The 115343-nt window shown below is 37.4% G+C and carries 99 protein-coding genes and 2 pseudogenes (2 of these 101 cut by a window edge); 13 read left to right on the top strand and 88 right to left on the bottom strand.

The genetic code is table 11. The features are described 5' to 3' along the window. The 26 genes from GKZ87_02095 to GKZ87_01970 form a co-directional block, all read right to left on the bottom strand. Positions 1 to 400 carry the start of a PRD domain-containing protein gene (locus tag GKZ87_02095; protein QSI24376.1) on the bottom strand. 2357 nt of this gene lie to the left of the window's left edge, so 400 of the gene's 2757 nt are visible here — the first part of the coding sequence; the start codon lies at positions 398 to 400; the stop codon falls past the left edge of the window. 299 nt (positions 401 to 699) lie between these two features. Beyond that, a complete protein-coding gene (locus tag GKZ87_02090) occupies positions 700 to 2934 on the bottom strand; it encodes a DUF4135 domain-containing protein (protein ID QSI24375.1) in 2235 nt (744 codons plus the stop codon). A 13-nt stretch (positions 2935 to 2947) separates the two neighbouring features. Continuing rightward, complete coding sequence (locus GKZ87_02085; GenBank protein QSI27856.1) at positions 2948 to 4462, bottom strand: AAA family ATPase; 1515 nt, start codon at positions 4460 to 4462, stop codon at positions 2948 to 2950. 343 nt (positions 4463 to 4805) lie between these two features. Next, positions 4806 to 5801: a phage tail protein gene (locus GKZ87_02080; GenBank protein QSI24374.1), complete on the bottom strand. Its 996-nt coding sequence runs from the start codon at positions 5799 to 5801 to the stop codon at positions 4806 to 4808. A 22-nt stretch (positions 5802 to 5823) separates the two neighbouring features. Further along, entirely contained in the window at positions 5824 to 7743 is a 1920-nt protein-coding gene (locus GKZ87_02075; protein ID QSI24373.1) for a hypothetical protein, read from the bottom strand. Positions 7744 to 7816: 73 nt separating this feature from the next. Next, positions 7817 to 10243: a hypothetical protein gene (locus tag GKZ87_02070; protein QSI27855.1), complete on the bottom strand. Its 2427-nt coding sequence runs from the start codon at positions 10241 to 10243 to the stop codon at positions 7817 to 7819. Positions 10244 to 10847: 604 nt separating this feature from the next. After that, positions 10848 to 11141, bottom strand: a complete 294-nt coding sequence (locus GKZ87_02065; protein ID QSI27854.1) for a hypothetical protein — start codon at positions 11139 to 11141, stop codon at positions 10848 to 10850. Positions 11142 to 11223: 82 nt separating this feature from the next. Further along, positions 11224 to 11985, bottom strand: coding sequence for a hypothetical protein (locus tag GKZ87_02060; GenBank protein QSI27853.1), 762 nt, complete (start codon positions 11983 to 11985; stop codon positions 11224 to 11226). Between the two features lie 5 nt (positions 11986 to 11990). Then, on the bottom strand, positions 11991 to 12242 hold the full coding sequence (locus GKZ87_02055; GenBank protein ID QSI27852.1) for a hypothetical protein: 252 nt from the start codon (positions 12240 to 12242) through the stop codon (positions 11991 to 11993). A gap of 809 nt (positions 12243 to 13051) precedes the next feature. Continuing rightward, positions 13052 to 13654: a hypothetical protein gene (locus GKZ87_02050; GenBank protein QSI24372.1), complete on the bottom strand. Its 603-nt coding sequence runs from the start codon at positions 13652 to 13654 to the stop codon at positions 13052 to 13054. A gap of 4 nt (positions 13655 to 13658) precedes the next feature. Continuing rightward, a complete protein-coding gene (locus tag GKZ87_02045) occupies positions 13659 to 14438 on the bottom strand; it encodes a hypothetical protein (protein QSI24371.1) in 780 nt (259 codons plus the stop codon). Next, positions 14425 to 14838, bottom strand: a complete 414-nt coding sequence (locus GKZ87_02040) for a phage tail protein (GenBank protein ID QSI24370.1) — start codon at positions 14836 to 14838, stop codon at positions 14425 to 14427. The genes GKZ87_02045 and GKZ87_02040 overlap by 14 nt, the downstream gene beginning before the upstream one ends. 62 nt (positions 14839 to 14900) lie before the next feature. Further along, on the bottom strand, positions 14901 to 15080 hold the full coding sequence (locus tag GKZ87_02035; GenBank protein ID QSI24369.1) for a hypothetical protein: 180 nt from the start codon (positions 15078 to 15080) through the stop codon (positions 14901 to 14903). After that, positions 15077 to 15439, bottom strand: coding sequence for a phage tail assembly protein (locus tag GKZ87_02030; protein ID QSI24368.1), 363 nt, complete (start codon positions 15437 to 15439; stop codon positions 15077 to 15079). Before GKZ87_02030 ends, GKZ87_02035 begins: the two co-directional genes overlap by 4 nt. 10 nt (positions 15440 to 15449) lie before the next feature. Continuing rightward, positions 15450 to 15881, bottom strand: a complete 432-nt coding sequence (locus GKZ87_02025) for a phage tail protein (protein QSI24367.1) — start codon at positions 15879 to 15881, stop codon at positions 15450 to 15452. 16 nt (positions 15882 to 15897) lie between these two features. Further along, positions 15898 to 17616, bottom strand: coding sequence for a phage tail sheath family protein (locus GKZ87_02020; protein QSI24366.1), 1719 nt, complete (start codon positions 17614 to 17616; stop codon positions 15898 to 15900). 66 nt (positions 17617 to 17682) lie between these two features. After that, complete coding sequence (locus GKZ87_02015) at positions 17683 to 18066, bottom strand: DUF4280 domain-containing protein (protein ID QSI24365.1); 384 nt, start codon at positions 18064 to 18066, stop codon at positions 17683 to 17685. Between the two features lie 2 nt (positions 18067 to 18068). After that, positions 18069 to 18617, bottom strand: coding sequence for a DUF4255 domain-containing protein (locus tag GKZ87_02010; protein ID QSI24364.1), 549 nt, complete (start codon positions 18615 to 18617; stop codon positions 18069 to 18071). Further along, positions 18614 to 19942 (bottom strand): MORN motif containing protein, encoded by a 1329-nt coding sequence (locus GKZ87_02005; protein QSI24363.1) that lies wholly within the window; start codon positions 19940 to 19942, stop codon positions 18614 to 18616. Before GKZ87_02005 ends, GKZ87_02010 begins: the two co-directional genes overlap by 4 nt. Beyond that, complete coding sequence (locus GKZ87_02000) at positions 19939 to 20724, bottom strand: hypothetical protein (GenBank protein ID QSI24362.1); 786 nt, start codon at positions 20722 to 20724, stop codon at positions 19939 to 19941. The genes GKZ87_02005 and GKZ87_02000 overlap by 4 nt, the downstream gene beginning before the upstream one ends. After that, positions 20717 to 22327, bottom strand: coding sequence for a hypothetical protein (locus GKZ87_01995; protein QSI24361.1), 1611 nt, complete (start codon positions 22325 to 22327; stop codon positions 20717 to 20719). Before GKZ87_01995 ends, GKZ87_02000 begins: the two co-directional genes overlap by 8 nt. Positions 22328 to 22828: 501 nt before the next feature. Beyond that, complete coding sequence (locus GKZ87_01990; GenBank protein ID QSI24360.1) at positions 22829 to 24178, bottom strand: DUF4135 domain-containing protein; 1350 nt, start codon at positions 24176 to 24178, stop codon at positions 22829 to 22831. 77 nt (positions 24179 to 24255) lie between these two features. Beyond that, on the bottom strand, positions 24256 to 24540 hold the full coding sequence (locus tag GKZ87_01985; GenBank protein ID QSI24359.1) for a DUF4157 domain-containing protein: 285 nt from the start codon (positions 24538 to 24540) through the stop codon (positions 24256 to 24258). A 37-nt stretch (positions 24541 to 24577) separates the two neighbouring features. Then, a complete protein-coding gene (locus GKZ87_01980) occupies positions 24578 to 25282 on the bottom strand; it encodes a LytTR family transcriptional regulator (protein ID QSI24358.1) in 705 nt (234 codons plus the stop codon). A 125-nt stretch (positions 25283 to 25407) separates the two neighbouring features. Further along, positions 25408 to 26751: a GHKL domain-containing protein gene (locus GKZ87_01975; protein QSI24357.1), complete on the bottom strand. Its 1344-nt coding sequence runs from the start codon at positions 26749 to 26751 to the stop codon at positions 25408 to 25410. After that, on the bottom strand, positions 26742 to 27491 hold the full coding sequence (locus GKZ87_01970; protein QSI24356.1) for a response regulator: 750 nt from the start codon (positions 27489 to 27491) through the stop codon (positions 26742 to 26744). Before GKZ87_01970 ends, GKZ87_01975 begins: the two co-directional genes overlap by 10 nt. 763 nt (positions 27492 to 28254) lie before the next feature. On the opposite strand from GKZ87_01970, the gene GKZ87_01965 reads away from it, so the two are divergent. Then, a complete protein-coding gene (locus tag GKZ87_01965) occupies positions 28255 to 29052 on the top strand; it encodes a hypothetical protein (GenBank protein QSI24355.1) in 798 nt (265 codons plus the stop codon). Positions 29053 to 29643: 591 nt separating this feature from the next. Further along, on the top strand, positions 29644 to 30081 hold the full coding sequence (locus GKZ87_01960; protein ID QSI24354.1) for a LytTR family transcriptional regulator: 438 nt from the start codon (positions 29644 to 29646) through the stop codon (positions 30079 to 30081). 468 nt (positions 30082 to 30549) lie between these two features. Here GKZ87_01960 and GKZ87_01955 read toward each other — a convergent pair whose 3' ends face one another. The 13 genes from GKZ87_01955 to GKZ87_01895 all read right to left on the bottom strand — a co-directional run bounded on the left by GKZ87_01955 (position 30550) and on the right by GKZ87_01895 (position 50214). After that, on the bottom strand, positions 30550 to 31104 hold the full coding sequence (locus GKZ87_01955; GenBank protein QSI24353.1) for a hypothetical protein: 555 nt from the start codon (positions 31102 to 31104) through the stop codon (positions 30550 to 30552). 115 nt (positions 31105 to 31219) lie between these two features. Beyond that, positions 31220 to 31591, bottom strand: a complete 372-nt coding sequence (locus GKZ87_01950; protein ID QSI24352.1) for a hypothetical protein — start codon at positions 31589 to 31591, stop codon at positions 31220 to 31222. Positions 31592 to 31597: 6 nt separating this feature from the next. Beyond that, on the bottom strand, positions 31598 to 32860 hold the full coding sequence (locus GKZ87_01945) for a hypothetical protein (GenBank protein ID QSI24351.1): 1263 nt from the start codon (positions 32858 to 32860) through the stop codon (positions 31598 to 31600). Positions 32861 to 32872: 12 nt separating this feature from the next. Beyond that, positions 32873 to 34132 (bottom strand): hypothetical protein, encoded by a 1260-nt coding sequence (locus GKZ87_01940; protein ID QSI24350.1) that lies wholly within the window; start codon positions 34130 to 34132, stop codon positions 32873 to 32875. Between the two features lie 236 nt (positions 34133 to 34368). Further along, positions 34369 to 37749, bottom strand: coding sequence for a hypothetical protein (locus GKZ87_01935; GenBank protein ID QSI24349.1), 3381 nt, complete (start codon positions 37747 to 37749; stop codon positions 34369 to 34371). Beyond that, the gene (locus tag GKZ87_01930; protein QSI24348.1) at positions 37746 to 38534 is read right to left on the bottom strand and encodes a hypothetical protein; all 789 of its coding nucleotides are present in this window, start codon (positions 38532 to 38534) and stop codon (positions 37746 to 37748) included. Before GKZ87_01930 ends, GKZ87_01935 begins: the two co-directional genes overlap by 4 nt. Beyond that, positions 38524 to 39837 (bottom strand): hypothetical protein, encoded by a 1314-nt coding sequence (locus tag GKZ87_01925; protein QSI24347.1) that lies wholly within the window; start codon positions 39835 to 39837, stop codon positions 38524 to 38526. Before GKZ87_01925 ends, GKZ87_01930 begins: the two co-directional genes overlap by 11 nt. An 11-nt stretch (positions 39838 to 39848) precedes the next feature. After that, positions 39849 to 42587 (bottom strand): hypothetical protein, encoded by a 2739-nt coding sequence (locus GKZ87_01920; GenBank protein QSI24346.1) that lies wholly within the window; start codon positions 42585 to 42587, stop codon positions 39849 to 39851. A 414-nt stretch (positions 42588 to 43001) separates the two neighbouring features. Further along, positions 43002 to 44027, bottom strand: coding sequence for a hypothetical protein (locus tag GKZ87_01915; GenBank protein QSI24345.1), 1026 nt, complete (start codon positions 44025 to 44027; stop codon positions 43002 to 43004). Positions 44028 to 44209: 182 nt separating this feature from the next. Beyond that, positions 44210 to 44758, bottom strand: a complete 549-nt coding sequence (locus GKZ87_01910; GenBank protein QSI27851.1) for a peptidoglycan DD-metalloendopeptidase family protein — start codon at positions 44756 to 44758, stop codon at positions 44210 to 44212. A 427-nt stretch (positions 44759 to 45185) separates the two neighbouring features. Continuing rightward, on the bottom strand, positions 45186 to 45734 hold the full coding sequence (locus GKZ87_01905) for a peptidoglycan DD-metalloendopeptidase family protein (protein ID QSI24344.1): 549 nt from the start codon (positions 45732 to 45734) through the stop codon (positions 45186 to 45188). Between the two features lie 188 nt (positions 45735 to 45922). Beyond that, positions 45923 to 47425 (bottom strand): hypothetical protein, encoded by a 1503-nt coding sequence (locus tag GKZ87_01900; GenBank protein QSI24343.1) that lies wholly within the window; start codon positions 47423 to 47425, stop codon positions 45923 to 45925. A 725-nt stretch (positions 47426 to 48150) separates the two neighbouring features. Further along, on the bottom strand, positions 48151 to 50214 hold the full coding sequence (locus GKZ87_01895; protein ID QSI24342.1) for a hypothetical protein: 2064 nt from the start codon (positions 50212 to 50214) through the stop codon (positions 48151 to 48153). Positions 50215 to 50585: 371 nt separating this feature from the next. On the opposite strand from GKZ87_01895, the gene GKZ87_01890 reads away from it, so the two are divergent. Continuing rightward, entirely contained in the window at positions 50586 to 51068 is a 483-nt protein-coding gene (locus GKZ87_01890) for a hypothetical protein (protein ID QSI24341.1), read from the top strand. On the opposite strand, the gene GKZ87_01885 is transcribed toward GKZ87_01890, so the two are convergent. The 24 genes and pseudogenes from GKZ87_01885 to GKZ87_01770 all read right to left on the bottom strand — a co-directional run bounded on the left by GKZ87_01885 (position 51065) and on the right by GKZ87_01770 (position 81051). Beyond that, on the bottom strand, positions 51065 to 51313 hold the full coding sequence (locus tag GKZ87_01885) for an IS3 family transposase (protein QSI24340.1): 249 nt from the start codon (positions 51311 to 51313) through the stop codon (positions 51065 to 51067). The two genes, GKZ87_01890 and GKZ87_01885, sit on opposite strands and share 4 nt — an antisense overlap. Before the next feature lie 19 nt (positions 51314 to 51332). Further along, positions 51333 to 52013 carry an IS3 family transposase gene (locus GKZ87_01880; protein ID QSI24339.1) on the bottom strand — a complete coding sequence of 227 codons (681 nt, stop codon included), beginning with the start codon at positions 52011 to 52013 and terminating at the stop codon, positions 51333 to 51335. After that, positions 51965 to 52252, bottom strand: coding sequence for a hypothetical protein (locus GKZ87_01875; GenBank protein QSI24338.1), 288 nt, complete (start codon positions 52250 to 52252; stop codon positions 51965 to 51967). The genes GKZ87_01880 and GKZ87_01875 overlap by 49 nt, the downstream gene beginning before the upstream one ends. Positions 52253 to 52646: 394 nt before the next feature. Further along, positions 52647 to 55346: a CHAP domain-containing protein gene (locus tag GKZ87_01870; GenBank protein ID QSI24337.1), complete on the bottom strand. Its 2700-nt coding sequence runs from the start codon at positions 55344 to 55346 to the stop codon at positions 52647 to 52649. Positions 55347 to 55454: 108 nt separating this feature from the next. Further along, positions 55455 to 56711, bottom strand: coding sequence for a hypothetical protein (locus GKZ87_01865; protein QSI24336.1), 1257 nt, complete (start codon positions 56709 to 56711; stop codon positions 55455 to 55457). A gap of 273 nt (positions 56712 to 56984) precedes the next feature. Continuing rightward, positions 56985 to 59216: a family 10 glycosylhydrolase gene (locus GKZ87_01860; GenBank protein QSI24335.1), complete on the bottom strand. Its 2232-nt coding sequence runs from the start codon at positions 59214 to 59216 to the stop codon at positions 56985 to 56987. A 1-nt stretch (position 59217) separates the two neighbouring features. Then, a complete protein-coding gene (locus GKZ87_01855; protein ID QSI24334.1) occupies positions 59218 to 61902 on the bottom strand; it encodes an N-acetylmuramoyl-L-alanine amidase in 2685 nt (894 codons plus the stop codon). Positions 61903 to 62393: 491 nt separating this feature from the next. Further along, a complete protein-coding gene (locus GKZ87_01850) occupies positions 62394 to 62627 on the bottom strand; it encodes a hypothetical protein (protein ID QSI24333.1) in 234 nt (77 codons plus the stop codon). A gap of 387 nt (positions 62628 to 63014) precedes the next feature. Beyond that, the gene (locus GKZ87_01845) at positions 63015 to 63311 is read right to left on the bottom strand and encodes a hypothetical protein (GenBank protein ID QSI24332.1); all 297 of its coding nucleotides are present in this window, start codon (positions 63309 to 63311) and stop codon (positions 63015 to 63017) included. Next, a complete protein-coding gene (locus GKZ87_01840; GenBank protein ID QSI24331.1) occupies positions 63312 to 63698 on the bottom strand; it encodes a transposase in 387 nt (128 codons plus the stop codon). It lies immediately after the preceding gene. Between the two features lie 807 nt (positions 63699 to 64505). Further along, positions 64506 to 66005 (bottom strand): LytR family transcriptional regulator, encoded by a 1500-nt coding sequence (locus GKZ87_01835; protein QSI24330.1) that lies wholly within the window; start codon positions 66003 to 66005, stop codon positions 64506 to 64508. Between the two features lie 138 nt (positions 66006 to 66143). Beyond that, the gene (locus GKZ87_01830; protein QSI24329.1) at positions 66144 to 67520 is read right to left on the bottom strand and encodes an aspartate ammonia-lyase; all 1377 of its coding nucleotides are present in this window, start codon (positions 67518 to 67520) and stop codon (positions 66144 to 66146) included. Positions 67521 to 68053: 533 nt separating this feature from the next. Beyond that, positions 68054 to 68392, bottom strand: coding sequence for a multidrug ABC transporter (locus tag GKZ87_01825; protein ID QSI24328.1), 339 nt, complete (start codon positions 68390 to 68392; stop codon positions 68054 to 68056). Then, positions 68385 to 68741: a hypothetical protein gene (locus GKZ87_01820; GenBank protein ID QSI24327.1), complete on the bottom strand. Its 357-nt coding sequence runs from the start codon at positions 68739 to 68741 to the stop codon at positions 68385 to 68387. The genes GKZ87_01825 and GKZ87_01820 overlap by 8 nt, the downstream gene beginning before the upstream one ends. 6 nt (positions 68742 to 68747) lie before the next feature. Continuing rightward, entirely contained in the window at positions 68748 to 70757 is a 2010-nt protein-coding gene (locus GKZ87_01815; GenBank protein QSI24326.1) for a hypothetical protein, read from the bottom strand. 18 nt (positions 70758 to 70775) lie between these two features. Then, positions 70776 to 72683, bottom strand: coding sequence for a hypothetical protein (locus tag GKZ87_01810; protein QSI24325.1), 1908 nt, complete (start codon positions 72681 to 72683; stop codon positions 70776 to 70778). Positions 72684 to 73029: 346 nt separating this feature from the next. Next, a complete protein-coding gene (locus GKZ87_01805) occupies positions 73030 to 74019 on the bottom strand; it encodes a glycosyltransferase (GenBank protein ID QSI24324.1) in 990 nt (329 codons plus the stop codon). Continuing rightward, a complete protein-coding gene (locus GKZ87_01800) occupies positions 73994 to 75178 on the bottom strand; it encodes an ATP-grasp domain-containing protein (GenBank protein QSI24323.1) in 1185 nt (394 codons plus the stop codon). Before GKZ87_01800 ends, GKZ87_01805 begins: the two co-directional genes overlap by 26 nt. Continuing rightward, positions 75175 to 76323, bottom strand: coding sequence for a dTDP-4-amino-4,6-dideoxygalactose transaminase (gene rffA, locus GKZ87_01795; protein ID QSI24322.1), 1149 nt, complete (start codon positions 76321 to 76323; stop codon positions 75175 to 75177). The genes GKZ87_01800 and rffA overlap by 4 nt, the downstream gene beginning before the upstream one ends. Before the next feature lie 9 nt (positions 76324 to 76332). Next, on the bottom strand, positions 76333 to 77349 hold the full coding sequence (locus GKZ87_01790) for a gfo/Idh/MocA family oxidoreductase (GenBank protein ID QSI24321.1): 1017 nt from the start codon (positions 77347 to 77349) through the stop codon (positions 76333 to 76335). A 4-nt stretch (positions 77350 to 77353) separates the two neighbouring features. Further along, positions 77354 to 78748 carry a dNDP-4-keto-6-deoxy-glucose-2,3- dehydratase gene (locus tag GKZ87_01785; GenBank protein ID QSI24320.1) on the bottom strand — a complete coding sequence of 465 codons (1395 nt, stop codon included), beginning with the start codon at positions 78746 to 78748 and terminating at the stop codon, positions 77354 to 77356. A gap of 4 nt (positions 78749 to 78752) precedes the next feature. Continuing rightward, positions 78753 to 79648 (bottom strand): annotated as a pseudogene (gene rfbA / locus GKZ87_01780) (glucose-1-phosphate thymidylyltransferase RfbA). A 5-nt stretch (positions 79649 to 79653) separates the two neighbouring features. Beyond that, positions 79654 to 80712: a dTDP-glucose 4,6-dehydratase gene (gene rfbB / locus GKZ87_01775; GenBank protein ID QSI24319.1), complete on the bottom strand. Its 1059-nt coding sequence runs from the start codon at positions 80710 to 80712 to the stop codon at positions 79654 to 79656. A gap of 156 nt (positions 80713 to 80868) precedes the next feature. Beyond that, a complete protein-coding gene (locus GKZ87_01770; protein QSI24318.1) occupies positions 80869 to 81051 on the bottom strand; it encodes a hypothetical protein in 183 nt (60 codons plus the stop codon). Positions 81052 to 81106: 55 nt separating this feature from the next. On the opposite strand from GKZ87_01770, the gene GKZ87_01765 reads away from it, so the two are divergent. The 8 genes from GKZ87_01765 (at position 81107) to GKZ87_01730 (ending at position 83717) form a co-directional block, all read left to right on the top strand. After that, the gene (locus tag GKZ87_01765; protein QSI24317.1) at positions 81107 to 81301 is read left to right on the top strand and encodes a hypothetical protein; all 195 of its coding nucleotides are present in this window, start codon (positions 81107 to 81109) and stop codon (positions 81299 to 81301) included. Between the two features lie 433 nt (positions 81302 to 81734). Beyond that, positions 81735 to 81983: an IS66 family insertion sequence element accessory protein TnpB gene (gene tnpB / locus GKZ87_01760; protein ID QSI24316.1), complete on the top strand. Its 249-nt coding sequence runs from the start codon at positions 81735 to 81737 to the stop codon at positions 81981 to 81983. A gap of 187 nt (positions 81984 to 82170) precedes the next feature. After that, positions 82171 to 82338, top strand: coding sequence for a hypothetical protein (locus GKZ87_01755; protein ID QSI24315.1), 168 nt, complete (start codon positions 82171 to 82173; stop codon positions 82336 to 82338). Between the two features lie 6 nt (positions 82339 to 82344). Beyond that, positions 82345 to 82584 carry a hypothetical protein gene (locus GKZ87_01750; GenBank protein ID QSI24314.1) on the top strand — a complete coding sequence of 80 codons (240 nt, stop codon included), beginning with the start codon at positions 82345 to 82347 and terminating at the stop codon, positions 82582 to 82584. Between the two features lie 169 nt (positions 82585 to 82753). Beyond that, complete coding sequence (locus GKZ87_01745; GenBank protein ID QSI24313.1) at positions 82754 to 83044, top strand: transposase; 291 nt, start codon at positions 82754 to 82756, stop codon at positions 83042 to 83044. Then, on the top strand, positions 82906 to 83271 hold the full coding sequence (locus tag GKZ87_01740; protein QSI27850.1) for a transposase: 366 nt from the start codon (positions 82906 to 82908) through the stop codon (positions 83269 to 83271). The genes GKZ87_01745 and GKZ87_01740 overlap by 139 nt, the downstream gene beginning before the upstream one ends. Then, complete coding sequence (locus GKZ87_01735; protein QSI27849.1) at positions 83217 to 83549, top strand: transposase; 333 nt, start codon at positions 83217 to 83219, stop codon at positions 83547 to 83549. The genes GKZ87_01740 and GKZ87_01735 overlap by 55 nt, the downstream gene beginning before the upstream one ends. Positions 83550 to 83552: 3 nt before the next feature. Then, positions 83553 to 83717 carry a hypothetical protein gene (locus tag GKZ87_01730; GenBank protein QSI27848.1) on the top strand — a complete coding sequence of 55 codons (165 nt, stop codon included), beginning with the start codon at positions 83553 to 83555 and terminating at the stop codon, positions 83715 to 83717. Between the two features lie 211 nt (positions 83718 to 83928). Here the strand turns inward: GKZ87_01730 and GKZ87_01725 are convergent, their stop codons facing one another. The 16 genes from GKZ87_01725 to GKZ87_01650 all read right to left on the bottom strand — a co-directional run bounded on the left by GKZ87_01725 (position 83929) and on the right by GKZ87_01650 (position 101206). Then, a complete protein-coding gene (locus GKZ87_01725; GenBank protein ID QSI24312.1) occupies positions 83929 to 84774 on the bottom strand; it encodes a hypothetical protein in 846 nt (281 codons plus the stop codon). A gap of 308 nt (positions 84775 to 85082) precedes the next feature. Next, the gene (locus GKZ87_01720; GenBank protein ID QSI24311.1) at positions 85083 to 85286 is read right to left on the bottom strand and encodes a hypothetical protein; all 204 of its coding nucleotides are present in this window, start codon (positions 85284 to 85286) and stop codon (positions 85083 to 85085) included. A gap of 114 nt (positions 85287 to 85400) precedes the next feature. Further along, complete coding sequence (locus tag GKZ87_01715) at positions 85401 to 85610, bottom strand: hypothetical protein (protein QSI24310.1); 210 nt, start codon at positions 85608 to 85610, stop codon at positions 85401 to 85403. A gap of 543 nt (positions 85611 to 86153) precedes the next feature. Then, on the bottom strand, positions 86154 to 87890 hold the full coding sequence (locus GKZ87_01710; GenBank protein ID QSI24309.1) for a hypothetical protein: 1737 nt from the start codon (positions 87888 to 87890) through the stop codon (positions 86154 to 86156). Between the two features lie 19 nt (positions 87891 to 87909). Further along, on the bottom strand, positions 87910 to 88995 hold the full coding sequence (gene glf, locus GKZ87_01705) for a UDP-galactopyranose mutase (GenBank protein ID QSI24308.1): 1086 nt from the start codon (positions 88993 to 88995) through the stop codon (positions 87910 to 87912). Between the two features lie 12 nt (positions 88996 to 89007). Continuing rightward, positions 89008 to 90462: an oligosaccharide flippase family protein gene (locus GKZ87_01700; protein ID QSI24307.1), complete on the bottom strand. Its 1455-nt coding sequence runs from the start codon at positions 90460 to 90462 to the stop codon at positions 89008 to 89010. Positions 90463 to 90479: 17 nt separating this feature from the next. Further along, positions 90480 to 91376 (bottom strand): glycosyltransferase, encoded by an 897-nt coding sequence (locus tag GKZ87_01695; protein QSI24306.1) that lies wholly within the window; start codon positions 91374 to 91376, stop codon positions 90480 to 90482. Positions 91377 to 91395: 19 nt separating this feature from the next. Further along, complete coding sequence (locus tag GKZ87_01690; protein ID QSI24305.1) at positions 91396 to 92361, bottom strand: glycosyltransferase; 966 nt, start codon at positions 92359 to 92361, stop codon at positions 91396 to 91398. Between the two features lie 35 nt (positions 92362 to 92396). Continuing rightward, positions 92397 to 93671: a hypothetical protein gene (locus GKZ87_01685; protein ID QSI24304.1), complete on the bottom strand. Its 1275-nt coding sequence runs from the start codon at positions 93669 to 93671 to the stop codon at positions 92397 to 92399. Then, positions 93665 to 94630, bottom strand: coding sequence for a glycosyltransferase (locus GKZ87_01680; GenBank protein ID QSI24303.1), 966 nt, complete (start codon positions 94628 to 94630; stop codon positions 93665 to 93667). Before GKZ87_01680 ends, GKZ87_01685 begins: the two co-directional genes overlap by 7 nt. After that, on the bottom strand, positions 94605 to 95408 hold the full coding sequence (locus tag GKZ87_01675; GenBank protein ID QSI24302.1) for a hypothetical protein: 804 nt from the start codon (positions 95406 to 95408) through the stop codon (positions 94605 to 94607). The genes GKZ87_01680 and GKZ87_01675 overlap by 26 nt, the downstream gene beginning before the upstream one ends. Then, the gene (locus GKZ87_01670) at positions 95395 to 96558 is read right to left on the bottom strand and encodes a nucleotide sugar dehydrogenase (protein ID QSI24301.1); all 1164 of its coding nucleotides are present in this window, start codon (positions 96556 to 96558) and stop codon (positions 95395 to 95397) included. The genes GKZ87_01675 and GKZ87_01670 overlap by 14 nt, the downstream gene beginning before the upstream one ends. A 64-nt stretch (positions 96559 to 96622) precedes the next feature. Further along, complete coding sequence (locus GKZ87_01665) at positions 96623 to 97393, bottom strand: glycosyltransferase (protein ID QSI24300.1); 771 nt, start codon at positions 97391 to 97393, stop codon at positions 96623 to 96625. Further along, positions 97386 to 98111 carry a sugar transferase gene (locus GKZ87_01660; GenBank protein ID QSI24299.1) on the bottom strand — a complete coding sequence of 242 codons (726 nt, stop codon included), beginning with the start codon at positions 98109 to 98111 and terminating at the stop codon, positions 97386 to 97388. The genes GKZ87_01665 and GKZ87_01660 overlap by 8 nt, the downstream gene beginning before the upstream one ends. Next, on the bottom strand, positions 98112 to 99332 hold the full coding sequence (locus GKZ87_01655; GenBank protein ID QSI24298.1) for an aminotransferase class I/II-fold pyridoxal phosphate-dependent enzyme: 1221 nt from the start codon (positions 99330 to 99332) through the stop codon (positions 98112 to 98114). After that, a complete protein-coding gene (locus tag GKZ87_01650) occupies positions 99329 to 101206 on the bottom strand; it encodes an NAD-dependent epimerase/dehydratase family protein (protein ID QSI24297.1) in 1878 nt (625 codons plus the stop codon). The genes GKZ87_01655 and GKZ87_01650 overlap by 4 nt, the downstream gene beginning before the upstream one ends. A 337-nt stretch (positions 101207 to 101543) precedes the next feature. On the opposite strand from GKZ87_01650, the gene GKZ87_01645 reads away from it, so the two are divergent. Beyond that, a complete protein-coding gene (locus GKZ87_01645) occupies positions 101544 to 103286 on the top strand; it encodes an IS1634 family transposase (protein ID QSI24296.1) in 1743 nt (580 codons plus the stop codon). Between the two features lie 264 nt (positions 103287 to 103550). Continuing rightward, positions 103551 to 104262, top strand: a pseudogene (locus GKZ87_01640) (tyrosine-type recombinase/integrase). 59 nt (positions 104263 to 104321) lie between these two features. On the opposite strand, the gene GKZ87_01635 reads toward GKZ87_01640, so the two are convergent. The 9 genes from GKZ87_01635 to GKZ87_01595 form a co-directional block, all read right to left on the bottom strand. Next, the gene (locus GKZ87_01635; protein ID QSI24295.1) at positions 104322 to 107690 is read right to left on the bottom strand and encodes an ATP-dependent helicase; all 3369 of its coding nucleotides are present in this window, start codon (positions 107688 to 107690) and stop codon (positions 104322 to 104324) included. A 269-nt stretch (positions 107691 to 107959) separates the two neighbouring features. Continuing rightward, positions 107960 to 108337 (bottom strand): sporulation protein, encoded by a 378-nt coding sequence (locus tag GKZ87_01630; protein QSI24294.1) that lies wholly within the window; start codon positions 108335 to 108337, stop codon positions 107960 to 107962. 486 nt (positions 108338 to 108823) lie between these two features. Continuing rightward, positions 108824 to 110212, bottom strand: a complete 1389-nt coding sequence (gene gndA, locus GKZ87_01625; GenBank protein QSI24293.1) for an NADP-dependent phosphogluconate dehydrogenase — start codon at positions 110210 to 110212, stop codon at positions 108824 to 108826. Continuing rightward, entirely contained in the window at positions 110205 to 111401 is a 1197-nt protein-coding gene (locus GKZ87_01620) for an amidohydrolase (GenBank protein ID QSI24292.1), read from the bottom strand. The genes gndA and GKZ87_01620 overlap by 8 nt, the downstream gene beginning before the upstream one ends. Positions 111402 to 111474: 73 nt before the next feature. Next, a complete protein-coding gene (locus GKZ87_01615) occupies positions 111475 to 112296 on the bottom strand; it encodes a PTS system mannose/fructose/sorbose family transporter subunit IID (GenBank protein ID QSI24291.1) in 822 nt (273 codons plus the stop codon). Then, on the bottom strand, positions 112296 to 113066 hold the full coding sequence (locus tag GKZ87_01610; GenBank protein ID QSI24290.1) for a PTS sugar transporter subunit IIC: 771 nt from the start codon (positions 113064 to 113066) through the stop codon (positions 112296 to 112298). Before GKZ87_01610 ends, GKZ87_01615 begins: the two co-directional genes overlap by 1 nt. A 21-nt stretch (positions 113067 to 113087) precedes the next feature. Next, on the bottom strand, positions 113088 to 113579 hold the full coding sequence (locus tag GKZ87_01605; GenBank protein ID QSI24289.1) for a PTS sugar transporter: 492 nt from the start codon (positions 113577 to 113579) through the stop codon (positions 113088 to 113090). Between the two features lie 12 nt (positions 113580 to 113591). Beyond that, a complete protein-coding gene (locus GKZ87_01600; GenBank protein QSI24288.1) occupies positions 113592 to 113999 on the bottom strand; it encodes a PTS mannose transporter subunit IIA in 408 nt (135 codons plus the stop codon). A 105-nt stretch (positions 114000 to 114104) separates the two neighbouring features. After that, on the bottom strand, positions 114105 to 115343 hold the final stretch of the coding sequence (locus GKZ87_01595) for a PRD domain-containing protein (GenBank protein QSI24287.1). The gene runs 1530 nt beyond the window's last position; 1239 of the gene's 2769 nt are visible here — the last part of the coding sequence; its start codon lies beyond the right edge, outside the window; it ends in the stop codon at positions 114105 to 114107.

Genomic DNA, 115343 nt, shown 5'->3' with positions numbered 1-115343 from the left:
CTCCCTGCGGATAGGAGAGCGCTGCTTTTAACTGCGATATCGGGTATTGCAAACTACCGGTACAGCCGATTGCTTTCTGAAAGTCCTGCAGTCTCGGGCTGTTCTGATGTAATTCCTTCATAAGCTCTCTCAGGCTCAGGTATTCACTGTTCTTTAATTCCAGCTGATACTTGCGTTCCAGCACGCTACGATCCATATAATAGACGGGGCGGGTGCTGATTTTTATGATACGCTCCTCCTTCACCAGCTCATTGAGATACTGGGAGGTTAAGGAACGCGAAATATTCAGAGCTGTGCTGATACTGATTGTTGTGAAGCCGCCTAGCTCGTTCATCCGCAAGCCCCGAGTAATTTTCTGCAGATAATCAAGAATCTGCAGCTTTGATGTTGTGATATTCATGGAACCACCTCACTTTCCGGTACCGCTTCTTTACGATACCATTATAGAAATTCACATTGCCTCATGTCATCAGAGTTCTGTATTTTTGACACTGCGCAATGCTTCCATTCTATCTCAAACACTAAAGCGGTTTCAACACTATGTAGTGTTGATTGAAAAGACACTGTTGAAATGACGGCAACAGTGTCTTTATGAATTCATATTTTGGGATTTGGTGATATCAATTAAAACAAAAGCAGATGATTATTTCCATATTGAGAAGCAATTATATCAAGAGTATACACCTGATACAAAACACTTCATGAATCAATTAAGTCATGAAATTTCTTCATGATAAAATCAAGCATTAGGCTCTTAATGTCCATCAGTTGATCATACTGCGCAAAGCTAGTATCCTCTTTATGTTTAAGTTCCATGATTGGAACAGAGTCTAGTGTTATTGTTAAATCATCTGGCTGAAATTGAAAAGTTGGAATTGTCCCTTGCTTAAAAGCAGCTTCCATACAGCTTTTACAAACCTCCTCATAAAATATAAACTCAAAATAATCAGGATGAATATAAGAATAATCTTTGCATGTCATTAACATTTCTGCTGCATCAGCTGTTACCCTTTCAATGATTTTCATTCGGTCCTCGTCATTATGAGCCATATGATATGATTGTAAACCTCCTGATAAATGTCTCGTGGCAATGGGTACTATTCGTACAACCTTTAAACGTTTCAGTAGCGATATCATTTTAGATTCAAATTCAGCTTTCGTTTTTCTTAAAACAGCCTTTACATAATCTTCGCCTTGTTTGATTAGCTGCCTCGTTTTTGGCACTCCAATTTCAATACGGTAGTCACTCAGCGATAAACATGCATCTCCAATCTGAACATGACAGGCAGCATAATCCATATGGTCACCGCTTTTATCACTTCCGTAAATGGGACCGTCTGTCCCCAGAATTTCTGTTCCAGCAAAATCGACGAAACAGCATTCCGCATCTATTACAACTGGTCCTTTTTCAGTCATAATAATATTGTCTTTATGCATATCCGTACCTCCAACGATTTTGCTTATCATATTTATCTCCCCTAACTGTATCAGCAAATGATCAGCTTCCTCAGGAGTGATAACCCTGCTAACAGATTGAACAATAGGTTCAAATTTTGTAGGCAACCTTTGTGACCCATAGTGTAGTTTGGGATATTTCATGGTCGGTAGTGGTATATATGGGGATTGCTTAACCTTTTCCTGTTCTGCAAGATCATTTACAACTGCAAATACGCCTTCCTCTCCTGTTAATGATTCATCCGGATTAAGCGAGCGTGGTTTATATATACATAAGCGTTCTCCAGTTTCTCTACTGCATATAAATAAAGCCTGCGTCCCCATTTGATGAGGATCAGAGCCAGTAGGTTCTATAATGTAATTCTTTTGAGAACCAAATAAATTCCAGTTTATCACATCATAAACAGCTTTCACTTGCTGCGTGGTTAATACCAGTCTGTTAACAAATATTTTCATAAGCTGACGATTCGTCTTATATTGCAATGGAGCTTTTGGATCCTTTGAATTACCGTCCACATCGATAAAATTATAATTATTATTTTGTATAGCAGCTGTGATTGCCTTTTTTGTATACGCTACTCCACAACAATCCTTTAATATTTTAATCGTCTGTGTGAATGTATCTGCTTCAGCTAAGAGATTATATTTTGCAAATAATGTCAAAAGATCCAAAATATTCATTTTGATAAGCTCTGGTTTTGGAGAACTCATATCGCCTTTCAATATAACCTCCGAATTTAAATATTGAGTGTTATCATCCGTTGTTAAAAATTGTATTATGTCGCCCGTGAGTTTATAATTAAAATTATCTTTTATGAATAATTTGATTTCAGAAGCTTTCTGCAATTGAAATAGAATATTATTATCCACAGCTTGGAAAGCAGAGAGATAATAGGCGATGTTTTTCACATCAGTCAGTTTCTGTAAACACGAAGCGACTGCCTGATATTTTTCATCATCATACTGCAACAGTATGTTTACAATATCATCTAAACTATCATCTGGAATATTTTCTTTATGTTGTGCTAACAGCACACTCATAGCATGCGCTTTATCTGCAGGCACTTTATTTTTCCGGAGCATTTCCTGAAATATTGTTTCTGTATAACACTGAATAACTGGGCGCATTGCACATTGTGGTTCCATATCCTGCTTCACCTCCATAGTTAATGGAGTATTTGCCTCTTTTTCCAGCTTATGAGATTGAGAAATCGGATAGCCTTGTAATGTATACTCTGGAATAACCCTTCCCTGCCTCTGCTGTCTTACATGTTGGTATTCATGAGGTATCAAATGATCATATCCGGTTCTTACATAGATATCATTTCCATAAGTAACAGCACTAGCATAAAATATATCCGGAAAACTGGATCCATGATGAATTGTTACATCCTTCATTTTATTTATTTCTTCCTTGTGTATGCTATTTTGATTGCAAGAATACATCATATTCACGACACCACTCCTTTCCTTATGCATATATATCCATAAACTAATTATGAAGAAATTTCATTACTTCAACCGGAACCTGCTCCTGCCGTTTATTATATTCCAATTTGACTGCCTTCAAGATATGTTCCAAAGTAAAGACAGCACCATCTTCCATTCTCCAGTAACAAGCGGCATTGACTGCAACATTTTCAATTTGTGCCAGAGTAAGATTCAGATGCTCTGCAAGCCAGATAGAGGGAAGTTCTGTTTTTAAAGGGATATCGGAAAAACAGACTCTCCATTTTTCTGCTTTTACAGTTTTATCAGGTAGAGGAAACCGAATCATGACTGTTATACGTCTTAAAAAAGCATCATCGAAATTCTGAAGGATATTGGTTGTCAGAATCACAATCCCCTGATACCGCTCTATTTCCTGCAGTAAAAAGGCCGTCGCACTATTCGCATATTTATCATTTGAAGAGGATACTGCTGTCCGCTTTCCAAAAAGTACATCCGCTTCATCAAATAACAGGATACAATTATTTCTCTGAGCATTGCTAAACATTTTACGCAGGTGTTTTTCACTTTCTCCGACATATTTATCCATTATCATTGAAAGATCTACCTGCCACACAGGAAGACCAGCTTCCTTTCCTAGAATTTTGGCAGCCAAGGTCTTACCGGTACCACTTGGACCATGAAACAGGACAATACATGCCTGGATTCTATCATGTACATGAAAGTCAGAATCCCCCATATGCTGAATTCTAAATAAAATATAGCGCAGTTGTTCCTTCAGGTCATCACTGCCCAGCCAGTCCTTCCATTGTGAATCAGCAGGCAGTATTTTATAAAGTGGAGAACTACAATCACTAGAAATTATATCCATATGATAATTACTCAATCTGCTTCCCTCAGGGTCTGTTTTTTTATAATCCACCATATCCTGCGGTGTCATATGAAGATAAGATTTAACCCATTCCTTTCCCCAAAGAAAGAAACTCATTGTCCGCAAATCCGCTGCAGATAAATACGGAGGTAATTGTATGACTGGATATCTGTTTGTGATAACCGATTCAGCAGAAATAATAACAGGGATGTTGAAGCAGTTAAAAAAATATTCAAGATAGGAAATCTCTTCTCTTAGCAGTTCCTCTTTAGTATCTAAATAAACAATACCGCCATCCTGCAGTCTGATAAAAAAAGCAATACAATTCAATATATGAAATCGTTCCTTTACATCTGCCTGTTTCCATGCAATACCAGATAGTAAAAACACTGGTTCTTCAAGAGTTTTTGCACATTGCAATGCCAGTGTTCGCTTTCCTGCATATGCTTCTGCAGCTAAAATACATGATTTATTTAAAGTTATATTCTTCAACAGTTCTGCCAGTTGTTCTTTATATATTGAAGCAAATGTCTGCTGTGATACTTCCACATATCGAAACGCCTTATGCTGAGGCAGGCAGCCACTGGACAGATAGTATAATACATAAGCTTGTAATCTGACCGGCGTCATCATCAGATAGGTTTCTTCAATACGCTGGAAAAGGATATCTTCGTTTAAAAAAGCCATACATACTGCTGCGGCATTTACAGGTAGTGGATACAACCCTGAATACCATGACAAAAGGATCCCCAAAGAAAGAAAGGATGCCTTTGTTTTTTTATATACATAGGAGGATAAAGTTGTATCTGTTTCATAAAGAAAGGCACATAGAAACAGAAAATACAGCATATCATCCAGCTGAAATTTTTCCTTCACATAAAGAAGATGTGGTTTTGGATATGCAGAGGGCTTTTGGAGCTCCTGAAACAATACTGCAAGCTCTTTTGGTTTCCCCTCTGCCTGAAGCCGTTCAGAAAATTCTAAACATTTCTGTACATACTCCTGATTATTTCCTGTCATATTGAATTCCTCACTTCATGATATCCGCACAATTCAATTGTGCAGTATTCATTACTCTGTCTGCTTTTTGCAGAGCTGTCGTAATTCCAAGATATGCATTGTGATTCATAAAGGACTGCCTCATAAAATGTACCTGTATCTCCGTATTCGCCGATGCCTCTTGCTGAAAAAAGAATAACAGCTTCTGCTTTTTCTCCACAGGTATACAAGGTACAAATACATGAAGAACAGTATCCTTTGCTTTCATACATACTTCAATGTGAAACAAAAATTTCACCAGCTCAGAAAGATAAAACAGACTGCCCTTTTCCCGATAGATACGATTCCATAAAGCCGGAAGCATGCGCAGTGCAGCTAGCTCAGCATAATCCTGAAAATGTTCCAGCCCCTGCCAGGTAAGCAGCTCCCTCAGATTTTCTTCCGTTGCACTTTCCGGATCCAGCTGTTCATAGAACCTGTCAATTTCATCCTCTAACGATAGATAAACATCCTTGAATACAGACAGATAAGCGTCCAGCGTTGGATTGTTCTGATAAACATAGGGCAGATACTCACTGAACAAAACCGCCGGAAAGCTCAGTTCATAGCCTGTAAAATACAGATGGTTTCCCTTTGGCTTTCGTACCTGAAAGCAGAAGACCAGATAACGTCCGCAAGCAGCTTCCCCTCTGCCATACAATAACATATCACTACTGTTTTGCGTGAATCCCTTTTGCCGTATCACATGAAACTGATCCTCAACAGATAACGTGAGCAGCTGTGTTTTGGCAGCTTCAGCATCAAACATCCAGACAGAAGCCTGCAGCTCCCACAGCTGTTCAAAATGTAAATGCAGCTCGTTCCATGTTCCTGATACCTCGCCACAGTCAAACACATCACTGACATACACAGCTTCACTGCTTTGCACATCCATTGCCAGTGCACCATCGGGTGTCGGCTTCATATGAATGGCATTCCCATGCAGACGCATTTCTCTATTTGACTGATAACATAATGCCTCCTTCAATACCTTCACCTCCAGTGGTTGCCTATATGCCCTGTGCTATGACAACAGCCTTTAAACGATATGAAACAGCAGCCTGATAGGGCAGCCTTTCATAATCATGATCCCTTTGAAAGCAGCAGTGGATAATCTCTACAGGACTGTTCTTTCTTAATTCCTGTAAAAGATTAGCAGCATACAGATCCTGTTTTTGCACTCTGCAGTCCTGTATATAATCTTTACAGGCCGCTTCCAGCTGATTTTTTGTCTGTGATGATGCCAGCACCTGTATCCTTAATGCAATGCACAGCTCTTGTATATGGATATCCTCAACACATACACGATCTGTGAAGGGTACATGCTGTTGCACAAGCCGCTGTACATAACAGCGATAAGCCGGGATATGACATGCGTGATTGCAGGTATCCAGTATATGAATCATCCATTGCCCGGGTTTTGTCTGTACCCGTACCTCCGAAATTGACAACAGGGGATACTGCAACAGAAACTGAACAAGCTCTTCCTTATGGAAAAAGATTCCCGGCTGTTCATACGGTATCTCATAAAGCGGTGTACTGCGTGCATTGCTTCCCGTCAGATGAGGAAGATATACCTGTATCGTTTCTCTGTGCAATGTAAAATTTTCCTGTTTCTGAACAAAATCGGTAAACAGCAATGCATTCTCTGCAGCTAAAGGAAGCTGAAAATCCCTGCCGTTCCCCATACAGATACCATTCTCTGTCCGATAGCATCCCATACCACCACTCCCCTTTTCATACCTGTCTATGATGTCACCATCCTGCCATACACCAGGTTCCATCAGAAAGGCAAGCCGGTATGTTGATAAGGGGGCAAGCGCTATGCTTTGTGAACAGATTCCATTCAATGTAAAGGTGGAAGCCTTATGCCGCAGCTCTTCCCGTTGTGCAATCAAACGTGCCGCTATGATATCCTTTGGGAACGCCTCCCAGTAAAAACAACAGTCATGCTGCGACTGTACGCGGCGGTGTGGATGCAGCCTCCAACATTTATCCATACCCTGAATTTGCAGCATAACCTGTTCCTTTGCGATATCCCCACTGATATGGATATGCGTCATAGCAAGGCTTGGCAGCTCCCACGATTTTGCAAGTGTATTTTGTGCTTTGAGCAGCACCGTATTCATCCATATTGCCTGTAAACCGATGGGATGATCCAGACATTTCTCTTTTATACGAAGACGCAGCCAGAATCCACATTCTTCAAAACAGGTCGATTCCACCATATCCTTCCCTGTCTGAAAACGCAGTTCCCCATCACACTGCAATGCATGGGTGGCATCGTGTAACTCACATACCTTTTGCCAGCCGTGAATACTGAAGTATTCCACATACAGCTCCGCCATATCCGGCCACTCCACTTCCACATTCTCCACACAGGAGTTTTCCACACATATGTATAAGGAACAGGAAATATTTTTTGGAAGCGGGTCTTTTATCCGGATATACAGGCTGCAGACAGACGCCTGTAAGGAAAGGGTATAGGTGCCCTCCAAAGCACGCAGCAGCTCTGTAATATTTTCTGCCTTTGTATCCTTTTCTACGTATATAGAGCATATTTCGTTTGGAAAAAGCTGATAGGAATGCATTGTTTCCAGCATTAGCACGGTTTCACCCATAGAAACAGGAAACTGCGTTCCCTCCCAAAGCATCATCGGCTGTTTCGGCTGCATGCGGAAAGCAAGGGGTACAGGACACAGTTCTGCTTCCCTATGGCCCTGAAGCCTTTCATACTTTTTGATATGTGCCGCCTGCACCTGATCACTGTAGTAATTCAGCATATCCACCAGCATCGTCTGCATTTCCAAAAGTGTATAGGAAACATCGGAAGGGAATAGTTCCTCATCCCCGCTGCGCTGCTTCCATTCCTTCACAGCATCCGCAAACAGCTCTTTATACGTGTGCGTATCCAGCTTTTGTATGTTCATGAGCACTCCTTTTCTCCCTTATATTCAGGTAGGAAGCAATTCCTATACCTGCTGTTCAAAACGGTTTTTTATCTTAGTCCGCATGAACTTCGGCCTTGCTTCCTCTTAAAATCCTCACGGCTCCCACCTGCATAATACCCGCTTTGTTTTCCATGAGGTTCTCCACATGGCACATCACTGTATCCTGTTTCCATATACGACCTCTTATCTCACAATTCGAGACCGTACAATCGGAAAACACACTCTGTATATAGTGCTTCAGCTCCTCCGCTTTGCAGTATTCCCCAATTCTCCAGCCTTTTCCGTCCCGTCCATGAACAGGATGCAGATACGTTTTGATCTGTTCCTTTACAAGCCCATCCAAATCCAGATCCTCATGCTCTATTTCCAACAGGATATCGAGCATAACGGTTTCCGGAGATCGTACGATTATGTCCTTATGAAAGGTATCTGGCAGCTTCTTTTGTAAAAGCTCCTGTACCTGCTGTTTCCTTTCACGGCTCTGCATCGTAAAGCCTGCATCTGTCCACAAAACAAACGTGTGTATTTCCCCATCCTGCGCATAACAACGCACATCCTGTACATCCGGAAGCTGATCCAGCACATACCGTTCCATATCCTGCAGAGTCAGTATGTGTACAGGCTCTGTTTGTGAATGAGAAAGTCTTTGTATCAGATGCTCATCCGTTTCTCTGATCCGCTGCCAGCTGGAATTTGTCAATGTATGAACGGCGGTTATCCTCTGCGTGCTTTGTGCAGGAAATACAACTGTCCCCTGCGGCAGCTCCTGTGGCTGTTCTCGCCTTCTGCAAATGAGCTTTACACGAATACGCGCTGCTTCCGTTCTCTCTTGCAGGATTGTTCGGCTTATCGTAACGATTCGCTGATTCTCATCATAATAAATCTGATGCTTTTGAAGATTTTCGGAATCAGCCGCAAATGTACATTTCTGCCAGTCATTCCTATCCTGAATATACACCTCACAAACATCCTCTTCGCAGGTTATATCCACCGGCAGCTCCTGTATATAGAATTCTTTTTCAATCTGTATTTCATCATCACCATATGCATACACACAATTCGGCTGTATGCTTAATAGACGGTTATTGAGCATACTGCCATCCGTTTGTACGCAAAGCCAATAGCCAGCTTTTCCAAAGCGCTGCGTTTCCTTCATATCGGAGGGGAAAAACATACTGAGCAATCCACTGTGAGAAAGCCCATCCGTTTCATCCTCCACCGCCAATGGTCTCAGCGCAGCTCCCTCGTCTATGAAATATCGTACATTCTGCATGCAATCAAAGGAATGCTGCAGCTCCACAAACATACGGCACGCTCCTGCCGCCGGCTTTTGATTGAACAGAAAATACATAGATGTCCGCTGTACAGGAAAGCCAGGAAACAACAAAAAGGAATGACCGTTTTCTATGGTTTGACTTTCTCCATTCGCATAGGTTCTCATACTTTTTGGATATATACGGCTGTTTCCATAATCATATTCCCAACGGGAATGCTGAATCAGCGGGATATGATGGTAGGATGGCAGCTGATAACAGTTTTCTGCTTTCGTAATCATTAACCGAAACCAGTAGCTTTCCACACCGTCATAGGTGTATGGAAGCATGTCTTTCGGACAGCGAAAATGCATGGTACAGGAATCCTTCGGCTGATGAAAAAAATCCTTTGAAAAATGAACATCATTCAGCTTTACCCATTCTCCATTGAAATACTCCAGGCGTACACCATCCACATAGACATCATAGACAACCTGCTGTCTGGGAAGCCTGCGCATAAATAAATGATATTCCTGATCCTCAATCAGCTCTTTCCCCGCCGTATACAGTTGTTCCCCGGTGGAAAACCTCCAGGTCAGCTCTGCACCAAGGCGCGTAAAAACCTCATCGCAGCGCATATAGCACGTCTGAAATATGGATATCGGAGCATCTGTCAGTGGAAAGCTTCCAGGATTTTCCTCCATATCCTGTACACTGATACTGTCCGGATAAGCAGAAGCACCAGGTATACGCAGATAGATACCATTCATCCATAGTGCCGGAATATGCTGTGTATCGCCTACCTCCATGGAAAACAGAAGCTCTCCTTCATCCATGGGAAAGCTCTCCTGAAAATGAAAGCTGAGATGGTTTTTATGCAGCGTCAGCGTCCAATCCTTGCGCAGCTCATTTGCAAATCGTATCTGCCAGGTAACACTGCCGGATACCAGCCATGTGAGAAATTCTTCAAGCTGCGCCTCACCGATTTCAAAATAAACCTCGCAAATCGCATGCTTCCTGCGTTTAAAGATATTTCCAACCGTAAACTGCAGCGCGTACCGTTGGATATTATTGCCATGTTCTGTAAACAGTGGGATATCTTTACACATAGGAAACTGCAGAATTTCACGTGTATTTGGATATGCGAAAAACACCTCCTTTGCATACGTTTGCTGAAGCTGGATATCTTCCTTCACTTTGATTGGAAGCAAGGAGCTTCCCTGCATATACAGAGGAGTATCCTTTTTCATAAGCGTATGAGAAAAAGAGGGGGAAGGCTGGATTTTAAGACAGGTCATACATGTCTGTCCATATATGCGCTGATATGGCAGCCGGTTGAAATACCGGGTCCTGTGAACCTGCATCAGCTGCTGCAAGGAGGCTTGCGTTCTCATCAGCATTTCAATCCCGATATCCTGAAGAATTGCCGCAGGATCATGTTCATCCGCCTGCCATTCGTTCAAATATGCATGCTGCCGTTGTTTCTGAAGCATCTTAACATCAATCATACCCCTGCCACCTTTCCTTATTTCCTTCCCTGTTTTGTGTATACTGTCTTACACGCATTATATTTCCTTATATGATTCCTCTTTCAATTACTCTCGTGGTGTGATACCCATTATATTTCTTATCACCTTGTACACACGGTATTTCATGCTTACTGTCCTCTGTTCTATTACTCTTGTATTGTAATTACCTATTGCATTTCTTATCTCTACACATACTATTGTTTCTTACAAGCTGTCTGCTGTGCCATTACGTCCACAATGAAATTCATATTACGATCCTTGTGATCAACATACTTTCATTCGCATCCAGCAAGTGAAATGCCTATTCATTCTCCAGCGGTAACGGGTATTGTAAAGAATCGCTCTGACCGTTTTGCCTGCACACGTAGGTAATCGTAAGCAGCAGCACTGCATCCTCCCGCTGAAAGTTTACCTGAATATCATCAATACGCGGCTCCCAAGTATGCAGGGATGCGATAACCTCACGCTGTATCATATCCTCTGTTTCAACTCCTTGATTTTCAAACACATAATCCTTTAAGCGACTGCCAAAGGAGGAAAGCATCCATCTCTCCTTTACATGAGTTGACAATATCAGGAAAACACTGGTTCGTATACGCTGTGCCTCATCACACAGCGCTGCATGATGCGTCCATGGATCAATCTGAAAGGGAAAGGAAAGCACTGCTTTGCGATGTTTATCCAAGCTTCACAAGTCCTCCCTGTACCTCTGTAATACCACTGGCAGAAATTTTCACACCGGAATTCCCCTTAACAGCTACATCCAGCTTCGCCTCCAGTTTCAGCTTCTGTCCACTGAATTTGGTGTCCATCTTCGTTTCGCTTGTCAGTGTCTGTCCCTTTATCTGCAGATTCTTTCCTTCCAGTGTAATACTTCCATCCTTTTTCATGGTAATGCTGCTGTTTCCACAATGCAGGGTCAACTCCTTTTCCGCATCCAGTGCAATGCTTCCGTTTTTTCCGTCTATATGCAGTGTGCTATCTTTTAGCTGTACAGAAAGGAGCTGTTCCTTTTCATCCAGCTTCAGTGAGGTATCCTTGCAGGTCACCTCCATTTTTGAGGCATCCTGCTCATCCCATATGGACAGCTGCATACCATTTTTCATATGCCATTGCTTCTGTTCATTTTTCTCACTGCAGGCATTCCATAAAGAGCTGTCATTCGCAGCTATACAACCGATGGCAACTGCTCTGCGTGTTGTCTCGCCGGTAAACAGCACCATGACCTGATCCCCGATTTCCGGTCGGCATAAAAAACCGAAGCCTGCACCGCCATAGGGAAGAAGAAGCTCCACCCCCTCCAGCAGATCCTTCCCATCCTCCATATACGGAAGCTTCACCTGCAGCGTTGCTTTCTTTTCCTCACTTCCATATCCGGCAACCGTCGCAATTACCATATTGCGAAAGCTGCCCTGTTCGTCCATATGCATAAGATCCATTTTCATCATCCTTTCTGTATAACTGCCTCCCATTCGGTATAGGCACTGACATGATCTATATGGTGGATAACGCGTATGACATAGCTCTGTATTTTATCTCTGTCGCCGGTTTCTGGCAGAATCAGCTGGGAGCCACACAACAGCCAGGGCAGGACTACACACTGTCCGTTACATTTCGCATAACTGTTTTCCACCTCTTTTTTGATTCCGCTTATCATATACTTTAATTCTTCCATATCATGAAATCCATCATCCATTATGCTTGTGGAGGTATGCTTCACAATATTGGAAAGCTTTTGGGTATAGGGAAGGGTTGAAGCCGCGATACTTTCCTGCACCGCCTTTTTTTCTGTAAATCCGTCACAGGCTGCTGTTTGTACATTCCCGATAAGATCCTGTATGGTATATCTGCATTCCACCCGGTATACTTCCTGCGCAGCATCCAGCTCCATCGTTTCTCTGTGTACGGTGAAACGCGGTTCAAAGCACAGGGTATCTCCACGAACATAGCAGGTATTCAAGGTCTGTGAGCATAGTCTTTGCAGGATATCATAATCTGTAAAGCCATAGGCTGACCACAGGGTATCCACGGCCGCAGCCAGTGGCATAATACTCACAGAGGCAGTATATTCTGCATACAGAGCTGTGTTCAGGATATCCTGAAGCAAGGCATTCTTCGTTTTTCCACTTTCAACAGCACATCGCTTATGCAGCATCATCAGGCCCTTGACATCCTGTGCATACAGCTCCAGCTCCTGCAGACTTCCGCTTCCGCTTTCCCGCAGCGTAATCGTATGAACATAGCCCTGAAAGAGCAGCTCCTCCGTTTTCTGATAGCCCGCCTCGATCGTGATACATGCGCCGCTTTGCAATACAGCTTTCACGGCACCGGTATCTGTAATATCACAAAAGAGAAGCTCTGCGGTATTGGTTTTTAGCTCACAGGATGTATCGACATGCAATTCTTTTAACGTAAGACAGCCCGGATACAGCTGCTGTTTATCAATGTGTACGGTTACTGTAAGCTTTTCAAAGCCTGCATTTGCAGTTTTTGCTTCACTCAGCTTCATAATCTTGCCTTCTTCACATCATTTTGCTGTGCAAGATTTTTCCAGTTTTCACTGTCTTTATAATCGCGCAGAGCATCCAGAAAGGAGGTATGCACACGCAGCTCCGATTGTTCACTGGGATTCACTGTTTGTAGCTGTTCCCCATAATACTCTCCGGCTATGGATATAGAAACCTCGCCGCGTACGGGAATGCCGGAAGGAGAAAACATCGTATAGCGGACATCTATTTTTTCCAATATACCGATAACGCAGATGGAACTCCAGGTAAAGCAGATTTTCTTTAATTGCTCCTTGGTTTCCACACCGACGTTAGTATACGGATACAGCTTCCGTATATAGGAGCGAATATCCTCATAGCTGCTTTGGGATATAGAGGTATAGGTATTATAGAAAAGTGTTGTGGATAGATGCAGTACCTGTTTTTCCTTCTTCGTATCCACAGGATTCACCTTAGGATCCTTGGATCCATTTTCCATGCTGTATAAGGAAGCAACCGCTTCACTGATTGAAATTTCATTCGGATTGAACTGTACATAAAACACATCCGATCCCGGTTTTCCACTATCATCCACATTAGATAGCTTTGCCTTTGTCAGCATATACCTATCTCCTTCCCTCACGCAGTCGTTCCTGCTTTAATTTACGCTCTACTTCCCGTACAACAGCTCTTATTAAAGCATTCATGTCAATGCTTTGACTTTCTGGCATTATCTGCTGCTTGGTCTCTGCTTTTTTCTCTGCTTCATTCTCCTTTGGGATAACCTGATTTTGCAGTCGCTGCCTTTCCCGATACAGCAGCTTTCTGCTTTGCTTTTGTACCACAGGATGGAGTACCTGCCTCCAGGTCTGCAAGGAAACAGATGTGAACAAAGATGATTTGTGCAGTCGTACACCTTGGGGATAGATGGACAAATGCTTCTGCATGTACGCGTTTAAATAGCTTTTTGTTTCTGTATGTTGTAAATAGCCTGTGACAAGCTCCCTGGCTTTGGCTGGATGGTATTGATAATAATTTTTTTCTTCCAGCAAACGCTGCTCTGCCATTTGTTTTACAGAAAACCGGGCAAGACGAAGCTGCAGGATGCTCCCCGGATAGCTTCTGTTTATGATCCTTTTTGATTGTATGACAAGGCTACTGCTATTGCTTTGCTGCTGCAGCTGTAAAAAGGTTTGCGCCTGATGCACATGCATTGTCATATTGTGATGAATATGGTGCGTATGCTCCTCTTTTCGTATAACACTGGTTTTTATTTCTTTGAGAACTGTCTTCGGTCTTAAAAGAACCGGGTGAAAGCCATGCCGGTAGAACGCATCCGTCGATAGTATTGCAATGGGTCGGAATTTTTTCAGTTTACGCTTCTGCCTCCAGTTATGAAAGAACATAAAGCTCTCCATATGCCAGTGTAAAGGTATCAATCAGGATTTCATTGCTCTGTGCCTGCATAGCAGACACCTCCCATTTCGCTACCACAAGATTTTTTAATGTATAGGTTTTCATGACCGTCCTTCCATCATTTCCATATACCTCAATCGCCATGGAGTCAATCTGCTCGCCTACCAGATAAAACGGATGCTGCTGTTCACTGTAAACTCCCTTTTTCAGGGTTATCGTCCCCTGTGAGGTTGTGCGTTTAGGGAAAAGGAGAACAGAATCATTCCGTCCTCCTTCCTGGTATGTCTCCACTTCAATTTCCCGGGCGATGCCGCTCAGCTCCTGAAATCCCATAGTTGTATTTTGTATGGTCACACCAAAACGGTAGGCATGCAGTAATTCCATTGTCATAAAGCTATAAATACCGGATATGCTCGGTATCCCTTTCCTTTTCTGTTCATACACACCTCCGATTATATGTCGAATATACTTTCAGACTCTCCATTTGCTCTGCGGTTGATTTTGCCGGCTTCTTCACAGAAGCGGTTGCGTTCCTTATGCGGCAGATTCAGAAGCTCATCATAGCTCCAGTGAAAGTAATAAGCCAGGAATGAAATCTGTTCATATAACGTATCGCGACTGTACAGACTCAATCCCTTTGTGAAAAATTTATCGGTTCATCAAACTCCTTGCCGCAGTGCGGGCAGGTTACGTGAATGATCATATCCTCATTATTGTTTATCGTTTCATACATATTTTGAAGAAAATTAGCATCTACTGTGTACATATCGGCAATCATTTCCGGAGTGACACAATCACAGCCCTCCAGCTTTGTAATGACTCTGCTAAGCAGAACAACCGTCATGTACTCCGGGGCTGAGCGGGTTCTAAAATCCCGTACAGCATCCAGCTCATCCCTTGCGGTTGCAAGTCGCATGGTACCGTTTTTATGTATCACACCTTCTGCATCACGATATCCCTTGGGCAGCGTAAATGTGTATTCTGTCTGCATATTCTTTCACCTACCCTCTGATAATCGCTTCGCAAGCGATATCCACGGATTCCACAGCCAGCTCGTTACCGGTGGCGCTGAAATCAGAAAGTGCCAGCTTGATAGGAATTGCTTTCTGCAGTGTCCATGAGGTAAGAACCGTTTTATGATCATCTCCCAGCAATTCAATTACCACATCCTCCTGTTTCACAGTTGCGGTTTGCGTACTGTTCAGCCAGTCATATAGTGCCTTGTTGGCAGTCAATCCGTATTTTAATGTTACGTTGCCATATTTTACAATGCCCTGCTGTTTGATCACAGAGCTGGATTCGTAATTTCCTTCCCGATACTCAATCGGTTCATAGGAAATATCTCCACCGGATATCTCGGAGAATCCCATGTCTCCAAGACTTCCCACAGTAACCTTGTAATTATATTTTTTAAATGGATATACAACAGCCATAGTGCTTCCTCCTTATTTATGACAGTTCCTGCATCTTCTGTGTAATACGGAAGATAACGAACTCTGCCGGACGTACCGGTGCAATACCAATTACACAAATCAATCTGCCATTCAGAATATCATCCTGTGTCATAGTCGATGGGCCAATGTTGATAAAGAATGCCTGATCCTCACTGGAGCCAGCCAGTGCACCACTTCTCCACAGCGTATTTAGGAACATATGAATCGTTCCTTCCACACGCATCCAGAGATTGGCATCATTCGGCTCGAATACCGCCCAGTTCGTATTGGCACGAATACTTTCCTCTACATAGATGAAAAGCCTGCGCACATTGATATATTTCCATGACGGATCAGAGGACATCGTTCTGGCACCCCAGACACGGATTCCCTGTCCAGGCAGGGAACGAATCAGATTGATTCCCTTCGGATTCACCTTTCCCTGCTCCACCTCATTGTAATTCACACTTAACCCGGTACAGCTGCGGATAACCTCATTTGCAGGAGCCTTATGCACTCCGCGCATATTGTCCACACGCGCATAAATACCTGCCATGGAGGCACTCGGTGGAAAATAGCTGTTTGTTTTCATAAGTGGATCAAACATCTGCAGCCATGGATGATAGATGGCCGCATAGGTGGAATCAAAATAGGAACGATGGGTCAGCATCTCATCCACACTGCGCGTATCAGAAGGCATATCCAGAATGGCAAAACGATTTGTTAGTCCTTCACAATGTGCGACAAGTGCACTTTGCACTTCCGGAATTGTCACACCCGGTATCGCCATAATACTGACATCATCCACCTCTTTGAAGGCTTCCAAACCGCTGCGCTTACCTGGGCCTTTATCCTCCCCCAGAAACAACTCGGCACCTTCTTCTATTACGGTTTTTCCATCCTTCAAAAAGCCGGTATAAGCAGCGTCGTTTAATGCAAACTGCGTCAGCCAGGAGGAAAGCCTGTCAACGGATTCCTCTTCTATGGAGAATACTGCGTGCAATATGATTCCCTTTCCCATAACGCGGTTCACAAAATCCGTAGCTGCGCTGTTCAGTGAAACATTATAGGTTTCCACGATACCGTCACATTCTGCTTGTATAAGAAAACCGATTCGATGTAGAAATATGGAAGGAAGCATATTGTTATCTGCGTATGGAATCGTAAAGCTGTGTTCCAGCTCCAGCTCTCCCTCACGTACACTGACAATACGGTTGTATTCTTTTCCTTCATTGGATACGAGCTCCACTAGATCACCAGCCTCATATCCGCTGATACTCTTAACACGGAATATCCGCTGTTCCTCATCCTTAGCTTCTTCCAGGATATTTGTTTTGATCAGGCGCTGTTTTTCCATGGAGACGCGGATTTCATTTCCCCATGCGCCGACACTGCCTGCTTCCAGATGCAGAGTGACACCTTCATGTGCCAGCTTTAGAACAGCAGCCGTATCCTGACTGCTTGCGACACGCATGACATAGCAGCAGCTGCCGCCGTTTGTAAAAAACTGATCAATTCCATACGCTAAATGGCGGTATTTCACAGAGGCATCCAGATATCCTCCAAACACGCTGCGAAATTGTGAAAGTCCGGTAATCAGCACCGGCTTTCCGGTAACAGGGCCGCGCTTCGCAAGCCCGATAAACCCTGCTGTCGATGTTCCAACACCCTCCATGGCTTTTGGCCCGCTGTCAAACTCCTCTACGTATACTCCCGGTGATAAATATTCTGCCATTGTTACTCCTCCTTTTTTCTATACGTTCTACATCCAGACAATCGTTCTGCAACTGCATATATACAGTTATTTCACTGTAACCTTTTGTGCCGGTGTGGATATGAACTGGATGATACCTCCATATGCACACATTGCCTTGGCATCCATTGTTAATACCGGGCTTCCTTTCAGCTGAACAGTGGGTCCTGTAATCATCCATGGTCCAGCTATTACAGGAATACAGGGCATCGGTGTCAGCACTCCCAGTGCAGCAGCTGTTGCACTGGCTACCATAGGATTCGCCAAGCTCTGACACATACCGAATGTTGGAATACTGCCGAGACTGATATCCTGCATGGTACCTACAGGCAATCCTGCCAATACACTGGTATTACTCAATGCCTGAAAGGGACACGGTGCCACCCCAAACGAGCATTTCATCATAGCTCCTGTTGTTACAATCGCTCCCATATTTAAACTCCTCCCTTGTGTTTACTTTTTGTCTTGACATCCACATGCCGTACAATATTGACCTTTTCATTTTTCATAGAAGCTATCTCCACCGGTGCAACTCGCAGATACAATGCAGGCTGCAAAGGCTGATGAAGACTTTCCCATATATGAATTTTCGAATCCAGCTCCATATTGACAAACTGCAGAGGAAGCTGACAGTTCTTTACCTGCAAGACAGACAAATCATGGAAGATCTGTATCATTTTCTCATACAGGATCTCCTCCTGCTCCTTATTGTAACCGCCAAAGCGTGCATCCTCATTCACATAGATCAGGTAGCTCAGTTCCATCAGTTTTGGGGGGAATACACGGGAATCTCCATCCACACTTGCATAGCGCTGTGCGGTTATGGAGTATTCGCTGATATCATACAGATAGATACCGATCTGTACATCCTGATGCTCATGTCTGGGAATGCAGAGCTGCACGCCGTCGCGGTCCAGCAGATAATCCGGATACAACTGGTCAATCAGCTGTGCGCATAGTGTCTTAGATACCTCATGGATCATTTCACAAATTTCTCACTTTCTTCCTTTGCTGCCTCATCCTCCTTTAGCATGATTGTATACAGCAGCTTATCCTCATATATCGGATAGCCATAGCCGATAGACAGCTCCGTTACCGGATAGAGGACACGCCTTGTAAGATCAAGCTGGAAATGGTATTGCAATTCTTCTATATTATTACCGTGATCTACAAGGCTTGTACATTTGCGATATTCTTTAAATTGTTTATTTTCCGTAAGCCGTAGTGCTATTACATCGTAGGCATCCATCAGAAGCTCTTGTGTATGCGAATGATATTTTTTCTGCCATGAGGCTTCAATTTTATCCGAGTCCGTTCCAGTATTAGGATCATCAATATTGTTATCCACCATCATGATGGAGGAAATTACGATATCCTTAGGCTCCTGCTTATCCTTCAGCTTCCATTCTTTCTCGCCTTTATCCAGCTTTAATGGATATTTGGTAAAAAAAGCCAGGGATAACAAATCTGTTTTGTATACGATTGCCGTTGTATTTTCATAAACATAAATCTGATACGGCAATAGAAAGCTTGTTTGTACATCTTCTAGTGTGGATGGCAGAAAGGATGTGAAGTTGATATGCCCTTCATGCATGGCACCGGTATAGTAAGCCTTGCCGAAGGTATCAAACAGCGTACCGGTACCCTGCGGCTTTCCAAAGGCAAATTCTCCCTGATACACCTTGCGGGTATAGGCACCTTCCTCATACAGAATCCCCTGTCCATGCCGCATATTGTCAAGAAATTCCCCTTCATAGTCAATGTTTCCATGCTCATCGTAATAAATCCCCTTCCCTTCAAATTCACCATCTACAAAGGAGCCTTCATATAGTAAAGCATATCTTTCATCGACTTTGCGATAGGCCGTTCCATCTCCATCCGCACGGTTGTTATGCACCTCTCCGACATATTTGCGCATGTCTCCTTTGTCAAAATACAGGGTACCGCTTTTATCCTCCATAACATTATCCACAAATTCACCGGTATAGATTTTGTGTCCGTGTTCATCATATAAGGTTCCCTTGCCATTGCATGCCCCATTGGAAAACATGCCCTCATAGGTAAGCTTTCCTTCCTGATTCAGGATTTTCACATTACCCTGGTATTTTGCCAGATTCAAATCGTTATAGGAAAAGGTGGCAGCCTCCATATTCTGATTGGTGATGCGATTTAAGAGCTGCTGCAAATCTCTGCGAAAGAAAAAAATCGGAATACAGAGAACAAGCAGTAACAGAAGCATAAATACCCTGCGGTCAATATATATATGAAAGAAGCGTACGTAATCTTCACTGGAATGTTTTCTTTTCATGGATCCATACGTTCTTCCCCAATGCGCTGTAAACCGTCATAGGTTCGCTCGCTCCATTCCATATATTTATATATGCCGATGCCGCACAATACCAGAATACCAATACCGGCCAAAACGATACTGCCGATGCGAATGAATAGGGTCCAGTTATATGTTTTCCGAATAAAAGCGTCTTCCATATCATAGAGATCATTCATCAACTGTGCATAGTCATGATAATCTCTATGCTCCACCTTTTCCACAAACTTCAAATACTTATCCGGACACTGATAGCATCGCATGTGACGGGTTTCTTTCCCCTGTGACAGGATATTTACAAGCAGCTGTGAGGTTGTACAGATTGCTGTTGTATGTAGTGGATGCTGCAGATGTGAAAAGTTGGGATTCAGAAATAATTCGATATCCAGCATTGAGGTAACACCGATGCTGTAGATATCCAGCGTCAGATCCAAAAGGCGTTCCGGCCAATGAGTGCGCATACACGCAAATACAAGATTGCGGCATAGGCTAATACGCTCCTGTATGGTATGGGATTCCTGAAGCCATGTGGATAGCGGAACCGCTTCAACGTATGGCTGAATCAGACAGAAGCTGCCCAGATAGAAGCTATAAGGAAGATCATTGTCCATACATAAAGAAATCAGTGATCTTTGTAATTGTTCCTGTGTAATACAAAACACACGGTATGTGTGAGTGTCATATTCGTATAAATGACAGGTACAGGATGGATTTTTATACAGGACACCCATGTGCTTCCAGTGTTCAAGATGCAACTCACTCATGTCCATCCATCACCTTTACATAGGCATTGACCTGCTGATCATGATAGTACGCACGAATTTGATAAAGACCACACGTATGACCGGCAATAAAGGTTCCATCCTCCTGCAATTCTCCACCACTGCGTTCATCCAGTGAATAACGTACTTCTTTGCTGTCATCCTCTTTTTCAAATACCGCTGTGAAATGACAAATATCCTGAGGTTTACAGGTGAGTGTGGAAGGCTCCAAACGAAGCAGACGGTTTTCCTTTTCCTCATTTTGTTTCATATCCCAGGCCTTCGCATACCAGTGTAAACACAGCTTCTGTTCAAAGCAATCCTCGGGTACGGCTACAGCAGCCTGAAAGCAACCTGTCCAGGGATAACTGCGTACGGCCCAGCGGATATCCTCTTTTTGAAACAGCGAGCTGTCCCCGCTGATTACTTGTCTTTGGTATTCTTGTGCATCCGCATTCTCATGCAGCTCCAGAGATAGCTGAAGCTGCACTTCCCCGGGGCCAAGACCATGGCTGATTTCATCACTGTAAAAAACCGGATGCAGGCTGTCACATTGAAAACTCAGAATACCGCAGGCTTCCTTAGTCTGTGGAGATTCCGCAAAATACTTGTCATGCTGTTCAGGCGGGCTCCAATGAAGTTTTCGCTGAAATTCATTTACAACCATATCCAATTGCGGCCTTTGGCATTCCAACCGTCCTGTTTCTTCCACCCTTTGAATTTCCAGATGATCCTTTTGAAAACAAAAGTCTACATAGCCAAGCACCAGCTCTTTCTGAAATACGAACGGCTTTTTCAGGAATCGGGTCGTCACAGCCTGCTCTATATGCTCAGCTATTTCTATTTCAAAGGATGCACATGAAGGGGAGACCAGACGGTTCTCCAGCTTCAGCTGATCGATATGAAACATCGCATAATGGCCTCCGGCTTGTTCATTACGTTTTAAGGGTATCACCATGGAGCACTTTGTTTGTTTTTGTTTTGTAGAAAGTTCAATGCTCTGTATATGATACAGTGGAGAACGAAGGGTCATTGACAATTCAACGGCTGTTTCCTGTTTCTGTTCTATAAAAAGCGGAAGCTGAACATCCCCTGCTTGCGGCAGAATGCGGGGAATATGCAGATACAGTTTGCGGTAGCTATCCTCATAAACCACCTGTTCCTGAAACAATTCCTCTTCCAGATAATCCGGCAGCCGAAGCTTTTGAATACGAAGCTCGTATCCATCCTCCCATTTTCCATATTCCTCATGCTGGTCTGCACTTGGAAATTCAACAAACTCTTTATCTATCGCCGCTTCCTTATAATGCAATGTGATCCATCCGGCATTTGCATTGAGCCGGGAAAAGCCGGACAGCTCTTCCAGCATGATAGTCAAATTCTGTTCCAAATGTATATAATTACCTTTCGCATCAACAGCACTTCCCGCACTGATCTGTAAGGCTTCCTTTGATTGCCTGGATATATGAAGGCCATATAAAATGCCTTCCCCAAGCATGAGGTGTGTACGCTCCTTTATCTGATCCAGCAAATAACGCTGCTCACATATAAAGTCCTCGCTGCGCAGCATTTTTCCATGATAATACCTGTTTCTCTGTTTTTGCATACTGTATCACCGCCCATATTGTAATAAAGTATTTCTTTTCCTTTATTTTAGCAGAATTGAATTAAATATTCCTACATTTGGGACGAATGGTAATGTACAGGGATGAATGGTAAGTTACAATGTTTTTAAAATTCGCTCTGCATTTTGGCGAAATCGATAAAAATATAAGCCATAAAGTCCATTTGAGCGAGTCTGTTTCGTTGAAACACTCGCAATTTTTTTGGAATCTAATGTAATATCTCCGCTTCGAAGATTATATTCGAAGGCTGGAATTGTTCCATCACGGAATGCCGATATTAGTGCCTCCACAGCTGATGTTCCGCTATTTTCTATGATAATCTTAAAATCCTTATGATTGAATATAAAGTCACCATTCAAAATTGCAGCTTGTAATTTTGGGTATACAATATTGGTTACGAAATTAACACGATCTTTAGCCGTATCCTTTTTTAAAAAAACAGTTAGATAAGTTGCTAACGTAGGTGTTGCTATAGGTACAATTCACACAGTTTGTATTTTCCACAAATTAGATTTACATGTGTGCATCAATTGGTTAAAAGCATCCCCTGTCTGTAGATATGCAATAGTTTCTTTTCTTCCTGTAAAAAACTCCTGTTGGTATGGTGAGTCTGAATCAGCATAGGCTTCCCATGACATTCGGATTCCGCATATATCTCTTATAAAGAATACAGAGGAAGCAAGAGAAAATTGGTCACTTGACCAATATCTTTTTAATGGCCCTACACTACTCTGTATATAATTATTTGAATAATCAATAAAAGAGACTTCCGCATCAATGATAAGAGGACCTTTATCCGTGATAATAATATTATCCGTATGTAAATCTCCGATTCCCATCAATGTAGTTAGAACATCCATCATTCCCAATTGATAAAATATTTTTAAAGCCTGCTCTCTTGTGACTGCTTTTGTTGCTTCCTTTGGAAGAGAAACTACCATTTCTGTATTTTCCTCAGGGTTTATTAGCATAGTAGGTAAACGCATAGCTGGATGTATAAAATCTCTTTTAATCGCTACAGTACCAAGTATACCATCACTTCCTGTCAAAACATTATCTGGACTAAGAGAACGTCTCTTGTAAACAATCTGTTGTTTCGTTTCTTTATTTTCAAGAAACAGAGCCTGTTTTCCTCCTTCATGAGGATCTGAACCGCTTGGTATTATCCAGAATTTTCTCTCAAGTTCCTCATACACCTGATCGATAAATTGTGCAGTAAGCTCTAGTCTTCGAAGAAATGCAAGTACAATTGGTCGTGTTGTCTGTATATCATCATGATCCGAATCATATGTAATTAAAAAATTTGTAACATTTAGATTACATCCAAATATGGCCTTTTTTACATTTTCCTTTTGACAACATTTTTTTAATAGCTGTAATGAACTTTCAAATCTGGTCATGTCTTTTTTAGCAGTCAGTTGTATAACATATCGAATATCTTCTAGTGATACTGTAGACAGTTGTAAAATATTTGGATCCATTGTAGTTTCTCCCGTTTTACCGAAATTCACATCTGTCGCAACATCGTATCGCATTTCATTCAATGCTTCTCCTAAGTATGAATTAAATTTCGTCTTAAAAATAATGCATAGTTTTTTTTGTTTCATTATAATTCTATCTCTACTATTTCCTGTACTTACTGCAGATTCTGGTAAGATTGTTCTGGCGCTTTTCAAAATATCAATCACAATAGAAAAGTATTCATTTGCAGTTGCTTTATTAACTTTTACTATGTCTGTCAGACATTTACTTATCAAATCATTTAATTCCTTTATATATATAATTATCTTTTCATCATTCCATTTTTGTTCTAACTTTTCTTTTGTGAACACTAAATCAAATTGAAGAACAGGATGAAGAATTTCTTTTTGTGTACAATTTAGCTCTCTATTTTCATCTGCCTGCTTTTCTAATCAGAATTCATATTCACAGGAATATTATGTATGTATTTTTGTGGCTTTACTTCATTATTTTGCTGCTGGATAACATGACCAAGCTCATGCAAATAAGATGACTCCGCTCCTTTCCCCAAATATATATCATTTCCATAGGCGAATGCTTTTGCCCCCAAACGTAAAGGATAATCTGAATTATGGTGAACAAATACTGATTGTTTAGTTACACGCTTCTGATTTGCTTCTGTTTTATACAGCTGTTCCATTATTTGATCCTCCCTTCTCTCAGGAAAGCACATATATACAATATTTCATAAATCTGGTTAATTCCTTATTTCACACATGTAAAAGTTCCTGGCATTTCTGATATACTTCCTGTTTTCTAGCTCTGCTGATATATAGAATCCTTTGATTTTGCATGATAATCTCATTGCCATGGATACTTTCAATATATACTGGATTAACAATAACACCGCGATTAATCAGCAGGCAGCCATAACCGGATAATGAGTCCTGTGCATATTTTATAGTAGCCCGATCCTTCCAGCAATCCTGCTTACCATTGATATACAAATAGTTTTTATTGCATTCGATATAATAAATTTCCTGTATACGCAGCTTCCGCATCGTATCAGAATGCTGGAAATAATAGCATTCATCCTTCCCATACAAGTACTTTAGTTTTTCTTGCAGAGATTTACAGTCCTGTGTAAGCTTGGAGCATCGTATTGCGAAGAACCAGGAGTAGCTTTGCAGAGAAAAGAAATCCTCACTGTTTTCACAAAGCAATATCGTCTTCGCTTTTCTGAAGCAGGAAAACAGTGTCATGACCTTATTATTCACATCCTGAATATCAAAAGCATGGAGGACAATATAATCAAATTCTTTTACCTGTGGTATGGAAGGCTTCTTCTGTAGAAATTCCATACTGCTGCTGGTCACCGTGTAGCCACTGCCGGATGCAAGACAGTTCAGAATCAGCTGCTCCATCTCCTGCTTTACATCAATAAAAAGAATTGTTAATTTACCTGTATCCATCATGAAGCATCACCCCTGTACGTATTTCCCCCAAATTCATCCGTAAATCTTCATGTGATAATTATATGATAATTCACAAAATATTACACAACCACTCGGTAGAAAAAACTGCCAGTAAGGCATATCGTTTATTTATTAGGATATAGGATACATCGGGTGATAAATTTATAATCCGTCTTATAAAAATCGGCGCTCCCCTTATACTTTTCGCATACTGTTTTCATATTGATCATGCCATAGCCATGCTTTTCTGAACGCTTTTTTGGCAGGATTCTTCCGGATACCGTCATGGAGTGGCACTTATTTTCGATACGTACAAGCAGCCTTTCATCAACATAGCGAATATATATTATGATTTTGGGATGGTTGGTAAGCTTACTTTCCTGTATAGCATTTTCCAATGCATTTCCAAGTAAAACAGTGAGGTCTGTAGCATCTACTTCCGGTTCCTTAATTACAACTGCATCTACCTCAACTTCGATAGCTTCGCTGGTGCAGCGCTGCACATAGTAATTTAAAATACTGTCAAGCAACGGACTGGCTGTATAGGTGTGCTGGCTGATTTCCTCAATCGCCTGTGTGTATTGTATAAGATACTGATTTAATTCTTTTTGTCTATTTTCCTGCAGTAAAGATCTGATGACATTCAGATGGTGCTGTAAATCATGACGGATTCTTCTGGCATCCTCGATACTGCTTGAGATCTTTTCATATTGTGTCTGAAATGAATCTAGCTGATGATAAAGCTCACGATTCGCAAGAGATTCCTTCAATTCTGAGAAATACATATAATAAACAAGTATATCAGTCGCAAGAACAGCAATGAGAAACAGCATCAGATCCACATCTTTGAATAAACCATTTGTCCGATTCATTACAGTAAAAATGCAGAAGCAGTAAAGAAATATCACAGTGACGAGATATAAACAGCCTCGTCGTACAGATGCCTGATCCATCGCGGGGAGAATCCGCTGTATCGTGTGCTTAAAAAAGTAAGCAACAAAGGGATAGCTGAAGACAAGCAGCAGCAAATTCATGTACGCGTTCTTATTATATACGGTATAGGAATGATCATAGAGGAAGGAGGCAGGCATATTGACGAAGGGTGTTACAACCGTGTAAATAACAGCACCGTATTGGATGACGGTTATGTAAACAAGTAATTTCTTTATAAAGACCTCCTGTGTTTGATAACAGATAAAGACAGCCGTTATCAAGAGCACAGCCAGAAAATACAGGTCGGCAAGATTTCTCATAAATGCATAACCGCTGCCATCTTTTGTATACAGACAATTCATCATCAGGGAAAAGAGTGCAGACGCTGCAGTTAAAAATATAGAGCAGTAGAGAATCACCTTTTTCTTACCCAAACGAAGCATGCCGGATGAAAAGGGGAAGCAGGCAAGGATGGCAAAGGGAAGCGTCTGAGATAAAAAGCCGATAAACTGGGTAAGCTGCTGTATTACCGACATACTGCTTTTCCCGTTTCTGATTGCTGGAACAGATAATCATGGTATTTCTGCAGCACCGTATTTCTACGCCTGCGGCTTATGAGAATTGTCGTACCGTCTTTTAACAGACAGGTACCATTTCGCTGTATTTGCCGGATAAAGGACAGATTCAGGATCAGTCCCCTGCTTACAGTAATCAGCTGTTCTTCTTTTATAATATTCTCCACGCGTAGGAATGGCATATTGATGAACACAGGCTCCTCTATCGTGGAAAGATAGATTTCAATTCCCTTATTCCTGCTTTCTATTTTCTTTATACGATGGATGGGAAATTCACAGATATTGCGCTCTGTTTCCAGCCGGAGCGTATGGATAGGAAGCCTTGCCCGTTCAAAATAGCGGCTGAATACCTCTTGAATCTGAAGCTCATTTAAAGGCTTTACGATATAGTGTAATGCATTGAGTTGAAATGCTTCCGGCGCATATTCCTTACTGGTCGTAAAAAAGGCGATTTCCAGATTTTCCTGCAGGATGCGAGCCTGCTGGATAATGTCGATTCCATTTTCAGCTTTCAAATAAATATCCATGATAACAAGGTCACAGGGTGTTTTGAGGCGCAGAGAGTGTAAAAAGGCTTCCCCCGTTGTATAAAAGGTCAACCGGCATTCAAATGAAAGCTTCTGTTCGGCTTTATGGATAGCTCTGTGGAGTTGCGCAGCATCCAGACGATCATCTTCGCATACAGCAACATGTAAGATCATAACATTCCCCCTTTTGTGTAATATTATAGCATACCGCAGTACAAGGCTGTATACAAATTGAGTAACAAAGGCAGAATTTCAGTATGCAGAAATAGCAAAACAGATTATCTGTTTCCTACATATCAGAATTAAAAAATCTCAGCATTTAACGAGTACTCCTTTTACACGATTATTGCTGAATATTTTTATGATAGTCTGAGATAAATTGCCATTCTACAGAAAGGATGATTACTCTGTCATGCATAAAGAACTTGACAACTTATTAAACTTTTCCCTTGCTATAACCTAAATTCTCACTCATACAATGAGTAGGCTTCTAATCACTTGAAAATTATCGAATGCTCTTTGTTATTAAAAATCAGGTAAAAGTAAGGAAGCTATATTCTGTATAGCTTACAGAAGAAAGAGCAGTCTGTAAAGAAACTGAATTCATGCAGTGAAATTATCCTGTCCTTCAGATAACTTCATTTTATTTTAAGTTTTCATGTATTGTAAAATTTATGTGGTGAATCGCATCTTATAGTGATAAATCATATGATTTTATTTGTTTCCGATATACTGAAAGCAGAAGAATAGATATGATGTCAAATGTTTTAAATTTTAAATTGTAAAAGCAGGAGGTGAAAAAATGTATTTGAATTTTAAATCATTGATAAATATTCTATTACTTCTTCTCGCTACTAAAAAAGTAAACTGAAAAGGTATTTATTTACATGTAAAGTTGATGCGGGATATACTTATACTTTTAAAAAGGAGGTCTATTATGACAACATTTAATCAAAAATTTGTAAATGACTATAATACGGAGAAGAAGAAGTATCTGCAAGGAGTACATCATCTGCTGGATCCGGTAAGAGCCGATGCACAGCACATACCGTACGATAGTGTAAATGAAAACAGCTTAGCCATAACCGAAAGTTCCTATGGTATATCGTTATATTTAGAAGACGAACTTTTAACCTATCCTGCCTATGTGGATTGGTTAGAGAATTCCTTTGATGGAAAAGGAAACGCTGCAATAGTGGCTTTAAATACAGACTATCTAGGAGGACTCATTGATATAAACGAGCGATTTACCCAAAATGGTGAGGAATTATCCCGTATTCTAGGGATAGACAAAACCTATCCTTATCGTGCCAAATTAATTGTTTCTTCAATATTTCATAATCAAAAAAATCATGTAATCAAGATCAGCGATATTTCGTGTAAAGGTCATGACAGACTTGACTTGCTGAAAGCTTTATATGATTCCTGTACTGCTCTGATTGATCGAAAAGGCTATATTCAGCAGGAATTCACCACCCCTAATTATCAAAGAAAAATAACAAAACAAGCGTACACCGAGGAAGGATATTCTGTAACATATGATAAGCCTATGCTAATACGTATAAAAGACCAACATGGTTCAGAAGACATTCTGTATTGCAGTAACATTAATTTAATCCTAAAAAAAGGTACTGCTCCTGATACGAAGTTTGGTGAGTTTATAATCACATACACTCCAGCTGCTAACGAAGAAGGATTAAAGCTTATTGATATTCAATTAAAAACACAAAAATAGAAAAGACCCTATGATGACGTTTTTCGTAACCACTGAGTTTCACTAAAATCAAAGTACTTTATAATTTCGATAAACAAGTGCATATCTGACGCTATTCATGTTTAAATGCCACATATTCCTCACAATACTGGTGGGGAATTTTTTCTTCTACCTAGAATTTGAATTATTCAAAAAGATCCACCATGCATGAAGATTTTTAGGTATACATAAATGTTTACTCCGTATTTCAATTATTTAAAAGCTGCTCCTATGCACGTTAAAATAATCCTAATCTCCCACTTTTTATTCTGTCATTTTTAGTGGACGTGTTTGATTTTTATATTTGCAGGAGAAATTAATATAAGCCCCTCTCACTTACCAATGCAAAGATAAAACAAACTTTTTCAATTAATTTGTCTTGTTTGTTATTTACAAATCTTATTTTTTACATGTTTCCCTTTGATTGGTTTGTTTTCAGATTTAGTGGTTCCTTTTTTTTAAACCCTTCATGATATTGTAACATGTGGTGGTTAATTGGTAACTTCTTTATAAATTCTAAATATTTACAATCAAGATCATTATTATTTATTACATATTGGGAGGGGGATTCAAATGAATTTTTTGATACAAATTGATAACACGATAGCGGAGGACACGGTTATCCTACGTTCTTGCAAACGAAATAAAAATTATCTTTGTAATGTAATGCTTCATCTTCAAAAAAACAGTGTGCATATAAAAGCATATGATGATATGCATAATCTTTACTTTATTTCCTGCCAGGAAATATACTACATGGAAAATATTGATCACAAGGTATACCTCTACACAAAAGATCAGGTATATCGCTGCTACCTGAAGTTTTCGGAAATAAAAAAAGAACTTCATAATTGCAACTTGTGTCAAATTAATCAAAATACACTAGTTAATCGAATACATATAAAATCTGTTCATATTGAGAAAGACTGCCATCGCAGTATAACGCTTGATAATGACGAGTGTTTAATCGTCAATCGAAGATATCGATCTTTTTTAAATAATCAAATTTAAATAAATATCCGGTCATCTGTAAAATATAGAGGATACAAATCTGGGGCACAAACTTCTATATACATTCACGATTCATACGTCTAAGTAAACCAGTATGCTTCAAACTGGCACATCAAACTGGAACAGCATATTGAGTAATCGTAATGTTGAAGTGTTTGCTTATCATGACTTTATTGTAATAGTGCCAGATATAAAGGAATTCAGAGCAATACTCATATGAATAAACTGAAAATCATAAAAAATGAGATATCTGGAAAAGCATTACTCATAAGCATTCTTAAAGCAGCATTATCTGATTAGTTGGTTCGTATTTAAAGCAACTAGCAATTAACTACTGCATCATTATGTTTTCTTATGTTTAAGCTAAGTAGATTTTTTGAGATATAAAAACCAGTACAATTCTGTGCTGGTTTTTATAATTCCTTATGTTTAGAATGCATATTCTTCTTTCATATACTTCAGGTTTCCTTAACCTGCAGATGTTTCCAATAATGGATATTGTTTCAAATAATCATCAATACCAATCATTTTCATTTCCTGAATTACTGCAGGACGTGTTGTATTCCATACGGATAATGAAATGCCATCTAAAGAAAAAACTTCCATCTGCTTAATCAGTTTTGATGTATTTAAACTCAGGCTGAACGCATATTCAAACGTGGTTACAGTTCCCTTTTTTTCATAAAACAGGAACGCTTCTTCAATCGTGATACCAATAGACATAGGATCAAAGGCTTTGGCTTTTTCTTCCGGCTTTGTTTCTGTATCTGTTGGAGCAAGACCGTTTACTGCATTTGTCAGCTGTTTTGTCATATCATTCACTTCTTTATTCTTGGGATCATTAGGGGCTATCAATGATTTGATTTCTTCTACCATATCTCCTATTGTTATTTCTTTTTTCTTCTCTGCCACAGAAGGAATCAACAGAATTTTTAATCCTGTATCATCTTTCTGCATAGCTGCTGCAAAATGAGTACTAAATAATGTAAATTTAACTCCCGCGTTAATATTAACTGTTGCCATAATTTTTCTCCTTTAAACCAATTCTGGTTTCTTTTGTAACACTTATAAATGCTAAACCTTAAAAGCGATAGCAGCATCACTTGTCCCTTTCAATTCATAGCATACGTCTTACCGTTTAGCTGTCAATCTGAAGATAAACAGCTCTACCCTTCAATCCACATGCAGCTTTCTGTGGAATTTCAAATTTTACATGGATTTTTAGCGACGTATCCATGAAGGGCAGAAACATTTTTGACCACTGATCACCTGTTTCATTTTCTATGAGCACTTTAACAGCAACCAGCTCATTCCCCTTTGCAAGGGTTATTACACCGCTGACATCAAGAATTTCTTCATCCTTATGATAACGTAAATGTAATAAGTCTACAGAATGGGCAGATAGATTTCCATGTGCTGCATCCAACGCTGTTGTGATTGCAGGAAATTCCTTATGTAACAAGGCGATTTTGCCATATAGAATGGTTACATCCGACTCCTGATTAGTCATACTCACTCAATCTTCCCATAGACAATTAGGATATATATCATCAAAATCAATATCCTTCGTTTCTGTATAAATGTGAAGTCTTAATAATTCGCTGGAATCAAATTCTACATCTCCATATGCTGCAGTCCCGCGCACCGTTGCCACATCAGATTTCCCTTTTGTATCCAGTGTTATGCTGTCACCGGATTTGAGATTGACAATATTCCAATAGATACGATAATGAAAGCCTGAAACTGTTTTCTGCGCAGTATAATCAAGTATACGGATTTCAGGAAAATCATTTCCAGCAATCTGTTTTTTCATTACCTCCTGTGTTTTTGATTTTGCCGTCAATATGAATTCATCCTTATTAAAATCAAGCGGTCTTGTAAACGGCTTTCCTTCTTCCAGTCGGCCAATGTTGTGATCGATATAGCCATAGGTGGTATGATCAAAGGTTGCTTCATATGTTATCTCTGTATTCCCTTTCCTAGGAGTAATCTGAAAGGTTTTGATTACTGGCTTTTCATCGACGAGCCTTATCTTAATTTCTTTGCATACAGAATACGATTTACTGGATTGTTTTTTATGCGCACGCAAAGTGACAATCATATCTTCATAAACCGAAAACGTATATGATCCAATCTTTTCTGCTTGCAAATCAAATGGATATAAGATACAATCATCTGCATTAGTTTCCCATGAAAGTGTGATATTTTCACCATAGTTAACCTGATAGCAGTCATTCTCTTCATTTCGGTTTTCTGCATGAAAGCTGTAAATCATCAACTGCGGCAGCAGACGCTTCGCAATCATGATATCTTCAGTTACTGTATCCTTTGAAATTTCTTTTACATGTATCCGTAGCAACGCTGGTATTTCCCAATGTTTGCGGTCAACAGGACAATGCAGATTATTCAAATAAAGAGTTATCGTTCCACCAGCGGGTATTGTGAAAGTAGATGCTATCGGTTCCAGCGACCATGAAATTGTATTATCCTTTTGATACTGTTCAACGTTTAACTCTGTCTGGTCTGATGAACACTTTACGCTTTGCAGCTCTTCTTTACACAACAGCTCAAGATTAAGAGAATTTCTGATAGAAGATGCCTGGCTTCGATAATAAGCCTCTACAAGGATTCCTCCTTTTTCAAAAACAAATTCATCATTGCCCGTATTCTTCCATGTTAATGCAATATCATTATCAATATACCGGTACTTATTATTTACGTACTCTCCCTGATAGACAAACATTGGATCGCAGGACATCTGTAATGTTAACTTGCTCATTTCAATTTCCTCCTATAGTGTAATCATGCATTTCGCTGTTTGCGCCTGTTCCTGTATTTCCATAGTGATATCCACCATTCTTTCTTCATTCGCAAGATTTTCCCATTGTCCATCCATCGTACCGTTTTTCTGTATTTCGTCAACGCTTCTATCATAAATTGTCCATATATGCTGTAACCTTTCCCGATCCTTATAAACAATTCTCACATGATATAGACCATAGGTTTCCCATGCAATCTGTAAAATACGCTGTACATCATTCGTAATCCACGTTTTTCTAAAGCAAAGAATATTTTTATCATACTCTTTTGAAGGTATATAAAGAGTACTCTCAATCGTATTATGAATGCCTTCCGCTTTAAGCTTTATAATGCAAGGCCGGGATACTTCCTCAATCTTTAAACTACCTCTGGGTGAACAGGCTTTCCCATCAATCCATAGATTTCTTGCCTGCAAAACATCCCAGCATACAAGACCTCCTTCTTCATCTGCTTTAAAGCTGAAATCCTTTACTATGCTATCTGTTTGTATAATACGAAAAGTGCGGCTTATATTCTCATCAACCAGCAGTCTGTACTTTACAGATTGTGACTGTTTTGAAGGTGGTATTCTATAAGAACTTGTTTTGGGGTTCAATGCTATCGGCTTTTTATCATTTTCCTGTAACTGGAGAATCTTTGCATTTTCTATTTGCCAGTTTAATATACCTCCTTGGTAAACCGTTGTTCCACTATCTGGCCAAAAATCAAGAATTTCTGCTTTCGCATTAACTTTTTCAATTTGAACAGTCCCTGAAAAATCAAAGATTTCCTCTTCATCATTTTCTACCATCATATTCAATTCAATTTCTGTTACACCGCAATCTGCGCTCGTAATCACATTTTCCAGTTTTAATGACAAATAAGCAACTTCGCAGTCATACGGCCCTAAATGTATCCTTTCCCCCTCTTGATGAAGCTTTTTCTTATATACTTCAGGTTCAAGCCTTACACCATTACAGCTGATATGGATCCCGCTGATATCGGATACCAGAGCAAAATCCTCTGCTCCCTCACCGGCAATTAAAATAAGTTCATAGGATATGATCCTATACGTATTTTCCGGTTTATCCGGATTTTTTAAGCTTTCATCAAGGTACGCAGAGATTTGAATTGTATTTTCAGACTCATTCGCATTAACTACTTGCTTCTGTATGCTGGTCCGCCTAATACAAGGCGGATCAATGTAACACTTTCCATTTTTGATTTCCGTTTCCTTTTTATCATTATTCATGCTGTTTTCCTTCTTTCCGTGCACCGATGACGGAGCTTATTTTTATAAATCACGTACCTGTAACTTGATATAAAACAATAAACTTGTCTTAAAATGAAGGTTTGATGGGACAAAGGTATGCCGTACTGGATATGATGAAGAGTATTGGTATCTCGGCAATGTCGGATTATAAGGCACTTGGAATGAAACACCCTTATAATTACACTGATTCGTACATTATAAAGATGCATATCCTGTTATTCATCCTGCTTTTTTTCTTCATTAACACGATCCTGTTCACGAAGCAATAGCCAGCCTTCTTTAATAACAATGTCCTCATTCGATACTGCATGGAGCTGCGGCGTGTGCAATTCTTTTGTTATACATTTTTTTCCAGGTGCTTCATAGTCCATGTAATACCATTGCTTCTCCAATGCCTTAGGCTGAATTAGCTGTATTTCTTTTTCGGATGTAAGATATGGACCGTAAAACAGCGAAAGATAAATATGGCGCAAAGCCTCATCTGTCAGGCTAACCGGTAGTTGCTCTTCTTTTACAGGTAGGATTCCACTATTTATTGTCAATTTCCCATAAGGACTCATGAGAATAGATACATGCACAGGCTGTGAATTTCGATCCATGGAAAGCGGGATTTGATTTTGATTACTTATATATCCGTCCTTTTCTTTAAACTTTCTGTTACTATCTTTATCAAATGCATGTGATAAATGGAGCTGCTGATAATTGAGTAAACCATCCTCATGTAAATAGTAGCCAATCACACCATCACCTTGTTTTTCAACATCACCTAGGCAAATGGGAAATATAGAATGCTGAATACTACTAAACCTTCTGCCATTCTCTTCGTTGTATCGGAAAGAACCCAGTAGTTCATAAGACAATGTAATGCCGCAAAGAGCAAGAGGATGTCCCAGATAAGCAAAAATATCACTGTTTCTCTGCATTCCGCTGCTATGAATATTCCACATACTGTCATTAATTACCTCCAGCACATGATTTAAGACGTATATATTCTCATTGCATGCTGCCAGTAAATCCAGAATAAATTGCCGCAGATGCACATTGGCATCTTCCAGCAGCTCTTCAAACTCTCTTGTCTCTCCTGGGGGATTAGCAAATACAGCTTTCATTTCCGTCTGATTGTTCCCCCTGTATATCAGCTGTATACTCCCTAACATCTGTCCGTTACTACGGTAAACGTGAATACAGGATTCATTCATATTTGCCCATATCCATCCAAAGATACAGCTCTTCTCATCCTGTCCGCATTGCATTTCATCCCAGGTAAACTGAATACGCAGCGGCTGCAAGATACGTGGTTTAAGAAACGCGTTATTGATTTGTGAATGATTCCTATCCTGGAAAGATATTGGAAGAATGACATCACCAATCGTATAATCAATAGCTCTACCAAAGCAATCAATGATGCGCAGATTGCAAAGCTCCAGCTTACCTGCACGTACTGGAAAGAGAGGTATTTCTTTCTTATAACGCTGTGCTAGGTCTTCTTCACCAAGGAGTGCTGTTACAAGATCATCAAGCTTTGAATCCCCTTTTTGCCATGGCATGACAAGCAGGCTGCGATCCTCTTTCAACATAAAATCATATAAACCTCCAAGAGATTGTGAAAGTATCCGCATCTGTTTAATTTTCATCTTCACTTCCGGATATGCGCTTTCTGTAAACTGATCAAATCGTTCAGCCAGCACATCGCTTTCATGAGATGATAGAATCGTACGTCCTGTATATACAAAGGGATCTTTCATATTAAAATCATTTTTTGGCATATAATCTTTTCCATCAAAATTCCAATTGCTCGCTTGGTATTCGTCGGACTGATACTGTGGATCCGGATGAAATCTTACCTGCCATTCCATAAACAGCGGATTCCATGGAGGAGTCCAAGAATTGATACACAATGGATTCGGTCTAATACCTTCAGCTATTGCATTTTTTTCCAGTTCTTTCTGATAGATTGACAGAATATTGGCAATACGCTCATATTTATAATGTAAGCCATACTTTTGTGCTTCTTTTTTGATAAGATAATATATCCCCATTTTACAAAGCATGAGAGCTTCCGAAATCAAAACCTGAACGATTTCGGGCAATTCCACAGTATCGACAGTTTTGAATATGTTCTGATATAGATGGGAATCTAGTTCGAAAATACCAGAAGGAAAATCCTGTGTATACAATTTAATATGGGAAACTGCTTCGCTTCCTTTTCTATTCACCACATCCAGTTCTTTGTAGGCTTCAATCTTTCGGTAGATGCTTTTTTGATCACTGCCTTCGATAAGCAAAACCGGCTCCTTTGGTAAGTAATAACGCTGTCCGGGAATTTTTGTAAGTTGCTGATCCTGCTTCAGAGAACCTTCTATTTGTTCTTGCAGGTGCTTTTGCTTTCCTTTCAGATTTTCTTCTGTCTTGTATTTTTCTTGCAGTGAAGAAGCAAGATGCATTATGTTTGAAATTCCTTCTGTTCTATTCGTTTTACCCGTTTTTATATCATACCATAGATAATATACTGCTTGCTGCAGCTCTTTTATTTCCTGACGCAGAAGGAATGCCTGCTTTGATACCATATTCAGCTGCTTGCATCGCTGCTCTGTATCTATATCATACATTTCTTTATCTTTCTGTATGACCCATTCTTCCGCACCGGCTTCAATCGCAAAGGTATGCTGATGAATTTTAGCTTCAGCATTTAATTTTCCGTCAAGTTCACTCCAATCATTTAGAGTGCCTTGCAGTAAACTTTGTAATAAAATTTCTAAACTTGGATCATTCTGTTTATATGCCAGCATAGCTGCCAGTGCCTCTTCCGATGAATTTGCTAAAGCGATGTTTGAAAGAGTGTCAATTCGTGGAACACCCGATTCATATTCAGTCTCATTCCCTGTCCATTGTAAATCTGTTACACAACCGTGAAGCATTACATGCAGAGATGTTTCCTGATTTTTTTCCCACCACCCGCAAACTACATACATAAGCTTTACAGGACTCATTACTGTTGCTTCAGCCAGGTCCTCACAAGTATCACAAAAACCAAAGACATGCTGACATTCAGGATAGTATGCATTAAAATATGGCAGACCGCTGCTTACTGCAGTCATTCCCGGGTAATGTTCAATATCCGATGTTGTTTTCCCCTCATACTCATATTCACAGCCAAGATAACGATAAGGCTGTGCAGTATCGGTTACTTCTATCATAGAAGATTCATAGATTGATCCAGTCTTACGAATCACATCGCTTTCAACTATCCACGTTTTCTTTTTCATTTGCATTTTTTCATCATCTACATATGATAAGCGCGTAATCATCCAGCGATTTGGAACTACAGGATAGATCATCTCACCCTGCTCTTCTTTTTGAATTCCGTGAGTATATTGATCCGGCAAAATCCAATGCAGATGAATCCCTGGTTCCATACTGCCTACGCCGGCAAAGTATCCCGATTCCAGCTTTTCTCCTGCCGGATTCTTTATAAGGGAGCGATAATTCAGTTTTACCTTCGCATTTCGCTCATTACTCTTTGGCCACCCCATTATACATGCATCAACAAACATCGGCTCCAGGGTGATTTGCGAAAGGTCTTTAGGCTCTATCATATGTCATCTACCAGGAATACTCCTGTATGCGCATTCTGTATCATCTCCAAAGCAAATTCTGTCGCAGTTATTTCACGATGCAGGGATTCTTTCATAGCGACTGCTGTTTGCTTAACATCAATAATTCTATCTGCAGTATCTTTTAACGGAATTGTAATCTGATTCCCGTTTAATACTCCATCATCAATATTTCTCATTGTTTTTTTCAATGTTCTGTCTTTTTCACATATAAACCCATAATGCAGACCCTCCGGCGGCTGTCCGATATCCAGCCTTTTTAAAATACCGCGGAAAATTCCTATCATCATACATGTTCCAAGTTTCTCGATACGGAGCACGAGGAGTTCTTTTTTACCAGCAGTGTCTGAGTATGCCTGAAACTCTAAGCCGCGGAAATCTTCAACCAGTTCAGAATAAAGAAGAAATCCTGAACAAGGTTCTACACTTTGAAACGCATTTCTTTCGATCGCTGTATTACGCAATTCCTGACGAACTGTCTGCTGCTCACACAAAGCTGTTTCATATTGTTCTATCAACATATAGGTGTCGTGTGTATAATCAATAGCTGCATTTCTTCCAGGACTGCAGATACCGTCCAGATAAGCCATTACCCAGTTGTGATCGATCTGGAAAAAGCGCAAATCTTCTTTCTGTATCAGATTGCTGTCAGGATTGAGATAGGAATAAGGGACATGATAGAGCAGACTGGCTTCTTTCAGCAGCTGCATCAGTACTTCCGGGAAATCATCTTTATTCATTCCCTCAAAATATTTTTCATCCTTCATACGTAATCTCCATTAAGCGGTTGAGTTCTTCCACACTTCGCAAGCAACATTCCTGCAAAGTCTGTTTAACTTTTTCTGCTGAGCATTCATTAAGTGAATCCTCTTTTCCTTTCCCTAAAATATCATTGTATTGATGATATAAAGCTGCGGTTCGTGAGTTCTGCAATCGCCATTCCAGCAGTATTTTACATAACGATAGATTCTGCATTGTCACCATTCTCCCCAGACGCCATGCACAGGCATAGCTTACATCGAGCATTCCTGTTACAGGATCATAGTAATAGTACTCATCGGCATAGATATGGTAATGCGGTGCACTATGTTTTTTCTGAATAGGTATTAACGGTCCTCGGTACCAGGATACTGTTTTTGAGCCATCTCTTAAATTGTGGTTTCGCGGTATGTATCCTTTTTTTAAGACCTGGATCAATTCGTTATCCTGAACGCTTTGATCAGGAGAATGTACCATGATATCAGGTTTTATATTCTTAATGATTCCAAGAAAATCATAGGGATGTGGAGATGCTGAGAAATGCCATTTCGTATATGTGATAACACGTACATAAGCATAGGGAGCAAAGGTATCCTTTGTCCATTCACCGGTAAGGTATGGTATGTAATCAATCAGTGATACAAGATAAACCTGATGATTTACTGTTTCTTCCAGATTTTTTGCACTCTTTGGAAAGCGATTTGCGGTCAGACAGGAAAAACGTCCCTCTTTCACCTGCGGATCACTTTCTTTTTGCTTCAGTTCAACCTCTCTGACATGTGTCAAATATTGCAGTTCCTGTATATCCGGGCATAGTTTCAGGAAGAGCTCTGTCGGAATATCAATAGCACTGCATGCATCATCCGGATTTTCTGTATCCAGCTCACTTAAATTAAAGCTATCCGGAAGAAATACAGTCTCATTGGTCGGGTCACGCAGATTTCTTATCGGCATCTGGTGTTCTTTTATGCCTTCATCCTGACAGAAAACAAACAGAGCCATCGTAGGAACCATTTCATCTTTTTGCCCGCTGTCAATACGGTATCTCCATGGCGCCTGCGGGTCATGAAGTACAATGTGCGGAAGAACTGTCCCATAATCACCCACGGAACCTTTTGGCGGATAACAGGAGTATACAAAGTCCTCTCCCATTGAAAACCGCTTCGCACTAATGATGAAGTCAACTTCTCTATCTCCTTCTATGACTTTATTTTCATGAAATAAATTTGTTGTTTCCTGTACTTCTACCTGGTAATAACCAGTTGGAATATCCGGATATTCCGATCTGATAAATCTTATATTTGCATCCATTTTAACACCTCCTAAATAATTTCTTTATCAGCACCGATACGATAGATCACCAAAGGACACAGCATAAGCTTTTGTAAATTGTCCGCAAAATTATCTATATCGATTTCACGTTCGCAACGAACATGATATGATGTCAGCTGTGACAGCCACTGCTCCCTGCGTATTGATTTCTTTAAGGTTTTTATAATTTCATTTACCGGCATGTTTTTATCTGTTTTCTCCGGTTCAACGATAACGTTCCATCGAGCATGAAGAGGGTTCAGATATTCTTCATTTTTTTGCAGCTGCATTAAAGAATACCAGCTGTCATTTCCCGGTAACACGCTCCCCTGATGAATGGTTGAATACAAGGTGATTCCCATATGTGCATCCTTGATCATTTCATCTCCCATTGCAGGCTGATATGTACGCCATAATGCTCCAGGGATATGCTGTGTGAATAATTCCTGCTTTAAATTTACAGGGCAAGTTTGCAAACTGTTATGAACACTATTTACACGAACGACTTTAACTGCAAGTACTGTTTGAAGATTCTTTACTCCCATTGGCAGAATACCGTATGTGTTCTTATCCTGATAACATAATGTATCTTTCAGAAAGATTTTTGCACAGGGCAAAGCAGATTCTACAGTTAGTTGAAAATCTGTAGCATTCAAATCATAGACCGGTACCTGTTGATGTTTCCCTGGGAAGAAGATTTTTCGTTCATTCATCTTTCCCCGTATTATTAAGAATCTGGTAAGGATTTCATGATGCATGGAAGAACCAGTTATACCCCCACTGTAATCAGGTAGAAATCCCTGTGCAAATTCTGTCCAGCTGAGACGATTTGGTAATTTTGTAGAGCTGTTGCCAAAATGGATTGAAAAAGATATAATATACCATTTTATTTTGACAAGACCTGCAAACTCAGGACCCCATAAGTGCAGATGAGCCCCTAGCTCCACTTTAAATGTTTTATGGATAAAGCAAAAATCGATACGGTAAGATGCGCCGACTGATACCCCGATTTCAATATCATAATGGAACGGTTTCCATTCAATCAGGAAATCCGCAACAGCATGACACCATGCTTTCAGTTTACCGTTCACATAATCTAAATCTAATTTTCCACCCGCCATGATGCAATTGGGTGTCAATGCGCAATATGCTTCTCCTTTCAGCGTCAGTCCTTTTGCGATATCCCAACTGATATTGATTCTCTCTACTGCAGGATAATGCGCAGGGCGATGATAGTTATGGTGATAACCTCCAATACTGATAACAAAATCACCGCTATGTTCTCCCTTGAACCAGGAGTAAAAAGCGAAACCACCCCGCAGATGGCAGTCTTTCGTAAACAGATACGCATCGTTCGTTAATGCACCCTCAATCTGCAAAATCCCGTCGTCCGGTGCAAACACTGCACGCAAAGCCAGGCATCCATAGACAATCGGATCTCTCGCCTTTGGTGGTAAGGTCAGTTCAGATAATCCCAATAGGGATATTTCTGTTCGTGCTCCAAATTCAACGCTTGCGACCAGTATGCTCTCCACCATACCAAATGACGTAAACTTTATTCCGGCAGTAATAAAGTCAACTCCATCCTGTGGTTCCACATAATCGCTCAGTTCAGAAAGCACAGCGGCAGGGTCGCTCTTGGGCTTCAGTGTTTTACTTTTTCCCATAGCTGCTGCTACAAACGGGAATTCCTCTACATGCTTTAGTGTTGGTAGATTCAGCTTTCTGTTCAGACCAAAGCCGGCAACCAGCCCGGTTATATAAAAACATGGCGGACCCCCAAAGGCATAATCCAGCATGAGATAGATGAATACAGAGGTTTTCTTATCTTCAGTAATACCATAAGATCCCAACGCCAGGAATGAGAACTTCTCATAACGTACTTCAACTTCTCCATTATATAATCTTCCAGGTTCTGCGATATAAAGTCCCCCAGAGATATACAGAGGCGGCTTTTGTACTGTAATGAGTAATCCTTTTAGTCCATATGTAAAGGAAAATCCTTTTGCAATATCAACTGCTATGTATAATTCAATAAAACTGAGTGTTATAATTGAAATGGTAAAGCTCGCATCAAGCAGAATCATAATTTGTGATTCTTTAAACTGTGCTGCAATTCTACTGAGATACACCGGACCGATTCTTTTTTTCAACTCCATCCATTTAATCGTGGATACCCCAGCGTCTTTTACAGGAGTGTTCTCAGTCTCATATACTGCCAATGCTTCCGAGGGCTCTGCCTGACTCAATTCACCAAATGTCTTGATAAAACCAAGCAGATTTACTGCCAGTTCATAGGCAAACTCTATTCCGTCTTTTTTTCCGTACGTTGCCTGAACATAAGATAATGTAAAACCTTCTGATGCTTGAAAATAATTTCCTACGAACGGCAATTCCATAAAATGAAACGTATACGTTGTGTTCATCCTGCAGCTATACATCTGTCTTGATAAATTGGCAGCTAATTGCAATCCTCTTCCATTTTTCATCATCATATTTAAGTATAAAATACGACCATCTGCCTGATAGATAATTTTTATGCTTTGTAAACGAATCTGCAAATCCAGAAATGCAGGAAGTGTTATAGAAAGGCCGGATATTAAGTCACTTAGACAAAGCGTATGTTGAAGTTCATTGTTCCATTCGGCTCCCATGCACATACCTTTTTCAGAGATACCAATGCTTGCTGTGAATGGTTCATGCATAATATGAAATTGTGTCTGAAATGCTATATTCGTTTTTTCTGCCATATTCTTTACCTTCTACTGTGGAGCATATTCTCGTTTCTTCATATTTCATATATAATTTTCTTATCGAGGTAATTATAAATGTAGTTTTAAAATTTTATATAAAACAATGTTCGTTATTACAATTCGACACCCTAACATTACAAATTTTAGATTTTCTGCATCTGCTATATTATATTTTTGGGAGCTAATACAAAAAGAGATAAGCCTTGTTTCAAACAGTGCTTTTAAATATATAAAATGAATTGTTCGATAAGCATAGTGCTTTCACTAGATTTATATACTTTCTCAGTCTTCTCCTACATGAAAGGTAGAGAAATTAGTAGCTGAAGCGGAAAAGGAATTGATAAAAAGCATGCAATTCGTTCAATATTGATTTGCACGCTTCTTGTTACATAATATATACGTAAAAAGCTTTTATTTTGTTGGATCCCAGGCGATATGCAAAGCTGCTGCAATTTCCTCATAACGACAACTGCCAGCCTGATGAATTCCCGGCACCGCATTTCCACATCTGTGAAGAGAAATCAGTTTTCCATCACATAATACAGGCGAGCCGCTATCTCCAGGGTTTGAAATATAATCACACATGTATTGATTATGGATGGTAGTCCCTTGCCAAACAGAGGAGAAATGGAAGGATACAATTCTGCCGCTGGTATTACCGGTAATTCCTCCGTATCGGGTAACAGCTGCGTGAATAAACCGAAATCTGTCTACACCGGTAATATGTGTTCCCAGAGTGGTATAATTACTACTCGAGAATGTATTATTTTCCAGGACAAAGCCTGCATCAACATTTCCTCCATGAAGAGAACTTATGATAGAACCACATACTTGACCAGCATTATTACCAAATAAGACATTTTGATTTGCTGCAAATGCCGGGAGTGCATTATGAAAGACACTAATGAAGCCAGCATTCCCTGTAGCTAAATCCGTTGCCGGAACTCCACAGGATCCACTTGCTCCATTTACAGCAGTTGTAATTTGACATCCTGCAGCAACTGTAAATTCTTCTTGTATCCTTCCCTCTATAAACTTTACAAAAGGAGGAAGTGTCACAAGTTCTTTAATGGATTGCTTTGATAATTCTAGATTGCCGTCATAAGAAATCATAACAGCATTTTCTTTTTCACTTATCCAAAATCCATTAATTGATGTATGACTATCAATTTTTTCACACAACATTTCATAGAAAACATGTAATTCATTTAAAGAATATGGTACTTCAATAAAGGATGCTTTTCCAAATAAGCATGATAAAGCTTTTTTATCTGCATCCAGCAACATCTCATTCTTTTTAACATAGATTTCAAAGCTTCCATTTTCCTTTTCCAAATTTCCTGCATAAAAAGACGGATAGGATAAAGGCCCTCGGTGTTCTTCCATCCATTTAGCAACCTTATGTTCTAAGTCTATATAATCTCTTTGTTCTAACATATCATTTTCACCTTTCTTTATAAATTTATGTTTCTCTTTTTAAACACAGTTATTTCAGACAAGGTGTAGATCATTGGAAAAATCCAGTAATCGCTATCTTCAATAATCTGCAAGACGCTCAGTATTTTTATGAAAACTACACATCCTTTTTATCACACGTGTATCCATGTGCTTATTAAATCTTAGCTAACACGCTTCCATTTCATACCATTTCCGTCTAAAATATCCGTTCCGTCTATAAAGCAGCATTTATCAGCGCTGATTGAGTTCGGCAAATGATACACACCGGTACTGTTATTTTGATCATATTTATGTGAGAATTTACCCTTTGCAATCTCAAAATGTGTGTGGTTCCCTGTTGCCTGTCCTGCCGTTCCTGCATTGCCGATTTGTGTTCCCTGCGAATACTTTGCGCCGATAAAAATACCGCTCAAATCATTATCATGAATAATCATGATCGTAGCATAGTCTAATGTTCCATCCGCAAAACGAACCTTTTTTTGTGATTGCCAGAAGACTGCATTTCCTAGAGCCGGTCCATCAACGCCTACACAAATTACATCAAATGGAGCATACACCGGACTGCAGCCGCCTTGATAACCTGCCAAATCCAACGCATTAACCCCTTGATGGGAATAGCTTCCGTTATTCCCTTGGGAGATGTTCAAGTGCTCAACAGGGAGTAAAACATTCTGTATACCCTCCTTCACACTTTTCTGTCCTTTTTTCATATTCATTATTACCTCCTTGTTTATATGAAATATCCTAACATATAGTTATGGAAATATTATCTTCACCAGCTTTATCTGCGAATCGGACACCATGTAATACAACACCTGTAATATATGTTAATTATTTTCTGCTTTTTATACATTTCACGCCCTTATGATTCTGCCGCTAAAATTAAAAGACCCTACATTCTGAATCTATCATGCCTAGTCAATCATGCAGTGATTTCAAATAATGCAGAATGTATTCTATTAAATGATATTGCTCGTACGGTATACTGCACTGATTTACTTAAAAACGAGTGAAAAACAAATGATAAAAAGAGTAACTTGCTCATTTTGAACTGAGTTACTCTTTTTTATCCTGATATATTAAGGTGTAAAGTGTTACTACATATGCTAATGCTCTGTATTTGTTTTGATTTTCATCTTAATCACAACGTTTCCATTTCATTCCCTTTCCATCTATAACATCCGTCCCATCTATAAAACAGCATTTGTCAGCACTGATTGAGTTCGGTAAATGATACACACCGGTACTGCCATTTTGATCATATTTATGTGTAAATTTACCTTTTGCAATCTCAAAATGTGTGTGGTTCCCTGTTGCTCTTCCTGCTGTTCCGGCATTACCAATTTGTGTTCCCTGCGAAAATTTTGCACCGATATAAATACCAGTTAAATCATTGTCATGCATAAGCATAATCGTTGCATAGTCTAATGTTCCATCCGCAAAACGTACCTTTTTTTGTGATTGCCAGAAGACTGCATTTCCTAAATTCGGTTCATCAATACCTATACAGACAGCATCAAACGGTGCATACACCGGACTGCAGCCGCCTTGATAACCTGCCAAATCCAACGCATTGATACCTTGGTGTGAATAGCTTCCGTTGTTCCCTTGTGAGATATTCAAGTGCTCAACAGGGAATAAAATGTTCTGTATACCGTTCTTTACGCTTGTTTGTTCTTTTTTCATGTTCTTATCCTTTCTAGATGAAACCATCCTTGCTTCTATTAATATCATAACATATAATTCTCTCAATCCATTACATAATAAAAATTGTGTAGAAAATCCTGTTTCTTATAAAAATAAGGTTGTTGCATGCTTTGCTGTATTCCTGATAGTTTAAGCTCTTTAAACGCTCTATCTATTTCCTGAAAAACTTACTGGAATTTCTTTTTTAATTCAATCAGTTCCTCACGCAGTTCTTTACTCAAAGGGAGTGCCTGTAATGTTGATTTTGACGCAACCACCAGATTGTGATCACCAACGTAGAAGCCGTTCGCATAATAAGCGTGCTCATCCTTTATCACAAGGGAATTTAAAGATATTTCTTTCTTACCACACTGAAGCCTCTCAATTTTATAGTAATTCTGATCCTCCATGAAAATCATGTCCTGTTCAACAAGTTCATTTGCATGAGTCCAACCTTGCTTTGTATATACAGAATGATTTCCTGTTAATGAAAGAGTCTTTCCGTTTACTTGAAGTTCTACATAAGAATCTGTGCTTCCGATCAGATTATACAGTACTTCCCGCATCTGATTCTTTGTCTGTACATAATCTCCAGGTAATACTTCCGATATATTCACCTTCTTCATTTTCCCATTTCTTTTTATCGCCACAATTGTATCACTTTTTACACAATCATTCATAAGATATAAATATGGTATTTCATATTCATCACCACCTGTATAAGGTTTTGGAACTCTTACACTACGAAGCATAAGCTGTGATTTTAAAGTAGAAGTTTTATTTTTGTTAGCTAATATAAATTCAAAATCTGCATTTATCAAAAACTCTGATTTATTTATAGCGAATTCCGCAATTGTATACCCCCAGTCCAAAGCAATCAATAGCACAAATTCATTGTCTTTTACTTCACCATAAACAGGATACTTTTCTTTTTCTTTATTGCTCATCGTATTCCAGGTAGCTCCTGTTACAAGACGTATCTGATCTCCGTTATATTTTATAGCACCCTGTGACCGGTTTGTAGCTTCCACTCTTTTGAGTGTAAAAGAATCAACTGTACTCCAGTCTGATTTGAGTTTTAAAACCATGGCAATTGGAATCATCAGTCTTCCATTCCTAAAATTATAATCATATTGATTTCCCCCCGGAGCGCCATAAACAATAACGATTTCATCTCCATAGGACAGACTTTTACAAGGATGGAAGAGCCTTATATCAAAACCACATATAGAATTAGTCAATTGATAAGAAGACGATTTTACTGACATCATCGTTTTTGTAGCCCCTAAATTATGCTGCTGTATTTCTTTTGATGTATTATGTATCTGCAGATATGTAAGTTTTCCTGTAAGTCTACATGCATCCTGGCTGGAGATTTTAAATGTTTCCTTAATTTGCATAGATATTTCCCCAATTGGGGCATATTTCTTTGTCCATTGCTTCCCTGCTTCATTTTCGATTAATACGTTAACCGCCAATAATCTATTATTTTCTATAACATTCAAAATCCCGGTGACAGTAAGACATTCTTCATCTTCATTATACACCAGATGCAAGGATTCTTCATTAGACCAAACAGAATCATCCTCTGGTTTTTCTTTTATACAGGATGCAATAACAGGAAATTCCTCATTAAATAAATCAACATTTCCGAATAGATTCACTAGATTTTCTTTTGTTTCTAATTTCATGTTTTTTACCTTTCCTTTTCTGTTTAACACAGTAAAACTCGGGATCTTATATATTCTGTAGAAGTATGTAACCATACAAGACTGTATTCCAACTTACATAGTCAATCAACGTTTGCCTGTCTTATATAATATATCCTTATGTTTGTCTCAATATCTCCTTTCTCTAACATGGTTTTCACCTGTTGTAACTGTGTATACAACTTTCACTCAAATCTCTTTTTACAAACAAGGCATACGTTTGCTGGTATCAAACTACTACATTCAAATAAGAGAACCTTTATATGAATCATATCATGAAAAGTATTTTTATTAAGATATTTGGGACAAACGGTATGAATTTGGGATATTCTGTATTATGCATGCTGTCATAACCATCGATTAATGATTTGCGTCGAAATAGAAAAACACTAGTATTGACCGCCTTTTCTGATTATTTACATATTAAATTCTCACCACATCGTTATACCGCCTCTCGTATGTATCTTTTCATTTGTTACTCTTTTTTTTAGCTGATTAACCTTATTTTATAGCTTATCCATTCAACTCACAAATGAAAACAAGTCTCAAAAAGTACTTATTTCGTTTTTCGGTATTTCTACCAAAAACAGATGATTCTACTTGCTGTATTCTTGTTTTATATCTTTTTTTATTTTTACTATCAGAAATACGCACATAAAAGCCTGCATCTATGTACAGCAACATACAGATACAGGCTTTATAAATCACTATCGAACAACAACTGCTTTTTTCATAGAATTATAGACATTTTCAAACTGTCCCTTGCTAATCCATAAAACACCAAAGTATGGATCATTGATCTTATATTTTCCTGTTCTGCCGTTATAGCCTACCAGGGTTACTACATGTAAATTTTTTGGAATTGAACCATAGGAATACTTTTTCCATTGTGGTGTATTAAACATTGCCGTCACATATACGACGACCGGTCTGTTGCGGTTGATTTCATATTTCAATTTGCTGATTGAAGCACCACTGATATCCTCAACCTTACCAAATTTTTTCCCATATGCTGCCAGCGCAGGGGTGTCAATCCAATGTACCTGATTCGTAGGATTATTGGAGAACATGGAATAAATAAATCCTTCTCTTGGGTTATTTTTTGAGGTTGGCATCCCATTTAGGAAATCTCTGTAACCCATATTCGTATAGCCTTTTGCTTTCAGTGCCATAAGCAGGGATGCTCCCTCACAGCCCTGAACAGCGCCTCCCTGCACCTGATTGATGTATGGAGTTGATACGGTCATCGTATCTGCTGATTTTCCATATTTGGCTGCGGAATAGCCGCTGGTTTTATATTTGTATTTGTTTGTGCTCGCTGCCTTGACATGGTAGTAATACCGTCTGCCTGCTATATATTTATGCGTGTAGGTTGTTCCCTTTACAGTAGCAACCTTAGTCTTTTTTCCTTTTTTTGTAGTACTGCGGTACAAATAATATTTATTTGCGCCGGACACCTTTTTCCATGATATCTTTAGGCTTGCTCTGGAAGCCTTTTTCACTGAAGTTATTTGAGGCTTTTTCAACGTGATTGCATTCTTTACTGTTATCTTCTGTTTTGCTGACTTACCATTGATTTTTACAGTGATGTAAGCAGTACCTTTTTTTACTGCAGTAATCTGTCCCTTGCTATTTACCTTTGCCACTGATTTTTTACTGCTTGACCATTTTGCTGTCCCCTGATTTGGGCCATAGGTGATGGCAGGCTTATAGGTTTCTCCTTTATACAATGTTTTTGTTTTGGAAGGAAATTTCACAAATGGCTGTTTTACGACGACTTTTGCTTCTGCAGTTTTTCCGTTTACCTTTACACGAGCTATTGTCTGTCCAACAGATACCGGTGTAAGAGTACCGTTCTGATCGACGCTTACAATCTTGGAATCCTCACTTGACCATGATGGTGTTCCCGAAGGTTCGTAGCTTACATTTAATTTATCCTTATATCCTAAGTATAGCGTTATGGATGTCTTATCCAGAGATACTTGAATAGCCTTCACCGTTATATGAACGACTGCTGTTTTTCCATTTAATTTAGCACGGATGCAGGCAGTCCCAGGGGCTTTTGCCACGACAAGACCGGATGCATCAACACTGGCAATTGCAGGCTTATCACTCTTCCATGTTATTGTACCAGCAGGTTCTCCAGATGCATGTAATCGAAGCCTATTCTCTTCATATAGCGTTGCTTTTTTTCTATCTACAGATATCGTTTTATCCTTGACTGTAATGGAACACTTTACCGTTTTCCCGTTTGCAGACGCATAAATGATTGCGGTTCCGGCTGCACGGGCTGTCACTATACCTTTATTTACTGTAGCTACTGCAGGATTGTTTGACGACCATTTTACAGCTGCCTCAGGTTTCAGGCTTGCTTGCAGAGTTCTGGTCTCTCCTGTATATATACTGCCTATATTCGTTGTATTTAACGTTAGGATTACATCTTGAATATTCACATGACAGGTTAAAGCTTGTCCGCTGTCAAGAACAGCTTTGATATCTGTTGTGCCACTCTTTAGAGGATGGACCGTACCATCTGCATCAACCATGGCGATATCTGTATTTTCAGATATCCATTGCAGTGATCCCGTAAAACCCTTAACCTGTAGCTTCTGCGGTATCCCTATGTACATCTGTGCATTCGGCATCAGTGAAGGCTGCTCTGTTTGTTCGTTTTCATTACCAGCTCCTGCTTCCGCATAAGCAGGAACTATGCTCATAATTGAAATACTTAATGTTAGTATAGCTATGAACAAAATTTTCATGTTTCTCATACATTTTCTCCCATCCAACTATGTTTACATTATCATTATATACCTAAGCAAAGGAAAAACAAGCTTATCTATAGCATTCCATCACGTTTATATTACACAAAATTCATAAAGGAATATATATATGGAAAATGCGGAGTTCTTTCTTAGTTAGTCTGCAATTTTTATGAAAAAGAGTATTCAAAACTATTATATTCATTAATAGAAATTGAATCCTCTTTTTCTGGTTATACCTATAAGCGAGTAAAAACAAAAAAAGACAGTGTATGTTCAATTTCTAACTAAAGTGTACCCTCTGTCAAGGACAAAGATAAAAAAACCAGTGTAAAATAAAAAAGGGATATATTATCTTTGAATCATGGAGGTGCATGTATATGAACATGAACAGTTATGAATTAAAGTCTATAGGCAATGTAGAAGTAAAAGAGTTTATGCTATCAAGTAATGGATATAATCTTATTGGATTTCTTGGTAAAGGTACTCATTATAATTGGCTATCATTACCACAATTAGGTATCAGTTTGGAGCTTTCGGATTTCAGCGATGATTTTTGGAATACTGAGCAATTAGCTCAATCCATCGATGATCCTGTTTTGATTGATCTACTTAGTTGTGTACTTCATGATCTTGAACACTTGTTTGGTAAATCTAAGCAGGACTGCTTTGATGGAAAGAACTTCATCACCGCAAGAGAATATACTTTCTGGCTTGAATGCGAATGTGAAAGTCGTTCAAGGCAGTTGCTTCAATTTGAAAATGACCTATTCTCTTCAAAAATGTCACAAAAAGATCTTGATGAGGATCGTTTAAATTATTATGTTTATTCAAGAGAACAATATGGCACAGATGCTTTTTAGTCTTCTGTGCCTTTTCTGTCCAACGGATAATTTCCTGTAATACTATACTGATAATACTCGTCTGGGGATAGCTTCGCAAGATCCCACTGATATCGTTCCGTATTGTAATAATCCATATAATCGTCTATGCCTGCTTTAACCTCACTGATAGAATTACAGTCCTTGATGTTTATTTCGTCTTTCATATGTCCAAAGAAGCTTTCTTGCGGAGCATTATCCCAGCAGTTTCCCTTTCTTACATGGATTGCCTTAGACTTTTATCTTTTAATAATTGCCGATAAGGTATACTTGTATAATGACATCCCTGATCGCTGTGAATATAAACCTCCGTCTCAATCCTGCTGATTTCTTCCCCATGTCTCTCAGCTGATTCACAGTTTCAAGCACGAAATCCACTTCTAGAGATTCACTTACCGCATAGGATAATATTTGTTTCGTATATGCGTCTTTCATCGCTGAAAGATACGCTTTTAGACCTTTTCCATAAAATAAATATGTGATGTCGGTAAGAATCACTTTTCTCGGTTCCTGACGAAAATCACGATCCACCATATTTTTCGCAATACTGTCTGTTTTGATTGCCTTTGCCATCCTCCTGTATGGATTTGCCTTACGGATCGGACACTTGAGATTGTATTTTTTCATCAATCTACGTATCTTCTTTTTGTTTATAACGATTCCTTCGTGAAATAAACGCATATAAATAGACCTTGCACCCTTGTCATATCCCCTATGTTTATAAGCATTCAGAATTAGATCAAAGTCTGCTTGATCCCGTTTATCACGTTCATCAATTTTTGAATTGTCTTTTTTCATCCAGTTATAATATCCTGACCTCGATACACCAGATATTTCACACAGCCAGCTGATATTCAGTAGATTGTTATCTCGTTCTGTCATTTCTTGGATGATTTTGTATTTTTCTCTTGCTGTATTTGTTTCCATGCCGCCGTCTTGTCGATGAAATTGATTTTTTTTAATGCTTCTATCTGTTGCCGTTGATATTCAACCTGATGCTTCAAATAAGCTATCTCTTCATCGTTTGTCCTTTCCTTACGACGGGGTCTCCCTGACATTTCTTCGCGTGTATCCTTAAATCCTTTTGATCTGGATGCCTGCGCTTTTACTCGCTTTGATATATTATAAATCCTTGATTCTCCTAAAACATAGGGATCAAATCCCATTTCCAATAAAATTTTTGATGGAAATGGATTTTCTTGATGCGTATGTAAAAATCTTCACGAAACGCTTCTGTATATGTTATTGCTTTTTCACTGACATGTTTTACATACGGATTTTTTTTAATCGTTCAATTTGTTCTTTTGTAAAATGATTCTTTCCCATCATCTCAACTCCTTTCATTTAGTATATCAAAAAAGACCCCGTAAAACGAGATACCAGATTGACCTTTGTTAGTCTTTTTCTGGTGTCCGTTTTACAGGGTACATTTTAAACATTTTCACAGTCTTTTTGCAAACCTTATAATTTAGATTCTTTTTCATCTTAGCTTAGGAAAAACTTTACTGTAAATAAATACATTATCACATTTTCATAGGTTACTTATTTTTTGAATAACACTTACCTTTTGATAAGGTTCCAATATGTTTGATTCCAAGGATTCCCGTTGAATATATACACTGTATTTCCATTCGTATCACTGTTCCCACCTCTTGCCAGTATATACTGCTGTTTACTTGCTAAACGTAAAATAACTCTGCCATCATAGTATTTTGTAGCGACCCATTCCTGAGCTCTAGGATCTGTATATGTAAATAACCCTACTTTTCCTTCATTCGAATTTCCTGTTTCATCTGCAGTATATATATTATTAGGATCCATATGAACTACATCCATTACAAGGCTTCTATTTAAATTTGACTGTAATATGAATTTGTTATTTCCGATATTATATAGATACCAATTCTGGTCATTACCACCATAGGTTTCCCATACATTTAAACGTCTTCCGCTTGTAGCATCACTTGCGGGTACACTTAATGCAAATTTCTGATCAGAGGATGCAAAAGTATAAAGTCCATTTGGTATATAAGCGTTTTTCTGATTCACTCTAATGGTACACTTTACTAATTGACCATTACCTGCTTTTGCTGTAATAACCGCTGTTCCTGCATTCTTTGCAGTCACCTTCCCTGATGAGTTCACCGCTGCTACTGAAGTATTGCTACTGCTCCATTTTATAATCCTATCAGAGCTTTTTGAAGAAAGTACAGTAGCTTTTAACGTTATATTATTCGGAGCGTCAAGTGTTACAAGTGTTTTATTAATACTTAGCTTAGAAGTAATCGTTATTTGAACAAGGCCTGTCACATCGTTATAATTACTCTTTTTGATTTTATAATAAACATTTGTTTTACCATTGCTTGTCCTATATGGCTTTGTAGTTGACCATTTTCCCTTTGAACTTGTTCTATAATATATCTTTGAACCTGCTGCTACATTTGATATAGTTATAGAATGTTTCTTACCATCATATATGCCGTTATATGATTTAACTGTAGCTTTCTGTGTTGCCTTTTTTACTGTTATGCTAGCACTTCCTGTTTTTGTACTTACGCAGTTACTGTTTGTAATCTTGTAATATACTTTTGTTGTGCCTGCACTTGTTCTGGTTGGTTTATTTGTAAGCCACTTTCCGTTATTGCTCGTGCGATAATATACTTTAGAGCCTGGAGTTACATTCGTTACTTTTATTGTCTTTGCTTTTCCATTATAAGTGCCAGAATAGCCCTTTACTGATGCTTTCTGTGTCGCCTTTTTTATAGTTATGTTAGCACTTCCTGTTTTTGTACTTATGCAGTTACTGTTTGTAATCTTGTAATATACTTTTGTTGTCCCTGCACTTGTTCTTGTCGGTTTTTTTGTAACCCACTTTCCGTTGCTGCTCGTACGATAATAAATCTTTGAGCCTGATACAGCACCAGATATTTTTATTGACTTTGCTTTACCATCATATGTACCATTATAACTTTTCACAGATGCTTTTTGGGCTGCCTTTTTTATTACTATATTGGAAGTACCTGTTTTTGTACTTGTGCAGTTACTATTTACAATTTTATAATATACTTTTGTTGTACCTGCACTTGTTCTGGTTGGCTTTTTGGTCGTCCAATTTCCTTTTGTACTCGTACGATAATAAATTTTTGACCCTGGAGATACATTTGTTAAGCTTATTGTTTTGGCATTCCCATCGTATGTGCCGCTATGTGATTTAACACTTGCGGACTGCATCGCTTTTTTAATAACTATTTTACTGCTGCCTTTTAAATCATTCGCATATTTACTGTTCGTGATTTTATAATATACTGTAGTAGTGCCAGCACTTGTCCTTGCAGGCTTAGTACGTGACCAACTTGCATTAGTATTTGTCCTATAATATGCTGTAGAACCCTCTGGCAGATTACTTATACTTATTGTATGTGATTTTCCATTATATAAGCCTGAGTATCCTTTTACAGCTGCTGGTATAGGTGATGAAATTTTATCAACTACTTCAAATTCAACGCAATTAGAACCTTCACTCTGCCCCGCTTCATTCCAGGCATGAACGAATCCCCAATAATGTCCAGGATTTAACTTAAAGGATGCAGAAGTTACATTACCTACATCACGATTAAAGACGATATCATTTCCTGAACAAGTATAGTGATTATAAATCTTTACAGTATATGTAGTTGCACTTGATGATGGCTGCCAATTAGCAGTAATGTTTGTCATATTAGTACTTATGCTTAAATTTGATGGTGCATTCGGTTTTTGAATATTATGCTTGAGTGGAACATATTTTACATATGACGAATTAGAGTAGTGTATTGTATCTCGTTCAAATGAATAAATATCTCTAGTTGTACTATAATATTTCTGAGGGCCAACACCATAATAGGTATTATTTCCTTCGCTATATGTTACATTATAGCCATCATAGCTCTCTATATAGGCTACATGAGTAATTTGTCCAGAATTATTAAAGTATACAGCTATCGAATTTGTAGAAGGTGAGCTGCTATATCCACCCGTTACTGAAGAATATACATATTCACTTGTCCTTGCTGATAAACTAATACCTGTAAGTTCCTTAGTACGTCCCCATACATACCATGTGCATTGATATTTATAATTTGCATTCAGGGGATTACCTCCTCCATAATAGCTACTATTATCCCAATTAGGCTGAGACACAGCTATAATATTACTTGTCATAAAAGGTAAACTAACGCAAAATATTATTAATAATATTATTATTTTTTTTATGAACTTCATCGTTATCCTCCCTTTTTATTAGATCATTTCAGATTTATATTTTAAAAGGTGCAAATTTAGTATGTGTTTATAAGATTACATATTAATTAGCGATATTCTAAATGGGCATTATTTTTTTATTTTACATCCTGATAACGTTAAATATTGTCCCTTTTTCACTTCAATATATTTATTCTTTGGAAAATTATCATTCATTACAATACTATCCATTTTATGTAAAGAATTTGAGGATACTTCAACATACCCATAGGGGGATCTGGTCGCGATTAATTGATATGTTCCTGGTGCTATATCAACACCGACACGAAACATCCCTTCTCCGCTTGTATTAACTTTTACAGCAGAAGCTTTGGCTGCCTTGCACCTGCTCATTTCCAAATACTGGCCATTTGTTACTGTAATTATGGAATTAGTTTGAAAAATCTCATTTGTAATAATCGCATCAAAAGATCCACTTGCGTTTTTATTAACACTGAAATAACCTAAGCCATCTGAAGCGTATAATACATATTCCCCTGCAGGTATATCTTTGCCAACTTTGTACATACCTTCCCCATAATATTTAACTGGTGGATTTTTAACAGTTACTTTTACGGTTTTAGTAATACCATTAGCTTTTGCACTTATTGTTGCCGTTCCCACCTTTTTCCCTGTCATAACTCCTGCACTATTTACTGTAGCTACAGAAGCATTAGATGTTTTCCATGTGATAGTAGCTTTAGGTGTTGCCGTACCTGTTACTTTATAAGTTTTCCCTTTTATTATACTAACGCTCGTTACGTTTAATTGCAAGTTTGGATTTTTTACTGTTATTGTACTCTTATATTTTTTATTGCTTACAGAAGCAGTGATAACAGCTTTACCAGCTTTTACCCCAGTTACTACTCCATTTGTTGAGACCTTTGCTATTTTAGTATTGGAAGAACTCCATTTCACTTTTTGACTATTCCCTTTTACAGTGAGCTTTGCTGTTTTATTTTTATATAAGGATAGAGACTTGACACTGATACTTGGAGTCTCTACTTTTATTTTGCATACATATTTTTTCCCTGAAATCTTAGCAGTCACGTTTGCATTTCCTTTTCCTATGGCTTTCACTACACCTTTTGAAGACACAGTAACTACTTTTTTATTTGACGAACTCCAAGACACCTTCTTTTTATTATTTTTGACTTTCAGTGTTAAGCTGTTCCCTTTAATCATTGTTGCATTATTCCTGCTTAATACCGGTTTTGCAGCTGCTTTAACTTCCGTCAACCCAATACCAAAGCTTGGCAGCACAGTCGTTGTTGAGATCATTAGTAAGCAGCACATCAAACATAAGCATGTTAAAAATTTTTTCATATCGTATTCCCTCGCTTTCATTTCAATTATACACCTTTTTAATTGAAATTCTATCCCATTATCACATATATATCACGCAAAAATGAGCTGTGATGAGTAAGCTGTCGTAAAAACCAATAAAACACCTATTCATAAATTGTAAATTTAATTGCTTATCTTTAATATATAATCTGAGAAAGACCCAAAAATCACTAAAAGATATAATAAAATTTATGCTAATACACAAAGAAAAAGGGAGCTGTAACGAATAGCCAATATTCTTTGATTATTCGTTGCAGCTCCTTTATAAACAGCTTAAATTACAATTACTTTTATCTTTTTGGTTATACCATTTGCCTTTGCATATACGTAGGTCGTTCCTTTTTTCTTTCCTGTCACTTTGCCTGCATTAGAAATTGTTGCAATCTTCTTATTACTAGTTGACCATTTAATTTTGGAAGATGGATACGCTGTCGCTTTTATAGTATGAGCTTTTTTTACTTTCACTTTAATAGTTGTTTTATTTGATTTTATATATGGATTTTTTACTGTAATTATACATTTTACCTTTTTACCATTGAATGATGCGTAGATACTAACTTTTCCTGCTTTTTTGCCAGTTATAGTCCCTTTACCATTAACAGTAGCAATCTTCTTATTTCCAGATGTCCATGTTACCTTAGCACCCGCTGGATTTGTGGTTGCTTTCAAGGAAGTCTTTTTCCCTTTATAAACAGATATACTTTTTTTATTTAACTGAATTGAAGTGTCTTTTACAGTAATTTTACATGATTGCTTTTTTCCTGAGTAAGAGGCAGTCACAGTAACAACTCCAGGTTTTATTCCTTTTACTTGACCATTCTTATTAACAGTTACAATTTTATTATTACTGCTTTTCCAGGTGACTTTCCCTTGAGGTTCTACTGAGGCTTTCAGAGTTGTAGAATATCCTTTATAAATGGAAGCACTGGCTTTGTTTAACTTTAGTACCGGCTCCTTAATATAAATCACTAAATTCTTCTGAGTTCCAGCAATTAAAGCTGTCAGTGTTAATTTACCAGATTTTTTAGTTGCTAATTTCCCAGAGGAAGTTATGCTTGCAATACTTGGATTAGAGCTTTTCCAAGTTACTTTGGAACCGTTATTAGACTTCGCATCTAATTGATATGTAAATCCTTTATAATAATTAGAGTTATTTGTTGATATACTAATAGATACAGGTTTCACTGTCACATGACACGTTGCTTTCTTTCCACCAGATGTTGTTGCTGTGATATCAGCGCTTCCGACACCTTTAGCAGTGACCTTACCATATCTATCCACAGTTGCAACTGACTCTTTGCTTGACTTCCATGAAAGAGTAGAATTTAATGATGTAACTGTTGGAGTAAAACTCTGGTACAAAATTAGATTCTTTGATGCGGTCATTTTAATAGGCGATTTAACGATGTTTTCTAATTCCTTCTGGGTATTGTTTTTTAATAAATCACTATACTGAAACAAACTGTATCCTGACCAATCATTTTTATTTATAATGTTTATTTGATTTTCCAGATTATTATTGGCTTTCATCCACCCTATATCATCACTTGGCTTACTAGCAACTTTATATAATGCTAGACCAGCATAGATTTTTATATTTTTGTTTTTCCAAATCTTATTCCAAGCATTTACCCGGTTACTAAACATCTTGGTAGAGCCATTACTCCCCCATGCATCAGACCAATAAATCTGTGGCATTAAATAATCTACATAACCATTTTTTGACAACCATTCATCAATATCTGCTCCAGCAGATCGGCAATTTTCCAGATTCCCTTGTGGACTAATGCCGAAAGTCACAGACTTATCAATGGCCTTAATTCTAGTATAGACCTTTTTTACCATGCTATTTACATATGATTTTCTCTGTGCCTCAGTTGTATTTGTATATGTACCAGAAACATAGAAATAATCATCCATGTGTATACCATCAACATCGTAATTATTAACAATCTCTGATATGCCTTTTGCTATGTATTCTTGTACCTCTGCAGACGCAGGATTTAAAATAACCTTATTCCCGTTTTTGATTACTTTACTTGAATTAAGCCACGATTTGATTGGAGAGTATTTAGAAAATGTTTTTAATTGTGTAGAACTTGTAGATATGCGATATGGATTAACCCATGCTTCAAAAGACAAACCTTCTTTATGTGTAATATCTATCATGATTTTCAAAGGATCATATCCCGGTGACATATTAGATGATGAAATTGTATTTGACCAATGATAGTATTTTGAAGGATAAATTGCATCACAGAAGGGTCTTACCTGAACAATTATTGTATTTCCTTCATATTTTTTTATATTTTTACATATTGTAGTATAATTCTCAATAAGCTCCGATTTCGAGTTATTCTTAAGAATATCTTCTATATCTATGTAAGAAAGCCATACGGCTTTCTTACTTATGGCTGCTTGAATTACTTCTCCTCTATCGAAATAAATAAAGCAGGAAAGCAGTAACAGTAGATTTAGAAATACTATTTTAATTTTTTTTGACATTTTATTTCACTGTAACTTTTATTTTTTTGGAAAGGCCATTAGCCTTAGCATAAATATAAACTGTTCCTTTCTTTTTTCCTGTAACTTTACCATTGCTTGTAACGGTAGCGATATTCTTATTCGAAGAAGACCAAGTTACCTTTTTGTTAGGTACTGCCTTGGCAGTCAGTGAATAAGATTTTTTCCTAGATATTGTGATACTGCTTTTGCTAACACTTAAACTTGGCTTCTTTATCGTTACTTTACAACTGACTCGCTTACCATTAAATGTAGCATAAATCGTAACTTTCCCTGTTTTCTTTCCTGTTATTACTCCCTTGCTGCTTACGGTAGCAAGGCTCTTATTACTACTGCTCCAAGTGACTTTACCATTTGCAGGTGTTGTTGTAGCTTTTAATGTATGTGCTACGCCCTTATAGGCCGTAGCAGTTTTGGGCACTTTAATTGATGTATTTTTCACAGTTACTTTGCAAGTTCTTTTAATTCCATTGAAATTTGCAGTTATTGTTACTGTCCCAGCTTTTTTGCCTTTTACATATCCCTTAGAATCAACGCTTGCAATTGCACGATTACTACTAGACCATGTAACTTTCTGACTTCCTGGTTTCGTTGTAGCCTTTAATGTGTATCCGTAATTTTTATAAACACTAAGGGTGCTCTTATTAAGAGTAAGGGTAGGATTTGACACAGTTACTCTAACCGTTTTTTTCATTCCCTTGAAATTTGCTGTAATTATCGCCGTACCTGCTTTAATACCTTTTACATAACCAGCTGAACTGACCGTAGCTATAGCAGTGTTACTACTGCTCCATGTGACTTTTTGATCAGCAGGCTTTGTTGTAGCTGTTAAACTAGTGCCATAACCTTTATAAATAGAAATAGCTGAACTGTTTAAGGTGAATGAAGGCTTTACAACAGTGATTTTGCAACTCGCTTTTTTACCATTATATGTTGCTGTAATTGTAGCACTACCTGCTTTTATACCAGTTACTATTCCAGTTGAATTCACAGTAGCAATTGAATTATTACTACTACTCCATACGACCTTTTGATTTGCTGGTCCTGTCGTAGCTTTTAAAGTTCCCGTATAGCCTTCATAAACTAATAATGTATTTGTATTCAATTTTACATAAGGATTAACTACGTTTACTTTCATTGAAGCCTTTGCACTATTATTCAAAGTTGTAGCTGTTATTATAACAGATCCTGCTTTTTTACCATTAATGATCCCGTTATTATCTATTTCGGCAATAGCTGTATTGCTTGAGCTCCATTTACTTACAGCCTGTCCATTATTCGTACTGGCTTTTAGCTGATATTTAATTCCAGTATAAACAGTAACCTCTGATGCTTGCATTTTGACAGTAATAGGATCGACATGGATTTTCGATATTGCTGATTTGCCATTTCCAGCTTTCACGGTGATTACTGCATCTCCAGTTTTTTTCGCTGTCACTTTACCGGTTTGGTCTACTGATGCAACAGCTGCATTACTTGAAGACCAAGCGAATGACGTAGCTCCTGTTGCTTTTAATGAAAAAGATTGTCCTACTATCAATGATTTACTAGATACAGATAATTTAACTGGTGTTGCAATTCTGTTATATTCATTCTCAACAGCTTTTTTAAAAGCTGTCCAGCCCATAGAACCTTTTGTTAATTCAATCATATTTTGCGGACAATTTTTCCCTGACCAGTCTTTATGCATTTTTATTGCTGTTGCAGGAAGCCCATTGTCATAAAGAATACGAGCCGTAAGTTTTACGGCATTTTTTTCTGCCTGAGCATAATTACCATCTTTATTTTCGCATATTTCAATGGCAATAGTAGAATCATTTCCCATACCATAACCGTCACCAGCATGATATGCTACTTCATTCATAGGTACGCTTTGCCATATTTCTTTATTATCAACAGTGAAATGCCATGATGTTGTGACTTCGTCATTTCGTGCAGAACGATTATATTGTAAATCAGCATGTGCTTTTGCTGTTGAACCTGATGCCGTATTACCTGTATTATGTATAGTAACATATTTCGGTTTCATTCCATATGCAGGTCGAATATTCATGCTTTTTGCAATGATTTTTTTATTAACCTTTACACCACCAACATTATCAACAGATAAATATTGTCGTGTGCCATTCACTGTGACCTCTCCCACACCTACCATAATCCAGCCACTATTGCTTCCATTGGACACATAATATGTATCTAATGATTTCTTTAAGATTGAATATGTGCCAGGTGCTAGTTTTTTTCCTGTATCGTATTTGCTAACTGTTAATGCTTCTGAATATAATTTATAGGTTTTCCTTGTAGTAATTTTTTGTCCACTGGTATTAATTAACTCCATAGCAAATAAATCGCCTTTGGATATCCATTTCCCATTTACATAAAAATTATTCCCTTGCCGTTTCGTCGCAGTTTTTTTTGCATTTGTATCTAAATTAAAAAGGACATATTCTGCTGATCTATTGAGATTACTATAAACTTCACGTAAATATGGATTTATATCTTTGATATGATCAAAACCATTATCTTCAGTATCACGCATTACAGAATCAAAATCATCACTGGTATCTTCTCCGACTGATTCAGTATCACTGGCATTTATCACACTAAAATCAAACTGTACCATAGATAAAGTCAACAATAAAATGAGTATTTTTTTCCCTGTTTTCATACTTACATACTTCTCCTTCTTTCATTTCTTTTAGTATAAACTCTTTTACGTGAAATGTAAATTTTTTTTAAATGAACCGCTATCTCAATCTGATTCACATAGGATAAAGTCTTTCTAAAAAGAAACTATATAATAAGCTAAACTATTAACGAAATCTGGCTCTTTAAATAGCTGCGTGGTTGTAGAAGTGCTTTAAACTTCTGCGTTGTAGTTTTTTATATTAAACTTGTGCATGAACCTAAAAAATCTCTATATGCTATTCTATCTTTGCCGAAATTAAATACATAAAAAGGAACCTATGTATGATTTTATCATAGATTTACTAAGGAATCTCATTGAATCTCTCGATATTATTAAGGTTAATGATGAAATTCAATATCATTACCATTTTAGCGGGAATTACTCCTGCTTTTTTTCTTCAAACAATTTAACGTTAAAGAGGTAAATAATTTGACTTTCTTTAAATGAGTACCATTTTTAGCCTTATTTAATTAGACTTTTCTCTCCCAGATTATATGGCAATCAATACCATAGTCTTGTTTCAGATTCGCAAACACTCCCTCCGCCTGGATGCTTCTCTGTGCAATGATCTTCTTTCCTTCTTCACTTTCGATATTATCCCGCACCCCTTTATGGTATTTTTCCACATCCCGGCTTCTATTCAATCTCCTGCCTTGCTTGGTTTTGTACATTTGATCTGAGAAGGCAGCCTGTACAGTGCTCATTCACGTATTTTTGATTTGTCCTCGGATACATGCTTCTATGGTCAAGTCTTGATGATACCAGTGTAAAGGTATGACCACTCGAACACATGATCTCTCCATTTTCATTCTCTTTCATCTTAAACTCTTGAACTGGTTCTTCTTAGTTTTCTTCTCCTTTTCTTTCTAATATCCAGAATATTTCAAATATTGCTTAATGCTGTGGATACTGTTATAACCATAATTATCATAGCTGCCATATCCGGCATCTGTATCTACGATTTTTGAATATATTTTGTATGCTTCATAATATTCGTTCATGAAGGGTATATAGGTTTTCGTATCATTCGCATCTGAACTGATATAGATGTGCCTGATATATTCGCTGCTTACTCCCATCTGCACATTATATCACGGCTTAAATACTCCGGCATTGTTATAATAATCATATTTCATATGCATGAATGTCGCATCAGGATCTGTCTTAGAGAAACTATTGCGTTTTTCCAGTATATCCAGATGGAGCGTACATTTATACATTTTCAACGCATATTCCTTTAGTTCATCATAAAATCTTTGAATTTCATGCTTTCTTTGTCCCTTTCCATGTTTGAAGTCTATCCCATGCGTACCCATATATTGTTCAATCCAGTCACAGACATCAATCAGATAGTCAAGTCTGATCTCATGGTATGCTGAGAAAACCATTCATAATCCAAGGTGTTTTTTAATATAGTAGTTCAGACGCTGGATACATTTCATTGTTTTCTTCCAGCATCGTTCCCTATATTTTGTTGTGGCCTTTTTCCATACAAACGTCATTTTATTTGCATAGGCTTCAAATTTGGTGCCGTCAAGATACAACATAGATGTATCTACAGAATCATGCCTTTCAATGTATTTGTTGATTTCAGTGAATATCTTATCTATCGGCATCTTCAAATCATCATGGATGAAACGGTGGAAAGCCTGATGACTGAGCTTATAATGATTCATAAGGAACATGAAACGAATATCATTTCTGCATAGTTCTTTCAGTTTTCTTGTGGAAGCATAACCGAATAGTGCCCATGCAAGGATAACGGTATTAAACATGTAAATGCCATTATAGCCATGAGTATTTCTGTAGTGAAATCAATATATTTGTTTAGATTTATACCTCCTGTGATTTCAAGAACAGTACGTGAAATATCGTCATGTGCTATGTCTTTTTGAAAAGAAAGATCGAAATTTAATGGCAAAATAGTCTGGTATGTAGTATAATTTTTCCCTTTCCTGAAATCTGTACTACCACATATGATGTAGAAATGCTCTACATGTTCGATATCGATTAGCATTAGCGCAGGAGTGTAAGGATATCTTTCAGAATCTCCTTATCCGTATCTGGTGTAACTTTGATACATACGCCATTGACCTCAAGTTGAAGGAACGGCTGTTTCCTTTTCTGCGATTTGACCTCGACTACTGCTCCGACAGAATCCTGTCTGCTCTGTTTGTAATGTGCCTGTAGTTCCGCTACACCTACATTATGTTTTTGGCAGAAATCATTTACGGACTCTGTAGATTCTCTTTTGATGAACTGCTTTATGATGGTATCCAGACTCTTCTCTTGTCATTTTTACATCTACCTTTTCTACATGCTTATTATCACATATCTTTTTCTTTCTGGTAATGTGTGTTTTTTAGATTGCTTACGAAATGGTCTTTATCATAAGATGTTATTTGACATTATAAAAGGCAGTGTATGCTCATACTGTAACATTTTTCACTACCTTTTTTAAATCCTATAATACTTTAGAGCCTATTTCAATCATCTTAAAACCCTGCATTTATTTAGAGCGTTTTTTAAACCCTAACGTTAATTCAGAGATCTACAATATATCCTTCCTTAAGTATGTATACTTATTCATTCGCTGTATTCTCTGCACTCACTTTCTTTACTAGTTCTTTTACATCTTCACCTTTCTCTACTTTTTTTATAACTTCAACTGCACGTTTAACTGTTTCAACATTAGGTTCCATGACCCATGAATTAAATCCATTAGCAGGTGACCATGCACTAGCATTACCACTGCCGTTTACAGCTAACTGTTCAATATCCCAGCCACTCATTTCGTTTATTTGCATTTTTATAATGGAAGCCATTTCACTATTACTCATATTCGTTTGAAAACTTCCACTTACAGCATCTAAAATACTAGTATAATTTGTAATTATTGATGGAGAAATTGCTTTATTAATTATACCTGAGATAACTCTCATCTGATTCTTTCCTCTATCTCTATCTCCATCAGCAAGATTATAACGCTCTCTCACAAATCGTAAAGCCTGTGCACCGTCTAAAGAGATATCCCCAGCAGGATAAGAATAAGAACCATCGCTCGCATCAAATGCTACAGGATTATTGATTTGAATTCCACCCAGTGAATCAACGATATTGACTACACTAGAGAAATTCACTCTTAAATAATAATTTATATCAATGTCAAAGTAATTCTCAACAGTCTCGATGGTGCACTCAACGCCAAAGATACCGGTATGAGTTAACTTATCTTTTTGATTGTTTTGACATGGCTGCGGTATATAGTAATCCCGAGGTATACTTGTTAATAATATTTGATGCGTCTTTGGATTTATTGTTGCAATCATATTTACATCAGATCTAGATACCGTGGATATTCCGCCATATGTATCGATACCTGTTATATAAACATTAAATGAATCTGATGTTACATCAACATTTTTACTAATATCTTTTGTTGATGTTTTATATTTATAACTCTTAATAATTCTGGTTTCATTATCAAAATTCTTATGATTTTCTTCGAAAAGACTTCTTGTTGCCTCATCTATAATGATTGCATCAATATTTCCATTATACAAATCTTCAGCAATATTTTTATACGATTTGTAACTAACAGTGCTGATGTCCTGTTCAACATCCTTTTTTATATCCTTAAGACCTTTTTCCATTATGTCTTGATTGCCTGTTTCTGTAAGCCCAAATTTGCTATTTTTCAAATCATTAATACTTTGTGCCTTACTTTCTTTCATAACAATCACAGAAATAACAGATGTTTGAGTATCTTCTCCGGTCATTCTCGAAAAAGCTGAACCTGTCTTAAATAAATACCAATTACCAATTGCAAGAAAAACACTCAATAATACTATTAGTACCTTTCCTAAAGTTCGATTTATTTTATTGACTTTTCGGCCAAATTGCAAAAAATAAAGACCTAAAAAAAGTAAAGCCAATATTATAATAACCGCCATATTAATTTTTATCGGTATAATCTTTACAGTAAAAAATTGGATAACAAAGCCTAGGGTTAACAATGCATAGAGAAGCATTAGATAAAACTCAACCCTTCTCCAAAGTATTCTCTTATTTTTTTTTGCCATGGTAGCCTCCTCAACATTGATAGATTTATTATAAATGTTCATTTCGATTTTGTATATCCTCATTATATTACGATTTTGTAATTTTTCAATAACTTATCCTAATTAGTGAAAATCTAACAATATACTTAATATTCTTTCTTATGTCATACTATAAGCATCCAATAAACTTTGTAACTGCTCTTTGCTCAACAAATTTTGTTCTTTCATAATACATTCTATAGTTTTATTTTCAAGTAGTGATTTTTTTGCTATCTCTGAAGCTTTATCATAACCGATATGTGGAGCTAATACTGTTATAGTGCATAAAGATTGATCAACTAAATCCTTACAATGCTCTTTATTAGAACGCATATTGAGTATTGCGTACTTTCGTAAACTAAAGCATGCATTTGTCAATATTTCTAATGATTCAAAAAGATTGTGGAATAAAACAGGTTCAAACACATTTAACTCAAGTTGACCAGCTTCTGCCGCTCTGCCAATCGTCAAATCATTTCCTTCAACTTGAAAACAGACTTGATTAACAACTTCTGGAATCACAGGATTTACTTTACCTGGCATAATAGAGGAACCTGGCTGACGTGCAGGCAGTATGATTTCACCGAATCCCGTTTTTGGACCAGATGTCATTAATCTAATATCATTACAAATTTTAGAAAGATTTATGGCAAGAGTTTTCAATGAACTACTCGCATATACAAAAACATCAACATTTCTAGTTCCATCTATTAAATCATCCATACTCACAAGTTCAAGACCTGTCTGCTCTTTTATAGAGGACAAAAAATGCTTTATATAGTTTTTATCAGCATTTAAGCTGGTTCCTATGGCTGTAGCTCCTATATTTATACTTTTCAGAACACTAAAAGCATTCTTAATCCTATTTATATCTCTCAATAATGAAGTCGCATAAGCATGGAATTCCTGTCCCATACGAATTGGAACCGCATCTTGTAGATGAGTACGGCCTGGTTTAATAACATCATCAAACTCTTTACTTTTTATTAAAAATGCTTCTTGTAATAAAAGAAGCTCTTCTAACAGTTCATTTACTAGATATAAAGATGTTATGCGCCCTGCAGTTGGAAAAACATCATTTGTAGACTGACTCATATTTACGTGATCATTAGGATGTATATAATCATATATGCCAATAGGCTTTCCCGCTATTTGTGCAGCCCTATTAGCAATTACTTCATTCATATTCATATTAAAGGACGTTCCAGCACCTCCTTGGATAGGATCCGTTAAAAACTCTGAATCCAATTTTCCAGAAATTACTTCATCACATGCTTTAATAATATAAATTCTTTTTCTCACATCTAAAATTCCACATTTAAAATTAGCTTCAGCGCTTGATTTTTTAACCATCCCCATAATATGAATCATAAGAGGATTTATGAGTCTATTCGTTATATTGAAATTTTTCATCGCACGTACAGTTTGTGCACCATACAAAGCATCTCTAGGTACTTCTACCTTCCCTAAAGAATCTTTCTCTAATCTAATATTCATTATTCTTTACCTCTATCATTTATTTTAATCTTGAGACAAAATTATAATAGTATAGTACTCTAGTAATAGACTTTCCTATACTAATATAATATTTAACGTAATTCTCCTGTGAATTTATCAAAATAGCATCTATCGTCTTTTATTCAGATTACGCCTCCCTTAGATTCAAACCCCAGCACATGCAAGTAATAATTATTTCCTGAAAGCCTGTTGTTAATTATCCAATTTTACTAGCTCTTTCCCGTTAGTTGTTCTAAATATCCCTTCATCAATTCTCCAGTATACCATCATCTATTGAGATTCATTAAATAAAATACCAATATCAAAATTAATACTTTTTATTTTAATTGTCACTATTTAAATAAATGCAAGAACGGAAAAGCTTAAAATCCTGAAAATCAACATTAAAATACTTCTCATAGCGAAGAAAGAATATTATATTGGTTAAAATTTAGCTAATATATAATCTATTTTGCCTTTTTTTTTAATAGTAGAAATAAATAATTAATAAAATCACATTCAATTATTCTCATCTATAAGTTGAACAGTAGGATACCAATAACGATTGAAGCAATACCAATAAATTTTCTAATCGTTATTTTTTCATTTAACATTAATTTACTCAAAATCAAAACGAAAATATAATTTGTTGAAGTTAAAACTGGTCCTAGCTTATAGTCAATTCCCATATATGCATATATGTTAATGAGCATTGTAGTTAACAAAATTGCATAACCTGAAATAACTAGTAAATTTAAATATTCAAATATTAAATTTTTATACTTTTTTGTTGCACTCTTCTTTAACAGAATTTGTGATAAAGCTGCTAAAAATGATGAACAAAGCATGATCCATACATATATATTATTCATCTGTTGACACCACCAATATACCTAAAATGATTACAATTGTACCAACTATGTTCCATAATGTTATTTTTTCATTAAATAAAAAGACTGACCAAAGAAGCGACCAGAAGAGTAGCATTCCTTTATTTACATAAGCAATCGACAAATCAAATTTCTTTAATATTTTTTGCCAAAAAAACGCATATACCATTAAGGCTACACCCATAATAGATATAATAGATATAAGCTGCCATGAAAATAAACCATGATCACCAAGTTGTCTTGAGGCTATCTTTGATAAAACACTAACTAATGAATAAAGTAACACCAATGCTTGAATTGTTATAATATTTGATATTTTGACCTTGTTCATTTAATATCACTTCCTTTTTTCATAATCAGATAACTCTTTACTATTAGCAATATACTTTCCGCTTTTTATTTCAAATACTGGATAAAAATCCCCCTTATTTAGAACATCCTTCTTTGGAATAATAGCTTTAATATCAAAGTTATTCTCTCCTTGTTTGATATATTCACCTTCAATTACAAAACTCCTTAAATTCTTGCTTTTCTTATCAACATAATTAATATATGCTTTTTTTCCTGTCAAATCAATGTCTGTTTTAATAGAAAAAGTAACTGCATCATATTTCTCGTTATATTTAACATGATTAACTAATTTTGAAGTGAATGAGTCACTAAATTTTACATTTTTTTTAGGTGTTGTATATTTTATTATTTTAAATGTATCAAAATAATCTACAATAGAATATGATACACTCTTATCAGTATAATGTGATTCTAAAAAATTTCTATACAAATCTTCATTATAACTAGTATAAAGATATGTATTATCTTTAGTTAAAAGCGATGATAAATTACTTATTCCTAACTGTTCCATCCCTCTGTCTATAGTGGGTGTCCTTGATAACCATCCTCCTGTGTTTATTTGATTAGAAAAATAATCTTTTCCAAAATCATGATAAGCATCAAAATATTTATAATTGAATCGATATGTTGAAAAATCCGCAAAATAAATTTTGCTCTTATCTTCCATCGCATCAAATAACTCATCAGCTTTAATTTCATTTTCTTTAGCTGTTGTTAAGCTCTTTTGAAAAAAGCCATGGAACATCAAAATGAACACAAGAACACTAGTTACACATAATGTTTTATTTATTCTTATTGTTTTGATATAATTTTTATCAAAACAATATACAGCAGTTAGAGCAAACATAAAAGTTGTGGGAATCATTACTCTAGCAACAACTCGACCAATACAATAAAAATAAGTAAACAATCCTATATATAAAAGAAAATTAGCAATATACAGTATCCAATATTTACTTTTTTTATTTATCAAGAAAAATAAAAAAGTTCCACCTATAAACACCATGAAATACGGTTCTATTATTACATCATAAAGCATTGTTTTAACAAGATCACGCTTTGATACTTCCATGGGTTCTTTCTCTTTTATTTCCGTCAGTTCTTTCATTTGATCAATATTCAAAGTGTCTTCATATAACAAGATTCCTGACGAATATAATTGATAATCATTCCTATCAATACCCATTTTTTCATATGTATCTCTATTTTCTTCATAAAGAGGAAATCCATAATCTGCAAGTTTTGATCTTAATTTAGTAAATTCTTTGTACTCTTTCCATTCATGATTAGATGTATAAGCAACAGTATCTATCGCAACAAATGCGATAGATACTGCAAACAAAACGGAAAAGCATACAACATAGGATTTCATTTTACTTAAACTCAAACACTTATCTAATAACAAAAGACAAGCGCCTATTACTGCAGCATAAAGTGTTACAATATTAAATGAACTTTGTCGAATCAATAAACACATCCAAACACTAAGAAAGCCTACTAATAAATGCCACTTCTTCTCTTTATAAAGTAAATAATTGAAAATATACAAATAACCTATAATCCCAATCATAATTGAAATACGAGTGAATTGTAATACTGGCAGAAATTCTGAATAGAAAATCCCTACCATTAATAAATAAGCAGAAAATCCATATTTACTACCAAGCTTATCTATTAACAAGATTCCAAGTAAAGTAAAACTAATCAAAACTATTAAAATCTCAAACGTAGTATACCAATTTATATTAGGTAATACTGCATACAGTACTGTTAAAAATTTCCCTATAATTATATTAATAAAAACAAGATACCCACCGCTATCTCCATAGGAACCTGATGCAAGAGCTCGCATTCCTGTATCATCATTTGTTTCATTATAAGGAGTATTTAAAACAAGACAATATACAATTAGTATTAGATTTATGACAAACATCCAAAATAATGGTTTCTTTGATAAATCCTCTAATTTTTTTTTTCTTTTTTCAAACTTCTTCATTTTCATAGACCTCTTCCATTAACTATCTATAGCATCGGCAAAATAACTAAAATAATAGTTTTCATTTTCCTCAGGAGAAGTTATCTTTAAATCTTGTATAATAACTGCATCTTTAGGCTCGTATGACTCCAAAACCTGTCCATTGCCTAAATAAATACCTACATGATGTACATGGTATTCTTTTTTATCTCGAATAAATCTATGCAGACACTTTCCATTTTCATCAACAAGCGAATTTCCACAATTTTCTTTTGACCAGAAAATTAAATCACCAGGCTTTAACTTTTCCTGCTCGCTAAATACCTGATAATGATCATATACATAAGGTGCCATAGTATATGTCTTCCATGAATTTGAATTACCTGTTCCATTACCAAATGTTTCAAGACCTGCCTCTTGATAACTGTAGTATACAAAACTTGAACAATTAAAACCTTCTTGATCATCTGTATAAGCATATGGCTGTCCTAATTTAAGAAGTCCATTATAAATGATTTTAGACCTTGTATTCAATTCTTCATCTTTGTTTATAGTGACCTTTCCATCATTTCCAGCACTGAAAGTGATACCCGATACGCTTGTATTATTTCCAACAAGCTGTTCAATAGAGATATCATAGTTTTTCTTCATAACATATGTATTTTTATCAAAATAATATAGATTACGATCAATAGATTGTAATTGGTTATGTCCTACTCCATACTCATCGAAATAATAAGTTTCGCTATTATATTTTTGTAATCCTGTGCGAAGTCCTGAAGATACTTTTGGATCAAAATAATAATTTCTTTCTAAATTCTCTACATATTGAACTCCTGTAAACGCCTTCCCGCTTGTTCTATCAAACCAATATTTCTTATCTACTCCCGATACATTCAAAATCTGCATTCCTGTCTGCATATTTCCTGTACTTGGATTAAAATAAAAGGTATCGTTTCCTATATTCAATAATCCTGTTTTCAAAGTTCCTGATGCAGTAAAATAATAAACAGTATTATCATTTATCCTTTTCATACCATTAATCAAAACACCAGTTTCGGGATTTGCATAATAATGTTTCTTATTTACCGTTTTAATGTAACCTTTTCGTACTGCTCCCGTTTTATCATCAAAATAATAACGCTTCCCATCAACATTGATTATCCCTCCACGGAATACATCTCCATTTTTTAGGAAATAATAAGTAGCTTGACTTTCAGTACCTGCATTCACTGTGTGTAGACCATTCTGCAGAACACCTGTATCTTTGTCTAAATAATATTTAACTCCCTCAACATTAAGATAGCCCTTTTTCATTATGCCAGTTTTTTTATCAAAATAATACTTAGAGCCATTGATCGTTTTTATACCACCTTTGTATACATCTCCGGTTTCTTTATAATAATATGTATAATTATTTAATTTACGTAAACCAGTTAGCATAACTCCAGTTTTATTATCAAAAATAAATCTTCTTCCATATTCATCAACTAGATTTCCTTTATGTGCTGCTCCTGTTGTTTTATTAAAATAGTAATAGCTCCCACTTGTTGGTTCTTTATATAAACCTTTCTTAAAAACATCTCCCTCTGGCATGAATTTATATTTCGTTTCATATTGAGTACCTTTATTTACAACTCTGATTCCAGTCAACATTTTACCTGTCTTTTCATCAAATAGGTATTTCTTTCCATTTATCGTAGTGTAACCTTTCTTCATTATACCTGTCTTTTCATCAAAATAATATTTAGAACCTTTAATTTGAATAAAGCCTTTTTTCTTTTCACCATTTTGATAATAATAAGTATTTGAATTTTCCGTAATAAACCCGTTATTTTCCTTTGCAAAAGTACCATGATATAAATTGTTAAAAACAAATATACCAAAAACAACCATCATACAAATATATATATGCTTTCTTTTCCTAAAACATTTGTTTAATCTCATTTAGTTTCCCCTAGTATAATATAATCACCTTTTTCTAAAGCAATTAATTATATCCCTTTCTTTCTCTTAGTGGAAAATCACTTTATAGTTTATTATTTACAGACTTAATATTCATGCTATTTATCAATGATATGATGTGCCTTAAAGAGACCTTACGATTAGTATCTTTATATTGAAGAATAAAATAAAATTTCTTGCAATAAAAGCAATCATTCTTAGATTTTAATTTTTGATAATACTTTATTAGTATCATTTCTCTTGGAATAAAACAAAATAAATGATAATAGAAAATTTAACCTTTATCTTTGAATAAAATAAAATATAAATTAACATTTGGATTTATCTATTATTCATTAGATTCTATATTATATAAATTTCGTATAACACTTGGAGGATCAGCATTGATTGCAAGATAAATTCGTCCTATATATTCACCAATCAATCCTAAGAAAAATAAAATCAACCCAAAAAAGAAACAAACCACAACCATTACAGACGGCCATCCTGCAGCAACATTAGTATTTGTAATCTTTATAGCTATTATACAGATAATTGCTATAATACTTAAACATGCAATAACACTTCCCATATACATGGCCAATCTTAATGGTTTTATTGAAAATCCAAGTATATTAGTCCATAATTTGAATAATTTTTTTAAAGTATAATTAGAGTCTCCAAATTCTCGCTTTCGATGCTCGATTGCTATGCATCCTATATTATCAGTTGTTCTTAAAAATAGTCCTTGAAGATAAGGAAAGGCATTATTATATTGAATCACATAATCGCGCACAAATTTCTTTATTATCCAGAAGCTGCTTGTCTCAAGCCCTTTCGGCTTACCTATCAAAAATCGAACTGAGGCATAATTTAATTTACTTAATAGATTGCGAAAACCATTATGTTTTTTCTTCGGATAATAACCATATATGATGTCTTGATTATTTTCGTTCATTGCATCCAATAGCCTTAAAATTTGCGAAGGATCTGTCTGTAAATCATCATCCATACTAATAATAAAATCACCTGCAGCATAACGCAACCCTTCCATTGTTGCGTTATGCTGTCCAGCATTTTTTGCTAAATCAATTACCTTAACAAATTCATGTTCATTCGCAAGTTTTTCCAAAATGTTTATTGTTTCACCTTGATCAGGTGAGCAATCATTAACAAGAACAAATTCATACCGTTCAATACCGATTTTATGTAATTCGTCTATTGTAGTAGAAATAACTTTTAAAATACTTTTGCTTGAATTATAACAAGGTATCACAATTGAATATAATTTACCATCTATCATATTGTAAAATCTACTCCACTTCAATAGCAATTTCATTTAAGCATTTATGTAATAATTTTTCACAGCCATCCAGTGTACTACCTTTTACGATTAGCTGCCCAATTCTATGTGTGCCATTTTTAAATGCATGAACAGCATCGCCTATCTGATAATCAAAAGAGACATCTACAACATTTTCCTGTTCAGTAATATTATTTTCTTGCTTCTTTATAATGCCGTCATAATCTGTATACAATAACATACTTGCATTTGGTATACCTTTAGTAACACCTACTTTTGAAAAATCTGGTATCTCTCCTACTGCTGCCTTTAAGATGATTTCATAATAATTCACATCATAATAAATACTTACCAACTCCGCTAAACATGTAGCACCAGATCTAGCCCCAATTTCAATAACATATACTTTATTATCTTTCAAAATATAATCGCAATTCATTGCAGCATTATCTATATTTAATGCCTTTGCAGCTTTTTCTGTGATATCTATTGCCTGCTTTACGATATCCTCCCCCATGTTATATGGAGCAAAGTGCCCAATAGGAATGCCTGTATCAGCTTGAAAAACATAATCACCATGTGGTAACACAAATTGCATTTTTCCATTATACATAAATGCTTGTGCTCCGAATTCTACACCAGTAATAAATTCTTCAACAATACAATAATCTTTATGAGTTACTTTCATTACTTTATCAAATGCAGTCAATGCTTCATCATGCGTTTCAACAATGATTATACCTCTGCTTCCAGATAAGTCAACAGCTTTTATAATCAAAGGGAAAGTTAACTCAGAAAACGAATCAATCAAATCTTTTTTTGATTTTATTTCAAAATATTTAGCTGTACTAACATCCCCTTTGAAAAATGCTTTCTTCATTAAACTCTTATCAGTAACCATCTCTGCACTTTTAGCTGAAAGTCCTTTAAGTCCTAATTTATCACATACATAACCTATTGTATTCACAGCAACATCTGTTCCAGCTGTCACTATTCCATCGATTTTTTCTTCTATAGCAACCTCAAGTATTGCATCTTTATCAATCGTATTGATGTAATAGACTTTATCTGCGTACTTAAATCCAGGATAATTTCCTTCAATGCTACAAACAATAGTGTAATAACCAAGACTCTTGGCACATTTAATTAATGGTACTTGATATATACCGGCGCCTAAAATAATAACCTTTTTCATAATTGCATACCTTCTCTCTTAAAGTTTTCTTTAATAACGTCTACCACAAATTGAGCATCTTCTGTAGTCATATCAACATAAAGTGGAAGACGTAAGATTCGTTTTGATAAATCCTCTGTAACCGGCAACATATCCGGTGTATATCCTAGCTTTAATCCATATGGTGATGAATGTAGTGCCACATAACAAATATAACTTGCAATGTTTTTTTCTCTAAGCTTATTGATTAATTTTGTTCTAATATTTTCACTTGGTAAAACAATACAAAACATATGTGCATTATGTTCAATATCTTGTGGTAATACTGGACGTCTTAGGACACCTTGATCTTCAAGCTCTTTTAATCCATTATAGTAGATATTCCACACATTCATACGCTTTTCCATAATCTCATCATATCTATCCATTTGTGCAGATAAAATCGCTGCTAAAATATCACTTGGCAAGAAGGATGACCCGACATCATGCCATGTATACTTATCAACCAAGCCCTGCACAACCTGTCTGCGGTTTGTACCTTTTTCTCTAATGATTTCAGCACGCTCCATGTATTTATCTTCATTGATAACAATTCCGCCGCCTTCACCCATGACATAGTTCTTTGTTTCATGAAAACTGAAGCAGCCAAACTCACTTAATGTTCCTGCATATCTTCCTTTATATGTGGATCCCACAGCCTGTGCAGCATCTTCTATAACGAACAATCCATGACGATTTGCAATTTCATTAATCAAATCCATTTCACATGGGAAACCTGCATAATCAACTGCATAAATTGCCTTAGTTTTTGGAGTAATCAGTCCTTCTATCAATCTTTCATCAATATTGAAAGTATCTTCTCGAATGTCACAGAACACCGGATTTGCCCCTCGTAGTAAAAATGCGTTGACAGTAGAAGAAAATGTAAACGATGGCGTAATTACTTCATCTCCCGGTTCCAGATTTATCAAAATAGACGCCATTTCCAGTGCAGTAGTTCCTGAAGTAGTCAAAAGCATATTTTTAATTCCAAAGCGCTCCTCAAACTGTTTATATACCTGCATTGTGAATTTTCCATCACCTGATAAAATATTGTTGCCATTCATTGCTTCAATAACGTTCTGCCTTTCTTTATCCGTAATAGATGGTTTATTAAATTTAATCATTTTGCTCCCTTACCTTCCTGATAATATTCTTGCTCTTTCCACTAGCTCTGCTTGCTTTTCAATTTCCTGGTAAATTTTTTCCCTTATAATCTCATTATTTACAGCTTCATAAAATTTACGAATAGACTTTTTAAAATGAGAATCTGCCTGCAATTCAATTTTATTTGTTACTCCGTCATGTAAAACTTGAACTATGGGTTTTAGATTGTCTGGAGCTGTGAAAATTCTATCTGTTGATAAAATCCCCTTACTACCCCAAACAGATAAACTACATTGATATTCACAATCCATACCATATTCACCAACAAATACTTCTTCTTTTTCATTTTTGAACATGTAGGAACCATACATATCTACATTCATATCATTATACTCTTTCATCGTACTTGCCAGCATTGTAAGATTTTCCCCTAAAAGTTTTGTTGCTAGTTTAATCACGTAGCCACCTGCATCCAGCAAAGCTCCACCGCCTAACGCTTTATTGTAGCGAAAATCATTTTGCGCTCTCATAGGGAAACCAAATTTAGCATGATATGAATGAACCTTTCCGATTTCTCCATTCTCAATCATCTTTTTAATTTCAGTTATTTGAGAATGATACTGGAACATATAGTTCTCATGTAATGCTAATTTTTTTTCTTTCGCTAATGCGGTAAGCAATTTGCTTGTTTCATATGAAACCGTTGACGGTTTCTCTACAAATACATGCTTTCCTTCCTCCAATGCCAATTTTGCCCATTTATAATGCAATGCTGGAGGCAAAGGAAGGTAAATAGCATCAATATCATTCGATTTAATTAAAGCTTTATAACCAGTATATACGTTACCGCCATAAGTTTCAGCAAATTTTTCTGCTTTTTTTATTTCTTTTGCGATTACCTCATCAGCAACATCGCCATTCCACTCGCTCTTATCAGCAACTGCCACTCCAACATAAGTGAAATCTTTTTCTCCTGTCAATGATGGAAGAAACCTTCTAAACGCGATATCTGACGGACAAATTATCCCTATCCTGATATTCTTCATTTTATCATACCTCCAATAATGAAATCAAATTGCGTAACTGTATATTCAGGCAATTATTAATCTGCACCAATTGATTAAGTGTACTGTAATCTACCCAGAAATATCCATCCTCTTCTGATACATATACTTCTTCTTTTTCTATTTCTATAATTACGTTGTGATTCTGCTCATGATAAAACCGTCCGCCTTCTTCAGAAAGCAAGACGTTATGAAGAACCCTTTCCTCTTTATCTAATTTTTCAAGAAAGATTGAAATAACATTATCGGTAGCGCCATTTATATGTGAAGGCTCAATTTGAAGCGTCGGCCCAAGCTCTAAAATGTCAAAGCATCCAATTTCTCTTTTTGCTTTCACCAAGAACTTGCGAATTCCTTTTTCAACACATGTAAACAGACCAAATATGGCAATTCCAGTGGCTTCAAACAAAGGCTGTGTCCAACGTACTACTTCTCTTCCCTCAATCATTATGTCGCAGAACACTACTTTAAAATTGTGCTCTTGTTTGCAAACAAACTCTTCCCCATTTTTCTCCCATGTAGACAATTCTTTTAATGGAACAAGAAAATCTTTAGTTTCCTCAAACATTTTTATATTATTGATAAACTGATATATACGAGGTATTATCCCTTCATCATTAGCACAAAAAACTGACTTAAATAATGCTTTGTCTTTTGCTTTTTCCATCATTTCTTTTAATTCATCTTGACTTAACGCATGATTATAATACGGAATACAAGATAAAACTGTTCTTGTATCCATATTCACAATATTATCACGCTTCATCAATCGCTTAATTTGTCCTAAAGTCATCCATTTGAAATTTTTTTCAAGTATGATATCCTCATCATTAACTTTGATTATAATATTCCTGTTTCTCTTCTTATAAAACCTAGAGGACTGCTCAGATTGTATCTGATCTACTATAATCTCATAATTGGATGCATCCATAAAGTAGTCTAAATAATTAGGCTTTTTTCCTCCATGTTTTTGCATAAAATTGCTTTTTGTTGCTTGAATCGTAGGAGAAAGCTGTATATTATTCAGATTACCCGGCTCTATTTTAGCCTGCATTAAAAAATTCAACACGCCGTCAATTACTTTACAAATAATACCCAAGTATCCTATTTCATCCTGAATAATGACGGGCTGCTCCTGAACAATTTTGTTTTCTTTCTTTCTCTGAAACCCCTTAATTGTGAAAAAACTGTGATTTTTATTTCTGATGACCCCTTCTTTTTCATCATAAAACCAAAAATCACTTTTTTGTAAGTCAATTTTGTTTATATCAACTTTTGTCGTGTTGTTTAATCTATCAATCCATTCATCAATGTCTGCATTTTTAGATACATTTCCGTCTTCTAAAATCCATGATTCAAAACATAGTTTTTTTACACTCATCCCTTTATCCTCTACTTATCGCTATTTCTTCAACATTTTCATCCGCTAAACGCTGTAAATATCCACCATATTCAGTTTTCGAGAACTGCTCTGCCAATTTCAATAATTGCATCCGATCGATAAATCCTTTGATATAGGCGATTTCTTCTATACATGAAACATAAAGTCCCTGTCTTTTCTGTATAGATGCTACATATTCTGAGGCTTCTAATAAAGAATCATGATTTCCTGTATCCAGCCAGGCAAATCCGCGTCCCAAAATCTTAATATTCAATTTTCCCCTTTCCAAATATCTGTTATTTACAGCATTTATTTCTAACTCTCCACGTTTAGAAGGACTGATAGTTTTCGCGATATCAATAACATCATTATCATAAAAATAAAGACCAGGTACAGCATAATGAGATTTAGGATGTTCTGGCTTTTCTTCAAGAGTCAGAACCTTTGCATTCTTATCAAAAGTAACAACTCCATATTCTTTAGGATTCTTCACATAGTATCCAAATATAGTTGCACCACTTTGTGATACAGCAGTTTCCAAAACAGAAGAAAAATGTCTACCATAAAAAATATTATCTCCTAATACTAGAGCAACCCGATCATCTCCAATAAAAGATTCCCCAATTATAAAGGCTTCAGCAAGACCACGAGGGTTTTCCTGTATAGCATATTCTAAATGAATACCTAACTGTTTGCCATCACCTAACAAATTCTTAAATATTTCAATATCTCTTGGTGTTGAAATAATTAAAATATCACGAATATTTGCAAGCATTATAACGTAGAAAGCGGATAATAAATCATCGGCTTGTCATAGACAGGCAATATCTGCTTAGAAATTGCTTTTGTTAATGGATATAGTCTCGTTCCTGATCCTCCCGCTAATATAATCCCTTTCATATCTATCACCGTCCCTCATACATTTCTTTATAGTAATCCTGATACTTTCCATTTGTTATATGCTCTATCCAGTTTCCATGTGTATGATACCAGTTTAATGTTAATTTAATTCCTTCTTCAAATGTCGTTTCCGGATACCACCCCAATTCATTTTTAATTTTTTCAGGGTCAATTCCATAACGGCGATCATGGCCTTTTCTATCTTTTACATATGTAATCATATATTCGCCAACTTTATCATCAATATTGTTTTTTACATAATCAATAATAGTTTTCACAATAAAAATATTAGTTCTCTCGTTATGTCCTCCAATGTTATATACCTCACCTAAGCGACCACCATTGATTACCATATCAATCCCTTTGCAGTGATCTTCTACATACAGCCAATCCCGAATATTCAAACCATCCCCATAAACAGGAAGATTTTTGTGATTCAGAGTATTATTAAAAACTAGAGGAATCAGTTTTTCCGGGAACTGATATGGTCCATAGTTATTGCTACATCTCGTAATATTTACCGGAATTTTATATGTGTCCGCAAATGCTTTAACAAACAAATCAGCACTTGCTTTTGAAGCACTGTATGGACTATGCGGTGTGATTGAAGTTTCTTCTGTGAAATAACCGGTTTCACCGAGCGAACCATAAACTTCATCTGTAGATACTTGTAAATATTTAACTCCCGCCTTATATGTATCCTCCCCTATTGTCCAGTATTTCTTTGCATTCTTCAATAAATTTACTGTTCCGTTAACATTTGTTTCTACAAATATTTCCGGATTTAAAATACTGCGGTCAACATGACTCTCTGCCGCAAAATTAACTACGTAATCAATATCATACATCTCAAAAAGTGATGCAATAGCTTCTGTGTCACAGATATCGGCCTGTACAAATACATGTCTTTCATCATTTTCAATTTCTTTTAAATTTTCTAAATTTCCTGCGTATGTTAATTTATCTACATTGATAATTTTTATATCATCGTATTTTTTTAATAAAAAGTAGATAAAATTACTTCCGATGAATCCTGCTCCGCCAGTTACTAAGTATACTTTCATATCATTCCCTCTTGACTTTCTTTCTTATCTGAAAAAACATTTCATAAATATAATAATACTAACTCATTTTATTAGAAAAAGCAATATTATAATAGGCTGAAGTAAAAAAGCCTGAAGTGAAAAGTTAAATTCTACTTCAAAGAAATAAAATTGAAATTAGCCATTCAGTAATTCCAGTAGAATTACATGGTTCGTATTGCTCCCTTTCCTTTTCTGATCTAATCCCTTTTTCATGCTCGACACGATCATTCTTCCCTCATCAATAACCGCATCGGTATCTATGCCACAATCGATGAAATCAAACAGCTTGATGAAATCCTGCTTTCTCTGCTTAAACATTATCAAATATGGCTTTCTGTTTGCACACCTGCGCGATAAAAAGGATGCTCAGAGTATGTTAGATGGTGTTGTTCTGCTGGACTCTATCATCGGCTCAGACTTGTTCCACAACAAAGTTCAGATACTTCTTACAGACAGAGGCTCTGAATTTACTGCTGCTGAAACCATAGAAACCAGAGCGGCGGCACAAGAAGAACAAGCGTTTTTTATTGTGATCCTCTGCAATCGTGCCAAAAGGCAGTTTGGATAACAATCATATTGAGCTGCGCTATATATGCCCAAGTGGTACAGACTTACGTAGCCTTGTGTTAGTGGATCAGAATGTAAGCAATCTAAAAAACACACACTACCAGAAAGAAAAAAGATATGTGATAATAAGCATATAGAAAAGGTATGTGCAAAAATGACAAGAGAAGAGACTGGAGTCCCCTCATAAAGTAGTTTATCAAAAGAGAATCAACAGAGTCAGTAAATGAATTCTGCCAAAAACTAAATGTAGGTGTAGCGGAGCTACAGGCACATTACAAACAGAGCAGACAGGATTCTGTCGGGGCAGTAGTCGAGGTCAAATCGCAGAAAAGGAAACAGCCGTTCCTTCAACTTGAGGTCAATGGCGTACGTATCAAAGTTACACCAGATACGGATAAGGAGTTTCTGAAAGATATCCTTACCCTCGTCCGCTAATGCTTATCGATATCGAACATGTAGAGCATTTCTACATCATATGTGGCAGTACAGATTTCAGGAAAGGGATCAAGGGATGTGTAAGGATCATATCACTAATTGAAGAAATTGATCCTTTTTCAGAATCCGTATTCCTATTCTGTAATCGAAAAAAAGATGCGATAAAAGTACTGCACTTTGATCTGAACGGATTTGAGCTACTTACAATGAAGCTGCTGGAAAGCAAATACCAGTGGCCAAAGTCATAAGAGAAAGCAATGGCTATCAAAAAGCAGGAACTGCGCTGGCTATTGGAGGGACTATCCATCGATCAGAAGCGAGCATTCAAAGAAACCTCGAAACGCATATTCTAACGAAAAATGTAGAATATTAAAGACTTAAATTCTACATTTTTTCCTGTTATACTGAATGAGTAAAGATGGAGGTGTCTGCAGGATGGATTATGATAAACTTACCAGAGAAGAGATAGTCAACATGTATCAGACACTATGGCAGAAGAACGCAGATCTGGAGAAGAATACAGAACTCTATAGAGAGCAGCTGAAAAAGAACCAGCAGAAGCTGTATGGAAAATCCAGTGAAAAGATTTCTCTGGTACTGTAGAATGAGATGGACCTCTTCGATGAAGCAGATACATTGGCTTATGAGGATGAGCAGGAAGAAGCAGTCAATATCGCTGAACATAAACGTCATGAAAAGAAAAAATACACGATGGATAACCTGCCAAGAGATATTGAAAAGGAATATCGTGATTATGATCTGGAAAATAAGGATTGTCCAACATGTGGAGGTAAACTACATCAGATCCGTGTTGACGAAAAACTGGAGCTGGTGATAATACCTGCATAACAGAAGCTGATCATCCATAGAATCCCTGAATATACCTGTCGAAGCTGTCATAAGAAAGATAAAGGAACTGTGATCAAGGCCGCAGGACCAGTAACGCTGTTTCCTAAATCGCCAGCATCCGCAAGTCTAGTGTCTTAAGGGAGTGCCAATATATAGGATTGAGCAGAGCATGAAGCAGGAGGGTATCCTGTTTCCAAGACATACATACGCAAGATGGATGTTAGACAGCAGTGATCTATATCTGGAAAAGGTCTATACATATATACATAGAAGACTACTGGAGGAGGATATCATTTATGCGGATGAGACACATCACGATGTATTTACAGATGGCAGAAAAGGCAGTCAGCTGAAGCAGGCCTATATCTGGATGTTCCGAACAGGAGCGACAGCAGAAAAAATATCGTGCTTTATGTCCACAAAAGAGGAAGGAGCGGAAAGATCGCGACGGAATTCCTGAAAGATTACCATGGTTATCTGCAGAGTGATGATTATGCCGGTTATAACGGGGTGAAAGGTACGAGAGTACTATGTCATGCGCATGTACGGAGAAAGTTTGCGGATATCGTAAAAGCGCAAAAAGGAAATGGCAGTGTAGAGGTAGCGAAAGAAGGCATAAAGAGATATAAGGCATATTCAAAACGGACAGTAAGATCCGGAAAGAATGTGGGAAAGAGTATATCCTGATCAGGGAAAGGCGTGAAACAGACATACGTCCAAAGCTGAATGATCTTTTCACATACCTTGATGAAATCGTAGATCAGGTATCAGAAAAGAGTGAATTACACAAGGCAATACAATATGCGAGAACGAATAAAGAGCAACTGTATACATTCTTGAAAGATGGCAGGCTGGAGTTGACGAACAATCTGGCAGAACGCAGTCAGAGGCCAGTGATCATAGGAAGAAAGAACAGTATGTTCACGGGCAGAGCTAGAGGAACACAGAGCAGCGCGGTAATATAGGCTCTGCCCACCATTGTGTGCAGCCTCGTAGAGAGTGCGAAAGAGAATGGATTGATACCGAGGTGCTACTTGAATCACCTATTGGAGGAACTTCCGCTAAAGGAAGAAACAGGTGAATACGAGTTACCGACTGATGCCCTGGCATCAGAACGTACAGAAATTATGTAGTGCAAAAGAGACAGACACCTGATAGTCAAGGGTATCTGCATCTTCTTTTGGATATGTGTTGATTTTAGACCGCTTACAATCAGAATGATTTGAATGCTGTCCTATCGAATGTCAATTCCTCACCAAATCGGGTAGGTAGTTAAGGATGGGTTGCCCGTCCTTAACCTTATTCCTCCCAAACCACCGGAGATGCCGTTCGGCGTCCGGCGGTTCAAAGTCCCAACATTAACTGTTGAGATGTATGTACTTTAGCGTAATGGTCTACTAAGCATAGTAGGCCTTTTTGATTGAGTAATTTATTTGTTATCCATCTTCCAAGCCACTGACCTGCTTTGCAGTATCCTTTTCTGGTATTGGCATATAGCCAGCACCAATATTTTGGCATACCAAGAAAGTATAAGTGATTAGCTCGGTTTTTGACTGTTTTCCACTGCTTCCAATAGCACATTCGGATATGTAATCGTATCTTTCGATCCATTCTCTCCATGATTGCTTTCATATCTGCTATTCGATAGTAGTTTATCCATCCTCTTACGATTTCATTTATCTTTTTCATTCGATATACCATAGATACACCCCAATTCCTCTTTAACAGTGGTTTCAGTTTATATTCTAATTTATTTATCGATTTGATGTGTGGCTTTGGTCTCCATTCATTCTGCTTATGATAAAAGCCAAAACCTAAATATTTGATGCCGTTAGGTCTGCTCACCTTTGTCTTTGTCGCATTCACTTCTACACGCAGGTGTTCATGAAGCCATTTTGTGACCGACTTCATCACTCTATTTGCTGCCATTTCACTTTTTACACAAATGATGCAACCGTCCGCATAACACACATATCTCAATCCTCTTGCACTCAATTCTTTGTCGAATTCATTTAGATAGATATTTGCTAGTAATGGACTGATTGGTGAGCCTTGCACCGTTCCGACTTTTGTTTCCTCAAACGTTCCTTCTACCAGTACACCTCCCTGTAAGAATCTACGAATCAATGATTCTACATCTGGGTCTTTTATTACTTTGTGTACTAGAATCATTAAAATATCTTGATTCACATTATCGAATTTTTGAAAGGTCTAGGTCTACTATCCAATCATAGCCATCATTCATTTATTCTAATGCTTTTATGACTGCCTGTTCCGCTTTTCTTCTTGAACGAAATCCGTAACTAGCATTTGAGAATTCCATTTCAAAGATTGGTGTCAATACTTGGCATACTGCTTGTTCTATCCACCTATCCTTTACGCTTGGTACACCCAAATTTCTTTTACTTCCGTCGTCCTTTGGTATCTGCACTCGTCTGACTGGCAACGGCCTATATTTTCTTTTTCTTATGGTTTCGCAAAGTTCATCGCCATGCTCCTCAATATACTTTGGAAGTTGGAACACTGTCATTTTGTCCGGCAGAGCCTTTATTACTCATTACCTTACGCTTTGCTTCTTCCTTTCCGTCGCTTGTTATTTCCCAACCCTCACGACCACTTGGGTCGACCACAGATTGTTTTGAGAAAATAACGTACATCCATGAACCTCGAAAGCCGGTTCTTTGTTCTGCCCTTCGCTCCATTCCCATTACGGAACTTCTTCACTACTACGGCTTCTGTTGAGAGTCTGCCCCTTAGGTACTTCTCACCGTTCGTTGTTACTACGTTTCTACTGCGTGGCGTTCTCCACCTCGTTTCTACGCCGATGAGACCTCCCCGAAGAAGGTGTGATAACTTTCCTCTCGTGCAGCCTCAGGATTTACTGCTTCGTCATATTTGGCAACTTGGACTTCTCTTTGTCTTGCAAGGTCGTCCAGACTAACAGCCTCATATCCTGTTTCTGTTTGTAGGCCCAAGATTTTGCCCATTGGATTTTTTTTACCCAATATCCGGCTTCCTTCAATCATTACCTCGCGATAATCACCTTGCCTTTGGCTAGCACTTTACTGCATGTTGCCACAACCACGCAACGGACTTTCACCGTCTAGTTATCACCCATGTCGGGTGTACAAGAAAAACTCAATGGAAAATCGCCCATTGAGTATCTCGAATTTCTAAATCCACCAATGATGAAGAAATTCTATGATTTTGGAATAACCAAAGTCGATAAGGTCCGCATCATACTGCAACCTTATCTTATCAAGAAATAGATAAGTAAAATTTAATTGTCAGCCTACACATGATCTTACTATAAAAGTAAATTTAGTCATACAAGTTATTATATAGCTAATTCCATTTGCTTTTCATCATGCATTTTTTTACTTATCTACATTAATAGTGTACCTAAAAATCTAAATCCTGCAAGTGTTTTTCAATTTTAACATCATATACTCTTATTGTCTTCCGTGATTTTCACCTTGAAACAGTAAATTCCACCTGTTTTTCTCCTTTTTGAAGTAAAATTTAACTTTTCACTTTAGAATTCAAAAAATAATCATAGATATTCTCAATTAACTGAGTTTCCAAATTTTATAACCATCTATATCTCCATATAACTTCATTGTGGCATCTTTTTTATAATTCTCAATTACAAAATCCAAAATTTCATTCTGATAACTATTTTCCACAAGGTATACATTCTCTTTTAAAAGTATATCCATTGAATGCTTTAATTTCCTCTGAGAGTACCATGTCATACGTTCTGGATGTTCTGCATCTACTCCGGATAAATAAATAAAATTTTTAAACGCCTGTGGTTCTACTGAGAATCTAGGATCATAGTTTAAATACAACGATTGTATCGTCGTTTGAAATCCAAGTAAATATAAATTATCTGTTTCCTCATACATTGTCTGTAAAAAATCAGATTGTTTATTTTCTGTAAAACTTACTCTATATTTTCTTAAATCATTCAGCCATGATTTGTTCATTACCTCAAAATTATACATATCATTTATTGGTAAAACCCCATATACTTTGAGGAATGCTAGCAATACAAGAACTATAGGAACACATGATTCAAACCTATACGATTTCAAATTATCTTCTACTATATACAGTAGTAATATATGCATGCCAAGAGATAAGAAAATTGCATATTCAACTCTATATACAATACGTCCCATATATATCAAAAACACAATTAAAGCGATAGCACTAGTACAATGTAACAAAGCCGCAAGTCGATTTCCATGCCCAAGCAGGATATAACAAATAAATAAGATAACACATCCCAAAACACTTAAATATTTATAATATCCTCGACTCAATAGCATTCTAATAATAGAGCGTAAATTTTCATGGTCGTTATGCCTATATATAGCCAATATATCATTTATTTGTTTTACTGTTTTAATATTATAAATCTTAGAATCTCCGAATCCCCAATGAATAAAATTGAGATATTCTGTCTTTGTGATACCTGCATCATTTAACTCTTGTTCGATTTTTTCATATGGAACTGTTTTATAATCAGTAATTTCCGCTCGTTCGCTACTAAATTCTTTATATGTAGCATAATCCTGATGTCCATGCACATATATAGAGCTGGAAATCATGGTTATTGCATAAACACATATACAACTGATAAATAATAGACATAATTTTTTAATACCATTACTCCAAATTCGCGTTGAATCCTTTTTTAACAATAATACATATATAGAGGTAATCAAAAAAAACGGCATGCTAATAAAGAAACACTTTGATCGTATCATAGTTCCAAGTAAAATACAGAAAAAACCATAAATCTTATAATTCATATTTGATTGCTTTGCATATAGCGCATAAAGCAAAAATACCTCTCCGCAGCAGATTGCCAACATTGCTGTTTTTGTAAACTGTATTAATTGATATAAATCGCTACTAAAAAAAAACAAGAAAACACTTAGATAAAAATATGTTATGATAGATCTTTTGCTTTTTTTCAACAATAAATAGCTAAAAGAGGTCAATGTACAATAAATAACAATAACCTGAAAGTAAAAATACCAATTAATAGTACTACATAAAGAATAAAGCTGAGATAATAATATACCTATTAGCGGATTCATAAACATGATGTATGGTGAGGGCTCTCCACTATAAGTCCCCGATACCATTATCTGCATTAGAAAGTCATCAGACACCTCATATTTCATCGTACCGCTAAAATAATACAATGCTAGCAATATAGCATTGAGAATACAAGCAATAGCGAAAGGAGAGATTTTGCTTGAACTTTTCCTATTGAAATCAAAACTCAGCATCTTTCAGCCTCCTTTGTGTCTATATTTTTTCTGCAAGATCTAATGCTTTCTCAATTACTGCATCCATGTTGTAATATTTATATTCAGCCAATCTTCCAATAAATAAAATATTCTCTTCCTTATCCATCAATTTTTTATATTGTGCAAATTTATCTGTCCATTCTTTCGTTGGATATGGATAATAGGGCTCATCTCCAAAGCATGGATATTCTTTCATAATTGTTGTTTTTTCATGCTTCTGCCATGTCAATTTCTTAAATTCTGTAATGCGAGTATAATCATAGTCATTTGGATAATTCACAACCGGTGTAGCCTGAAAAGATTCTGTATCTAGTGTTTCCATTTTAAACTGTACGCTTCTATATTTGAGTTTTCCGAATTTATAATCATAAAATTCATCAATAGCACCTGTATAAATCAATGTATCATAAGCTACCTCATTCATTATATCTTGATAATTCGTGTTCAATAAAATATGTATATTTTTCTTATCCAGCATTTTCTGAAACATTTTTGTATATCCGTATTTTGGCATTCCTTGATATTTATCTGCAAAATATCTAGTATCTCTATTAAAACGGAACGGAATTCTGTTGATTACCGAGGTATCAAGCAGAGCCGGGTCAACTCCCCACTGCTTCATTGTATAATTTTTAAAAAACTTCTCGTATATATCTTTTCCTGCTTTGCTTAATGCCACATCCTCGCTTGTTTTTACTTCTTCCATCTTTTCTCTGTGTTTTTCAATAAACTCCTCAAATTCATAGCAGGATAGATTCAAATTGTATAATTTATTTATAGTTTCAACCGAAATCGGCATGGGCAACAGATTTCCATCGACAAATGTTAATACTCTGTGCTGAAAGTCATTCCATTCCGTAAATTTCCTCAAATAATCATATACTCGTTTACTATTAGTGTGAAATATATGCGGTCCATAATTATGAATTAAAATACCTTCATCATTAAAGCTGTCATATGCATTACCACCTATATGATTTCGTTTATCAATGATTAAGATTCTCTTGTCCGTTTTCTCAGCTAAACGCTCAGCCATTGTTATTCCTGCGATTCCCGCACCTACAATAACATATTTATACTTCATAATACCTGCCTCCTATTTCCTTTTCACCGCTTTGCCTAACATTTTAACTTTCAGAACATTCAGAATCGAATATATATAAACATCCTTTCTGAAAATAAGAGTAGCAAAGTAGAAAATCACTCCTACCACAATAATCAACATTGTGGAAAGTACATTCGGATTTAATGATATGCTCAATCCATAAACTCCTATAAACATTATAAAACCAATAACGAAATAGCGCAATGACTCTTTCATAATGCTTCCAAATTCAATATCGTCTCTTACACAATATATTTGAAATAGCGTTACAGATAATTCCGCCGCAAGTGAAGCAATGGTAGCACCCAGTGATAATAAAGTAGGAATTAAAAGTATATTTAAACATAAATTGATAACAGAGCCCATGATTGTAGATATTGTATAAGCCTTCTGTCTGCGTGTTGGAAGCAGCAGTTGAATACCGATGACATTACTCATACCAATTAACAGTATGATTGGAGAGGTTACCATGACCAGATGCACACTTGGAACAAATTCTTTTCCTAAGAACCATGGTATTAAATTGGGAGCAATCCCCATTAACCCAAACATTATCGGAAATCCCAAAATCATGACAAACATTAAAGAATTGTGTATGTATTCTCTAATTTCCTTCAAATTCTGTTCTGCGAACAAGTTAGAGATCCGTGGCATCATGACTGTTCCAAGAGATGTTACAATAGTCAAAGCCAACTTTACAATTTTCTGCGCCTGCTCATAATAGCCAATCTCTTCTGTATTTCCAGTAAGAAGTTCAATCATTGTACGATCCAGAACCGTATAGATAGATACTGCAATCTGCGGGAAAAACAATACCAGAGTTGGCTTTATATGTCGCGCTATTTCCAGCTTTACTCCATTCAGCTTTACAACATATTTCGGTAAAGTAATCCACATACTGATATTCCCTAGTAAAATAGACAATGACTGTATGGCGATATACAATGGTAGATCATCTGGAGATTTTATAAACGCAAACACACAGAAAATGCTGATAAACCGTACAACAATGTTTCTTAAAATAATTTTCTGAAACTCTTCCATTCCTTGATAAAAGAAGTTTATATCAAATATGTTGGCGATTATATCTATAATCTGAATCATAAAGAGAAATTTATAATCCGGCAGTTTCAGATATACAAAAATATATACCGCCAAACTGATAAGAACACTGCATATTTTTAAAAGTACAAGCTCTGTCAGAATTTTTGTACGTTTCAAAGTATCCTTTTGACAATATGCCACTTCTCTTTGTCCATATAACCCCAACCCGATACAACCAAGTAGAGTAAAGTAGGTTACAATAGATTGCGTAAAGCTATATGTACCAATTGCTTTAGCCCCCAGAACCCGTGATACATATGGCGTTGTAATCAATGGCAAGGCAATCAATAAAAGCTGATAGCACAAATTAAATATATAGTTTAATTTTACACTTTTTTTCATATATCCCTTTCCTTGACTTACTCAATATAATCAATTTTAGGTTTAAATTTTTTTCTCTGGCGCATACTGTGACAAATCGTTCTTATTTTTTTTCTTTTACCTTTTCCATCACTTTTGATAATTAATATAATTTCCAGCAGAGTTCTGTAATAGAATAAAAACATATTGAGCTTACCGCCTTCCAGTTTCTTAACATAATACATATTCCTATAAGAATAATTATATCGAAATAAGCGATCTGGAGATTCTGCAATAATATCCGTTGGGATATTGCTCGCCATTTTATGCACAACACGGCTATTACTGACGAAATAGCATGGATATTTCATACTTATACGTTTTGTATATTCCGCATCATCCCCCCAAATGAAAAATTCTTTTATTGGAAGCCCTAATTCCCTTACAATATCTACTGAGAAAAAACAGGAAACAAAGGAGCATTGCTTTACTCTCAGCAACCCTTTTTCTAACAGCGATGTATCTTCATACCAATTTTCTTCGATATTCGGTATATTCATATTGCATGCACTGCCATCTGTCCATCTTACATCACTGCAAAGGAATCCGAATGGTTTTTGCAACAAATCTTTTGCTTCCATGAGCGCCTTCAATGTGTTGGTCTCTGTCAATGTATCATCATCCATAATCCACAGGTATTTATACTTCTTTTCAACACCAATACGAATGCCAGTTGAAAATCCCCCTGCACCACCTAAATTTGTTCCAGTATTATGATAGATGATATCACTATTTTGAATATATTCCCTTATATACTCTTTAGTGCCATCTGTACTGGCATTATCAACAACTAGAATATCAAAGTCCTTATAGCTCTGCTTTAAAAGATGATCAATTGCCTCCTTCAATAATACTTTTCTATTGTAACTGACGATAATTGCTATCACACTTTCCACTCTTTCCACCTCATCTTTCTTACATATGAAAGAGCTTATGTTTAACTGCAAGCATAAATTTAGCCATACGGTAATTCCGATTGCCAATTGCCTTACATATGCTACGGTATAATAAACTACGTTTTTTAAAATAAACATTGGATGTCCATTTCGGAAATTCTATATCTATGTAATCTACAAAAGTTTCTAATTCCTTTTGTCTGCCATAGCTTAATAACAACTCACCACTTTGCGCAATTAGATTGCTAATGCAGATATATTCCAATTCCTCATAATATTCTTTTTTATCTACACCGTTTAATGTATGGGCAATCGCTTTTTTCATATCTAACATCTTAGGTGAATATTGTTTTTGATTCATTATGGAAGATATCCTTTGTCTATAATAATACAGAGGTTCTTTTACATAGTAAATACTTTCTATATAATTCACATAACTTCCGGTAGTTGCTCGGTCCTCATACCAAAGGCCCTTAGGGAATAAAATATGATTTTCTTTATATATCTTTGTTTTGATGATCTTATTCCAGGCTGTTGGCGGACATAGAAGATATTGTTTTTTATTTATAAAACCACTTGGTTCTTCTATTATCGTTATAGTTCTTTGATTGTTTTCATCAAACTGCACATAATTAAATACAATCAAATCTGTATTTGAAGAAGCTATCGTATTCGCAAGAATTTGACAGGCATCTTTTCTCAAATAATCATCACTGTCCAAAAACATTAAATAGTCGCCTTTTACAAAACTAATGCCAAAATTTCTGGCATCACTAAGTCCGCCATTTTCTTTTTTATGATATTCAAATATAGTTGGATGCTTCTTTACGTACTCCAGCGCAAGTAGCGCAGAATCATCCTGACTTCCATCATCAACAATAATTGCCTGAATATCTACACAGCTACTTTGTTCAAGAATTGAATGCAGGCATTCTTCTATATATTTTTCAACGTTATATAACGGAATTATAACTGATATCTTCATACTACCTCCATTAAGAGCATTATCTGGAAACCTATTTATTGGTCTTTCATTTTTAGTTCATTCAATAAAGCTAAGCCAAACAAAATAGATAAGATTGGAAAAATTGCCTCTCCTTTTAATTCGAAAATGGCAAATAAGAGAAGAAGAAGATATGCCATCCAACTCCTTTTCTCCTTCAAGTTATCTTTTATTTGAAGTATGGCTACCACTACACTTGTATAGCGGAGTAGCTGAAAGATAACCCCTCCGAACAACAAAGGTCTTAGTAATCCTATATCCGTCCCCATATAGTATGTACCATCAGTATTTGTGTATCTTGCTGTTCCGAATAGAATTGTCTGTAAATCAGGCTTCACATACATATTTTTTAATGAAACTGTTGATGAAGTTTCCAGGCTACCGGTTTGAATGAGGTTTATCAATGCCTGAAACACCCAGTACAGCCATGCGCGTAATGGCTCACAGATAATAGCACAAACAATAAGCACCCCAAGTGATATCAACAGCACATGCAGTATTTTGGAAAATAAATCTTTATTTTCCATAGCCATCAATACTAAAAAAATCATTAAAAACAGTACGGATACTACAAGACCAATTCGTCCATAGAAAAAATTACCGAGTAAGCTTGTAAGGAGCATTGCCATGTTGCAGTTGAAATTTTGTTTATTCTCTACATATATGACATACATCATCAACACTGCGACAATTGAACAACGTAAGGTATATGTAAAGCCAGAAAAACCACACCACCCAAATCTTGTAACATAGCTTGGAAGAGCCGTCAATCTGTATGCATTCATATCCGCACTTGTAATGTCCAATATGAACTCTTTTGCCCCCGGTACTGCGATAATTACACACGTTCCTATCACATATAGGCAAGTGGCCAGAGAGAAATACTTAATGAACAGCTTGCCATCGTATACAGGAGAAATATATTTTAAAAATAATAAAAGCAGAAACAGAATTTTTACAGATTCTTTACAAATCTGGATAAATCTTATTGTAAAATAACTGAAATCATACGTTTGATATAATATTGGCAAAGCGAGACTAAGTATTCCCAGTAAGACAATTGAAATCAAATAATACAGCAACTTACTGTGTATACAAGCCTTAAACAAAACAAGCACATCCTTGTAATTCACAGCCATGTAAATAAGAGGAATACCATAATAGATAAAATAACCAATCCATTCAAAATTTTTGACAATCACACTGTAATAATAAAAAACAGAAAGCAATACATATCCGATATGAAATCCTTTAACACTAGGAAGCCTGTTCATTATATTTCCCCTCACCATGAATTTCTCCTACTCAAATGGCAGTAAAGTGAATCATCCAACAAGAATAAACAAACCTTTGCTTTATTTTTCCAGGATTTCGCCTTTCCTATAACAAACTCCTTGTCTCTTATTTGAGCATATTCGGGCTGATTCACCCCTGCTTTAGCATACATATATAAATACTTTTCTAACAAACTCTCCATAAACAGCGATCTCAGTGGTTCTTCCTCTTTACTGAAGATACTTTCTAGACTTCTTAAAGTAGCGTATAAATCCTTAACATTTTTATACAAATACTTATTTGTTGTAATAGAACCGCTTCTGATCAGATAATTGTAAAAGCATAAATCGCTCCGAAGCACCTTATCTGCAAGAGCAAGAGCCCTTGGTGTAAATTCTTCATCCTCATGATAAATTCCGACACGAAACTTCAGATTATGCACCTGTAAAAATGTGCGATTATATACATATTGCACCGCTGCCATACTCATAGTTTTGTTAAACAATTCCTGTATCATATATGCTTTGCCACTCATTATTTCATATGGCTTATTATGATTGTAATATGGATACTTAATGTATCCGTTATTCACGATTTTCATTTTCGTTGTGACAACATCACAAGCAGATTGCCCTATGCTGCGACATAAATCTTCACATGCATCATTGTCGATGTAATCATCAGAATCAAGAAATATAATATAATCACCTTTTGCAGCCTGTATACCGGTATTCCTTGCGGCAGACAAGCCTTGATTTTCTTGATGAATGACTGATATCCTGGAATTATTATTCGCTAATTCCTGACATAGCTCTTTCGACGCATCAGTGGAGCCGTCATTCACAAGCACAATTTCCAAATTGCCGTATGTCTGATCTAACACACTTGTAACACACTTATTTAAATAAGCTGAGGTATTGTAAACAGGGATGACAATTGTAAACATTAATTCATTTATATGTTCTGTTTTTTGCATCAAGAGCACCTCGATTCATTATTTTCATCAGATACGAAAATTTTTTATTATACATTTTTCTATGTCTGGCGGCATCCTGAAAAATCAAAACCCAATAATATCTTCTATTTATTAAATAATATAGCATTCCCTTATCGACAAAATATTTATCATTATAGCCGTGAAACCATGATGATTGTCTGTCATCAGTTAATGTACCTATTGTCTGTGCTACTGCATATACATGCAGTCCTGCCTTTAAACAGGCATTTAAAAACAGTGTATCTTCTCCATTTGAATGTAATGTTCCTCCACCAAAGCATGTATTAAACAAAATACCATGCATATGAATGCTTTTTGTTCTGATTGCAACTCTTGCAGTGCCGTACCGCATAAAATTAAAGAAATTCACTCTATGATCTTCTTTTATTTTATACCTTTTAGAGTATTTTTCATCAAGATTGAAGATCAGTACATCCGCATTCTTATATTTTTGAAAGCATTGAAGAACAATGCTTTCATAGTTATTGACATAAACAATATCATCATCTCCAAACAGACAAAATTCGGAATTCGTGCGCATTAGCAGATTATTTCTATTTAATCCCACTCCTTTTTCACGAAACTGATATGCTGTGTGAATTGCATTATTATATTCAAATTCAGTAATTTCATTCTTATCTGATTGATTTCCAATCCGTGAACTGCCCTGTATATTCATTCTATTCAGAAGTTCAATATAATCTTTGCAGTGCATTGTTGTTATCAGAACCTCTACTCTGTTTTTAATCTCTTTCATAAATATCTCTTGTATATACTTTATACCTTACGTCATATAAGCTTTCATCTACTCTATTCGCAATAATCAAATCGCTTATCTCTATAAATTTCTGAAAATTATTTTCCAAACGCTGGCCCATGAATTTTATAGTTTCTATGGAAGGCTCGTATATCACAACTTCTGTACATGATTTTATTAAATCAATTACATCCTGTATAGCTGACATTCTGAAGTTATCGGAATCCTTCTTCATTGCTAAACGATATATTCCCACACAGCTTGGTTTTTTTTCTAAAATCATATGCGCAATATGCTTTTTTCTTGTATCATTTGCAGAGACAACCGCATTGATGATATCATTCGGAATACCTTCAAAATTTGCTTTCAACTGTTTGGTATCTTTAGGTAAACAATACCCACCATATCCAAAGGAAGGATTGTTATAGTGATTACCTATGCGAGGATCTAATCCGATTCCCTGAATAATTTGTTTTGCATTTAAATGCTTTAACTCGCAATATGTGTCCACCTCATTGAAAAAAGATATTCTCAATGCCAGATATGTGTTGGCGAATAACTTTATGGCCTCTGCCTCAACGGATTGTGTAAACAAAACCGGAATGTTTTCTTTCAATGCGCCTTGCTTCAATAATTCTGCAAATAGATGAGCTTCCCTACTCTCCGCACCTATAACAATACGTGATGGATATAGATTGTCATACAAAGCCTTTCCTTCACGCAAAAACTCCGGGGAAAAGAAAATACGCTCTGTTTCATACCTACTAAGGAGTGAATTAACATATCCTACAGGTATTGTGGATTTGATTACAATAGTACCTAGTTGATTTATTTTCAAAACATCCTCTATTACATTTTCCACTTTGCTTGTATCAAAGCTATTCTTTTTCTCATCGTAATTTGTAGGTGTTGCCACAATAATAAACTCTGCATCTTTATATGCTTTCTCCTTTTGATTGGTCGCAGTTAAATGCAAATCCTTGTTTTTCAAATAGTCTTCTAGCAATGCATCTTTTATAGGAGATATTCTATTGTTAATCATGTCTACTTTTTCAGGAATAATGTCATAGGCGACTACATTATTGTGTACAGACAGTAATACAGCTATCGATAAACCGACATAGCCAGTTCCTGCAATGGCAATTTTCATAATTCTCCTCCTCTCATTCGATCACTTAGAAATATAGCATTCGTCAATACAGAATCCTCTATTGTCAAAATCTGATTTCTCTTTTTCTTTTATTACTAAAATAGACAAAAATATTCGCAACCGTATACAGCATACTCTTTATATAGCCAAATTTTACTGATGTCCTATACAATAGATAATGATATTTTAAAAGCCTTAATTTAGAGCCTGATGACAGTGATGAATTAACTATTCGATAATTTGCCAAATCCTTATCCAAAAGATATCCTTTTTGACATATGTTCAGTATTTTAAACCATAGCGCATCATCGTTTCTCTTGTCAATTTTCTCTATTTGTATGACTCCAACTCTTTTGGCATTGTACATGACAGATAAGCAGCCAATGGAACATCCCAGCAATGCCCTCTTATAGGACAACTCTGCCGGGGCGATTCGCCTTATATGCAGGGATTCTCCATTTTCATCAATTAGAGAATAATTATGATAAGAGAAATCAATATCCTTCTCTCTCATGAAGGCCAATTGCTTCTCCAGCTTATTCGGTTTCCAAACATCGTCCGAATCCAGAAAGGCAATATAATCTCCTTTTGCTTCTAATATCGCTTTGTTTCTTGCTATTGAAGCTCCACCCTTTTCAGAAAGTGTATAAAAGCGAATCCGCTTATCTTTCTGTACATATCCTTTTATAAGTTCAACACTGCGATCTGTAGATAAATCATCAACGATAACCATCTCCCAGTTTTCATAGGTTTGTGCCAAAACGCTTTTAATTGTCTGTTCGATATATCTCTCCCCATTGTATAAGGGAGTTATAATTGAAATTAAATCATTCACCTGCATCATCCTTTTTCCTGCATACTGCCAATACTGTTTTAAAGCATATTTTTATATCATTCATTATTTTGAAATTCTTCAAATATTCTGTATTGTATTTCATTTTCATAGGCAATACATACTCCGTATATGCTAGATTGATACTCACCCCCTCATTACACCTCATATAATCTCTTAATAATCGTTCTTCATCTTTAAATTTTATACTTGCCATAGATGTAATTCCTGCCGGCAATAAGAGCGTAGCCATCATTTCATCAGTATAGCTCTCGATATACTCAGCCACCTCGGGACGAGCCCCAACAAAGCTCATATCGCCTTTTAGCACGTTTATTAACTGAGGGATTTCATCAATCCGATATTTGCGCAATAAACCACCTACCTTAGTAATACGAGAATCGTTATAAGCGGTTACCCTTGTGCCATACTCTTCCGCATCACTTACCATCGTCCGAAACTTCATGATTTCAAAAGTTCTGTTATATTGTGTACCACGTTCTTGCTTAAAAAAAGCAGGTCCCTTTGAGTCTAGCTTAATAATTAAAGTGATGACAAGCATAATAGGACACAGTAATATCAATAAAAACAAGGAAATGCTGATATCAAATATTCTTTTAATAAACAAGCTGATTTTTCTTTTCTTTAATATTTTGTAATAAGCAAAGACCTCATCTAATTTCATAGACGCAGGCAGATCATCCCACTTCCTTAACAACATTTAAAAATCCTCCAATATGGCATTGAGCTCATTGATAATATAATCTACTTGCTCATCATGCAATTCATTATAGAGAGGCAAGGTTATCTCATTACAATACAGCTTATATGCGTTCGGATAGTTATCTATGTTAAAGCCAAGCTGTTTATACGCTGTAAGCAATGGCAAAGGCTTATAATGAACATTGCAGGCAATTCCCTTTTCTGCCATCTTAACAATGATTTCATTTCTCTCACGCTCACCGACATTAGCTATCCGTATCATATACAAATGTCCACTTGATGTATAATCAATGCCTGTATGTGGCACTACAAGTACCTTATCTGTACGCAAACCATTCTTATATTTTTCAATAATTCTATGCCGTTTCCACAATATATTTTCATAGCGTTCAAGCTGTGCCAATCCAATACTTGCCTGTATATCTGTCATATTACATTTGTATGCAGGGGATAAAACATCATATTCCCATGCTCCCGCTTTCATTTTATTTAATGCATCTTTGCTTTGTCCATGCAGTGATAATAACTGATATTGTTTATATATCAACTCATCTTCTAAGCCTTTACATACCCTCCATGTAACTGCCCCACCTTCTGCCGTCGTCAAATTTTTGACAGCATGAAAGGAAAAGGTAGTAAAGTCTGCCCAACATCCTGATTTCAATCCCTTTGCCTCAGCACCGATACCATGGGCACTGTCCGCAATTACAATTACACGATTAAATATCTTTTGCAAATCATTTGTTGGAGTAAACATATCTTTATTTTTATTTACTTCCCTAAAAATTCTTTCATAATCACACAAAACCCCCGCTATATCTACGGTGATGATTGCTTTTGTCTTTTTATTAATCTTCTCGCTTATCGCGTTATAATTCAATTCAAAGGAATCATTCAATGTATCTACCATAACCGGAGTAGCACCAACATGACATATAGGACTACAAGAGGCCGTATATGTGTAAGCTGGCACAATGACCTCATCTCCAAAACCAATCCCCAGTAAACGCAACGTCATTTCCAATGCCGCTGTTGCAGAGTTCAAACATACCACCTTGCTTGTCCCGCAATACTCTGCCAACCTTTTTTCAAACAGCTTCGTTTTAGGTCCTGTAGTAATCCAGCCTGATTTCAGTGTATCTATAACCTCATGAATTTCCGCATCTGTAATATCAGGAGGTGAAAACGGTATATTCATTTCAGTAATTTCTTCTGTCATACGATTTCCCTCTCTTCGTTTTTTATAAGTTTTAGAATCAAATCTCTGTATTCCTCTTTTGACAATTGTTCATTTAATGCATTATGCAAACAGCTTAGCTTTTCTTCTATTTCCAGCTCTGTAATTCCCATCACAGTGTTTTTTAAAATTAGATTGTTTTTGGTTTTCACAGTTACTTCACCATCAATACGCAATTCTTCAAACATCTTTTCCCCTGGACGTAGCCCTATTTCTACAATATCAATATCCTCATATGGTCGCAATCCAGATAACTGTACCATCTTCTCAGCCAAATCTAAAATCTTCACTGGCTCCCCCATATCCAAAATAAAGATTTCACCTTTATCCGCATAATATCCTGCCTGTAATACCAGTTGTGCCGCCTCGGGTATAGTCATAAAATAACGTACAATGTTTTTGTTGGTAATCGTAATTGGTCCTCCCTCAAGTATTTGCTGTTTAAATATAGGGATTACCGATCCATTTGAACCTAGAACATTACCAAAACGGACAGCTGCCATCTTTGTCACTCCATTCTTACCGTATGCCTGCAGAAGCATCTCTGTTAGACGCTTGGTTGCCCCCATGACATTGGTAGGATTCACAGCCTTATCCGTACTGATCAAAATAAATCTGGAAACTCTGCTTTTGATACAAGCACGCAAAACATTTTTTGTACCAAACACATTATTCTTTATTGCTTCTTGAGGTCTTGTTTCCATCAACGGCACATGCTTATGCGCTGCCGCATGAAATACTACATCGGGTAGGTATTCTTTAAATATATCACAAATTGATTTATATTCGCGAATGGATACAATTAGAGAAATAATCTCGATAGATGTATCCAGCTTTCCATGCATCCTATCTCTGTTAAACTCCTGTTCCAGCATATAAAGGGAATTTTCGTTGATATCCAACATCAACAATGCCTTTGGTTTAAATTTAACAATTTGACGACACAATTCAGAACCAATAGATCCTCCTGCACCGGTTACTGTAATAACCTTGCCAGCTATATAAGAGTTTACTTCTGATTGTTCAAGACGAATTTCACCTCGGCCCAGCAAATCTTCAATGGAAATATCACAAATAGGAAAATACGATTCATTCATATCTTCTAAAAGTGTATCTGCTTTCTTCATTATTTTTATTTTAAGATTTATAGCCTGACAAATATCATTGATTCTTCTTAATTCGCTCTTTGTCGCACTTGGTATTGCAAGATATGCTAGATTTACAGGGTACTTTTGGACAATTTCGGGAAGGTCATATGTTGTACCAAGGACACTGTATCCTGCAATCATCTTATTTGTGCGCTTATCATCCACAAAACCTATAACATTTACCTTCATCTTATTGTTCTGCAATATTTCTTTCAATAAAATATAACCTGCATCTCCTGCACCTATGATGATAATATTTTCTCTGTATCTGTCTCTGTTTGAATAGTGCCTTAACAAGCGATATGCCAGCCTTAAATTAAACATCATTAAAATAGACAGTATCCCTGCCACAAAAATAACGCTAATATAAAACCCTCTAATTGATGTAAAAAAGACAATTAAGCTCAATACTGCACTTGCACATAAAACAGAAACACTAATTCGAACACTTTCAATAGTACCTATATATTTCCATAAACTCTTGTGTATTTTAAAGATAAAAAAGCTAACGGCATATACAACTAAAATTGTAAATAATACGATGAAAAGCTCATGTATTTGTATATGACTAATTTTTCTTATATCAAAATCTATCTTTGCCCAATATGCAATAAAGAAAGATAATAATACAATGCTCAAATCCATAATACATAAAATCCATTCTCTGTATTTCTTATATAACGGATTCGCAAAAATCTTATCTAGCATATTAACACTCCCTCACATGTCTAAGTGTATAACTTTTATTTATTTTATTATTCAGTTAGCATATTTTATTTATCAGGTATTTTTTTATCGAGATAACCCATTTTATTATAATACGATTTTAAAAAAAAGCAATGGTTATAAAGAAAGCAAGTTCAGTGTTTAGAAGTTATCACCATGAAGTTAAGTGATGAGTTTAATCCCGTGTTTAGAAGTTAGCACCATGAAATTAAGTGATGAGTTTAATCTACTAGCTGATGAAAGTCCCTGTTTTAGCGGACTTTTTTTCTTTGAAATAATTTGATAAAAAAGTTTTTCTATGTTATAATAATGGTGTTACATAGTGCTATACACTTTGGAGGTTCCTATGGCTTATTTCCTTAAAAAATCTCATCTGAAGAAAGGTCTCTATCTTCAGATCTATGAAAGTTTCTATGACCACTCTAAAAAGAATACCTCTCACAAATCTTTCAGATCTCTAGGTTACGTCCATGATCTCATTGATTCCGGTATCGCTGATCCTATCTCCTTTTTCTCTCAGGAAGTCAAAAAACTCAACGATGAGCTCAAAAGCAGGAAAGAACTTGAAAAAATCAGGCTTATCGAGGAATCCCCTGTCCGTTACCTCGGCTATTTCCCTATCAAAAATATTCTTGATGGTCTCAGGGTATCTGAACATATCAACCTGCTCCAGTATAATCGTGATTTCAGATTCTCCATCAGCGATATCATGGAGTGCCTCATCTATGCAAGATGTGTGAAGCCATGCTCCAAATACAAGACCTTTCATGAGGTGATCCCTTATCTTTATGGGGACATGACAGGTTTCAGCTATGACCAGCTGCTGACTGCACTTGGGATCATGGGTGACGAATATGAGAAGATCGTTGAGATCTTCACCAGCAGAGTTTCTGAACGTTATGGCATATCTACCTCGAAGACTTATTTTGACTGCACCAATTTCTACTTTGAAATTGATAGAGAAAGCGACATTCAGAAAAAGGGTCCCTCTAAAGAGAACCGTACTGATCCTATCATTGGTCTGGGCCTGCTTCTTGATACCAATCAGCTTCCTATCGCAATGAAACTTTATCCCGGCAATCAGTCCGAGAAGCCAGTATTAAGAAATATGATCGGGGCATTGAAGCAACAGAACAATATATCAGGAAAAACCGTTCAGGTGGCTGACAAAGGATTGAACTGCGCTGCCAATATCTATGCAGCCAGAAAAAACAGGGATGGCTATATTTTTTCGAAATCTGTAAAGTCGCTGAGTGACAGGGAACAGCAGTGGGTGCTGAATGAAAACAATCAGTTCACATGCGTGTATGATGAAAACAAAGAGCTGAAATATAAATATCTGAGCATTATCGATGAATTCAAATATGAATTCCAGGACGAGGATAAGAAGAAAAAAAGATTCACGGTAAAAGAAAAACGCATTCTGACATTTAATCCCTCCTTATGTGAAAAGCAACAATATGAACTGAAAAAGATGTATGAGAAAGCAAAGAAATTAAAAGCGTGTCAGGCAAAGAAAAGCGAGTATGGTGAATCATCGAGATATATGACATTCTCATCATCAGACAAGGATGGGAATGCCACAGATGAAAAGGTGATCGTCCAACTGAATGAGAAAAAATATAAAAAAGACTGTCAATTGGCCGGATATAATATGCTGGTAACATCTGAGCTGGCAATGGATGATGAGGAAATCTATAATGTATATCATAATCTATGGCGGATAGAAGAGTCCTTTAAAATCATGAAATCCGAGCTGGATGCCCGTCCGGTTTTCTGCCGCAGCGAAAGCACGATCAAGGGGCATTTCCTGATCTGCTATCTGGCAGTGCTGCTGAGCAGAATCCTTGAGTTTAAAGTGCTGGGGAATAAGGTCTGCACTTCCAGACTCTATGAATTCATGCGAACTTATACAGTTCTGAGAGAGGAGAACAGCAGATACATCAATATTACTCCATCCTCACCGACCATCACAACACTGTCGGAACACTTCAATCTGCCGATACGGAACTTCTATTTATCACCACAACAAATAAAAATGATGCTTGATCAAGTGATTTAGCACCATTTTTTTCATTTTGCTTCTAAAGTCAGGTTTTAAAAAAAAGCAATGGTTATAAAGAAAGCAAGTTCAGTGTTTAGAAGTTATCACCATGAAGTTAAGTGATGAGTTTAATCTACTAGCTGATGAAAGTCCCTGTTTTAGGGACTTTTTTTCTTTGGAATATTGTCTGATTTTTATAATTACACTAAAACTACCTGTTATTATTTTTCTTTATATCGGCTTTTTTAGAAAACGTGCCATAAAGTATTTGCAGGATGCACTATCGCCAAAGAACTGAATGCCCATACGTTAAAGGCATATCAGATTGATCTGAAATAATTTTTATCCTTCATGGAGCTTTACAGCTATGATATCCAAAAAGAATCTCTGCTTGCCTATATCACACATCTGCACACTGTCCTCGATCTTCAGCCGTGTTTACGATGAAATGAAGGATTGTAAAACCAGCTACCAGCGTAAGGTATGCACACGCAATGCCGCTGTTTTGGAGCTTCTTTTTTCCACCGGTATGAGAGTCTCAGAGCTCTGTCATGTCAAGGATGATGAAATCAATCTGCGTGAACGATATGTCCGTATTTACGGTAAAGGCGCAAAGGAGCGCATTCTGCAGATTGGAAATCCGGATGTTTTGAAGATTCTGTATTCTTATCGTGCCCTGTTTCAAAAAGAAATAGAAACCAGCGGCTACTTTTTTATCAATAAGCTAGGCAATCCATTATCCGAACAATCCGTTCGCCTTCTAATTGCCCGTTATGAAAAAATACTGAAAATCCCCCAGCATCTTACTCCGCATATGTTTCGGCATACCTTTGCGACACAACTGCTCGAGGAGGATGTAGATATCCGCTATATACAGCATATTCTGGGGCACAGCTCCATCACCACCACCCAGATTTACACCCATATCAGCTCCAACAAGCAGAAAGAAATTCTGTATCAAAAAAATCCCAGAAACTTCATCGGTCACAACTGAATGTTGAAATGTAAAAGAGACTGTCTGTAAACCGCAGTCTCTTTCTTATACACTTTATATTATCCATTAACCTTTAAGAGCTCCAAAATCTGCTCCTTATCCATCTTCATGATATTTGCCTCATTCTCCTCCACAAAGATATCCGCAAGCTCCTTCTTCATCTGCTGCAGATGCTGAATGCGTTCTTCCACCGTATTCCGCATAATCAGCTTATACACCTGCACACTGGAATTTTGTCCAATCCGATACGCACGATCACTCGCCTGATTTTCCGCTGATACATTCCACCACGGATCATAATGAATTACCGCTTCCGCCGCTGTTAGATTGATACCGGTTCCTCCGGATTTTAATGAAATCAAAAATACCTTTCGCTCCTTATCCTGGAACTTCTGCACCAACTCTCTTCGGTCTTCCTTTCCGGTACTTCCATCCATACGGAAATACGGGATATGCAAATGCTGCAGCTCCACCTGAATGAGATCAAGCATAGAAGTAAAATTAGAGAACAGCAGAACAGACTTGTTGTTATCCACAAGAGAGCTCACCAGCTCCATACACGCCTTCAGCTTGCTGGATGGCTGCGTTACCTCATCGTATACAAGACGCGGATCACAGCACAGCTGCCGCAAACGCATCAGCATCCCTAGTACCTGAAACCGGTTTGTCTTAACCAGATCCAGCTCCTGCTGCAACTCCTTATTCACCTGTGCAAGATTCGCCATATACATCGTCTCCTCTGCTTCATCAAAGGCAATGCTCAAGGTTGTCTCCGTTTTCTCCGGCAGCTCCTGCAGCACATCCTTCTTCACCCTTCGCAAAATAAACGGCTGTACCATCTTCTTCAGCTGCTCCTGCTTCTCCTTATGCTTTTCCATAACGATTTCCTTCTCAAAATGATGTGAGAAGAAACGATAATCAAACAGATATCCCGGCATCAGGAAATCAAAGATACTCCACAGCTCTGCCAGTGAATTTTCAATCGGTGTACCGGTAAGCGCCAGGGCATGGTGACTTTTGAGCCGCTTGGTGCTTGTCGCATTCATCGTCCGCTGATTTTTAATATATTGCGCCTCATCCAGAATCTTATAGAAAAAGGTACGGTTCTCATAATAGGCAATATCTCGTTTCAGATAGTCATAGGAAGTAATCAGCAAATCCATATCCATACTGCTGCGAATCAGCTCCTCACGCTTTGCCTGGGAACCGGTGATACAGCATACCTCCAGATCACTGGCAAATTTACGTACCTCATCCTCCCAGTTATACAGCACACTGCTTGGGACAACAACAATACTCGTGCGTCCCTGCTGCCGCTCACTTTCCAAAAAGGCGATGACCTGCAAGGTCTTTCCCAGTCCCATATCATCCGCCAGAATCCCGCCGAAGCCATAACGGTGCATCAGCTTCAGCCAGCGGAAGCCATCCTTCTGATAATCACGCAAAAGCTCTCTGTAGCGCTGTGGAATTTCAATATCCTGCGCATTGATTGATCCAAATGAGTCCAGCACATGCTGCAAGACCTCTTCCTTATGGAATGCGATATGATCGCTATCCTTTGTAAAGGCATCCAGCATAAACAAGCGGTATCCGGGAAGCTGAATGCAATTCTGCTGCAGCTGCGCTTCTTCAATATGAAACTCCTGCATCATCGTATCCAGCTCCTCCAGCTGATCACTTTTCAGATTCAGCAGCTTCCCGTTCTTCAACCGATAGAAATGCTTTTTCCTGCGATAGGCACGAAGAACATCCAGCAGCTCCTCCTTCTGAATATCACGGCTATGTAAATCAATCTCCAGAAGATTACCGGCAAAACGAAGTCCTGCCTGCAGATTTACTACATGCTTCTTGTTCATATTTTTCAACACATCACTGACGAAAATCTCGCAATATCCAGATAGAAATGGCAGACCGTCACGCATGAACTCCAGCAGGGTTTCACTCACATCATGAAACAGGGCACAATGCTCCTCCGGCTGTATGATATCCGCATACTGCCGTATGAAATTTTCAACAATTTCCTGCTTCAGTGGTAAATATTCCTGATTGTTCTGAAATCCGGGGATCCGCTCGTCCTCATACAGCACATCCAGCTGAAAATAGACCCTTCCAAGCTCATCAATATCTCCATACAGCTCCAGACCGATCGGCTCCAGTGTATAGGCATACTTCGCAATCCCATACATGTTTGCATAATCCCGTATTTCACTTAATACATATTTATAAAAATCAGGAAACTCCTCATTGCGGACATACAGCTGCTGTTCACTTAAAGAATCAATCAGCTCCAGGCATTTCCCCTGTTCATCAAAACGGTAACGGTACAGTGTATCGTCCTGCATACGGTATAAATGATGTCTGCCCCGGATTCCGCTTTTCAGCAAAGACCAGTTGCGAAAGGTAAGCAGAATGAAATCCTCTTCGCTTTTTACACGGATATCAAGCAGTTGCCGTTTATCCTTCATCTGAATATTGCGGTAGCGCTGCGGCAGGCGTCCCAGCAGCTCATAAAATTCATCCATATACAGGGGAGGAATCTCCATGACACTCGGGTTGGATACAAGCGTCTTTCCTTCATAGAAACAGTTTTTCAGAAATTTTATCAGCTCCTGACTATCCTCATCAAAACGGCTGATGGAATGAGTAAAAGCCAAAGACATACCGTACTGTGCATAGCTCTGGCGGGCAAGCCGTTCAAAGAAATCCGTAAGACTGCTGACGGTGTACCATTTTCTATCACCAATCTTTAATGAAATGTACATATGCTGCTGGTCAGAGCATTCTGCCTCTACAAACAGATGCACCTTTTCCACATGCTCACGATTTTGCAGCTCCTGATAATACACCTTACTCTCAGACAGAATATGACTGGATATCGCAAACTGCTTCATTAGCTCCCGACGTCTTGTATTTTCCTTCACCATCGCTTCGATGTTTTGATGCTCTATGACAATCTCCTTTTGCAATGCTTTCTTTTTCACAGGAGCGGCGTTTCTTTCCGCAAACTCCTCACGTGCTCTTGTCCGCATGGATGTATCCTTCTGCTGCAGCTGCGGTAAAGGAAGGGAAGCCGGAGATTTTGCTTGTATCGTCTCCTGCTCCTCAACCTTTCGTTCATAGGAAAAAGGAAATTTTTCCGGCTGCAAGTCATGGATCTGATACAGCACCGCCAGCAGATGCTCACAAATCTTTGTACGCTTACAGCTGCAGAAATAATAATCCACATCACTCTCAGAGTTTAAGGTGAACTGCAGCGTGGCATAAAACTTCCCGCTCAGGGTCTCCATCCGTGCTTCCACATGATACTCGCTTTGTGTCTTTGTTATATATATTTTCCTGATCAGATTTTCCTGCTGCACCTTTCTGGCCTTGATCAGCTTTGTCTCACTCTTTGTCTGTCGTTTGATATCATCTACAGTTAATCTCACAATTTATCCCTAAATTCCTGCCATTTCTTTATGCTTCTGTAAACAAGCAGGCATCCTTTCCTTCAGAATACAAAAAAGCATCCAATACGATATCACGTATTGCACACTTTTCCTCGCGTTTCTTCTTATATGATACCTGCAAATTAAAATAAGTCAAGCCGCATTTCCCTTATTTTCCAAATCCGTTGATAAAAACGTCAGAGGTTGTCAGCTTCTGACTGTTTTTGCGGCGATATTAGCAAAATTTTGCTTATTGTAAATATAAGAAACTAAGCTGTTTTCACATATGCCCGGACACGCAGGACATCCACGACCATCATAATAAATTCTCTATTTGTCGGTTTTCCTTTATTTTTGCTGATTGTATTACGAAAAACAGAGTATAGAAAATCCACATCTCCTCGATCCAGTGTTGCCTCTACAGCATTGCGAATGCTTCTTTCCACACAGGAAGATGTCGTATCGTAGGTATCCGCAATCAATGCATACAAGCCGTTCATCATGTTCTTTAGCAGCTCCGGGTGAAAATAAACCTCCAGAATAGCAGTACGAAGATAATAGTGACCTTTAATATGCGCAGGTGTCCCCATGTCATGCAGAAGATTTGTAATTTCTTCATATAAATCCTTTGTCAATGTATCCGTCATAAAATTCCCTCCATCCATTTCCTGATTCTACCACTAACAATAATTTAAATATGTCCAGAAGTAAACCAATGTCGTTTTCTGTCGAAATTTATAAATTTTGCGTGACTTTTCATGATGAGGAAACATTACATGTCCATCATTAACCTCTTTGATTTTATAATCTTCTTAACATTCTATATTAACATGAAGACTCTTATGCTGAATGAAAAAACTTCTGAAGCGCTTTGACAGAATAATGGATACTGTTATCTTTTCCTCAGCTTATCATTATAATGCTCTTTTCAACATACAGCCGTTCTGTAGCACTGATAATCTCCAGCAATTTGTATCCGTCATGCGTCCTATGTCCAAATAAAAAATACTTACAGCCTAACCGGAACAGGATATAATAAAAAAAGCTTCAAATCCTTGCATAATTACAATGAATTCAAAGCTTCCTTCTATATAATTTTTTATTAAAAGCTAGGCTCTCACGGCCTTTTTACATTATTTCAGCCAATCGCTGTGAAATACCCCTTCCTGATCCACACGCTCATAGGTATGTGCACCAAAGCAGTCCCGCTGTGCCTGAATCAGATTGGTTTCCAGCTCTGCGGAAGTATAGCCATTTATATAATTCAGCGCACTGCACAAAACAGGTACATATATCCTCTGTTCCATCGCATAATGAATCACTTCCTGCAACGCTGTTCTGCATTCCTGTATATGCTTTATAAATACAGGGGAAACAAGCAGGTTGCTGACATCCGGATTTTTCTCATAAGCCTGGTAAATTTCCTTCAAAAATTCTGATTTAATGATACAGCCATTCTGCCATATAACTGACAGCTGTTTCATATCAATGCCATAGCTACATTCCTTATTTACACTGGATATCAAAGCAAATCCCTGCGCGTATATGCTTGTTTTCGCCAGCAGCATAGCCTTATACAGGCTGGCAGTCAAGGACGCATCCCCCTTGCAGAGCACTTCTTCACTGTTACAGCACTCCTGTGCCGCAATACGTTCTTCTTTCATTGCGGATAAAAATCTAGCCTCCACAGCTTCTAAAAGACTTGGTACAGGTACGCCGTATTCCAGTGATACACGGGCTGTCCATTTGCCGGTGCCCTTCTGCTTTGCGACATCTAATACCTTATCAAGCAGCCATTCCCCATCCTCCTTTTTCTCCAGGATATCCTCTGTAATATCCAGCAGATAGGATTTCAGATTGTCCTTATTCAGTTGGCCGAATATCTTTTGAACAGCTGTACGGTCATTAGGAAACAGCCGCTTTCCTATACCATAGCATTCAGCAATTAGCTGCATATCCGCATATTCAATACCATTATGTACCATCTTTACAAAATGCCCTGAGCCTTTTCTGCCGATATAGGTACAGCAGGAGCTTCCATCCTCATTTTTAGCGGCCATTGCGGTAAAAATTTCTTCAATCTCACGATAGGCAGCATAATCACCCGATGGCATGATACTAGGCCCATACAAGGCACCCTTTTCTCCACCGGAAACGCCGCTTCCGATAAACCGTAAACCAAGCTCTTCCAGCTCCTGCATTCTACGCTCTGTATCCTCATAAAAGGAATTACCGCAATCAATCAGAATATCCCCCTGCTCAAGAAGAGGCTTTAGGGAATTGATTACACTGTCCACAACACGGCCGGCTGTCACCATTAAAATGATTTTACGCGGCTGTTCCAAACTATTCACAAAGTCTTCCAGACGCGTGTAACCATCCAGAGAAGGATAGGTCTTTGCCAGCTTTTCTGTCACTTCCGTTTCTATATTATATATGGATACGGTAAACCCCTTACTCATGATATTACGCGCCAGGGATTGCCCCATTACACCAAGACCGTATACTCCGATATTATTCATTCGCAGCCTCCTCCTTCTGACGGCACCTCAGCTCCTCTTTTGCCTGCTTCAGCAGATCCGGTTCCTGAAACAGCCGTACAATACTGTTTGCCATACCCTTACTGGAAACATCCAGACAGTGCTTTCCTGCATCAGATATCGCAAGCTCACGGAATTGCTCTGTATGTCCGGAAATTTTCTTTTCCGGAAGCAATGTCATATACAGGTTGCAGGCAGGAATCACACGGGATACATTTCCCAAATCCTCTCCTCCGGCATCACTTGGCATACCTTCCATCATCGGCTCCTGAAGGGCCAGCATTTCCTGGCGGCAAAGCTCACCCAAAACAGCATTTGGCATACGTCCATAATAGCCTGGAATTTCCTTATAGGACACCCGGCAGCCGCTGGCAAGGGCCATTCCCTCTGCGATATTGATAATCTTCTGCTTCGTTGTCTCAATATCCTTCACGCGCATGGTGGAAATCTCAACCTCCAGCTTTGCATAATCGGGAATCCGGCCGATATCCTTTTCACTTTCTGCCAGGATACAGCAGACATGAATCGAATCTCTCAGCTGCTGGCGCGTAAGACCTACAGCCTGATAGAAGAGATTTGCGGCATCCAGGGCATTGATTCCATTTTCCGGATGAGATTCCGCATGGGCGCTTTTTCCAAAATATTCAATTACAAAATCCGTAAAGGAAGCACATTCCCCGCCGATTCTTGCCATGGCACTGGTTGGATGCATTAAAAATACCGCATCCAGACCGTCAAACACACCGTGATCCAGCATGATGATTTTTCCACCGCCGTCTTCTTCAGCAGGAGTACCATATACCTCAATGCTTCCCTGCAGATCACTTTGTTGCAATGCATGCTTTACAGCAACGGCACAGCCCAGTGCACTTGTCGCAATCAAGTTATGTCCGCAGGCATGCCCCAATCCCTGTAATGCGTCATATTCAGCCAGCACAGCGATTCTGGGGCCGTCTCCTTTTTTAAATACAGCCTTGAAGGCTGTTTCCAATCCTGCAATACCTGTTTCCAGAATGAATCCTGCCTCATGCAGATAAGAAGAAAGTGCAGATGCAGCTTTCTTCTCTTCAAAGGCTATTTCAGGATTTGCATGAATATAGGATGCCAGCTTCCATAGATGATCAAACTCTGCATCTACAGTGGCTGTTACAGCCTGTTTATATTTATCCATAAATTCCTCCCCTTATCTGGTAAACTTTCGTTGTAAAGAAATGGTTTCTAAACACAGACGATAAGATTTTATCCTATACGATATCAAAGAATGCACCGACCAGACTCAGTACAATAATGATAATGATATACAGATTAAACTTCATACCCTTTTTCTTTATGGCAAAGAATATTAGAGCAATAACAGCTAACGGCAGAATACCCGGAATGATTTCATCCAGAATCTGCTGTACCAGAATAGGATCGCTGTTTTCTATTTTCATACCAGCTGTTGTAGTTAATGTAACATAGCTTGCGGACAATGCCCCCATCATCATCAGCCCCAGTATACTGCAGGCCTGAATAATTTTATTTACAACACCGCTTTGCAGGATTTTGGAAATACTGGTTCTACCGATACGATATCCCATATGCCACATAAAGTATCCAATCGTAAATCCGCAAATCGGAAACAGGATACAAGCAAATACCATGCCAGCATAATTACCGCTTAATGCCATTGTTGCCGCAAGTGAGAAGCAGATTGCCTTGATGGTTCCCCAGTACAGCGTATCACCAATACCTGCCATAGGCCCCATAAGCCCTGTCTTAATCGATGCTATGACCTCATCCGGAATTTCAGCACCATTTGCACGATCCTCCTCCAGCGATAAAACGATACCGGGAATGATAGCACCAATGGTTGCCTCCGTATTGAAGAACTGCATATGACGTACCAGAGCCTTTCTATACTCTTCATCGTCAGTGTATAATTTACGTAATGGCTTCGATAAGGTTACAGCCATAGACAAAGACTGATAACGTTCATAGGAGTGAGATACCTCAGCAAGCAATCTCCACTGGATATAGGAACGGGTTATGTCTTTCTTGGTAAGCTTCTTTTCATTTGTTTCCATTAGTCATCATCCTCCTCTACAGCAGGCGCTAATTCCTTTTTGTTTGTCATCCAGTAAATCAGTAAAGCGATGGATGTCGCAAATACTGCAACTGCCATAACATCCAGTTCAAAATATACAACCAGGAAATATCCGATTACAAAGAACGGTACGAGATCACGTTTTCCAATCGTATAAACTGCAATAGCAAAACCGATGGCAGGCATGACACCACCCGCAACCTCAATTCCGTGCATTGCCCATTCCGGCAGCATGTTCAGTATATTGGATACAACATCCGGTCCTACCATATTTGCCAGGAAAATCTCAGGGAAGGTGATACAGAACATGAACAGCAGCGGCCATTCTCTGGCACAGCGCATCATACCCTTTACATTTCCTTCTTCTGCATATTTGTCAGCCTTATGTACAAAGAAGGAGTTAACAGTATATTTCAGATTATAAACCCAGCCGCCCAAAATTCCGAAAGGTACGGCAATTACTAGGGCTGCTGTCGGCTCCATTCCTGTTTTAATGGCAATTGGAATGGCGATCAATGCCGCAGCCGATCCATCTGCCGGTACAGTTCCTCCAGGATATATAATTCCCAGATACATCAACTCAATCGTTCCCCCTAAAATCAGTCCCTCCTGCAGATGACCAGTCGCAACTCCCAGAACAGCTCCAATCAGAGCAGGTGATCCCAGTGTTTCACTGATGGTGTATCCAAAATCAATACTAGACAGGAAATACCAGATACCGCACAACATCGCTAATAAGAATGTATTCATAAAATCCTCTCCTCTCTTTCTTTAAAATTCCAGATTTTCTATGACCTTATTGATTTCATACTTCTGCTGACTTGGCACGACATGTATATATACCTCACACCCCTCATTTTGTATTTCCTTTAACAGTGTGGCATCCTTTGCATCAAAGGAGATTCCACTTGGCGTATTTACGCGTCCGTTGCCGCCTCCCAGACCACCGATCTGCAATGCTTTCATCGGAAATCCTCTTTTCTGCATACTTCGTGCATCCTCTACGGATTTAAACAGCATCAATACATTTCCTTCCCCAAACTGATTTTTCTCCCATTTTGTAATCGCCTTGTCTATGGTGAAAATACTTACGCGTACATCGGAAGGTGCCGCCATTTTATATACACTCCCTAAAAATTCATCCTGCGCCAATGCGTCATTTACAATAATGATTCGATCAGCGTTTGCCTGCTTTACCCATTTTGTGACCACCTGACCATGGATCAGACGAAAATCTATGCGAATCAAACGAATCTCTGCCATCGTACATTCCTCCTATCGTTCGCTCAGCAGCTTTACAACATCCTTTCCACTATCCTTTAAAGTGGAAAGTCCTACAGATTTCAATTCATCAATAGGATAGTTCCCTTTCTGTGATGTAACCTCGATATACATAGCCAGATTCAATCCCGATAGTATCTGCATATCATAGGTTTTTGACAGAATTGCACACGTCGTACACGGTGTTCCTCCAAACAAGTCTACCAGGCACAGCACCTTACCACCCTGCAGCTTCTCCAGTTGCTGCTCCAGCATGGAACGGTAATCCTCCGGCGGCATACCGGGAAGCAGGGAAAACGAGAATACATTCTCTGTCTCACCAGCAATCATCTCAGCGGATTTAATCAATTCTTCTCCGAATCTTCCATGTGTACAGACGAAGACCCATACATTATCCTCCATACATTTCTCCTTTCTTATAACCTTCACTAATCCTGTAGCAATTCCCGTGCCAAAATAAAAAAGTGCCTGTTTATCAGCACTTTTCCTGTTCTTTCAGCTTGTGTGTTATTCTGTGTCAAAGTTATCCATAATATAGGCCACTTCTGTGTCACTGATACGAATCTGAAACTCCCGCTCAATGATTTTCATAGCGGTACGAACCAGGTGATACAGCTTTTCATTACGCTTAATACGCTTTTCACAATCCGTATAATCCATATCTGCCCCCCGAATACAGCGCTCAATCATACACCCTGTATGCATCATATAGCCAATTAGAATCCGGTTGTAATCCTCGATATCCCACATCTTGGATATGACCTGGAAAGACTTGCGAATTACATCATCCGCCTTTACCGGATCCAGAAAAACCAGTGACTCCTTCAAGAAGTTATTCATAACGATATTGGAGGAAACCGGTTCACTGTCCTCCACACCGACAGCCGTGGATATGATCTGTGCAATCGTCGCCAGACCATCCTCTAAAATAATTTTGTCACTTGATATATACAGCGTATCCTCCAGGTACAGATCTCTGGCTCCTACGACAGCAAGGATGCGTTTGTTTTCCAGATGCTTGTCCTGAAAGGATTCCGTATTACACGGCACAATATCAATATGGTATTCATCAATGGCAGGAATCGCAGAACGGATCAGCTCTCCCAGCTTCACCGCAGCCCCTTCCCCGCTTAAACAGGTTGTTACGATAACATACTGATGCAATGCCTTCTGCTTGATTTCCTTAGAATACAGCTTGCCGATATACGGTGTATAGCTTCTAAGCTCACGATACAAATCCTCCAGCGTATACTCACTCAGCATGGTTTTTCGCAATGCCTCCAGCACAAACGGGGTGGATATCATATCAATCGTCTTCGTCGGGATGCCGGTTTTCTGTGTGATAATTTCACCAAAGGACAACAGCGATCCCATATCAACGAGAATCAGTACACCCTTTCCCTCATCAATTTCCTTTACCTTGCGGGTTACCGTATCCAGAAAATCATCAACACTCTGATGCAGACTCATATCCAGCGCATGTCCATGCCGCGTATCCAGCAGGGCATTGGCAACATCCACCATATTGCGTGCCACCCCGTTACCATGTGCCAGCGCAAGAAGCGCAATGGCTCCGTTTACCTGCGGTTTGTCCTTTTCTATACACAGAAACATCGTGAAAAAGACGATTTCCTGCGGTGGAAACGTGATTTCCAGTTCCTTCTGAAGAAAGCTCATGATATCCATCGCCACATGGTACTCATTCGGATTTTCACTCAATACATCGTATACATTCGGATTCAGCTC

This window comes from Erysipelotrichaceae bacterium 66202529 (assembly GCA_017161075.1).
Taxonomy (GTDB): Bacteria; Bacillota_I; Bacilli_A; order Erysipelotrichales; family Erysipelotrichaceae; genus Clostridium_AQ.
The sequence above is the reverse complement of the archived record's forward strand: the minus strand, read 5'-3'. Positions and strand labels throughout refer to the sequence as shown.

Coding starts and splice junctions, on each gene's coding strand:
- GKZ87_01660 (QSI24299.1), bottom strand. CDS start 98,111: ATGTTGTTAAGGAAGTGGGATGATCTGCCTGCGTCTATGAAATTAGAT.
- GKZ87_01790 (QSI24321.1), bottom strand. CDS start 77,349: ATGAAGAATATCAGGATAGGGATAATTTGTCCGTCAGATATCGCGTTT.
- GKZ87_01975 (QSI24357.1), bottom strand. CDS start 26,751: ATGTCGGTAATACAGCAGCTTACCCAGTTTATCGGCTTTTTATCTCAG.
- GKZ87_01925 (QSI24347.1), bottom strand. CDS start 39,837: ATGGATGCAAATATAAGATTTATCAGATCGGAATATCCGGATATTCCA.
- GKZ87_01955 (QSI24353.1), bottom strand. CDS start 31,104: ATGGCAACAGTTAATATTAACGCGGGAGTTAAATTTACATTATTTAGT.
- GKZ87_01965 (QSI24355.1), top strand. CDS start 28,255: ATGACAACATTTAATCAAAAATTTGTAAATGACTATAATACGGAGAAG.
- GKZ87_01850 (QSI24333.1), bottom strand. CDS start 62,627: ATGAGCACTGTACAGGCTGCCTTCTCAGATCAAATGTACAAAACCAAG.
- GKZ87_01900 (QSI24343.1), bottom strand. CDS start 47,425: ATGAAATTAGAAACAAAAGAAAATCTAGTGAATCTATTCGGAAATGTT.
- GKZ87_01855 (QSI24334.1), bottom strand. CDS start 61,902: ATGAAAACAGGGAAAAAAATACTCATTTTATTGTTGACTTTATCTATG.
- glf (QSI24308.1), bottom strand. CDS start 88,995: ATGAAGTATAAATATGTTATTGTAGGTGCGGGAATCGCAGGAATAACA.
- GKZ87_01865 (QSI24336.1), bottom strand. CDS start 56,711: ATGAAAGCGAGGGAATACGATATGAAAAAATTTTTAACATGCTTATGT.
- GKZ87_01945 (QSI24351.1), bottom strand. CDS start 32,860: ATGAGCAAGTTAACATTACAGATGTCCTGCGATCCAATGTTTGTCTAT.
- GKZ87_01620 (QSI24292.1), bottom strand. CDS start 111,401: ATGGATAAATATAAACAGGCTGTAACAGCCACTGTAGATGCAGAGTTT.
- GKZ87_01840 (QSI24331.1), bottom strand. CDS start 63,698: ATGTTTAATACCGTTATCCTTGCATGGGCACTATTCGGTTATGCTTCC.
- GKZ87_02050 (QSI24372.1), bottom strand. CDS start 13,654: ATGCTGACAAAGGCAAAGCTATCTAATGTGGATGATAGTGGAAAACCG.
- GKZ87_01605 (QSI24289.1), bottom strand. CDS start 113,579: ATGGCAGAGATTCGTTTGATTCGCATAGATTTTCGTCTGATCCATGGT.
- GKZ87_01710 (QSI24309.1), bottom strand. CDS start 87,890: ATGCTGAGTTTTGATTTCAATAGGAAAAGTTCAAGCAAAATCTCTCCT.
- GKZ87_01830 (QSI24329.1), bottom strand. CDS start 67,520: ATGAATATTAGATTAGAGAAAGATTCTTTAGGGAAGGTAGAAGTACCT.
- GKZ87_01675 (QSI24302.1), bottom strand. CDS start 95,408: ATGAAAGAGATTAAAAACAGAGTAGAGGTTCTGATAACAACAATGCAC.
- GKZ87_02085 (QSI27856.1), bottom strand. CDS start 4,462: ATGGCTTTTTTAAACGAAGATATCCTTTTCCAGCGTATTGAAGAAACC.
- GKZ87_01995 (QSI24361.1), bottom strand. CDS start 22,327: ATGCAAAAACAGAGAAACAGGTATTATCATGGAAAAATGCTGCGCAGC.
- GKZ87_01910 (QSI27851.1), bottom strand. CDS start 44,758: ATGAAAAAAGGACAGAAAAGTGTGAAGGAGGGTATACAGAATGTTTTA.
- GKZ87_02025 (QSI24367.1), bottom strand. CDS start 15,881: ATGGCTGTTGTATATCCATTTAAAAAATATAATTACAAGGTTACTGTG.
- GKZ87_01940 (QSI24350.1), bottom strand. CDS start 34,132: ATGAATAATGATAAAAAGGAAACGGAAATCAAAAATGGAAAGTGTTAC.
- GKZ87_01845 (QSI24332.1), bottom strand. CDS start 63,311: ATGGTTTTCTCAGCATACCATGAGATCAGACTTGACTATCTGATTGAT.
- GKZ87_01825 (QSI24328.1), bottom strand. CDS start 68,392: ATGAATAATATATATGTATGGATCATGCTTTGTTCATCATTTTTAGCA.
- GKZ87_01610 (QSI24290.1), bottom strand. CDS start 113,066: ATGAATACATTCTTATTAGCGATGTTGTGCGGTATCTGGTATTTCCTG.
- GKZ87_01715 (QSI24310.1), bottom strand. CDS start 85,610: ATGATTGAAGGAAGCCGGATATTGGGTAAAAAAAATCCAATGGGCAAA.
- GKZ87_02020 (QSI24366.1), bottom strand. CDS start 17,616: ATGGCAGAATATTTATCACCGGGAGTATACGTAGAGGAGTTTGACAGC.
- GKZ87_01755 (QSI24315.1), top strand. CDS start 82,171: ATGGATTATGATAAACTTACCAGAGAAGAGATAGTCAACATGTATCAG.
- GKZ87_01960 (QSI24354.1), top strand. CDS start 29,644: ATGAATTTTTTGATACAAATTGATAACACGATAGCGGAGGACACGGTT.
- GKZ87_01835 (QSI24330.1), bottom strand. CDS start 66,005: ATGGCAAAAAAAAATAAGAGAATACTTTGGAGAAGGGTTGAGTTTTAT.
- GKZ87_01880 (QSI24339.1), bottom strand. CDS start 52,013: ATGGAAACAAATACAGCAAGAGAAAAATACAAAATCATCCAAGAAATG.
- GKZ87_01915 (QSI24345.1), bottom strand. CDS start 44,027: ATGTTAGAACAAAGAGATTATATAGACTTAGAACATAAGGTTGCTAAA.
- GKZ87_02075 (QSI24373.1), bottom strand. CDS start 7,743: ATGAACATACAAAAGCTGGATACGCACACGTATAAAGAGCTGTTTGCG.
- GKZ87_02015 (QSI24365.1), bottom strand. CDS start 18,066: ATGGGAGCGATTGTAACAACAGGAGCTATGATGAAATGCTCGTTTGGG.
- GKZ87_01950 (QSI24352.1), bottom strand. CDS start 31,591: ATGACTAATCAGGAGTCGGATGTAACCATTCTATATGGCAAAATCGCC.
- rffA (QSI24322.1), bottom strand. CDS start 76,323: ATGATTAAATTTAATAAACCATCTATTACGGATAAAGAAAGGCAGAAC.
- GKZ87_01750 (QSI24314.1), top strand. CDS start 82,345: ATGGACCTCTTCGATGAAGCAGATACATTGGCTTATGAGGATGAGCAG.
- GKZ87_01615 (QSI24291.1), bottom strand. CDS start 112,296: ATGGAAACAAATGAAAAGAAGCTTACCAAGAAAGACATAACCCGTTCC.
- GKZ87_01930 (QSI24348.1), bottom strand. CDS start 38,534: ATGAAGGATGAAAAATATTTTGAGGGAATGAATAAAGATGATTTCCCG.
- GKZ87_01985 (QSI24359.1), bottom strand. CDS start 24,540: ATGTGCTTTCCTGAGAGAAGGGAGGATCAAATAATGGAACAGCTGTAT.
- GKZ87_01920 (QSI24346.1), bottom strand. CDS start 42,587: ATGGCAGAAAAAACGAATATAGCATTTCAGACACAATTTCATATTATG.
- GKZ87_01680 (QSI24303.1), bottom strand. CDS start 94,630: ATGCAAAAAACAGAACATATAAATGAATTAATGTTTACAATTGTCATC.
- GKZ87_01765 (QSI24317.1), top strand. CDS start 81,107: ATGTTAGATGGTGTTGTTCTGCTGGACTCTATCATCGGCTCAGACTTG.
- GKZ87_01720 (QSI24311.1), bottom strand. CDS start 85,286: ATGGAGCGAAGGGCAGAACAAAGAACCGGCTTTCGAGGTTCATGGATG.
- GKZ87_01895 (QSI24342.1), bottom strand. CDS start 50,214: ATGAGAAACATGAAAATTTTGTTCATAGCTATACTAACATTAAGTATT.
- GKZ87_01820 (QSI24327.1), bottom strand. CDS start 68,741: ATGAACAAGGTCAAAATATCAAATATTATAACAATTCAAGCATTGGTG.
- GKZ87_01815 (QSI24326.1), bottom strand. CDS start 70,757: ATGAAGAAGTTTGAAAAAAGAAAAAAAAAATTAGAGGATTTATCAAAG.
- GKZ87_02070 (QSI27855.1), bottom strand. CDS start 10,243: ATGCAGGGAAGCTCCTTGCTTCCAATCAAAGTGAAGGAAGATATCCAG.
- GKZ87_02045 (QSI24371.1), bottom strand. CDS start 14,438: ATGTTCTTTCATAACTGGAGGCAGAAGCGTAAACTGAAAAAATTCCGA.
- GKZ87_01685 (QSI24304.1), bottom strand. CDS start 93,671: ATGGTGAGGGGAAATATAATGAACAGGCTTCCTAGTGTTAAAGGATTT.
- GKZ87_01970 (QSI24356.1), bottom strand. CDS start 27,491: ATGATCTTACATGTTGCTGTATGCGAAGATGATCGTCTGGATGCTGCG.
- GKZ87_02005 (QSI24363.1), bottom strand. CDS start 19,942: ATGAAAAGAAAACATTCCAGTGAAGATTACGTACGCTTCTTTCATATA.
- gndA (QSI24293.1), bottom strand. CDS start 110,212: ATGAATAATATCGGAGTATACGGTCTTGGTGTAATGGGGCAATCCCTG.
- GKZ87_01655 (QSI24298.1), bottom strand. CDS start 99,332: ATGACAGAAGAAATTACTGAAATGAATATACCGTTTTCACCTCCTGAT.
- GKZ87_01935 (QSI24349.1), bottom strand. CDS start 37,749: ATGATAGAGCCTAAAGACCTTTCGCAAATCACCCTGGAGCCGATGTTT.
- GKZ87_01875 (QSI24338.1), bottom strand. CDS start 52,252: ATGGGATTTGATCCCTATGTTTTAGGAGAATCAAGGATTTATAATATA.
- GKZ87_01810 (QSI24325.1), bottom strand. CDS start 72,683: ATGAGATTAAACAAATGTTTTAGGAAAAGAAAGCATATATATATTTGT.
- GKZ87_02060 (QSI27853.1), bottom strand. CDS start 11,985: ATGGATCTTATGCATATGGACGAACAGGGCAGCTTTCGCAATATGGTA.
- GKZ87_01980 (QSI24358.1), bottom strand. CDS start 25,282: ATGATGGATACAGGTAAATTAACAATTCTTTTTATTGATGTAAAGCAG.
- GKZ87_01770 (QSI24318.1), bottom strand. CDS start 81,051: ATGTTTAAGCAGAGAAAGCAGGATTTCATCAAGCTGTTTGATTTCATC.
- GKZ87_02040 (QSI24370.1), bottom strand. CDS start 14,838: ATGACAATGGAATTACTGCATGCCTACCGTTTTGGTGTGACCATACAA.
- tnpB (QSI24316.1), top strand. CDS start 81,735: ATGCTTATCGATATCGAACATGTAGAGCATTTCTACATCATATGTGGC.
- GKZ87_01805 (QSI24324.1), bottom strand. CDS start 74,019: ATGAAATTGCTATTGAAGTGGAGTAGATTTTACAATATGATAGATGGT.
- GKZ87_02055 (QSI27852.1), bottom strand. CDS start 12,242: ATGGATGATGGATTTCATGATATGGAAGAATTAAAGTATATGATAAGC.
- GKZ87_01890 (QSI24341.1), top strand. CDS start 50,586: ATGAACATGAACAGTTATGAATTAAAGTCTATAGGCAATGTAGAAGTA.
- GKZ87_01690 (QSI24305.1), bottom strand. CDS start 92,361: ATGAAGATATCAGTTATAATTCCGTTATATAACGTTGAAAAATATATA.
- GKZ87_01650 (QSI24297.1), bottom strand. CDS start 101,206: ATGCTAGATAAGATTTTTGCGAATCCGTTATATAAGAAATACAGAGAA.
- GKZ87_01745 (QSI24313.1), top strand. CDS start 82,754: ATGAAGCAGGAGGGTATCCTGTTTCCAAGACATACATACGCAAGATGG.
- GKZ87_01670 (QSI24301.1), bottom strand. CDS start 96,558: ATGAAAATTGCCATTGCAGGAACTGGCTATGTCGGTTTATCGATAGCT.
- GKZ87_02010 (QSI24364.1), bottom strand. CDS start 18,617: ATGATCCATGAGGTATCTAAGACACTATGCGCACAGCTGATTGACCAG.
- GKZ87_02090 (QSI24375.1), bottom strand. CDS start 2,934: ATGCATAAGGAAAGGAGTGGTGTCGTGAATATGATGTATTCTTGCAAT.
- GKZ87_01700 (QSI24307.1), bottom strand. CDS start 90,462: ATGAAAAAAAGTGTAAAATTAAACTATATATTTAATTTGTGCTATCAG.
- GKZ87_01600 (QSI24288.1), bottom strand. CDS start 113,999: ATGGAGGATAATGTATGGGTCTTCGTCTGTACACATGGAAGATTCGGA.
- GKZ87_02000 (QSI24362.1), bottom strand. CDS start 20,724: ATGAGTGAGTTGCATCTTGAACACTGGAAGCACATGGGTGTCCTGTAT.
- GKZ87_01800 (QSI24323.1), bottom strand. CDS start 75,178: ATGAAAAAGGTTATTATTTTAGGCGCCGGTATATATCAAGTACCATTA.
- GKZ87_01870 (QSI24337.1), bottom strand. CDS start 55,346: ATGAAGTTCATAAAAAAAATAATAATATTATTAATAATATTTTGCGTT.
- GKZ87_01785 (QSI24320.1), bottom strand. CDS start 78,748: ATGAGTGTAAAAAAACTATGTTTTGAATCATGGATTTTAGAAGACGGA.
- GKZ87_01860 (QSI24335.1), bottom strand. CDS start 59,216: ATGTCAAAAAAAATTAAAATAGTATTTCTAAATCTACTGTTACTGCTT.
- GKZ87_02030 (QSI24368.1), bottom strand. CDS start 15,439: ATGCAGACAGAATACACATTTACGCTGCCCAAGGGATATCGTGATGCA.
- GKZ87_01905 (QSI24344.1), bottom strand. CDS start 45,734: ATGAAAAAAGAACAAACAAGCGTAAAGAACGGTATACAGAACATTTTA.
- GKZ87_01630 (QSI24294.1), bottom strand. CDS start 108,337: ATGACGGATACATTGACAAAGGATTTATATGAAGAAATTACAAATCTT.
- rfbB (QSI24319.1), bottom strand. CDS start 80,712: ATGAAAGTATACTTAGTAACTGGCGGAGCAGGATTCATCGGAAGTAAT.